The organism is Pseudomonas sp. TE24901, assembly GCF_054058375.1.
On sequence record NZ_JBSSAF010000010.1, the window covers coordinates 1 to 113,431 of the forward strand.

The 113,431-nt window shown below is 63.0% G+C and carries 102 protein-coding genes and 3 pseudogenes (1 of these 105 cut by a window edge); 52 read left to right on the plus strand and 53 right to left on the minus strand.

What is annotated here, in order from left to right; genetic code table 11:
* Positions 1–241: 241 nt before the first annotated feature.
* The 3 genes from ACVWVP_RS20085 to ACVWVP_RS20095 all read right to left on the minus strand — a co-directional run bounded on the left by ACVWVP_RS20085 (position 242) and on the right by ACVWVP_RS20095 (position 3,049).
* Positions 242–1,405, minus strand: coding sequence for a lipase family protein (locus ACVWVP_RS20085; protein ID WP_457407661.1), 1,164 nt, complete (start codon positions 1,403–1,405; stop codon positions 242–244).
* Positions 1,406–1,411: 6 nt separating this feature from the next.
* On the minus strand, positions 1,412–1,999 hold the full coding sequence (locus tag ACVWVP_RS20090; protein WP_259174794.1) for an NUDIX domain-containing protein: 588 nt from the start codon (positions 1,997–1,999) through the stop codon (positions 1,412–1,414).
* Positions 2,000–2,179: 180 nt separating this feature from the next.
* Complete coding sequence (locus ACVWVP_RS20095) at positions 2,180–3,049, minus strand: SDR family NAD(P)-dependent oxidoreductase (RefSeq protein ID WP_457407662.1); 870 nt, start codon at positions 3,047–3,049, stop codon at positions 2,180–2,182.
* A 162-nt stretch (positions 3,050–3,211) separates the two neighbouring features.
* Between ACVWVP_RS20095 and ACVWVP_RS20100 the strand changes: the two genes are divergently transcribed.
* Positions 3,212–4,138, plus strand: a complete 927-nt coding sequence (locus ACVWVP_RS20100; protein ID WP_259174796.1) for an alpha/beta hydrolase — start codon at positions 3,212–3,214, stop codon at positions 4,136–4,138.
* A 192-nt stretch (positions 4,139–4,330) separates the two neighbouring features.
* On the opposite strand, the gene ACVWVP_RS20105 is transcribed toward ACVWVP_RS20100, so the two are convergent.
* Entirely contained in the window at positions 4,331–5,491 is a 1,161-nt protein-coding gene (locus ACVWVP_RS20105) for an alpha-hydroxy acid oxidase (protein ID WP_259174797.1), read from the minus strand.
* 121 nt (positions 5,492–5,612) lie between these two features.
* On the opposite strand from ACVWVP_RS20105, the gene ACVWVP_RS20110 reads away from it, so the two are divergent.
* Positions 5,613–6,398 carry a DeoR/GlpR family DNA-binding transcription regulator gene (locus ACVWVP_RS20110; protein WP_457407664.1) on the plus strand — a complete coding sequence of 262 codons (786 nt, stop codon included), beginning with the start codon at positions 5,613–5,615 and terminating at the stop codon, positions 6,396–6,398.
* On the opposite strand, the gene ACVWVP_RS20115 is transcribed toward ACVWVP_RS20110, so the two are convergent.
* On the minus strand, positions 6,363–7,001 hold the full coding sequence (locus tag ACVWVP_RS20115; RefSeq protein ID WP_372339922.1) for a DUF72 domain-containing protein: 639 nt from the start codon (positions 6,999–7,001) through the stop codon (positions 6,363–6,365). The genes ACVWVP_RS20110 and ACVWVP_RS20115 overlap by 36 nt on opposite strands.
* 95 nt (positions 7,002–7,096) lie before the next feature.
* Positions 7,097–7,528: a DNA methylase gene (locus ACVWVP_RS20120; protein WP_178922141.1), complete on the minus strand. Its 432-nt coding sequence runs from the start codon at positions 7,526–7,528 to the stop codon at positions 7,097–7,099.
* A gap of 265 nt (positions 7,529–7,793) precedes the next feature.
* On the opposite strand from ACVWVP_RS20120, the gene ACVWVP_RS20125 reads away from it, so the two are divergent.
* On the plus strand, positions 7,794–8,354 hold the full coding sequence (locus tag ACVWVP_RS20125; protein WP_178922142.1) for a type 1 glutamine amidotransferase domain-containing protein: 561 nt from the start codon (positions 7,794–7,796) through the stop codon (positions 8,352–8,354).
* Between the two features lie 58 nt (positions 8,355–8,412).
* On the opposite strand, the gene ACVWVP_RS20130 is transcribed toward ACVWVP_RS20125, so the two are convergent.
* Entirely contained in the window at positions 8,413–8,619 is a 207-nt protein-coding gene (locus tag ACVWVP_RS20130) for a PLDc N-terminal domain-containing protein (protein WP_178922144.1), read from the minus strand.
* Positions 8,620–8,808: 189 nt separating this feature from the next.
* Between ACVWVP_RS20130 and ACVWVP_RS20135 the strand changes: the two genes are divergently transcribed.
* Positions 8,809–9,096: a hypothetical protein gene (locus ACVWVP_RS20135; protein WP_457407665.1), complete on the plus strand. Its 288-nt coding sequence runs from the start codon at positions 8,809–8,811 to the stop codon at positions 9,094–9,096.
* Positions 9,097–9,100: 4 nt separating this feature from the next.
* Here ACVWVP_RS20135 and ACVWVP_RS20140 read toward each other — a convergent pair whose 3' ends face one another.
* Together ACVWVP_RS20140 and ACVWVP_RS20145 are read right to left on the minus strand one after the other, a co-directional pair.
* The gene (locus ACVWVP_RS20140; RefSeq protein ID WP_457407667.1) at positions 9,101–10,285 is read right to left on the minus strand and encodes a lysozyme inhibitor LprI family protein; all 1,185 of its coding nucleotides are present in this window, start codon (positions 10,283–10,285) and stop codon (positions 9,101–9,103) included.
* Positions 10,286–10,341: 56 nt separating this feature from the next.
* Complete coding sequence (locus ACVWVP_RS20145) at positions 10,342–10,752, minus strand: winged helix-turn-helix transcriptional regulator (RefSeq protein WP_178922150.1); 411 nt, start codon at positions 10,750–10,752, stop codon at positions 10,342–10,344.
* A 91-nt stretch (positions 10,753–10,843) separates the two neighbouring features.
* Here ACVWVP_RS20145 and ACVWVP_RS20150 point away from each other — a divergent pair, with 91 nt between their 5' ends.
* Positions 10,844–11,758 (plus strand): aromatic alcohol reductase, encoded by a 915-nt coding sequence (locus ACVWVP_RS20150; protein WP_259174802.1) that lies wholly within the window; start codon positions 10,844–10,846, stop codon positions 11,756–11,758.
* Here the strand turns inward: ACVWVP_RS20150 and ACVWVP_RS20155 are convergent.
* Positions 11,733–12,278: a putative natural product biosynthesis protein gene (locus ACVWVP_RS20155; protein WP_457407668.1), complete on the minus strand. Its 546-nt coding sequence runs from the start codon at positions 12,276–12,278 to the stop codon at positions 11,733–11,735. The genes ACVWVP_RS20150 and ACVWVP_RS20155 overlap by 26 nt on opposite strands.
* A 62-nt stretch (positions 12,279–12,340) precedes the next feature.
* Positions 12,341–12,724 carry a DUF2946 domain-containing protein gene (locus ACVWVP_RS20160; RefSeq protein WP_259174804.1) on the minus strand — a complete coding sequence of 128 codons (384 nt, stop codon included), beginning with the start codon at positions 12,722–12,724 and terminating at the stop codon, positions 12,341–12,343.
* A 180-nt stretch (positions 12,725–12,904) separates the two neighbouring features.
* Here ACVWVP_RS20160 and ACVWVP_RS20165 point away from each other — a divergent pair, with 180 nt between their 5' ends.
* Positions 12,905–13,513, plus strand: coding sequence for an SCO family protein (locus tag ACVWVP_RS20165; RefSeq protein WP_034106413.1), 609 nt, complete (start codon positions 12,905–12,907; stop codon positions 13,511–13,513).
* A complete protein-coding gene (locus tag ACVWVP_RS20170; protein ID WP_457407669.1) occupies positions 13,513–13,980 on the plus strand; it encodes a copper chaperone PCu(A)C in 468 nt (155 codons plus the stop codon). Before ACVWVP_RS20165 ends, ACVWVP_RS20170 begins: the two co-directional genes overlap by 1 nt.
* Before the next feature lie 129 nt (positions 13,981–14,109).
* On the opposite strand, the gene ACVWVP_RS20175 is transcribed toward ACVWVP_RS20170, so the two are convergent.
* Positions 14,110–15,003: a LysR family transcriptional regulator gene (locus tag ACVWVP_RS20175; RefSeq protein ID WP_259174807.1), complete on the minus strand. Its 894-nt coding sequence runs from the start codon at positions 15,001–15,003 to the stop codon at positions 14,110–14,112.
* Between the two features lie 198 nt (positions 15,004–15,201).
* Here ACVWVP_RS20175 and ACVWVP_RS20180 point away from each other — a divergent pair, with 198 nt between their 5' ends.
* Complete coding sequence (locus tag ACVWVP_RS20180; RefSeq protein WP_457407670.1) at positions 15,202–16,824, plus strand: argininosuccinate lyase; 1,623 nt, start codon at positions 15,202–15,204, stop codon at positions 16,822–16,824.
* A 56-nt stretch (positions 16,825–16,880) separates the two neighbouring features.
* Here the strand turns inward: ACVWVP_RS20180 and ACVWVP_RS20185 are convergent, their stop codons facing one another.
* Positions 16,881–18,092, minus strand: a complete 1,212-nt coding sequence (locus tag ACVWVP_RS20185; protein ID WP_457407672.1) for a cation:dicarboxylate symporter family transporter — start codon at positions 18,090–18,092, stop codon at positions 16,881–16,883.
* Positions 18,093–18,209: 117 nt separating this feature from the next.
* Here ACVWVP_RS20185 and ACVWVP_RS20190 point away from each other — a divergent pair, with 117 nt between their 5' ends.
* A complete protein-coding gene (locus tag ACVWVP_RS20190; protein ID WP_178922160.1) occupies positions 18,210–19,118 on the plus strand; it encodes a LysR substrate-binding domain-containing protein in 909 nt (302 codons plus the stop codon).
* 17 nt (positions 19,119–19,135) lie between these two features.
* Here the strand turns inward: ACVWVP_RS20190 and ACVWVP_RS20195 are convergent, their stop codons facing one another.
* A complete protein-coding gene (locus ACVWVP_RS20195; RefSeq protein ID WP_457407674.1) occupies positions 19,136–19,465 on the minus strand; it encodes a DHCW motif cupin fold protein in 330 nt (109 codons plus the stop codon).
* A gap of 139 nt (positions 19,466–19,604) precedes the next feature.
* Here ACVWVP_RS20195 and ACVWVP_RS20200 point away from each other — a divergent pair, with 139 nt between their 5' ends.
* Positions 19,605–20,090 (plus strand): HIT family protein, encoded by a 486-nt coding sequence (locus ACVWVP_RS20200; RefSeq protein WP_259174810.1) that lies wholly within the window; start codon positions 19,605–19,607, stop codon positions 20,088–20,090.
* Between the two features lie 111 nt (positions 20,091–20,201).
* On the opposite strand, the gene ACVWVP_RS20205 is transcribed toward ACVWVP_RS20200, so the two are convergent.
* From ACVWVP_RS20205 to ACVWVP_RS20225, 5 genes are all read right to left on the minus strand, one after another.
* Complete coding sequence (locus ACVWVP_RS20205) at positions 20,202–20,636, minus strand: GNAT family N-acetyltransferase (RefSeq protein WP_457407675.1); 435 nt, start codon at positions 20,634–20,636, stop codon at positions 20,202–20,204.
* Between the two features lie 90 nt (positions 20,637–20,726).
* On the minus strand, positions 20,727–22,217 hold the full coding sequence (locus ACVWVP_RS20210) for an aldehyde dehydrogenase (RefSeq protein ID WP_457407677.1): 1,491 nt from the start codon (positions 22,215–22,217) through the stop codon (positions 20,727–20,729).
* Between the two features lie 37 nt (positions 22,218–22,254).
* Positions 22,255–23,634 carry an APC family permease gene (locus tag ACVWVP_RS20215; RefSeq protein ID WP_178922168.1) on the minus strand — a complete coding sequence of 460 codons (1,380 nt, stop codon included), beginning with the start codon at positions 23,632–23,634 and terminating at the stop codon, positions 22,255–22,257.
* A 118-nt stretch (positions 23,635–23,752) separates the two neighbouring features.
* Positions 23,753–25,135, minus strand: coding sequence for an aspartate aminotransferase family protein (locus ACVWVP_RS20220; protein ID WP_457407678.1), 1,383 nt, complete (start codon positions 25,133–25,135; stop codon positions 23,753–23,755).
* Positions 25,136–25,181: 46 nt separating this feature from the next.
* Entirely contained in the window at positions 25,182–26,021 is an 840-nt protein-coding gene (locus ACVWVP_RS20225) for a helix-turn-helix transcriptional regulator (RefSeq protein WP_259174814.1), read from the minus strand.
* Positions 26,022–26,174: 153 nt separating this feature from the next.
* Here ACVWVP_RS20225 and ACVWVP_RS20230 point away from each other — a divergent pair, with 153 nt between their 5' ends.
* The 5 genes from ACVWVP_RS20230 (at position 26,175) to ACVWVP_RS20250 (ending at position 30,423) form a co-directional block, all read left to right on the plus strand.
* Positions 26,175–27,506, plus strand: coding sequence for a flavin-containing monooxygenase (locus tag ACVWVP_RS20230; RefSeq protein ID WP_372339923.1), 1,332 nt, complete (start codon positions 26,175–26,177; stop codon positions 27,504–27,506).
* A 24-nt stretch (positions 27,507–27,530) separates the two neighbouring features.
* Positions 27,531–27,941, plus strand: a complete 411-nt coding sequence (locus tag ACVWVP_RS20235) for a RidA family protein (RefSeq protein ID WP_016969085.1) — start codon at positions 27,531–27,533, stop codon at positions 27,939–27,941.
* Between the two features lie 11 nt (positions 27,942–27,952).
* Positions 27,953–28,627: a DUF1028 domain-containing protein gene (locus ACVWVP_RS20240; RefSeq protein WP_457407679.1), complete on the plus strand. Its 675-nt coding sequence runs from the start codon at positions 27,953–27,955 to the stop codon at positions 28,625–28,627.
* On the plus strand, positions 28,624–29,769 hold the full coding sequence (gene argE / locus ACVWVP_RS20245) for an acetylornithine deacetylase (protein WP_457407681.1): 1,146 nt from the start codon (positions 28,624–28,626) through the stop codon (positions 29,767–29,769). Before ACVWVP_RS20240 ends, argE begins: the two co-directional genes overlap by 4 nt.
* Positions 29,770–30,102: 333 nt before the next feature.
* Positions 30,103–30,423 carry a hypothetical protein gene (locus tag ACVWVP_RS20250; RefSeq protein WP_457407682.1) on the plus strand — a complete coding sequence of 107 codons (321 nt, stop codon included), beginning with the start codon at positions 30,103–30,105 and terminating at the stop codon, positions 30,421–30,423.
* A 140-nt stretch (positions 30,424–30,563) separates the two neighbouring features.
* On the opposite strand, the gene ACVWVP_RS20255 is transcribed toward ACVWVP_RS20250, so the two are convergent.
* On the minus strand, positions 30,564–31,475 hold the full coding sequence (locus tag ACVWVP_RS20255; RefSeq protein ID WP_010171799.1) for a LysR substrate-binding domain-containing protein: 912 nt from the start codon (positions 31,473–31,475) through the stop codon (positions 30,564–30,566).
* A 218-nt stretch (positions 31,476–31,693) separates the two neighbouring features.
* Between ACVWVP_RS20255 and ACVWVP_RS20260 the strand changes: the two genes are divergently transcribed.
* Positions 31,694–33,109, plus strand: a complete 1,416-nt coding sequence (locus ACVWVP_RS20260; protein WP_259174818.1) for a purine-cytosine permease family protein — start codon at positions 31,694–31,696, stop codon at positions 33,107–33,109.
* A 93-nt stretch (positions 33,110–33,202) separates the two neighbouring features.
* On the opposite strand, the gene ACVWVP_RS20265 is transcribed toward ACVWVP_RS20260, so the two are convergent.
* Positions 33,203–33,877 (minus strand): hypothetical protein, encoded by a 675-nt coding sequence (locus ACVWVP_RS20265; protein ID WP_457407684.1) that lies wholly within the window; start codon positions 33,875–33,877, stop codon positions 33,203–33,205.
* Positions 33,878–34,013: 136 nt separating this feature from the next.
* On the opposite strand from ACVWVP_RS20265, the gene ACVWVP_RS20270 reads away from it, so the two are divergent.
* From ACVWVP_RS20270 to ACVWVP_RS20285, 4 genes are all read left to right on the plus strand, one after another.
* Positions 34,014–34,400: a hypothetical protein gene (locus tag ACVWVP_RS20270; protein WP_178922186.1), complete on the plus strand. Its 387-nt coding sequence runs from the start codon at positions 34,014–34,016 to the stop codon at positions 34,398–34,400.
* Between the two features lie 64 nt (positions 34,401–34,464).
* Positions 34,465–34,956 carry a GNAT family N-acetyltransferase gene (locus tag ACVWVP_RS20275; protein ID WP_457407686.1) on the plus strand — a complete coding sequence of 164 codons (492 nt, stop codon included), beginning with the start codon at positions 34,465–34,467 and terminating at the stop codon, positions 34,954–34,956.
* A gap of 315 nt (positions 34,957–35,271) precedes the next feature.
* On the plus strand, positions 35,272–35,535 hold the full coding sequence (locus tag ACVWVP_RS20280) for a hypothetical protein (RefSeq protein ID WP_457407687.1): 264 nt from the start codon (positions 35,272–35,274) through the stop codon (positions 35,533–35,535).
* A gap of 17 nt (positions 35,536–35,552) precedes the next feature.
* Positions 35,553–35,978 carry a GNAT family N-acetyltransferase gene (locus ACVWVP_RS20285; RefSeq protein ID WP_457407688.1) on the plus strand — a complete coding sequence of 142 codons (426 nt, stop codon included), beginning with the start codon at positions 35,553–35,555 and terminating at the stop codon, positions 35,976–35,978.
* On the opposite strand, the gene ACVWVP_RS20290 is transcribed toward ACVWVP_RS20285, so the two are convergent.
* The gene (locus ACVWVP_RS20290; protein ID WP_259175040.1) at positions 35,965–36,435 is read right to left on the minus strand and encodes a GNAT family N-acetyltransferase; all 471 of its coding nucleotides are present in this window, start codon (positions 36,433–36,435) and stop codon (positions 35,965–35,967) included. The two genes, ACVWVP_RS20285 and ACVWVP_RS20290, sit on opposite strands and share 14 nt — an antisense overlap.
* A gap of 56 nt (positions 36,436–36,491) precedes the next feature.
* The gene (locus tag ACVWVP_RS20295; RefSeq protein ID WP_178922194.1) at positions 36,492–37,037 is read right to left on the minus strand and encodes a hypothetical protein; all 546 of its coding nucleotides are present in this window, start codon (positions 37,035–37,037) and stop codon (positions 36,492–36,494) included.
* A 122-nt stretch (positions 37,038–37,159) separates the two neighbouring features.
* On the opposite strand from ACVWVP_RS20295, the gene ACVWVP_RS20300 reads away from it, so the two are divergent.
* Positions 37,160–37,837, plus strand: coding sequence for a class I SAM-dependent methyltransferase (locus ACVWVP_RS20300; RefSeq protein ID WP_178922196.1), 678 nt, complete (start codon positions 37,160–37,162; stop codon positions 37,835–37,837).
* A 131-nt stretch (positions 37,838–37,968) separates the two neighbouring features.
* Here the strand turns inward: ACVWVP_RS20300 and ACVWVP_RS20305 are convergent.
* Both ACVWVP_RS20305 and ACVWVP_RS20310 read right to left on the minus strand, forming a co-directional pair.
* A pseudogene (locus ACVWVP_RS20305) lies at positions 37,969–39,176 on the minus strand (TPM domain-containing protein).
* Between the two features lie 75 nt (positions 39,177–39,251).
* The gene (locus ACVWVP_RS20310; protein ID WP_259174824.1) at positions 39,252–40,475 is read right to left on the minus strand and encodes a TPM domain-containing protein; all 1,224 of its coding nucleotides are present in this window, start codon (positions 40,473–40,475) and stop codon (positions 39,252–39,254) included.
* A 127-nt stretch (positions 40,476–40,602) separates the two neighbouring features.
* Between ACVWVP_RS20310 and ACVWVP_RS20315 the strand changes: the two genes are divergently transcribed.
* Both ACVWVP_RS20315 and ACVWVP_RS20320 read left to right on the plus strand, forming a co-directional pair.
* Positions 40,603–41,418 (plus strand): alpha/beta fold hydrolase, encoded by an 816-nt coding sequence (locus ACVWVP_RS20315; RefSeq protein ID WP_457407689.1) that lies wholly within the window; start codon positions 40,603–40,605, stop codon positions 41,416–41,418.
* Positions 41,408–42,541, plus strand: a complete 1,134-nt coding sequence (locus ACVWVP_RS20320; protein ID WP_178922202.1) for a PAS domain-containing sensor histidine kinase — start codon at positions 41,408–41,410, stop codon at positions 42,539–42,541. Before ACVWVP_RS20315 ends, ACVWVP_RS20320 begins: the two co-directional genes overlap by 11 nt.
* Here ACVWVP_RS20320 and dapF read toward each other — a convergent pair.
* Complete coding sequence (dapF, locus tag ACVWVP_RS20325; RefSeq protein WP_457407691.1) at positions 42,538–43,341, minus strand: diaminopimelate epimerase; 804 nt, start codon at positions 43,339–43,341, stop codon at positions 42,538–42,540. The genes ACVWVP_RS20320 and dapF overlap by 4 nt on opposite strands.
* A 109-nt stretch (positions 43,342–43,450) precedes the next feature.
* Here dapF and ACVWVP_RS20330 point away from each other — a divergent pair, with 109 nt between their 5' ends.
* Positions 43,451–44,482, plus strand: a complete 1,032-nt coding sequence (locus tag ACVWVP_RS20330; protein WP_457407692.1) for an alginate lyase family protein — start codon at positions 43,451–43,453, stop codon at positions 44,480–44,482.
* A 116-nt stretch (positions 44,483–44,598) separates the two neighbouring features.
* Here ACVWVP_RS20330 and ACVWVP_RS20335 read toward each other — a convergent pair whose 3' ends face one another.
* Complete coding sequence (locus tag ACVWVP_RS20335; RefSeq protein WP_178922208.1) at positions 44,599–46,179, minus strand: L,D-transpeptidase family protein; 1,581 nt, start codon at positions 46,177–46,179, stop codon at positions 44,599–44,601.
* Positions 46,180–46,219: 40 nt separating this feature from the next.
* On the opposite strand from ACVWVP_RS20335, the gene ACVWVP_RS20340 reads away from it, so the two are divergent.
* Positions 46,220–46,948 (plus strand): murein L,D-transpeptidase catalytic domain family protein, encoded by a 729-nt coding sequence (locus tag ACVWVP_RS20340; protein WP_178922210.1) that lies wholly within the window; start codon positions 46,220–46,222, stop codon positions 46,946–46,948.
* Between the two features lie 41 nt (positions 46,949–46,989).
* On the plus strand, positions 46,990–47,736 hold the full coding sequence (locus ACVWVP_RS20345; protein ID WP_178922212.1) for a creatininase family protein: 747 nt from the start codon (positions 46,990–46,992) through the stop codon (positions 47,734–47,736).
* A 118-nt stretch (positions 47,737–47,854) separates the two neighbouring features.
* Here the strand turns inward: ACVWVP_RS20345 and ACVWVP_RS20350 are convergent, their stop codons facing one another.
* Together ACVWVP_RS20350 and ACVWVP_RS20355 are read right to left on the minus strand one after the other, a co-directional pair.
* Positions 47,855–48,196: a hypothetical protein gene (locus tag ACVWVP_RS20350; RefSeq protein WP_178922213.1), complete on the minus strand. Its 342-nt coding sequence runs from the start codon at positions 48,194–48,196 to the stop codon at positions 47,855–47,857.
* 35 nt (positions 48,197–48,231) lie between these two features.
* The gene (locus ACVWVP_RS20355; protein WP_178922214.1) at positions 48,232–48,876 is read right to left on the minus strand and encodes an ATPase; all 645 of its coding nucleotides are present in this window, start codon (positions 48,874–48,876) and stop codon (positions 48,232–48,234) included.
* Positions 48,877–49,019: 143 nt separating this feature from the next.
* On the opposite strand from ACVWVP_RS20355, the gene ACVWVP_RS20360 reads away from it, so the two are divergent.
* The gene (locus ACVWVP_RS20360; RefSeq protein ID WP_457407693.1) at positions 49,020–49,265 is read left to right on the plus strand and encodes a hypothetical protein; all 246 of its coding nucleotides are present in this window, start codon (positions 49,020–49,022) and stop codon (positions 49,263–49,265) included.
* Between the two features lie 3 nt (positions 49,266–49,268).
* On the opposite strand, the gene yfcF is transcribed toward ACVWVP_RS20360, so the two are convergent.
* A complete protein-coding gene (gene yfcF / locus ACVWVP_RS20365) occupies positions 49,269–49,901 on the minus strand; it encodes a glutathione transferase (RefSeq protein ID WP_259174829.1) in 633 nt (210 codons plus the stop codon).
* Between the two features lie 189 nt (positions 49,902–50,090).
* Between yfcF and ACVWVP_RS20370 the strand changes: the two genes are divergently transcribed.
* Complete coding sequence (locus ACVWVP_RS20370; RefSeq protein ID WP_457407694.1) at positions 50,091–51,530, plus strand: hypothetical protein; 1,440 nt, start codon at positions 50,091–50,093, stop codon at positions 51,528–51,530.
* Here ACVWVP_RS20370 and ACVWVP_RS20375 read toward each other — a convergent pair.
* The gene (locus tag ACVWVP_RS20375; RefSeq protein ID WP_457407695.1) at positions 51,527–52,075 is read right to left on the minus strand and encodes a DUF924 family protein; all 549 of its coding nucleotides are present in this window, start codon (positions 52,073–52,075) and stop codon (positions 51,527–51,529) included. The genes ACVWVP_RS20370 and ACVWVP_RS20375 overlap by 4 nt on opposite strands.
* Before the next feature lie 143 nt (positions 52,076–52,218).
* On the opposite strand from ACVWVP_RS20375, the gene ACVWVP_RS20380 reads away from it, so the two are divergent.
* Complete coding sequence (locus ACVWVP_RS20380; RefSeq protein WP_178922219.1) at positions 52,219–53,280, plus strand: HoxN/HupN/NixA family nickel/cobalt transporter; 1,062 nt, start codon at positions 52,219–52,221, stop codon at positions 53,278–53,280.
* A 41-nt stretch (positions 53,281–53,321) separates the two neighbouring features.
* Here ACVWVP_RS20380 and ACVWVP_RS20385 read toward each other — a convergent pair whose 3' ends face one another.
* The 3 genes from ACVWVP_RS20385 to ACVWVP_RS20395 all read right to left on the minus strand — a co-directional run bounded on the left by ACVWVP_RS20385 (position 53,322) and on the right by ACVWVP_RS20395 (position 57,295).
* On the minus strand, positions 53,322–55,757 hold the full coding sequence (locus ACVWVP_RS20385) for a TonB-dependent siderophore receptor (RefSeq protein ID WP_457407696.1): 2,436 nt from the start codon (positions 55,755–55,757) through the stop codon (positions 53,322–53,324).
* A 90-nt stretch (positions 55,758–55,847) separates the two neighbouring features.
* Positions 55,848–56,801, minus strand: a complete 954-nt coding sequence (locus ACVWVP_RS20390; RefSeq protein ID WP_457407697.1) for a FecR domain-containing protein — start codon at positions 56,799–56,801, stop codon at positions 55,848–55,850.
* Positions 56,798–57,295: a sigma-70 family RNA polymerase sigma factor gene (locus ACVWVP_RS20395; protein ID WP_457407699.1), complete on the minus strand. Its 498-nt coding sequence runs from the start codon at positions 57,293–57,295 to the stop codon at positions 56,798–56,800. The genes ACVWVP_RS20390 and ACVWVP_RS20395 overlap by 4 nt, the downstream gene beginning before the upstream one ends.
* Positions 57,296–57,424: 129 nt before the next feature.
* On the opposite strand from ACVWVP_RS20395, the gene ACVWVP_RS20400 reads away from it, so the two are divergent.
* On the plus strand, positions 57,425–58,579 hold the full coding sequence (locus tag ACVWVP_RS20400) for a DUF1624 domain-containing protein (RefSeq protein ID WP_457407700.1): 1,155 nt from the start codon (positions 57,425–57,427) through the stop codon (positions 58,577–58,579).
* A gap of 3 nt (positions 58,580–58,582) precedes the next feature.
* Here the strand turns inward: ACVWVP_RS20400 and ACVWVP_RS20405 are convergent, their stop codons facing one another.
* The gene (locus tag ACVWVP_RS20405; protein ID WP_457407702.1) at positions 58,583–59,185 is read right to left on the minus strand and encodes a LysE family translocator; all 603 of its coding nucleotides are present in this window, start codon (positions 59,183–59,185) and stop codon (positions 58,583–58,585) included.
* Positions 59,186–59,352: 167 nt separating this feature from the next.
* Between ACVWVP_RS20405 and ACVWVP_RS20410 the strand changes: the two genes are divergently transcribed.
* Both ACVWVP_RS20410 and ACVWVP_RS20415 read left to right on the plus strand, forming a co-directional pair.
* On the plus strand, positions 59,353–60,996 hold the full coding sequence (locus ACVWVP_RS20410) for a sensor domain-containing diguanylate cyclase (RefSeq protein ID WP_178922230.1): 1,644 nt from the start codon (positions 59,353–59,355) through the stop codon (positions 60,994–60,996).
* 239 nt (positions 60,997–61,235) lie between these two features.
* Positions 61,236–61,685 carry a hypothetical protein gene (locus ACVWVP_RS20415; protein WP_178922232.1) on the plus strand — a complete coding sequence of 150 codons (450 nt, stop codon included), beginning with the start codon at positions 61,236–61,238 and terminating at the stop codon, positions 61,683–61,685.
* Positions 61,686–61,812: 127 nt separating this feature from the next.
* Here ACVWVP_RS20415 and ACVWVP_RS20420 read toward each other — a convergent pair whose 3' ends face one another.
* The 8 genes from ACVWVP_RS20420 to ACVWVP_RS20455 form a co-directional block, all read right to left on the minus strand.
* Positions 61,813–63,132: an OprD family porin gene (locus tag ACVWVP_RS20420; protein ID WP_457407704.1), complete on the minus strand. Its 1,320-nt coding sequence runs from the start codon at positions 63,130–63,132 to the stop codon at positions 61,813–61,815.
* A 138-nt stretch (positions 63,133–63,270) separates the two neighbouring features.
* Positions 63,271–64,104, minus strand: coding sequence for a phosphodiesterase (locus tag ACVWVP_RS20425; RefSeq protein WP_457407705.1), 834 nt, complete (start codon positions 64,102–64,104; stop codon positions 63,271–63,273).
* 10 nt (positions 64,105–64,114) lie between these two features.
* Complete coding sequence (locus tag ACVWVP_RS20430) at positions 64,115–65,146, minus strand: ABC transporter ATP-binding protein (protein ID WP_176995647.1); 1,032 nt, start codon at positions 65,144–65,146, stop codon at positions 64,115–64,117.
* Entirely contained in the window at positions 65,143–65,937 is a 795-nt protein-coding gene (locus tag ACVWVP_RS20435) for an ABC transporter permease (protein ID WP_259174840.1), read from the minus strand. The genes ACVWVP_RS20430 and ACVWVP_RS20435 overlap by 4 nt, the downstream gene beginning before the upstream one ends.
* Positions 65,934–66,752, minus strand: a complete 819-nt coding sequence (locus ACVWVP_RS20440) for an ABC transporter permease (protein ID WP_457407707.1) — start codon at positions 66,750–66,752, stop codon at positions 65,934–65,936. Before ACVWVP_RS20440 ends, ACVWVP_RS20435 begins: the two co-directional genes overlap by 4 nt.
* The gene (locus tag ACVWVP_RS20445) at positions 66,753–67,757 is read right to left on the minus strand and encodes an ABC transporter substrate-binding protein (RefSeq protein ID WP_457407708.1); all 1,005 of its coding nucleotides are present in this window, start codon (positions 67,755–67,757) and stop codon (positions 66,753–66,755) included.
* Entirely contained in the window at positions 67,741–68,760 is a 1,020-nt protein-coding gene (locus ACVWVP_RS20450) for a LacI family DNA-binding transcriptional regulator (protein ID WP_176995643.1), read from the minus strand. Before ACVWVP_RS20450 ends, ACVWVP_RS20445 begins: the two co-directional genes overlap by 17 nt.
* A gap of 1,031 nt (positions 68,761–69,791) precedes the next feature.
* Positions 69,792–70,460: a DUF2268 domain-containing putative Zn-dependent protease gene (locus tag ACVWVP_RS20455; protein ID WP_178922246.1), complete on the minus strand. Its 669-nt coding sequence runs from the start codon at positions 70,458–70,460 to the stop codon at positions 69,792–69,794.
* Positions 70,461–70,645: 185 nt separating this feature from the next.
* Between ACVWVP_RS20455 and ACVWVP_RS20460 the strand changes: the two genes are divergently transcribed.
* Together ACVWVP_RS20460 and ACVWVP_RS20465 are read left to right on the plus strand one after the other, a co-directional pair.
* The gene (locus ACVWVP_RS20460; protein ID WP_178922248.1) at positions 70,646–71,743 is read left to right on the plus strand and encodes a carboxynorspermidine decarboxylase; all 1,098 of its coding nucleotides are present in this window, start codon (positions 70,646–70,648) and stop codon (positions 71,741–71,743) included.
* A gap of 28 nt (positions 71,744–71,771) precedes the next feature.
* Positions 71,772–73,016, plus strand: coding sequence for a saccharopine dehydrogenase family protein (locus ACVWVP_RS20465; protein ID WP_176995639.1), 1,245 nt, complete (start codon positions 71,772–71,774; stop codon positions 73,014–73,016).
* Between the two features lie 120 nt (positions 73,017–73,136).
* Here ACVWVP_RS20465 and ACVWVP_RS20470 read toward each other — a convergent pair whose 3' ends face one another.
* Positions 73,137–73,916 (minus strand): IclR family transcriptional regulator, encoded by a 780-nt coding sequence (locus ACVWVP_RS20470; RefSeq protein ID WP_259174845.1) that lies wholly within the window; start codon positions 73,914–73,916, stop codon positions 73,137–73,139.
* Positions 73,917–74,132: 216 nt separating this feature from the next.
* Here ACVWVP_RS20470 and ACVWVP_RS20475 point away from each other — a divergent pair, with 216 nt between their 5' ends.
* From ACVWVP_RS20475 to ACVWVP_RS20490, 4 genes are read left to right on the plus strand one after another with little or no spacing between them, the layout of a single operon-like run.
* On the plus strand, positions 74,133–74,915 hold the full coding sequence (locus tag ACVWVP_RS20475; protein WP_178922251.1) for an ABC transporter substrate-binding protein: 783 nt from the start codon (positions 74,133–74,135) through the stop codon (positions 74,913–74,915).
* On the plus strand, positions 74,912–75,580 hold the full coding sequence (locus ACVWVP_RS20480; RefSeq protein WP_178922253.1) for an amino acid ABC transporter permease: 669 nt from the start codon (positions 74,912–74,914) through the stop codon (positions 75,578–75,580). Before ACVWVP_RS20475 ends, ACVWVP_RS20480 begins: the two co-directional genes overlap by 4 nt.
* The gene (locus tag ACVWVP_RS20485; protein WP_176995635.1) at positions 75,577–76,329 is read left to right on the plus strand and encodes an amino acid ABC transporter ATP-binding protein; all 753 of its coding nucleotides are present in this window, start codon (positions 75,577–75,579) and stop codon (positions 76,327–76,329) included. Before ACVWVP_RS20480 ends, ACVWVP_RS20485 begins: the two co-directional genes overlap by 4 nt.
* Positions 76,326–77,594 (plus strand): NAD(P)/FAD-dependent oxidoreductase, encoded by a 1,269-nt coding sequence (locus tag ACVWVP_RS20490; protein WP_457407712.1) that lies wholly within the window; start codon positions 76,326–76,328, stop codon positions 77,592–77,594. Before ACVWVP_RS20485 ends, ACVWVP_RS20490 begins: the two co-directional genes overlap by 4 nt.
* A 214-nt stretch (positions 77,595–77,808) precedes the next feature.
* Here the strand turns inward: ACVWVP_RS20490 and ACVWVP_RS20495 are convergent, their stop codons facing one another.
* Both ACVWVP_RS20495 and glsB read right to left on the minus strand, forming a co-directional pair.
* Entirely contained in the window at positions 77,809–78,279 is a 471-nt protein-coding gene (locus ACVWVP_RS20495; RefSeq protein WP_457407713.1) for a hypothetical protein, read from the minus strand.
* Between the two features lie 106 nt (positions 78,280–78,385).
* Positions 78,386–79,294 (minus strand): glutaminase B, encoded by a 909-nt coding sequence (gene glsB, locus ACVWVP_RS20500; protein WP_176995631.1) that lies wholly within the window; start codon positions 79,292–79,294, stop codon positions 78,386–78,388.
* A 104-nt stretch (positions 79,295–79,398) separates the two neighbouring features.
* On the opposite strand from glsB, the gene ACVWVP_RS20505 reads away from it, so the two are divergent.
* Complete coding sequence (locus ACVWVP_RS20505; protein WP_178922262.1) at positions 79,399–79,746, plus strand: hypothetical protein; 348 nt, start codon at positions 79,399–79,401, stop codon at positions 79,744–79,746.
* Between the two features lie 58 nt (positions 79,747–79,804).
* On the opposite strand, the gene ACVWVP_RS20510 is transcribed toward ACVWVP_RS20505, so the two are convergent.
* Positions 79,805–80,215 (minus strand): hypothetical protein, encoded by a 411-nt coding sequence (locus ACVWVP_RS20510; RefSeq protein WP_457407714.1) that lies wholly within the window; start codon positions 80,213–80,215, stop codon positions 79,805–79,807.
* Between the two features lie 110 nt (positions 80,216–80,325).
* Here ACVWVP_RS20510 and ACVWVP_RS20515 point away from each other — a divergent pair, with 110 nt between their 5' ends.
* The 3 genes from ACVWVP_RS20515 (at position 80,326) to ACVWVP_RS20525 (ending at position 84,427) form a co-directional block, all read left to right on the plus strand.
* The gene (locus ACVWVP_RS20515; RefSeq protein ID WP_259174851.1) at positions 80,326–81,180 is read left to right on the plus strand and encodes an AraC family transcriptional regulator; all 855 of its coding nucleotides are present in this window, start codon (positions 80,326–80,328) and stop codon (positions 81,178–81,180) included.
* 100 nt (positions 81,181–81,280) lie between these two features.
* Positions 81,281–83,350, plus strand: a complete 2,070-nt coding sequence (locus ACVWVP_RS20520; RefSeq protein ID WP_457407716.1) for a TonB-dependent receptor — start codon at positions 81,281–81,283, stop codon at positions 83,348–83,350.
* Between the two features lie 186 nt (positions 83,351–83,536).
* The gene (locus ACVWVP_RS20525) at positions 83,537–84,427 is read left to right on the plus strand and encodes a helix-turn-helix transcriptional regulator (RefSeq protein WP_178922270.1); all 891 of its coding nucleotides are present in this window, start codon (positions 83,537–83,539) and stop codon (positions 84,425–84,427) included.
* Between the two features lie 3 nt (positions 84,428–84,430).
* Here the strand turns inward: ACVWVP_RS20525 and ACVWVP_RS20530 are convergent, their stop codons facing one another.
* Positions 84,431–86,143, minus strand: coding sequence for an ABC transporter ATP-binding protein (locus ACVWVP_RS20530; protein ID WP_457407717.1), 1,713 nt, complete (start codon positions 86,141–86,143; stop codon positions 84,431–84,433).
* The gene (locus ACVWVP_RS20535) at positions 86,127–87,908 is read right to left on the minus strand and encodes an ABC transporter ATP-binding protein (protein ID WP_457407718.1); all 1,782 of its coding nucleotides are present in this window, start codon (positions 87,906–87,908) and stop codon (positions 86,127–86,129) included. Before ACVWVP_RS20535 ends, ACVWVP_RS20530 begins: the two co-directional genes overlap by 17 nt.
* 255 nt (positions 87,909–88,163) lie before the next feature.
* Here ACVWVP_RS20535 and ACVWVP_RS20540 point away from each other — a divergent pair.
* The 7 genes and pseudogenes from ACVWVP_RS20540 to ACVWVP_RS20570 all read left to right on the plus strand — a co-directional run.
* Positions 88,164–89,738 (plus strand): annotated as a pseudogene (locus ACVWVP_RS20540) ((2,3-dihydroxybenzoyl)adenylate synthase); the annotation flags it as partial.
* Between the two features lie 84 nt (positions 89,739–89,822).
* Positions 89,823–91,127 (plus strand): annotated as a pseudogene (locus ACVWVP_RS20545) (salicylate synthase); the annotation flags it as partial.
* On the plus strand, positions 91,124–97,507 hold the full coding sequence (locus ACVWVP_RS20550; protein ID WP_457407719.1) for an amino acid adenylation domain-containing protein: 6,384 nt from the start codon (positions 91,124–91,126) through the stop codon (positions 97,505–97,507). The pseudogene ACVWVP_RS20545 and the gene ACVWVP_RS20550, both read left to right, overlap by 4 nt.
* Positions 97,504–103,023, plus strand: coding sequence for an amino acid adenylation domain-containing protein (locus ACVWVP_RS20555; RefSeq protein ID WP_457407720.1), 5,520 nt, complete (start codon positions 97,504–97,506; stop codon positions 103,021–103,023). Before ACVWVP_RS20550 ends, ACVWVP_RS20555 begins: the two co-directional genes overlap by 4 nt.
* Positions 103,020–104,117 carry a saccharopine dehydrogenase NADP-binding domain-containing protein gene (locus tag ACVWVP_RS20560; protein WP_457407722.1) on the plus strand — a complete coding sequence of 366 codons (1,098 nt, stop codon included), beginning with the start codon at positions 103,020–103,022 and terminating at the stop codon, positions 104,115–104,117. Before ACVWVP_RS20555 ends, ACVWVP_RS20560 begins: the two co-directional genes overlap by 4 nt.
* Positions 104,114–105,196: a Gfo/Idh/MocA family oxidoreductase gene (locus ACVWVP_RS20565; protein WP_457407724.1), complete on the plus strand. Its 1,083-nt coding sequence runs from the start codon at positions 104,114–104,116 to the stop codon at positions 105,194–105,196. The genes ACVWVP_RS20560 and ACVWVP_RS20565 overlap by 4 nt, the downstream gene beginning before the upstream one ends.
* On the plus strand, positions 105,186–105,980 hold the full coding sequence (locus tag ACVWVP_RS20570) for a thioesterase II family protein (RefSeq protein WP_457407725.1): 795 nt from the start codon (positions 105,186–105,188) through the stop codon (positions 105,978–105,980). Before ACVWVP_RS20565 ends, ACVWVP_RS20570 begins: the two co-directional genes overlap by 11 nt.
* Here ACVWVP_RS20570 and ACVWVP_RS20575 read toward each other — a convergent pair.
* Positions 105,977–107,233, minus strand: coding sequence for an MFS transporter (locus ACVWVP_RS20575; protein WP_457407726.1), 1,257 nt, complete (start codon positions 107,231–107,233; stop codon positions 105,977–105,979). The two genes, ACVWVP_RS20570 and ACVWVP_RS20575, sit on opposite strands and share 4 nt — an antisense overlap.
* 94 nt (positions 107,234–107,327) lie before the next feature.
* A complete protein-coding gene (locus ACVWVP_RS20580; protein ID WP_457407728.1) occupies positions 107,328–108,062 on the minus strand; it encodes a class I SAM-dependent methyltransferase in 735 nt (244 codons plus the stop codon).
* 265 nt (positions 108,063–108,327) lie between these two features.
* Between ACVWVP_RS20580 and ACVWVP_RS20585 the strand changes: the two genes are divergently transcribed.
* Positions 108,328–109,410: an LLM class flavin-dependent oxidoreductase gene (locus ACVWVP_RS20585; RefSeq protein ID WP_176995617.1), complete on the plus strand. Its 1,083-nt coding sequence runs from the start codon at positions 108,328–108,330 to the stop codon at positions 109,408–109,410.
* Between the two features lie 68 nt (positions 109,411–109,478).
* Here ACVWVP_RS20585 and ACVWVP_RS20590 read toward each other — a convergent pair whose 3' ends face one another.
* Positions 109,479–110,273 (minus strand): class II aldolase/adducin family protein, encoded by a 795-nt coding sequence (locus ACVWVP_RS20590; protein ID WP_176995616.1) that lies wholly within the window; start codon positions 110,271–110,273, stop codon positions 109,479–109,481.
* 173 nt (positions 110,274–110,446) lie between these two features.
* The gene (locus tag ACVWVP_RS20595; RefSeq protein ID WP_178922499.1) at positions 110,447–111,352 is read right to left on the minus strand and encodes a LysR family transcriptional regulator; all 906 of its coding nucleotides are present in this window, start codon (positions 111,350–111,352) and stop codon (positions 110,447–110,449) included.
* Positions 111,353–111,569: 217 nt separating this feature from the next.
* Here ACVWVP_RS20595 and ACVWVP_RS20600 point away from each other — a divergent pair, with 217 nt between their 5' ends.
* Positions 111,570–112,181: a cysteine dioxygenase family protein gene (locus ACVWVP_RS20600; protein WP_178922500.1), complete on the plus strand. Its 612-nt coding sequence runs from the start codon at positions 111,570–111,572 to the stop codon at positions 112,179–112,181.
* Positions 112,178–113,431: the 5' portion of a rhodanese-related sulfurtransferase gene (locus ACVWVP_RS20605; protein ID WP_457407730.1), read on the plus strand. 330 nt of this gene lie beyond the right edge of the window; only the first 1,254 of its 1,584 coding nucleotides appear in the window; its start codon is at positions 112,178–112,180; its stop codon lies off the right edge, out of view. The genes ACVWVP_RS20600 and ACVWVP_RS20605 overlap by 4 nt, the downstream gene beginning before the upstream one ends.

Sequence of the window (113,431 nt, forward strand, 5' to 3'; positions counted from 1 at the left end):
TGGCCGAACGCAGGCTTGAATCCGTGGGTAACCCGGCAGGACGCCGGGTTAGCCGCCCCGCGCCATGGATGGCGCGTGGCGGCGGCCCACGGATTCAAGCCGGAGTGAGGGCATGCCGAGCCTAGGCGAGGCACCGAGTGTTGGGGCAAGAGCCTTTTGGTTACTTTTGGGCTCTTTCCAAAAGTGACCCGCCGTAAGGGCGGAACCCTAAGCAGCCGTTACCGCAGCAACGGATATGTACTCAACCCCCACAATTCCCCCCAATCCCCTCCCCCCCAAACGCCCGCCGAACAAACCCCGTCGAATCCCCCAACGACCCATTCACCGTCCCCGAATGATCCAGCTCCGGATAAAAATGCCACTCCACCCGATCCCCCACCCTGCACGCCTCCCTCACCAACGCCTTCTGCCCCGGCACAAACACATCACGGTCCTTACCGCCCGTCCCCAAAAACACCGGAACATCGGTTTTCAACGTGGGATACGCCGACTCACGATAAACCCGCTCCAACGCCACCTTGGGCGAACGCTTGAAGCTGTTATTGAACGTCAACCCATCCGCCACCACCCGCTGCTCAATGGCATGCAAACAGTCCTCCTGGCTGGCCTTGAACGCCGGCAACGCCTGATCAGCCAAGTAATCGGTCGGCACAAAGGAAGGATCAAGCAAAGCCGCCGTACTCAGCCGCAACAGGTTGTAGGCAAACGTCGGCACCACCGAACGACGCGCCTCTTCAAGCTCGGGGCTTTTGCCGTGGGTGTGGGTCGAGGCATAAGGCGTGCCCGTCGCCACCACGCCGACAAGTTCCACCTCCGGCGCATAGGCCTTGGCCGACACCGCCGTGGCAAACGCCGCACGGCCGCCCTGGGATTGGCCAAACACCACCACCCGCCGAGACAGGTTGAATCCCCCCGCACCCACCGCACGAATACTGTCGAGCACGCCATAGGCCAGCGGGCGGGTCAGCCCGTAAGGGTGCAAACCCGGCGTGCCCAACCCCTGATAGTCAGTCGCGACAATCGCATAACCCTGGTCGAGCCAATAGTTGAGGTAACGCGTGTCCCGTGGGCTGCGCGCGTTCAGTGACGGCGCGCACCGGTCAGCGCTGCCGACCGTGCCGTGGGCCCAGGCCATCAGCGGCCAGCCACCGGCAGGCGGTGTGCCCTTGGGCACGAACAGCGCACCGGACACCGCGATGGGCGTGCGGTTGTCGAGCCCGTCGGTGGAGGAATAGAGAATGCGCAGGTTCTGCGCGGCCGACGCCAGGCTCTGTGGCGGCGTCAAAGCCTCGCTGCGCAGCAGCTTGCCTGGCACCGTCGGCACCGGGCCGTTCCAGGTGTAGAAACCCTCGGCAGCGCTGCTACTGCCCGCGATCAACACCCACAGCAACGCCCACCCACGCATCGACGATCACCAGCCTTCTTTCAATATGCGCAATTCCAGGTACTGCAACAGCATGAGGGTCTTGCCGTCGACAATCTCACCGCTCTGCACCATGGCCAGGGCCTGCTCGAAGCCCAGTTCAAGCACTTCAATGTCTTCGCCCTCTTCCTCGATGCCGCCGCCACTGCCCACCTGGTCGCCTGGCTGGTACTCACCGATGAAAAAGTGAATGCGCTCGGTCACCGAACCCGGACTCATGAAGGCCGAGTAGATTTTTTCCACATGATGGACGCGGTAACCGGTCTCTTCTTCGGCTTCCAGGCGGATGCGTTCTTCGGGGCTGGCGTTGTCGAGCAAACCGGCAGCGGCTTCGATCAGGTAGCCGTGGTAGTCGTTGACGAAGGTGGGCATGCGGAACTGACGGATCAGCAGCACGGTGCGTTGCGCACGGTTGTACAACAGGATGGTCGCGCCATTGCCTCGGTCGTAGACCTCACGGGTCTGGGCCTGCCAGGTGCCGTCCTGGCGGCGCAGGTCGAAGCTGTATTTCTTGAGGATGTACCAGTTGTCCGAGAGGGTTTCTTCGGCGTTGATGCGAACGGGGCTGTTGTCCATGGTCGGTCCTTAGCGCGTGGAAGGTGGAGCATGTGGTTGCGCCAAGGCCAGCGTCAAGCGGATCACTTGCGGCTACAATCGCGCTCCACGAAGGATCTCTCCAGGTTCAAGGAAATGATGCTGCACATCCCGACGCTACGGATAGTGGTGCGCGTCCAAAGCGCGGGGGCGCAATCGAGTTCAGGTGCCAGCAACCGTCTGAGCCGGCGCCTGCTTGATACGCGACCAGGCGGCGGCGACTTCCTCGGCGCTGTGCGCTTTTACCCGCGCGAGGTCCCGCGGGTAATCCACTCCGGGGTTTTCCGTGAACCGCGTCGCGGTGAATTGGCCATTGCTGGCGCGCAAGATATAGCCCGTGTCGTCGCACTGCGCACTGGCCAGGAATACCACGCCCGGTGTCACCCAGTCCGGTTTGAGTTCGTCCGGCTCTTCAGTCACGCCCCACATGCGGGTCTTGGCCACCGGGGAGATCGCGTTGACGCGAATACCGGCCGGCGCGCCCTCATGGCTCAGCGCATTCATGATGCCCAGTTGCGCCATCTTGCCGGCACTGTAGGCCGCCAGCCCCGTCTGCTCGTACTGCGCATACATGGCGCGGTCGGAGGTGGTGAGAATGATGCGCGGTGAGCGGGAGCGCAGCAGGTGCGGCCAGGCGTGCTTGCACAACCAGAGTGGCGCGTAGAGGTTGATATCCATGGCCCGTTGCAGGAACGCGGGGTCGAGGTCTTCGATGTTTTGGTAGCCCACCCAGCCAGCGTTGTGGATCAGGATATCGAGCTGCCCGAAGGCCTCGATCGTGTGCGCGATCAGTTGCCGGCAACCCTCTTGCTGGGATAAGTCGCCCGCTATGCCGATCACCGTCAGGCCTTCAGCCTGCAACGCCTGGGCGGCGGCCTGTACCACCGATGGGTCGGCACCTGCCCCCACCTGATCGGCCCCGATGTCACTGATCACCACCCGGGCGCCGCCCATGGCCAGCGCTCGTGCATAACTGAGTCCCAACCCGCGTGCGCCACCGGTGACAATCGCGGTTTTTCCTGTGAAATCCATAGACGTGCTCTCCTGTTCGGCTGCCCACCCTAACAACCCGTGACGGGCTTGTTCAATGCTGTAACACTTTGCAAGCTATCGCCCCTGACGGTGGTCGAATTAATTCCTGCCCGCGCAAGCCATCTGGTAAAACCCGTGCTTCGCCTTTGTCCTGGAACCTTCATGTCATCTCGTTTTATGTCTCGCCTGGGCCTGCGCTGGTTTCCCCTGTTGTGCATGGCGTTGTTGATCGTCGGCCTGCCGGTGGGCTGCGCCGTGCTGCAACACAAGGAACGCGAGCTGGTGTTTCGCATCGAGCCTGGCACGGCGGGTTGGTACACCGGCTTGCCGAAAGCCGTGCAGGAGTTCGACCTCAAGCCCGCCAGTTTCAAGTCGGGGCAGAATATTCACGGCTGGTGGTGGCCGGCAGACAAGCAGGACGCCCCGGCGATCCTCTACCTGCACGGCGTGCGCTGGAACCTCACCGGGCAGCTGTTTCGCATTGAGCAGTTGCACGCGCTGGGCTATTCGGTGCTGGCCATCGACTATCGCGGTTTCGGCCAGAGCCAGGGCGACTTGCCTTCAGAAACCAGCGTGTACGAAGACGCGCGCATTGCCTGGGAGCGCTTCCAGGTGCTGCAGCCCGACCCAAGCAAACGCCTGCTCTACGGGCACTCATTGGGCGGCGCCGTGGCCATCGACCTCGCGGCCGAGCTAAGCAAACAAAACCCGGTGCCGGTACGCGGGCTGGTGATCGAATCCACGTTCACCTCCCTGGCCGATGTCGCCACCGCCGTGGCCAACACCTCGTTGCCGGTGCGCTGGTTGCTGTCGCAGAAATTCGATTCGATCGACAAGATCGCCGAAGTGCACATGCCGCTGCTGGTGGTGCACGGCCTCGACGACCGCTATGTACCGCCGCGTTTCAGCCAGCAGTTGTTCGATGCCGCCCAGGACCCCAAGCGGTTGTTGCTGGTGCCCGGTGCCAGTCATAACAACAGCATGAGCCTGGCGGGTCGCAGCTATGGCCAGGCGCTGGACAACCTGATGCGCGCGAAGGTGCCAGCACAGGTGGTGACACACTCCACAGGTCGCAACGGCGACTCCTGAAAGCACTTTTCGGCACCCGGTCTGCGCTTGACTGTCAAGCGCAAACCCTGCCCATACTGGCCCACGCCGGCAGTTGATCAAATATTAACCGCGGGTTAAATCGCCAACCCTGCCGGGCCTTCGTAAAGTTATCCACAGAGATACCCACGGTTTTCGTGGACAACTCTTTTTATTTTTTTACGATTTTTTTGCTCAATAAATGCTTTCAGGAAATGTACCCGGCAGCAGAATTTCGCGGTTCACATCGCGTATATCGTTATAGCCACACAACGCCATCGACACGTCCAACTCACGGGCGATGATGTCCAGCGCCTTGGTCACGCCCGCCTCGCCCATCGCACCCAAACCGTACAAATGCGGCCGCCCGATCAAAGTGCCTTTTGCGCCCAGTGCCATCGCCTTGAGCACGTCTTGCCCGGAGCGAATACCACCGTCGAGCCACACTTCAATCCGTTTGCCCACGGCCTCGACGATTGCCGGCAACTGGCTGATGCTCGACGGCGCGCCGTCCAACTGGCGGCCGCCGTGGTTGCTCACCACCAACGCATCGGCGCCGGAATCGGCCGCCAGCCGCGCATCTTCCACATCGAGGATGCCCTTGATGATCAGCTTGCCGCCCCAGCATTTCTTGATCCACTCCACATCGTCCCAGCTCAGGCGCGGGTCGAATTGCTGGGCGGTCCACGACGACAGCGAACTCATGTCGGCCACACCTTTTACATGCCCGACAATGTTGCCAAAGCCCCGGCGTTTGGTGCCAAGCATGCCCATTACCCAACGCGGTTTGGTGGCCATGTTGAGGATATTCGGCAAGGTCAGTTTGGGCGGCGCCGAGAGGCCATTGATCAAGTCCTTGTGGCGCTGGCCAAGGATCTGCAGGTCCAGGGTCAGCACCAATGCGTCCACGCCTGCGGCCTTGGCGCGCTCGATCAACTGCTCGATGAACGCGCGGTCGCGCATCACGTACAACTGGAACCAGAACGGTTGGCCGACGTGTTCGGCAATGTCTTCCAGGGAACAGATACTCATGGTCGACAAGGTGTAGCGCAGGCCAAACGCGGCGGCGGCGCGGGCGGTGAGGATCTCGCCGTCGGCATGCTGCATGCCGGCCAACCCGGTCGGCGCCAGGGCCACCGGCATGGCCATGTCCTGGCCGATCATGGTGGCGCGGATCGAACGCGAATCGATGTTGCGCGCCACCCGCTGGCGGAATTTGATCTGGGCAAAATCGCTTTCATTTGCCCGGTAGGTGCTTTCAGTCCAGGAGCCGGAATCGGCGTAGTCGTAAAACATCCTTGGGACACGTTTTTGCGCGAGCTTGCGTAAGTCTTCGATGGTTGTGATCAACGACATCGGGGTCACCTCTCCCTGAACTGAACACAGAGAGTAAGCGTAGATCCGCCATACAACCAGCCATTGCGTTTACATCACCCGAGGGCTAATCTCGCACAAACCCGCAAAAAGACGCACAAACATGCAAAACACCCATCACGCCATCGACCTGCCCTCATTGCGCAAGCAGAAGATCCTGTTGCTGCTGGAGCGCGACGGCAAAGTCACCGCCGCTGAACTGGTGGAACATTTTGCCGTGTCCCAGGACACCATCCGCCGCGACCTCGGCGAGCTTGCGGCAGCCGGTCTTTTGCAACGTGTCCACGGCGGCGCCCTGCCCCGGCCCAAAGACACCGGCAAGGATTTTTTCACCCGTGTCGGCGAGACCAACGACGCCAAGCGCCAGCTCGCGCAATTGGCCGCAGACCGTGTGGAAGACGGGCAGATTGTGCTGTTCGATTCCGGCTCGACCACCTTGAAAATCGCCCAATCCTTGCCACGCAACATCCGCCTGACGGTGGTCACGCCGTCACCGATGATTGCCATCGCCCTGGCCGATCACCCCAACGTCAAAGTGATTCTGGCCGGTGGCCAACTCAACCCGGCGACCCTTTCCACCAGCGGGCATGAAACCGTTCGCCTGATTGAAAGCGTCAAGGCAGACCTGCTGTTTACCGGCGTGTGCGCGCTGCACCCGCAGATCGGCATCAGCTCGCTGCATTTTGATGAAGTGGCGGTCAAACAGGCCCTGCTCGACAGCGCCTCACACGTAGTGGCGGTGACCATGGCGGACAAACTCGGCGCCGTGGAGCCCTTTATCGTGGCGCCATGCAGCCGAATCCATACGTTGATTACCGAATGGCATGTGCCGAGTGTCGAGGCGTACGAGCAGTTAGGCTTGGAGGTGTTGAGGGTGGAGGTCGAGTAGGTACAAGGCGTCAGCCACCGCATGCCCGCTGGCGGTGTTATCGAAAATGCACCATGTGAGAATACCCTGCGCAACCGACTGCTCGAGCAGGCGCGCAAACGCCTGCACACGCTCCAGGCCATAGGCGCTGTGATAAAGACGCGGTGAACCGTGCAGACGCCAATAACGCACGCCTTGCCAACCGCCGGGGCTCGCCCCGCGTTCGATCACGGGTGGGTCAGCAGCTACCCGCGCCACCTGGAAACGCTCCAACAACGCCTCGGCCTTGAGCCAACTGGCATGACGCGGTTCAAGCACAATGGCTCCGGTATAGCGTTGGCGCAGAGCGGTGAAAAACGTTGCAGCCACGCCTGGCTCATAGCTCAGTGAGGGAGGCAGTTGCACCAGCAAACAGCCTAGCTTTTGACCCAAGTGCAGGCATTGCTCAATGAACTCATCCAGGGCGGTCTCACAGTATTGCAAGCGAAGTTCATGGGTGATGTTTTTCGGCAATTTGACTGAAAAGCGAAATGCCGATGGCACCGAGTCGTGCCAACGCTCATAGGTCTTGGCCAAATGCGGGCGGTAAAACGAACTGTTGATTTCCACCGCATTCAAGCGCATTGCGTAGCGCTGTAAATGCGTGCCCTCGCCTTTAAAGGCCGACGCGTATTGCCGAGGCAAGCTCCACCCCGCACAGCCCACAAACAGCGGCGCCGTCAAAACAGCACCGCAGCCGCATCGCGCATGAAAATCTCAATGGTCTTGGGGCCCACACCATCAAACTCACCCAGGCGTTTTTCAAACGCCTGGCGATTATTACTGGCGTCGCGCATCTGCGTGATGTTGCCCGCGTATTCCGCGTTCAGTTTGGCACTCAGATCGAGCAGGCGCTGTGCGGTGGACTCGTCATAACGCACGTAATGCGCGCGCCCCAGCATCGCGACTAATTCGCGGGAGGTGCAATGTTGCAACTTGCGCGCCGTGTCCCGGCCCTCTTCCTCGACAATCACCCGATAAGCCTGGGCCGCGATGGGCGCCTGGATGCGTTTACCCATTAGGAAGCTGGCAAGAAACCATTTGAACAGGCTGCTGTTGTCTTCAGGCGTGAGCTCAATGCCCAGTTCCGATGCACTAATTGAACGAGCCATGGTTATTCCCCCAGCATGGGATCGGAGCTTTTTTCATCACAGGCGAACGGGATCATGGCGGTGACTCCTGGCAGTTGAACGACCCTTGAAGCAGCGGCCCTGTAAACAGCAGAGGCCCACTCTGAGGGGATAGTTCAAGGAAATTGCCCGGGCAGACCATCGGAGAAATAAACGCGAATTAATTTAAACCTTCGGCGCACACGCCCGCTCAACAGACGGTAGCCACACCTTCCCACCCAACGTTCGCCACAGGAGACACCCCACCATGAGTTCCCGACTCACTGCCAAGAAGATCCTGATCATCACCTCCAACACGGGTATCGAGCGCGACGAACTGCTCAAGCCTCTGCAGCAACTGCGCGGCGATGGCGCGACCGTGACCCACGCTTCCAGCAAGGGCGGTACGACCCAGACATTTGTGGGCGACACCGAGAAAGATAAGGCGGTGGAATCCGACACTAAATTGTCCGAGGTCTCCAGCGCCGACTTTGACGCCCTGATCATCCCAGGTGGCACTGTAAATGCCGATACCCTGCGCCAGGACACGGCAGCTCTCAAGCTGATCAATGAGTTCGTCAAAGCCGGCAAAACCGTGGCGGCCATCTGTCACGGGCCGTGGGCGTTGATCGACGCTGGCGTCATCAAGGGCAAGACCCTCACCTCGTACAAAAGCGTGCGCACGGATCTGATCAACGCCGGAGCTGCCGAATGGGTGGATGCACAGGTCAAGGAGTGCAAGGCCAATGGATGGGCGCTGATCACCTCACGCACGCCAGACGATTTGCCGGCATTCAACGACGCCATCGCCAAGGCTGTTGCCGGTTGATGGCCTGGCACTGAACGAAAACAGGCGCCCTGGGGCGCCTGTTTTTTTAACGGCAGTTTCAGCTTCGACGGTGATCGGGCATCTCGCGCTTGGGCCCGAACATGGCCCAGGCGATGAGCCCAAACAGCGGCACAAAAATCAGAATGATCAGCCACAGCCCCTTGGTCTCCCAGCCACCAGTGCTGCGTAATACAATGTTGATTGCCCACAGCTCCAACAGCAGCAGAATCACCGCCAAACCGATCCAGACATAGTCTATTTGCATGCGTCACCTCCTGAGGTCGTATGCATTAGGTCAAGGGATCGGCGTGAGGGTTCATTAAAACTGCCCGGCGATGGCCTTTCGTCGCGCACGGGGAAATTTTCCAAACTTTGGTTCCAGGCCATGACTCCCACTAGGTAAGCCCCCTTGAATTGACCCGGAGGCGGCGAAACATGGAAAAGGGATCACGTCATGAAGACCGATATCTCGCGCAACATCGTGTTGATCATCTGCCTCGCCGGATGGCTGGGCAGCCCGGCCCATGCGGCCTTCGGCGATGACACCAGCCCACCGCCCAGCTTGAGTGGGGACAATGCCGCAGGCTCTGCCCTGCCGCCAGGCACCTACCCCAGCAGCCCCGCCGACAGCGACAAGAAAGCCGATTCGACGCCGAAAAAAGACAGCGTCAAACCGGCCCCCAAACCCAAGCACCGCAGCGATAAAACCCAGCCGAGCCGCACACCTCGCACCGGGAGTTAGCAGCTTATTCGCTGCCGTCGTAGTCGCCGATAAAGTCCAGGCGCTGGTCCAGCCACTGCCGGACAATTTCCCGCGCTGCCCTGCGTGCGTCATCGGCCGATAGCCCGCGCGCTCGCTGCAACCAGGTCGCCGTCACTTGCCGTGCCGGCTCGATGGCGGCCAGTGCCTGCTGACGGGATTTTTTTGGCCACAGCGCGTCATCGGTCCAGCTGCTTATAGCGGCGGCGGGATCCTGCGCGGGCGCCGCCGGCGTGAGGAAGTCCCGTGGCGATACGGTTGCCCGAAGCCCCAGTACATTCCACGCGGCGTAGCTGGCAAAGCGGATGGTGCCCGTGTTGCCGCTGGCCGTGGAGATGGCCGGGTCGAAAGCGGCGTCCAGCTGTTTCCAGGGCGTTTGCTTGAACAAGTCACCTTGCGGCGCACACACGGGCGCGAAGGTATCGCGGGTGGAGCCGTACAAAGGCCCGAATGCTGCGTACGCATCCGCGCCGTGGCGACTGAACACAAAGCAGTGCACATAGGCGCGCTGGTCACCGAAAAACACGTACTGCGCACGCTCGATCATCATGCGCAGCAGGGTCAGCATGACCTGGTCGCGGCTGACCTTGGGGTCGTTGTCCAGGTCCTGGTAAATCCCCCAGGGGAAACTGTCGGTCTTGAGCACCGCCAACACCTGCTGGCGGTTGGCGTCGGCTTCTTCAGCGGTCACCCCGCTGGTGGGTTCGAAACGTTGCAGGTACACCAGCCAGGCCGCAGCCAGCTCACTCGTCGGGTAACCGCGCAAGCCCTTGGCGGCGTCGGCCGGGCGGTCGGGAATGCTGGCGATGATCGCGTCCAGCTGGGCGGTGTCCGGCTGGGTGAGCGTGCCCACTTCGACCACCCGTTGGCTCAACAAGGGTTGCAGGCAGGCGACATCAACGCCGCAGGCATTGCGGGTTTGCAGCCAGGCGCGTTGGCCGTTGCGCAACGCCTCACGCGGCGCGCCTTCGAGCTTGGCCATGGCACGCCGGTAGTGTTCGCCCAGCGTGGTGTCGAGGCGGCTCAATTCGGCATTGGCGCAGAGTGTCTGCTCGACGGGTGTGGCGGCTTTCTTGCAATCAAAGGAGGCTGCCCAGGCCGGTGTACCGGCACCCAGCAGTACCCCGGCGAGCCACAACAACGAAACGTATTTTTTGACCCTGCAATCCATGGCGATCCTTGAAGATGAGGCGTTGAAGGCGCGTAGTGTGCCGCGCCTGTTGCCGATTACAAAGCCTCATCTCGGGTGGCGTCAAAGCGCTCCCGCGCTTGGCGAAATGCGTCAGCGTTGTCCACCACCCAACTCCACAGCGGGAACATGTTCACCAACAACTGTGTGCCGAGGGGTGACAGCGCGTATTCGACCCGGGGCGGTACCTCTGCGAAGTCGTGGCGCAGCACCAGGCCATCGCGTTCCAACTGGCGCAGCGTGCGGGTCAGCATGCGCTGGGTCACGCCTTTCATTCGCCGGCCGATCTCGGCATGGCGCAACCGGCCGTTCACCCCCAGCACATGCACGATCCCCAGGGACCAGCGGTTGCCGGCATGGGTCAGCAGCTCGCGCTTGAGGCCGTCATCGTCTGCGCTCAGGGCATCGCAGGCCGCTTGCGAGCGTCGGATGATCTCGTGGTTATCCATGCGGGTCTCCCGGTATCACTGGTGTGCCTTCTTATGCGTGGCGATGAATTCTGCAAGCATGCCACGACTTTCAACCTCGACGGAGAACCCTATGACCCCTTCTTCCATTCTGATACTCGGTGCCGGGGAACTGGGCATGGCTGTGCTGCAAGCGCTGGCCGCTTCGACCGCCTCACACACCACGCGAATAGCGGTAATGCTACGCCCTGCCAGCCTGCAATCGGCCACCGCCCGGCAGCTGCAAACATTGGGTATCGAGTTGCTCGCCGGCGACTTGCAGAACGACAGCCAAAGCACCCTCGCCGCGCTTTTCGCACCCTTCGCCACGGTCATCTGTTGCACCGGGTTTGCCGCAGGCCCGGGCACCCAGCGCAAGCTCGCACGGGCGGCCATTGAAGGCGGCGTGCAGCGCTACGTGCCGTGGCAATTTGGCGTGGACTACGACGTGATCGGTCGCGGCAGCCCGCAGGATACCTTCGATGAACAGCTGGATGTACGCGACCTGCTACGTGGCCAACAAGGCACACAGTGGCTGATTATCTCCACCGGGATGTTCACCAGTTTCCTGTTCGAACCGTCCTTCGGCGTGGTCGATTTACCCAACAATACCGTGCATGCCCTGGGCGATTGGGACACCGCCGTCACCGTCACCACCCCGGAGGATATCGGCCGGCTGACGGCGCAGATCGTGCTGGCGCAACCGCCACTCACCAACCAGGTGGTGTTCACTGCCGGCGACACCCTGACCTACGGGCAACTGGCCGATACCGTGGACGCGGTGCTGGGCATCACCCTGAACCGCGAGCGTTGGTCGGTGCCGCATTTACAGGCGGAACTGGCCGAGACGCCGCACGACAACCTGAAGAAATACCGTGCCGTATTCGCCCAGGGCAACGGCGTGGCCTGGGACCCCGCCGTGACCTTCAATGCACAGCATCAGATTGCGGTGACAGACGTCGAAAGCTGGATCCGCCAGCACCTCACGGCACCGGCAACCACCCGTTGAACTCACCCCGGGCCGTCAACGGACACCAGGCGAAATCCCCCACGGGCGTCGGCAACGGCTGACGCTCGGCCGCCATCAATGCACCGCCCTTCCAATCGAATACCCGCGTACCTCGCCAGGCCAGGACCACACCCCGGGCCTGGCTGTCGTCCGTGTTGACCCAGCACGCAGCCGCAGCGGCCATGAACGCTTCGATCGGCTCGTCGTCGATCTGCGTGCGATAGGCTGAGCCGAGCAGCCAGCGGCAGATATTCAGGTGGTAGGTCCAGTCCAGCGGCGGCTGGTTGCGGTAGGCCCAGGTCATGAAACTGCGGAACAGGTTCAGGCCTTCCGGTGGGTCGAGCTTGAGCAACGCCGGGCAGATGTCGAACAAGGTGTGCCAATGGGGCAGCAGGCGTGCATCCAGGTGCACGAAACAACGGGAATTGCTCGGGTAGTCAGGCAGAGTCGGTTCTGCGCGCAGGCGACGGGACGCCTTGCTGACCAGGCGGCGAGCGCCGGCAGGCAATACAGGGTTCATGGAACGCACTCACAGTCGTGACGATAGAACGCCCCCTGGTCACAGGAGGCCCAAGGCACACGTCAGAAAGCGGGAGAAGCGCGGGGGTTGGCCGACGGCCAGGAATATCGCGGAGGCGCCTTGCTGCGCCGTTCATGGGCCGGGCGTGGGGTTTGCCCAAGGCCGAGCAACCAGGCCAGGCCGATCAGGAACACGATGGCGACGGTCACCGCGTTGCACACCGGGCAGGCAAAGTAGTTCGAGATGTTGCTGGACGCCGGGTTACTCAACCCTTTGTCGGAAAGTGGCGCCTGCTTGCCCTCCACGGAACAGAACGCGCCACCGATCCCGTTGAGCTGCTGGCCCATCATCTGGCCATGCCCCAAACCGCAGACGAACACGTTCATCAGCACGCAGAAGTACAGGGTCCAGGCGATCAGGGCGCGGTCGGGATGGCTCAATTTCATGGCGGCGACTCTACCACCGAAGCCGCGCAGGGATGAAGCACGACGCGCCCCTGTGGCAGAACGTCGCAGATTACGTGGGCTGGCCTGGGTTGGTAGACTGTGCGCCCGCATCGTTACTCCTTTCCCAAGCCTGATGTGCAGCTCCAGAGCAATGCAGGCGTTTCACAGGATGCACAGTTGATGAGTACGTTATTCACCCGCCGCAAAGTGCTGACCGGTATGGGCCTGTTGGGCCTGGGCAGCCTGCTGGGCGGCTGTGACTACAGCCCCAAGCTGAACTTCAAGTACGGCAAGGACCTCAGTGACAAGATCATGGGCCGCACCTTCAAGCTCAAGAACACCGACGGCGAGACCGTCACCCTGAGTTCGTACCGTGGCCTGATGCCGGTGGTGTTCTTCGGTTTTACCCAATGCCCGGCGGTGTGCCCCACCACCCTGGCGCGTGCCGCCCAGGCCAAGAAGCTGATGGGCCGCGATGGCGAGATCATGCAGGTGGTGTTCATCACCCTCGACCCCGAACGCGACACCCCGGAAATCCTCGACAAGTACGTCAAGGCCTTCGACCCCAGCTTCGAAGCGCTGTACGGCACCCCGGAAGAGATCGCCGTGGCCGCCAAGGAATTCGGGATCTTTTATGAAAAGATCCCCGCCGGCGACACCTACACCCTGTCCCACACCGCCACCAGTTTTGTCTTCGACACCCGTGGCAACCTGCGCCTGGGCCTGCAGGCGTCCCTTACCGCTAAAGAGTGCGCAGAAGACCTGCTCACCGTCATGGAGGTCTGCTAATGACTGCCGTTCAACACCTCAAGCGCCTGACCCTCGGTCTCACCCTGCTGGGCCTCGCCGCCCACGCCAGCGCCCAGGTGCTGGTCACCGACGCCTGGGTGCGCGCCACCGTGCCGGGCCAGTCGTCCAGCGGTGCCTTCATGACCGTCACCGCCGATACCGACAGCAAGTTGCTGAGCGTAGCCACGCCAGTGGCCAAGGACGTGCAGATCCATGAGATGAGCATGAAGGACGACGTGATGCGCATGGGCCCGGTGGACTCGGTTGCCCTGCCCGCCGGCAAGGCGGTCACCCTCGACCCGAATGGCTACCACGTGATGCTGATGGGCCTGACCGGCCAGATCAAAGAAGGCGACCAGGTGCCGCTGACCCTCACGGTTCAAGACGCCAAAGGCAACAAACAAACGATCGACATCAAGGCCCCCGCCCGCGCCCTCGACGGCATGGACCACAGCAAAATGCACTGACTGTAGTGAGCGGGCTTGCCCCGCGCGGCGGCGTATCAGACAACCCCCAAGCGCCAGGTCGATCGCCGTTTGGTGTGTCAGGTAGGGGTTGGGGGACTGATACGCCGCGGCGCGGGGCAAGCCCGCTCACTACAGGTTTGGCTCACGTAAAAAGTCGATCAGGGCCCGCAGTTTGCGGCTGACGCGGCGGCGGCTGGGGTAATACAGGGTGTACCCGGGCAGCGTCGGGCACCAGTCTTCGAACAGGCTCACCAGTTCGCCTCGCGCAATCAGCGGGTCGATATGCCCGCTGATCATGTAGCCGATCCCCAACCCGTCCAGCACGCTTTGCACCAGCGCCGATGAGTCGTTGACGATCATCCGCCCGCTCACCGGCAGCAACAGTGTCTCCTGGCCCCTGGCCAAATCCCAACGCTCCACCACGCCACTCGACGCACGAAAGCCGATGCAGTTGTGCTGCAGCAATTCGCCCGGGTGTTTCGGCGTGCCGTATCGGGCGAGATAGCCAGGGGACGCGATCACATGCATACGCAACGCCGGCCCGACCTTGACCGCGACCATGTCCTGCTCGACGAAATCCCCAAAGCGAATGCCCGCGTCGAAGCCCAGGCGCACGATGTCGACCAGGGCATTTTCCAGGGTCAGTTCCAGGTCGATCTGCGGGTGGGCTTCAAGAAACGCCGACAACAGCGGTTGCAGCACCGTCAAGTAGCCGGCACGGGGCACGTTGAGGCGCAGCAAGCCAGACGGCAAGCCGCTGCTGTCGCCCACCTCCTGGGCCGCTGCCGTCAGTGCGTTCACGGCCGGCTGCACCTTGGCCAGGAACCCCGCCCCCGCTTCCGTCAGGCTCACGCTGCGGGTGGTGCGGTTGAACAGCGCGACACCCAGGCGCTGTTCCAGGTTGCGGATCACCTGGCTCACCGCCGAGGGCGACACGCCCAGGCGCACGGCGGCGGCCGAAAAGCTCGCGTGTTCGGCGACACACACAAAGGTCACCAGCCCGTCGAGTTGATCCTGGCGCATAGGTTGCTCCGCAGAAAAGGCACGGTATAGCACAGGCATTATGAAGATTGGCTTCAAAGCCTTAACGACATACATAAAAGCTCTGCCATCAACACTTACTATATATTTTCAATCTGCAAACAGACCCGATAGCCTGATTCTGCCGCCCTCGCCTGCGCGACAGCGGCCCACAATTCCAAAAATAAATCGGGTATCCCTGTGAACACATCCCCTCGCGCCCTGAAAAGCCTGCTCCACCTGGCGGTGGCTTTCGCCCTCTTCAACAGTTTCGGCGCCCAGGCGGCCAATACCGGCGAGCTGCCGTGCGCCACCACCGAACAATGCGCTGCCCAAGCGGCAAAAGTCGGCGCCACCCCCGACAGTTCGCAAACCGAACACAAAGCCAAGGGCGACCCGACCCAGACCCAGTTCGCCTGGCTGAACCGCATCAACAAAGCCTCGATCGTGATGCTCACCGAAGAAGGCATCGTCAAGCCCGAGATGGGCCAGAAGATCGCCGGTGGCGTGCGCTACGCCATCGCCCAGGCCGACCAGCCCGGTGGCACGCGCCCGAGTGACGTGCTGCAACTGGAAAAAATCATGACCGACAAGATCGGCCCGGAAGCCTCGCTGATCCACTCCGGCCGCAGCCGCCAGGACATGCTCGCCACCTACCGCCTGGCCGCCTTGCGCAGCCAGGTGCTGGCCTACAGCGAAGCGCTCAACGCCACGCGCCTGCGCCTGCTGAACATTGCCGATAAAAACGTCGACACGCTGGTGCCCGCTTACACTAATGGCGTGCAGGCCATGCCCATCAGCTATGCGCATTACCTGTTGGCCTTCGAGGCGGCGTTTGACCGCGACGGCCAGCGCATCCGTGAGCTGTACACGCGCCTGAACAAGAGCCCGATGGGCACGGCGGTGCTGGCGAACTCGGCGTACCCGCTGAACCGCGAACGCCTGGCCGAGCTGCTGGGTTTTGATGGGGTGCGTGAGAACTCGCTGGATTCGAGCCAAGTGTCGACCTACGACATCCCGATTGAAGCCGCCAACCTGGCCTCGTCCTCGGCGATCCGCGTGGGCGCGATGATCGGCGACATCCACACCCAGTACCATCAGATCCGCCCGTGGCTGCTGCTGGATGAAGAAGCCACCTACACCAGCAGCGCGATGCCGCAAAAACGCAACCCGGGCTTGCTGATGCGTGCCCGTGAAAGCGCCTCGGACGTGGTCGGCCTGGCGCAGGCGGTGACCCTGCGTGCCCACAACGTCACCACCGGCATGACCGACTACAAGTTCGCCTTCGACTCCCTGGGCGTGTTCCGCTCCACCAAGGAGATGTTCGAAGCCACCGACGCGGTGCTCGACGCGTTGCAGATCAACCCGCAGCGCGCGCTGGAAGAGCTGGAGTCGGAATGGACCACCTCGATGGAATTGGCCGACACCCTGGAGCGCCAATTCAAGGTGCCGTTCCGCATCGGCCACAGCTTTGCCTCGCTGATCGTGACCGAAGCCCGCAGCAACGGCACCACGCCGAAAACCTTCCCGTATGCCGATGCGCAGAAGCTGTATAGCCAGGCAGCGGACAAGTACAAGTGGACGCCCAACACCTTGCCACTCGATGAGGCCGGTTTCCGCGCGGCGCTGTCGCCGACCACCATGGTGCAGACCCGCAAAGGCACCGGCGGCCCGCAACCGCAAGAGGTCAAGCGCATGCTGGTGGAGGCGCGCAAGACGCTGGAAGGCGATCAGCAGTGGCTGAAAGAGCGACGTGAAAAGCTGCAGAACGCCGAAGGCAACCTCGACAAAGCCTTCGACAAACTGGCCAACACCAAAGGCTGACACGCGGTTCAACAATGTGGGAGCAAGCCCGCTCCCACATTTGCTCCGCGTCGGCCTCAGCTCGCCAACTCCCGCCGCAACACCGCCCGGTCAATCGATCGTTGCCATGCGCAGATCGCCAGGCAGGCCACGCAGTTGCCCAGTACATTGGTCAACGAGCGGCACTTCATCAATCGCTCCACGCCCAGCAACAACCCGACGCCTTCCAGCGGCACCAGTTGCAGGATGTTCAATGTCGCAATCAGGGTAAACAGCGCCGAACCCGCCACGCTGGTGGAGCTCAACGAGGTGATCAGGCAGATCACCAGCACCGCGAGCAATTGCGGCAGGGCCATCTCCACACCGGCCATGTGCGCGAGGAACATGATCGCGGTGGTCAGGTACAGATTGGTGCCGGCCAGGTTGAAGGTGTAGCCGGTGGTCAACACCAGGCGTACCAATTGGCGGTCGCAGCCCAAGGCTTCGAGTTTGTTCACGCACCCCGGAAGAGCAGCCACGGAAGAGCCGGTGAATGTCACCAATAACAACTCTTCTTTTAAATAAATAATCAGACTGGATAACTTAACGCCGACCCAACGCGTGACAGCGGCAAATACCACACCCACAAATAACGCACTGACCAGATAAATAACCACCACAAACTTCAACAAGGGTAATACCGAACTAACGCCGTATTTACCCACCACAAATGCCATCGCCCCAAAGGCTGCCAAAGGGGCAAACTTCAAGATAATCCGCAACAGATAGAACAGGCCCTGCACACCCGCCTCCAGCCAGCCCAGGCAGCGGTTGCCGACGCGGCTACCCCGCCCCAGCAGCAGCCCGCAGACAACGGCAACGCACATCACCTGCAGCACCAGGCTTTGGGCAAACACGTGATACAGCGTGGAAGACGCCGACAACAGCGACAGTTCGTGCAGGAAGCCTTCAGCCGGTAACGGGGGCGTCGGCAACGCGCTGTGCTCCAGGTTGAACACCCAGCCGGTTGCCATGCCCACCACCAGCGCAGCGCAAGACATCAATTGGAAATACACGATGATCCGCCGCACGACATGGCGGTGATGGGGTTCGCGCTTGATCCCAGCAACACCGGTGGACACCAGCACAAACAGCAGGAACGGCATCAATAAACCGACCAACTTGATGAACGCGTCACTGAGCACTTTCATCTCGATTGCCAGGTCCGGATAAACCAGGCCCAACGTCATGCCCAGTGCGATGGCAATCAGAATAGGCAGGGTTCCGTTCTGGGTATATCGGGTGAGCATCGGCACTCCGGCATGTTTTTACTTATTGTTATTGTCGGCATCCGACACTTTCGGCATATTGACCGCCTGGCCGCTGCAGGCCGCAAATAATAAAGTCTTGTCACGGGATATACCACCATGGAACTTCGCCATTTACGTTATTTCATCATGGTGGCCGAAGAGCGACATTTCACCCGTGCCGCTGCGCGCCTGAACATGCAGCAACCGCCCCTCAGCCAACAGATCCGCGCCCTTGAAAAGGAACTGGGCTTCGACCTGTTCAAGCGTCACCCCAAGGGCGTCGACCTCACGGCCGGCGGCCTGGTGTTTCTGGAGGAGGCCCGGGTGATCCTGGCCCGGGTCGAGCACGGCTCGCTCAAGGCGTCCCGGGCCGCCCAAGGCATCGAAGGCACCCTGGTGATCGGCTTCACCAGCTCCGCCGCCGCCCACCCGCTGATCCCGCGCATCATCCGCGCCTACCGCGAGCGCTACCCCGGCGTGGAACTGTCGATCAACGAAGGCAGTGCCCGGGAAGTGACCGAGGACAGTATCGAAAAACGCCTCGACATCGGCATCCTCCGCGCACCCGTCAGCACCCACCAGAGCCTGACCTTCCACCGCCTGCTCAACGAAGAAATGCTGCTCGCACTGCCCACCGGCCACCCCCTGCTGAACGACGCGGCCATCCCCCTGGTCGCCCTTAAGGACGAGCGCTTCATCCTGGTCCGCCGCCCGGGCGCGCCGGGCATGTACGCCAACCTGATCAAAGCCTGCCAGAACGCCGGCTTCGAGCCCAGGATCGCCTTTGAAGTGGAACGCATGCTGACCAACGTCAGCCTGGTGGCAGCCGGCGAAGGCATCTCGGTGGTGCCCGCTTCCATGCGCGATGTGCACCGTGAAAGCGTGGTGTACTGCCGGATCAAGGACGCCCGCCCGAAATTGCTGGCGCCGATCACGCTGGTGCGCCGTACTTTCAACCCATCAGCGCCGCTGCAAAATTTCATCGAACTGGCGCGGGAATTAAGCGGGATCTATCGCAAGGCATGAAACGTCTTTTTTCTGCTTCAATCCACGATAAACAGCTTCGCCCCGACCCGCGTCGAGGAACGATGGCCTTCCATGTCATTGCCCACTTGATAACTCATTCCGGGTGTTAGGACGAACTCTCGACCGTCCTCCAGCTCCGTGTGCAACTCGCCTTCGAGGCACAACAGGACATGCCCTCTCCAGCACCAGTGATCCGCCAGGTAGCCCGGGGTGTATTCCACCATGCGCACGCGGGTGGTGCCGAAGTGACAGGTCCGCCATAAGGCACTGCCCGTGACGCCGGGGTGAAGCTGTGCTTCGAGGGTTGACCAATCGGTGGTGCCAAACGCAACAGCAGTGAGATCCATGATGTACTCGGTCGTCAGTTAACATGACGTGAAACTAACGGCCTGCTCGGTTGGGCGGTAGACACAGATCACCTGCTTTTGTGGGATACAGGCACGCGCCTTTGTTATCCTGCCGCCCTGCCCTCATGGACACGAGCCTATGCAGATCAACCCCGACTACATCCTTTTCGACACCGAGCACTGGCGGCTCAACCATCACCAGGCGTCGAAGCTGCCGGGTTACCTGATGCTGGGAGCCAAGGCGCCGATCCATTCGTTGGCGGATATGCCGGAGGCGGCGCTGGCAGAGTTGGGCGGGTTGCTGGCCAAAGTACAACGGGTGATGGAAACGCACCTGCAACCCAAATGGCTGTACATCAGCCGGTATGGGCACATGCCAGGCTTCCCCCTGCATTTTCATTTCATCCCGGTGTATGACTGGGTTGAAGCGGCCTTCTGGCGAGATGAGCGCTACCGCGCGCTGCAGGATTTCGGCACGCAAGGGCACGGGCATACGGTGACGGATGGCGCTGACCTGACGCTGTTTGTCTGGCGAGAGTTTGGAGAAAACCCTGTACCACCCACGATCCACGGACCTTCGGTGCCTCAAGTCATCGAAGCGCTGCGCGCACGCTTCCGGGCTTAACACCGACCCTGTAGGCGCTGGCTCGCCAGCGATAGCGGTGGTTCAGGCAACATCTGCTTCAGCCGTGCCACCGCCTTCGCAGGCAAGCCAGCTCCCACAGGGATCCCTGATTCAGGCGTTTTCATTTCCCACCCGGGTGAATGAATAACGGTCGATATCCGTGCGCAGTGTCCAGCCCTGCCCTTGCCAATAGCGGGCCGCTTCTGTGTTGGTCTTGAACACGTCAAGGTGGCATTTGTGGATGCCCAGTTGTTCAAGCTCCGTAAGACAACGTTGCACCAAGGCCTGGGCAATGCCCTGGCGGCGATACGCCGGCAGCACCAGCAGGTGCTGCAAATAACCACGACGGCCATCGTGGCCGCACATCACGCAGGCCACCAACCGGTCGCTGTCTTGCGCCACGAAACTCATACCCGGGTTGCGCGCCAAATAACGTTCGGTGGCCTCGCGGGAGTCGGCGTCGCGCAGGGAAATACCGGGGGTGTCTTGCATCAGTTCGAGCACCGCGTCGTAGTCGGCAGTGCTCATCACACGAATGTTGACCATGGTCCTGAAAGCCCTCTGAGTGAGGGCCCAGTGTGCCTGCACCGGCACCGGTCGTGCACCCATGAATGCACGACCGGATAAGCACTTGAATCAACGCAACTGGAACCAGGTGGTTTTCAACTGCGTGTACTTGTCGAACGAGTGCAACGACAGGTCCCGCCCGAACCCGGACTGTTTGCCGCCACCAAAGGGCACTGTCACATCCAGCGCGTCGACGGTGTTGACCGACACCGTACCGGCCTTGAGGGCGCGGGCAACGCGGTGTGCGCGGTTGAGGTCGTCGCTCCACACCGACGCGGCCAGGCCATAAATACTCGCGTTGGCTTGCTGGATCGCCTGTTCTTCCGTGTCGAAAGCACTGATGGCGAGCACCGGGCCGAACACCTCGTTACGGGCAAGCGCCATGTGCGAAGTCACGTCGCCAAACACCGTGGGCTGGATGAAGTTTGACGAGCCGTTGATCGTCAACTGCTGGCCGCCACACAAGAGCCGGGCGCCCTCGCCTTGGGCCTGTTCGATGGCCTGCAGGATATGCGCGGTTTGCCCACGGTCGACAATGGCGCCGGCAGCGCTGCGCGGGTCTAGGGGATCGCCGGGCATCCAGGCGCGGGACTTGGCAATCACGCGCTCGACGAACTCGTCATGGATGGAACGTTGTACATACAGCCGCGAGTTGGCCGAACACACTTCGCCCTGGTTGAAGAAAATCCCGAACGCGGCCTTCTCCGCTGCCAGGTCCAGATCCTGGCAGTCTTCGAACACCAGGTTCGGGCTTTTGCCCCCGCACTCCAGCCACACCTGCTTCAGGTTCGATTGCGCGGAATACTGCATGAAGTACTTGCCCACCTGCGTGGAGCCGGTGAACACCAGGCAATCCACATCAGGGTGCAGGCCCAGGGCTTTACCGGCGCTTTCGCCGAGGCCGGGCACCACATTGAGCACGCCTTCGGGGATACCCGCTTCGAGGGCGAGCTGGGCCAGGCGCAACGCAGAAAACGGCGACTGCTCGGCGGGCTTGAGCACCACGCTGTTGCCGGCCGCCAAGGCTGGGGCCAGCTTCCACGCGGCCATGTCCAGCGGGAAATTCCATGGCACCACGGCCGCCACCACGCCCAGGGCTTCACGGGTAATGGTTGCCAGTGCGGTATGGGCCGTGGGGGCGACTTGATCGTAGAGCTTGTCGAGCGCCTCGCCGTACCAGGCGAACACATGGGCCGCGCCGGGCACGTCGATGTGATAGGCGTCCATCACTGGCTTGCCCATGTTCAGCGAGTCGAGCAGCGCCAGCTCTTCGCGGTGGGTCATCAACAACTCGGAGAGCTTGATGAGGATTTTCTTGCGCTCCACCGGCGCCATGCGCCGCCACGGGCCGGTTTCAAAGGCCTGGCGTGCGCTGCGTACGGCCAGGTCGACTTCCATTTCGCCACAGGCGGCCACCCGTGCGAGCACCTGGTTGTTGGCGGGGTTGATGGCGTCGAAGGTCGCCCCGGAGGCCGCACTCACGGCGCGGCCGCCGATCAAGGCGGTGTTGATAAAGCGCTGGCGGGCAACGCGCTGTTGCCAGTAATCAAGATCGAACACGGTGTGCTCCCAATGGATTTCGGAGGGATAAGAAGGGTTATTCAGCGATCTGCAATTCGGGCATCTTCACGCTCAAGCCCCGGGTGATACCCAGCAGGCAAAGCAGCCCCAGGCCCATCCAGCACAGGCCGATGGTGAAGGACATGCTCGACAGGCTGGTCCACAACCAGATCGTGCTGAGAAACCCCAGGGCCGGCAGCGCGGCGTACAGCAGGTAGTTGCGCAGGCCACGCAGTTTCTGGTCGACCAGGTAATGCTTGATCACCGCCAGATTCACCGCCGAGAACGCGAACAGCGCCCCGAAGCTGATCATGTTGGCCACGGTGTCCAGGGTGATGAACAAGGCAATCAACGAGAACAGGCTGACCAGCACAATCGCCGTGGCCGGCACGCGCTTTTTCGTTACCAGCTTGCCGAGTACCCGGGGTAATGCGCCGTCACGGCCCATGGCAAACAGCACTCGCGACACGCTGGCCTGGGACACCATCGCCGAGGCAAAACAGCCGGCAACGTAGGTGGCGGTAAAGGCGGTCACCAGCATTTCCCCACCCACGCGGCGCATCACATCCACCGAGGCGGAATCGGGGTCAGCGAAGCTGTTCCACTCGGGAAACACCATCTGGGCGAAATACGAGACCAGCAGGAACAACAAGCCGCCAATCAATGACACCAGCAGGATGGCCAGCGGGATGGTGCGGCGCGGGTTGGGGGTTTCCTCGGCCATGGTCGACACCGCATCAAAGCCCAGGAACGACAGGCACAACACCGCCGCCCCCGCCATGATCAGTGGCGCGCTGAAACCTTCATGGTGGAACGGCGCGAGCAGCGAAACCGGTGCTGCTTGCTCGTTCAGGTTGTGCACCGACAACGCCACGAACACCACGATAAACACCAGTTGGGCCACGATCAGCACCCAGTTGACCCGGGTGATCGACTCGATGCCCACCAGGTTGAGCCCCGTCACCAGGGCAATCGAGCCGAGCACCCACACGGCGGTCGGCACACCGGGGAAGTATTCCGACAGGTAGATGCCGATCAGCAGGTAACTGAGCAGCGGCAGGAAGATGTAGTCGAGCAGCAGCGTCCACCCGGCGATAAAACCGAAACACGCGCCAAACGCCTTGCGGGTGTAGGAGTAGACCGACCCCGAATAAGGATGGGCCTGGACCATGCGCCCGTAGCTGTAGGCGGTCAGCAACATCGCGGCGAGGGTCAGCATGTAGGCGGTCGGCAAGTGCCCACGGGTCATCTGGGTGACCAGGCCATAGGTGGTGAACACCGCCAGCGGGACCATGTAGGCCAGGCCGAACAGGATCAGCCCGACCAGGCCCAGTGGCTGGCGGAAGCGTCGACCGCTAGAAGGTGCAGCGGACGCAGGATGGGAGGGGGTATCGGCCACGTTTTTTATTGTCGTCATGGGTGACTCCTGGAAATCGGCATGCAGGGCGTCGCGGCATGCGATGAGATCGATGCCGTTCAAGCGCTGTCGGAAGGCGATCACTCACCCCTCTGCGTGGAGGGGTGAGCGGGTCACATCAGAGTTTTCCCGCGATCCGCGCGGTGCGGTCGATTGCGATGCGGGTCTTGTCGACCAGTTCATCCAGCTCCGCGCGGGTGGCCACCAGGGCCGGCGCCATGATCATGCGGCCAAGGGTTGAGCGAATGATCACGCCCTCTTCGAAGCCGAAGGTGCGGCACTGCCAGGCCAGGTCGTTTTCATTGGCGAAGCGTTTGCGGGTGCTTTTGTCTTCGGCAAACTGCAAGGCTGCGAGCAGGCCGGTGCCCTGGATCTCGCCGATCATCGGGTGGTTGCCAAACACCTCGTGCAGGATCTTTTGCAGGTACGGCCCGGTGTCATCCTTCACCTGGCGCACGATGCCTTCATCGCGAAGGGCCTTGAGGTTGGCCAACGCCACCGCCGCCGCCACCGGGTGCCCGGAATAGGTCAGCCCGTGGGCGAACACCCCGCCCCGCTCCACCAGCGCATCGGCGATGCGTTTGCTCAACACCAGGCCGCCCATGGGCACGTAGCCGGAAGTCAGGCCCTTGGCGATCGACAAGGTATCGGGCTCGAAACCGAAGTGCTGGTGGGCGAACCACTCGCCAGTGCGGCCAAAGCCCCCGATCACTTCATCGGCGCACAGCAACACATCGTATTGACGGCAGATGCGCTGGATCTCGGGCCAGTAGCTTTCCGGCGGGAAGATCATGCCGCCAGCGCCCTGGAACGGCTCGGCGATAAAGCCCGCGACGTTTTCAGCGCCCAGTTCAAGGATCTTTTCTTCCAGTTGCAGCGCGCAGCGGCGACCGAACTCGGCTGGCGTCAAGTCGCCGCCTTGGGCATACCAATAGGGTTCGTCGATGTGTGCAACGTCCGGAATCAGGCCACCCATCTCGTGCATGAACTTCATGCCGCCCAGCGCGGAAGCCGCCAGGGTGGAGCCGTGATAGCCGTTCCAGCGGCCGATCATGATCTTCTTCTGTGGCTGGCCCTCCACCTGCCAGTAGCGGCGCACGGTGCGGATCAGCACCTCGTTGGCCTCGGAACCGGAGTTGGTGTAGATCACATGGCTGTAGTGAGCCGGCAGCAGGCTGAACAGCAGCTCCGACAGCTCGACCACCGCAGGGTGGGTGGTGTGGAAAAATAGGTTGTAGTAAGCCAGTTGATCCATCTGCGCCGCGGCGGCAGCGGTCAGGTCTTTGCGGCCATAGCCCAATTGCGTGCACCACAGGCCCGACATGCCGTCCAGGTAACGTTTGCCTTCACTGTCCCACAGGTACAGGCCCTCGCCGCGCACCATCACACGCGGGCCTTCGGCGTTCAGCGCTTTTTGATCGACGAAAGCGTGGATGTGGTGGGCCGCATCGGACGCCTGGTAATCCTCGGTGCGACGGTTCAGGTGGGCGGGTAGATTCATGGCGGTTCTCTCTTATTAGTGGTGACGCAAGGGGGAGCAACGCCGCTCAGCGGTGCTTGCTCATGTAGCTTTCAAGGGGGTCTTTGCTCAGCACGCCCTGGGCTTCGGCGAGCGAGTCGATAAACAGGGCAAACAGCTCCGACTGCGCGCCGATATCGAGCTTGGTATAGATGTGTTTGCGGTGGGATTTGATCGTGTCTTCCGAGACTTCGAGGCGCTCGGCCAGCGAACGGGTGGAGTGGCCGCGCAGGATCAGCTGGGCGATCCGGCATTCACGCTCGGTCAGGATCGACGAGCCAAAGTTGTTCAGTGCCGAGTGAATGCGCTGCTCCAACTCATTGGCAAAGCGCGCGCCCTGGGCGTCCAGGCCCACAAAGTGTTTACCCAGCACGGCCAGCAGCCACGGCGCGATGCGCTTGAACTGCGCGGTGGTGGCCGCGTCGAGCTTCTGGGTGAACGCCAGCGACACCGCCAGGCTCGAGCCATTACCCGACTGCAGCAGGTAGTTGAGTTCATCCTCCAGGTGGGAGTGCCGGTAGAACGACTGGAAGTACTCGCTGAGTTCGAAGTGGTCGGGGGCGACGTCGGCCAGGGCATAGCAGCCCGAGCTGACGCCCTCGACGCAGGCGCCGTAGAACGGGTCGAGCAGATAGAACCCGGACAGGTACTGGCGCACATTGCCCTGGGGCAGCCACGGCCCATCCAGCTCGAACAGGGCGCTGGGCATGCCGCCACGCGGGTACCAATACAGTGTCGTGGCCTGGATCGGTTGCAGGTAACCGAGGGCCTCGAACAGGGTGGCGGCGAAACCCGCTTGCCCGATGCTCTCGGTGACCCGGGCCATCTGTTCAAACCACTGCGCGGAAGAAAGCCGGTCGTTTTCCACTTCGAAGACTCGCTCAAGGAACTGCGAGAATGCTCACACACATAGCCCCTCATCGAAATCACCCGATAGGGTGAGCCTGCATTCGATATTTATGCTCACTTCCCAGCTTAATAATATTTTATTAAAAACCGCCCTCCCCCTAGCCTTGAAGTCATGCCCAAGCTGAATCCAACTGCATTACGCAAGGACAGACACATGACCCAAGCAATAACAAAAATAGACACCCTCGTCGTGGGAGCCGGTCAGGCTGGCGTGGCCATGAGCGAGCACTTGAGCAAGCAAGGTGTGCCGCACCTGGTGCTGGAGCGCAGCCGCATTGCCGAGCGCTGGCGCACCGGGCGCTGGGATTCGCTGGTGGCGAACGGCCCGGCCTGGCATGACCGTTTTCCGGGGCTGGCATTCGATGACGTCGCCGACGATGCATTCGCGCCCAAAGAGCGCGTCGCGGATTACTTCGAAGCCTACGCACGCAAATTCAACGCGCCGATTCGTACCGGTGTGGACGTTACCTCCGTGGTGCGCAATGTCGGCCGCCCAGGCTTTACCGTGCACACCAGCGAAGGCGTGATTGAGGCCAACCGCGTCGTCGCGGCGACCGGGCCGTTCCAGAAGCCGGTGATCCCGGCCATCGCCCCCAAAGACACCGCGCTGCACCAGATCCACTCCGCCGACTACCGCAACCCGGCACAACTGCCAGCCGGTGCCGTGCTGGTGGTGGGCGCCGGTTCGTCCGGCGTGCAGATTGCCGATGAGCTGCAGCGCTCCGGGCGCCAGGTGTACCTGTCGGTCGGTGCCCATGACCGCCCGCCTCGCGCCTACCGCAACCGCGACTTCTGCTGGTGGCTCGGTGTGCTCGGCGAATGGGACCAAGCGGCCATGAAGCCCGGGCGCGAACACGTGACCATCGCGGTCAGCGGTGCCCACGGCGGCAAGACCATCGACTTCCGTGAACTGGCCCAGCAAGGCATGACCCTGGTCGGCCTCACCCAGTCGTTCAATGGCAGCGTCGCCACGTTCCAGCCGAACCTGGTGGACAACCTGGCCCGTGGCGATGAGAACTACCTGGCCCTGCTGGATGCCGCCGATGCCTACATCGAACGCAACGGCCTGGACCTGCCGCTGGAACCCGAAGCGCGCCGCGTGTTCCCCGACGCCGAGTGCATCAAGCAGCCGATCCTGGAGCTGGACCTGGTCGCGGCCGGCATCACCTCGATCATCTGGGCCACCGGCTTTGCCGTGGACTACAGCTGGCTGAAAGTCGAGGCCTTCGACGCCGCTGGCAAGCCAGCGCACCAGCGCGGGGTCTCCACCGAAGCCGGGATCTACTTCCTCGGTTTGCCGTGGCAGTCGCGCCGTGGCTCGTCGTTTATCTGGGGGGTGTGGCACGACGCCAAATACGTGGCCGACCACATCGCCATCCAGCGCCAATACCTTGAATACCGCGAAGCCGCCCCGGTGGTTCGCCAGTCCCCTGTCAGCGCCTGATCACTTATTGCCGGAGTTTTTTTGATGCCTACTCACACTCGCATCCGCATGTTCAACACCAAGGAAACCTACCCCAACCAGAGCCTGGACAACGACCTCTGCCAAGCCGTGCGCGCCGGCAACACCGTGTATGTGCGCGGCCAGGTAGGCACCGATTTCGAGGGTAACCTGATCGGCCTCGGCGATCCGCGTGCCCAGGCCGAACAGGCGATGAAAAACGTCAAGCAACTGCTGGAAGAAGCCGGCTCCGACCTGTCGCACATCGTCAAGACCACCACCTACCTGATCGACCCGCGCTACCGCGAGCCGGTGTACCAGGAAGTCGGCAAGTGGCTCAAGGGCGTGTTCCCGATCTCCACCGGGTTGGTGGTGTCGGCCCTCGGCCAGCCGCAGTGGCTGATGGAAATTGATGTGATCGCGGTTATTCCCGAATAAGGAGCGCCACCATGACCTTTTCAATCGTCGCCCGTTGCGCCGAGACCGGCCAGCTAGGCATCGCCATCAGCTCATCGAGCATTGCCGTAGGTGCCCGCTGCCCATGGCTGCGGCCCGGCGTGGGCGCGGTGTCGACCCAGAACATCACCCTGCCGGCCCTGGGCCCGGACGTGCTCGATTGGCTGGAACAGGGCCTGGCCCCGGCTGAAGCCATCGATAAAGCATTGACGAGCAACGGCTACAGCCAATACCGGCAACTGACGGCGATTGATCACCTGGGCCGCACCGTGCATTTCAGCGGCAGTGAAACCTTGGGCACCCACCATGCGGTCTCCGGTGAGCAGTGTGTGGCGGCAGGCAACATGCTCGCCGACCGCGCGGTGATCCAGGCCATGGTCACGGCGTTTGAAAGCGGCGAAGGCCAATTGGCGGATCGCCTGTTGGCCGCGATGCACGCCGCCATCGCCGCCGGTGGCGAAGCCGGCCCGGTGCACTCGGCGGCGCTGGTGGTGGGCGAGCTGACCTGGCCGATCATCAACCTGCGGGTGGATTGGGCCGATGAGCAACCTATCGCCGCGCTGCAAAAACTCTGGGATGCCTACTGCCCGCAAGTGCAGGACTACATCGACCGCGCCCTCGCCCCCGATCGATCGCCGGGCTACGGCGTGGCCGGAGACGACCGATGAGCCGCAGCCGCCAACTGCTGCAGACGCTGGTGGGGTTCGACACCACCAGCCGCGAGTCGAACCTGCAGTTGATCGAGTTCGTGCGCGATTACCTGGCCGGTTTCGGCGTGGCCAGCGAGCTGATCTACAACGAGGAACGCAGCAAGGCCAACCTGTTCGCCAGCATCGGCCCGGCTGAGTTGCCGGGGATTGTGCTGTCGGGCCATACCGACGTGGTGCCGGTGGATGGGCAGCCGTGGACGCTGCCGCCCTTTGAGCTGACCGAACGCGACGGCAAACTGTTTGGCCGTGGCACAGCGGACATGAAGGGCTACATCGCCTGCGTGCTGGCGCTGGTGCCGGCGTTGGTCGAGGCGACTTTGCGCCTGCCGGTGCATATCGCGCTGTCGTATGACGAGGAAGTCGGTTGCCTGGGTGTACGTTCGTTGCTCGCCGTACTGGAGCAACGGCCGGTGAAACCGATGCTGTGCATCATCGGCGAACCGACCGAACTCAAGCCGGTGCTGGGCCACAAGGGCAAGCTCGCCATGCGTTGTGACGTGCATGGCGAGGCGTGCCATTCGGCGTATGCGCCTTACGGGGTGAATGCGATTGAACACGCCGCTGACTTGATAGGTGAACTGGGGCGGATTGGGCAGCGGCTGCGAGACACCCGGGATGCGCGGTTTGACCCGCCGTTCAGCACCGTGCAAACAGGGGTGATCAGCGGCGGCAAGGCCTTGAACATCGTGCCGGCCGATTGCCGGTTTGATTTCGAGGTGCGGGCGTTGCCGTCCCAGGACCCAGGCGAAGTGGCGATTGAACTGAAGGCGTACGCCGAACAACACGTATTGCCGCGCATGCAGGCGGTGAGCGCGCAGAGTGCAATCCGCTTTACCGAACTGTCGGCGTACCCCGGCTTGGTCACCGACGAGCGCAGCCAGGCGGCGGAGTTGATTGCAGCGTTCTCGGGCTCGCGGGATTTTGGCACCGTGGCGTTTGGCACCGAAGGCGGGTTGTTTGACGCCAAGGGCATTCCCACGGTGGTGTGCGGGCCCGGGAGCATGGACCAGGGGCATAAGCCGGATGAGTTTGTGAGGGTGGAGCAGCTTCAAGGCTGCGATGAAATGCTGCAGCGGATGCTGGATTCGATCCGCACCTGAGCCGAACACCGGCCCGTCATTCAATGCAAAACCCTGTGGGAGCCGGGCTTGCCCGCGATAACGGTATAACGGTCATATGCTGGTTGACTGATACAGCGCGATCGCCGGCAAGCCGGCTCCTACATGGGTTGGTGTTGGCCTGTAAGCGAAATGTCTCGATTCACTTGCCAAATGCCGCTCAGGAACCGAGCGCATTGACCCAACCACCCACGAAAGCGGCTCATTTGCCACCCAAAATCCAACCATTTCGTGGGTATTTCTATGTCCGGTATTTCATCTCTTTCGTCTAGCACGAGCCCCCTACCCCTTCAGGCCGCACCTGAAGCGCTGCGCATGCGCCCCGCGCCGGGCACGACAGATACGTCAAACGCTCGATTCACGGTGACATTTAGTGATCAGTTCGAAGCCAAGGAAATTTTCACTGAACTAGCCAGAAAGAAAGCCATTGGTGTAGAACTCAAGTCCGACGACTTGGACTACCTTGACTTGGGTGATGGGACACAACTGCATGTGACCTTCGATTTCCGTTTCAAACCCAATGGCCCCAACGGCACCTTCAGCCCTGCCTTGCAGATGAGAATCGACGACTTTCGCCGAGAGTTCCAACAGAAGCTGCAGCAGGCGGGTATCCGGAACTACGCCCCAGAAAGCTGACAGTTGCCCCACCGTGACACATGCCTGAAACGCCTTCCCCGTAGGAGCCGGCTTGCCGGCGATGGCGGTGCCTCAGCCAGCACAGTGGTTGGCTGACATACCGCTATCGCTGGCAAGCCAGCGCCTACAGGGGGCTTGTGTTAGCCGAGAAGTCTTGCTAGCTCTTCACGGCAGTAATCCACAAACAATTGCACCGGTTTGGTCAGCGGCGCCCGCCGCAGCCACACGGCCGACAAACCCGAGCCGGTCACGGTCTCGGCCAACGGCACGCACACCACCTTCTGCCCGTCGTAGGTGTACTCGGTGAACGGCTTGGTCACCAGGATCGAAAACCCGAACCCCCGCCCGACCATCCCCCGCACCATCTCGATGGACGGCGAGCTGAACACGATATTCGGCGTCAGCCCGCGCTCTTCAAAGATGCTCACGAAGTACGTGCGGCTTGGCAGTACGTCGAGCAAGATCATCGGTTCCAGCACCAGGTCCGCCAGCGAGACCTTGGCCTGTTGTGCAAAACGGTGATCAGCCGGCAGCAACGCGTAAGGCTGCTGCGGCGGCATCAGCGGCGTGGTTTCGATGGTGCCGCCCAGGTCGTGCTCGAACAGCATCGCCACGTCGATACTGCCCGCCGTCAGCGCCTGCACCAGTTCCTGCTGCTCGCCGTCGCGGATGCGGATTTCCACCCCTGGCCAGAGCGCCTTGAACCCGGCGATCAGGCGCGGCAGGTACAACGGCGCCACGGTTTCAAAGCAGCCGATATCGATCTGCCCGGCCACCACATCATTGTCGGCCAGGGCGTTCTGCTCGAACTCGTGGGCCACCCGCAACAGCTCCAGCGCCTTGCGATAAAACCGCGCGCCGCTGGGCGTCAGCGACACGCCCTGGGCGTGATGGCGGATAAACAGCTGCACGCCAAAACTGTCTTCCAACTGCTTGATGGCGGTAGAGACCGACGGCTGCGCGATATAGAGCTTGCGCGAGGCCTCGGCGACGCTGCCGCACTCGGCCGTTGTGACAAAATATCTGAGTTGGCGCAGGTTGTAGGCAGCCATCGGGACCTCCAGAAACGCGGGACTTCGCCCATAGACACAGGTAGGCAACATACCGGAGCACGCTCACGCGCGAGCTATATTTTTTAAGGTCTATAGCAACAAACTTACTAATTTACCTCCCTGCGCCCATTGCAGATGATCACTCCAACAACAAAGCGCCCGCCCGTGCGGCGCACAGCGAAGTACGTCAACGTACTCACCTTGCCTTGGAGCTCGTCATGGTTACCACTGCAACATCCTCCGCCCCGCTCATCGAAAAACACACGATAGGATACGTGCCCCCGGAAGATCGCCATGGAAAGGTAAGAGACCTGTTCACCCTGTGGTTCGGCGGCAACATCGCGCCGCTGCCGATCGTCACCGGCGCATTGGGTGTGCAACTGTTCCACCTGAACCTGCTATGGGGCATCGTCGCGATCCTCGTCGGCCACCTGGTCGGCGGCGTGCTGATGGCGTTGCACTCGGCCCAGGGCCCGCAAATGGGCATCCCGCAGATGATCCAGAGCCGCGCCCAGTTCGGCTCCCTCGGCGCCCTGCTGGTGGTGGTGATCGCCGGCGTCATGTACATCGGTTTCTTCGCCTCCAACATCGTGCTGGCGGGTAAATCCCTGCACGGCGTGGTCGACAGCGTGCCGGTGCCCGTAGGCATCGTGATCGGTGCCATTGGCTCGGGCATCATCGGCATCATCGGCTACCGCTTCATCCACGTGCTCAACCGCATCGGCACCTGGGTGCTCGGCGCCGGCATTGTGCTGGGCTTCGGCTACATCTTCACCCACGTACAGACCACCGATTTCCTGACCCGCGGCGAATTCAACATCTCCGGCTGGTTGGCGACCGTGTCGTTGGCGGCCCTTTGGCAAATCGCCTTCGCCCCCTACGTGTCGGACTACTCCCGCTACCTGCCAGCCGACGTACCGGTGGCCTCGACCTTCTGGACCACCTACCTGGGCTCTGCCCTGGGCTCCAGCCTGGCCTTCATCTTCGGCGCCGTTGCCGTGCTCGCCACGCCCGTGGGCATGGACACCATGGACGCCGTCAAACTGGCCACCGGCGCCATCGGCCCGCTGATGCTGGTGCTGTTTTTGCTCAGCGTGATCAGCCACAACGCCCTCAACCTGTACGGCGCCGTGCTGTCGATCATCACCCTGATCCAGACCTTCGCCTACCGCTGGATCCCCACGGCCAAGAGCCGCGCGGTGATCTCCACCCTGGTGCTGGCCGCCTGCGCCATTGCCGCGGTATTCGCCTCCAAGGACTTCATCGGCCACTTCGTCGACATGGTGCTGGTGCTGCTGGTGGTACTGGTGCCGTGGACGGCAATCAACCTGATCGACTTCTATGCGATCCACAAAGGCAAATACGATATTGCCTCGATCTTCCGCGTGGATGGCGGGATCTACGGCAAGTACAACCCACAGGCGCTGCTGGCGTACGCGGTGGGGATTGCGGTGCAGATTCCGTTCATGAACACGCCGCTGTACGTGGGGCCGATCTCGGCACACATTAATGGCGCGGATTTGTCGTGGGTGGTGGGGTTGGTGGTGACGTCGCCGTTGTATTTCTGGTTGGCGAGTCGGGACAGTGCGTATAAACGCAGGATGGACGGGGGGAAGTTGGTGAGTGGGGTTTGAATCAACTGCCTGTAGCGTTTAAATCGAGATGAATGGAACCACTCTCATCGTGGCTTTAAGGCCAAGACGTGAGTGGTTTTTTATTTGATCCACCTAACTAACTCCCGCCGCATCGACTGCAATACGTACAATCTCCAATAGGCCACTGATCAGCGAAGCGACCACCCCTGAGTAACAAATTGCAGCCACTATCACACCCAGTTCGAAACAAGCGAACCTAGGAAACCCTTCCAACTTACACTCTTTATGAACAAGCAACCTTATCATCTGTTGGCGAGGAAGATGATAAATCAGACCCATGACATCCAACTGCCGAAATACCCTGACTATCGCCACCCCTCCCGCACAGACAAACATTAAAACATACAGAACATGTTTAAATTCACTGTATTCCCCTCCAAGACTGGACGGAGGCATGGAAGTATAAGTACTGGCCAATGCAAAAAAAGCAGCTTGTGAAAAATAAATGCCCCCTGCGAACAATACAGACGTCGCCACCAATGCCACTGACACCCGTATCAATTTCTTCCGCAGGCCAACGCTGTAGCGCGTATAAGAGCGCTGACTCTCGATAAGCAAAAAAGAAAACACCGTGGTACTGGCAGCAATAAGCCAATCTATATAATTAACTCCAGTTTTCGAAACCGCCAGCGCACCCACAAAAGTGAGTGCCCGACTAAAAAATTTCCACATAATCCGTCGATCTTCACTTAGACCAGCCCAATAACCTTCAGTAATACCAAGTTTTTTACTGCGATGACTCCCCATCTACCCTCCCTTTAATCTGCCTTTGGTTGCTTCTGGATAAGACGGGTGAGCCGATTGGAACTAACCCCACCCAACGAACCACAGACTCAACTGGCCAAGCGCCCGCTTTGGCATCATTAAGTTACGAGTATCCAACATGTCGAATATTCCCTCCACACCATTGCCAGCCTTTGCGCCTCAAATCGAGACGTTCCGCCCCTCTGGAGACACCACACCGTCGCCCCGGGAAAAAATTCCTGTACTGGTGAAAGCAAGCGACGTTGATAAAACGCTGGAGATTGCCTTCAGGCTTGCTGAAGCACTGGGTTTACCGCCGCTTAACAATGAAGTTGGCGACCCTGAGCGAGCCCCCTTTGCAACGCATGAAAACGTCTATCCCATCAAGTTCGATTTCCGCCCTGACGGCCCGGACGGACGTTATACCCCTCAGATGCAGCAAAAAATCAATCAGTTCAAAGAACAGTTTGACCAGAGGCTGCGCCATGAAGGCATCGAGGACATAGGCCCCGACATGTTCACCTGATAGCTGCCTCGAGGGCGGTGTTTCACTATGATGGGGCCCTCCACTCACGGTTTCAGGAACCCACATGCCCGCCCTCACTTTCCGCAACGCCCTGCCCGCCGACGCCGCCCGTTGCTTTGAAATCGAAATCAGCGCCTACGAAGGCGACGAAGCCGCGACGCTGGAGAAGATCGCCACGCGCATCTCGCAGTACCCGCAGGGCTTTCTGATCCTGCAAGCCGATGGCGAGCTGGTGGGTTTTATCAACTGTGGCTGCGCGTTTGACGTGGTGATGTCGGATGAGGCGTTCAAGGAACTGGTGGGGCATTCGCCCGAGGCGCCGAACGTGGTGATCATGTCGGTGGTGGTCGACCCGGCGCATCAGGGCAAAGGCTATTCCAAGGTGTTGATGACCGAGTTTGTGCAGCGCATGCGCGACATGGGCAAGCAGACGATTCATTTGATGTGCAAGGCGCAGCATGTGCCGTTGTATGAACGCATGGGCTATGCGTATGTGCGGCCCTCGCCCTCGGATCACGGTGGGATGGCGTGGCATGAGATGGTGATGGCGCTTTAAGCCCGTTCTCTGTTGTGTGTATCGGGACGTTTTCCGGCAAACAGCCAGTTGAAAAGCCCCTGTGTTTCAACGTGCGAAAACCCTCGCCGCGCGGCCAGCTTCTGATGCACAACTTGAAACGGCACACAGAAACAAGGAAGCCGCCTACAGACAGTCACAACCTACTCTGGGGCGTGATCAGGCGCGGTTTTAACCCGTTACATCTACCCAAAAAGCCTTCATTGAGCGGCTTTTCTACGCTCTGTAGCCTGCACAACACGACCCGCCAGCCCACTGCTGACGGGTTTTGTTTCCTACCTTCAGAGAGGTGTAGTCATGTCTTCAATCAATGGTTTCAACCCGTACGTGTCGATGGCCTACTCGGCGCTTCAGAGCAAAATCGATGACGACAAACCCAAGCACAATCCACTGGATGAATCCGCCGGGGATGACGCCGAATTCTTCGATCCCGAGACACAGAGCTGGCAGCCCACCCAGGCTGCCGGCAAGGGTCAATACGCCAACTTCGGTAATCCGTATCGCGAGGCGATAGACTTCGAAATCAAGGCCGATACTATGGGTGGATGGCAGCAAGCCTGAAACCAGCGAGCCCCTTGATGACAGCCCCCCTCATTGAACTAAGCGACCACCCTTCCCCCGACGCCGAACAGGTTCTTGGCAACGGTCTCGCCGCGTTCAATGAGGGCATCACGGGTTACAACGACCGTCGGCCATTGGCGGTACTGATCAAAGACCCCGTCACCCAGCAAATACTCGGCGGCATCACCGGCAAGACCACCTTGGGCACGGCGTTTCTCGACCTGTTCCACCTGCCCGAATCCTTGCGCGGCTCAGGCCTGGGCAGCCAATTGCTGCAGGCGTTTGAAGACGAAGCCCGGCGCCGGGGTTGCCGCAATGCGGTGTTGTATACCCTGAGTTTCCAGGCGCCGGGGTTTTACGAGAAGCACGGCTGGGTGCGGTTTGGCGAGATTCCTTGTGAGCCGCAGGGTAGTTGTCGGGTGTTTCTGTCTAAGCCGTTGTAGCACTCAGGGCTTTGCCAAACAGACGGTTCTCGTGAGTTTCCCCTTGAAAGGTATAGGTGGGCGAACCCAGCTCCACATACCCGCGTCGAGGGTAAAAACCCAGCGCCCGTTCATTCCCCACCCACACCGTCGCCCATAGCAGCGAAGCGCCGCCTGCAGCCGCCTGCTGCTCAGCCGCGTCGAGCAACTGTTGGCCAATGCCCTGCCCGGTGAAGCGCTCCTGGATGTACAGCCGCTGCAACTCGGCAACGTCATCGGCCTCGATCATCGAGTGGCGGGTGTTGAGTGTGAGCTGGGCGAAACCTACCAAGTGGTTGTTCACTTCTGCCACCAGCAACAATGTGCCGGGCTGATCGATCAGTTGGGCGATGGACTCGGGGGCAAAGGCGTGCAGCGCCTCCTTGGCAATCGCGCAGCGAATGCCTTCGGTGGCGTAGGTGTCGAGGAACACCTGCATGCCCAGCACGCCGATGCACAGGGCGTCCCGGGGGGCGGCCTGGCGGATCACGGCGCTCAACCCTGCTGCCCCGGCACGGGGAAGATGACTTCCTGGGTGTCCAGGTTGCGGATGCTCGAATAGGTGCGGTATTCGGTGCTGTAGTTCGGGCCCACGCCCTTGGTGCTGGCGGTCAGGCGGAAGGTCACCACGTAACGCTGGCCGGGTTTGAAGTCGACGTCGTCGGCGCCGTTGTTGCAGAACGCGCCGCCGGTGCCCAGGGCATTCATCGACACGTTACACCAGCGCAGCGAGTGCTTGCCGGGGCTGAGTTTCAGCGCCTGCTCGCCGGTGACGTTGAGGATCGACGTGCGCCCGGCGCCGGGCAGTTTGACGCCGTCCACTTCCAGGGCCAGCACCAGGCGGTGGAACGGAATGCCCAGCTCGCGCTCGCGCCAGGTGTCGAAGTACACCAGTGCGGCGTCGGGGGCGTTGTTGGAGAGGTCGACGGGGTGCAGTTTTTCCGGGGCCCAATCGCCTTGGTAATCCTTGTAGTGGTAGTCCGAGGAACAGGCGCCGAGCAGTGGCAGGGTCAAAACGGCGGCGAGTTTCAGCAGTTTCATCGAGTGACGGTCCTTGTGAGCGATGAGATCATATCGACATGATCCCTGATTCCTTGAGGCAATTGCCACTGCTGGTTTGCCGCAGTAGGGTTGTCGCCTCGTCCACCGTGCAGGAGCCCGCCATGAGCTTTTTTTCCGACCCCGACGCCGTCGCCCGTTACGCCGAAGGCCCTGTACGCCTGGTGCCGGGCTTTGAAGGCCTGCAACGCATGACCACCCTGCTGCTACGCGAAAGCGTGCCGACCACAGGCAATGTGCTGGTGCTGGGTGCTGGCGGCGGGTTGGAACTGAAGCGGTTTGCCGAGGCCGAACCGGGGTGGCGCTTTGTGGGGGTAGACCCCTCGGCAGAGATGTTGAAGCTGGCGCAGGCGACGTTGGGGCCCTTGCTGGAACGCGCGCAGTTGCATGAAGGGTACATCGACACGGCGCCAGCGGGCCCGTTCGATGGGGCCACGTGCCTGCTGACCTTGCACTTCATCCCGGCCGAGGAGCGCCTGCAGACCCTCAAGGCGCTGTGGCAACGCTTGCGGCCGGGGGCGCCGTTGATTGTGGCGCACCACAGTTTCCCCCAGGCGCCAGAAGAGAAAGCCCGGTGGTTGAAGCGTTATGCCGCGTTTGCAGTGGATTCGGGTGTGCCTGCGGCGGATGCCGAGCGGGCGATTGCGGCGATCAGTGAGAAGCTGCCAGTGTTATCGCCCGAGGCGGATGCGGCCTTGCTGGTTGAGGCCGGGTTCGAAGGCGTGGAGCTGTTCTACGCCGGCTTCAGCTTCAAGGGTTGGATCGCCCATAGACCCCTGTAGTGAGCGGGCTTGCCCCGCGCTGCGCCTTACCTGACGGAACGCATCGCCCCAGTCCGGGCGCCGCGTTTTCCAGGGAGAACTGCGGCGGCCTCAGCGCGAGGCAAGCTCGCTCACTACAAGCGAGGAATCGTTTACCAGCTGCCGGAGGCACCGCCGCCGCCGCTGGAGCCGCCGCCCCCGGAGGAACTGCCGCTGGAGCTTGAGCTGGAACCGCCGGAACTCGAGCCCGATGAGCCGCCGCCCGACCCCGAACCGCCCTCGGAAATGCTCTGCACAAACACGATGAACGCCACGATCGAGGCCGCGGTATCGCCACAAGCCAGTCCTGGTAACCGTGCCCCAGCAGCATCCCCACCGCCACGTACACCGCCGCCACCGCCAGCACCCGTACGATGAAAAAGCGCGGGCTCTTTCTCCAGGATTCGCGGATGACAAAAAACAGCCCCACATACAACCCCAGCACCAAGGCGCCGCCCAGTGGCATCGCCAGCCAGCGCACGAAGTCCACCGCGACGAAGTGGTCCGCTACCAGCAGCCCGACGATATACGCCAGCACCGCGACCACGCTGTAAAACACCGCGCGCGCCATCCACAATGCACCGAAGGTGGCGCCGCCGATCAGCAGGGTCAACGGCAACACCAGCAAGTACATCGGCCAGTCAGGGCCACCGCCGTAAATCGCCAGCAACACCGTGGCCGCCACGCTGGCAATCAACGCACGGCGCCAATGCAGCTTTCCGGCCGCCATCAGCACACCGCCAATGGCCCCGGCGATAAACGCCAGCAGTAGCGCAATGAACTGAGGGTTAACCTCTCGTGCAGCCGGCGCCGGCAGATCACCGCCGTCCACCAGCAGGGTCAAATCATTGACTGCCTGCTGCACGCCGCCCGCAAAGTCGCCCTGGCGAAACGCCGGGGTGATGTGTTCTTCGATGATGCGGTGGGCAAGCAGGTCAGTCACGGTGCCTTCCAGGCCGTAACCCACTTCGATGCGCACCTTGTGGTCTTCCTTGGCCACCACCAGCAGGATGCCGTCGTTGACGTCCCTGCGCCCCAGTTTCCAAGCGCGAAACAGCTGGTTGGCATAGTCCTCGATGCTTGCGCCCCCCGTGGTGGGCACCAGCAATACCGCGACTTGCGCGCCTTTGCGTTGCTCAAGGGCAGCGAGCTGGTCTTTGAGACGGGTGGTCGTACCCGCGTCGAGGGTGTTTGTAAGGTCGATCACCCGCTGATCGAGGGCAACGCCAATAGGCGAACTCTGCGCCTGGGCGGTGCTCAACAGGCCGATGAACAGCATTGCCACCAGGCTCACGATCGATTGCCGCACAGTCGCCATCATGTTTTGTTACCTGAAGTTTCTTCCTGAAGGCGCCGACTTTACCCTATCGATGTACAACACGTACGCCCGCCTCCATTACCAACTGCCGGAAGCCCCGCCACCGCCACTGGAGCCGCCTCGGCCCGACCCGCCGCCACCGGAAGAACCACTGCTGGAAGAGCCGCCGCTGGAGGCACTGCCGCGGGACCTGAAGCGCACACGACGAGATCCACGGCCCGAGGTGAAATCACTGGGACTCAGGCCGAAGATGAACAGCGCTGCAATCGCAGCAGTACGCACCGCCGAGAACCAACTGTCGAGGCCTGCGCCCGCCTCCAATACCGCCGCAACATATACCCCCACCGTCAAACACAATCGTACGAAAAAACCTATTCGGCTCTTGTCCCAGGCGATCTTCATGAACACCGATAGTATCCATCCCCCTCCCAGCAAAACGGCTGTGCTCACCAGAATATCTAACCAGTCGAACGGGTTGTATTGGTTCACCACGAGCAGACTCACGATGTAAACCAGTAACGCTGACGCGCCGTAGAGCAGCCTGGGAAACTGCCACAACGCGGCGAATAACACGGCACTTACAAGCATGTTCGATGCAAACACCACGGGGTACAACGGCCAGTCCTGATACAGGGTTAAACCCCCTACCAGCAGCGTCAGCACCAGCGTGGCCATCACGGCGTAACGCATGCGCAGCCTGCGGCTCACCACCAGCACACCGCCCGCTGCTCCGATCACAAACGCCAGCAACACAGCAGTGACGCCCAGCGGCGACGCTTGCTCAACCAATTTGAACGAGCCGGCATCTTCCACCAGCGACACCAGGGCATTCACGCCATCGGTAATCCCCCCCGCGTAGTCGCCCTGACGAAACGCCGGTGTGATGCGCTCCTCGATGATGCGCTTGGCCAGCACGTCAGTGACGGTGTTTTCCAACCCGTAGCCCACTTCGATGCGCACGTTGCGGTCGTCCTTGGCGACCACCAGCAAAATGCCGTCGTTAAATTCCTTGCGTCCCAGTTTCCAGGCGCGGAAGAGTCGGTTGGCATAGTCTTCGATACTCGTACCCTCGGTGGTGGGCACCATTAAAACTGCCACTTGCGCACCGTTGCTCTGCTCAAGGGCATCGAGTTGGTCGGTGAGACGGGTGACGACACGGGTGTCGAGGGTGTGAGTGAGGTCGATCACCCGCTGGTCGAGCGCGACGCCGATAGGCGAAGTGTCGGCCAGGGCGACATGGAACAAGCCTGTGGTCATTAGCGCCAGCAGGCTCAAAATAGATAGGTACAACCACCGCCTCATGCTTTATTACCTGAAGTTTCTTCCTGAAGGCGCCGACTTTACCCTATCGGCGCTATAACACGTGACCCCGCGCGCCTGACTATCTAAACTCCCAACACACTAGCAAAACGCCATAACCGGGAAGCCCATGGACCTACACCACCGCAACAACGTCAGTGTGATGGGCCACGGCACCTCGACCCTGGTGTTTTCCCATGGTTTCGGCTGCAACCAGGCGATGTGGAACGACCTAGCACCGCAATTCTTCGAGCGCTTCCGGGTGGTCATGTATGACCTGGTCGGCGCCGGGCTCTCGGACCTGAGTGCGTTCGACAAGGCCAAATACAGCACGTTGGACGGCTATGCCCGTGACCTGAACGAGCTGATCGACGCCTTTGCCGTCGGCCCGGTGATTCTGGTCAGCCATTCGGTCAGCGCGATGATCGGCACCCTCGCCGACCGCCAGGTGCCCGGGCGTATCGCCGCCCATGTGATGATCGGACCTTCCCCGCGCTATATCGATGACGTCGGTTATATCGGCGGCTTCACGCGCAGCGACATCGACGACCTGCTCGACACCCTCGACAGCAATTACCTCGGTTGGTCCAGCACCATGGCGCCGGTCATCATGGGGGCACCCGGGCAACCGGCGCTGAGCGAGGAACTGACCGACAGTTTCTGCCGCACCGAACCGGAGATCGCCAAGCAATTTGCGCGGGTCACCTTCCTGTCGGATAACCGCCAGGACGTGGCCGGCCTCACCACCCCGGTGCTGATCCTGCAATCGAGCGATGACCTGATCGCCCCGGTCGCCGTGGGCGAATACCTGCACAGCGTGTTGCCCAACAGCACCTATTGCCTGGTCGATAACGTCGGTCATTGCCCGCACATGAGCGCGCCGCAGGCATGTGCGGCGGCCATGGAGGCGTTCCTGGCGCCGTGGGCGGTCGCCGATGCCGGCTGACCTGTTCGACAGCGCCGCCTGTGCCCTGGCCGTCACGGCCGAAGACGGCACGATCCTGCAGGCCAACGCCCGCTTCAGCGACTGGCTGGGGTTCAGCGCCGCCGAGCTGTGCGGCCGGCGCTTCCAGGACCTGCTGACCATGGGCGGGCGGATCTTCCACCAGACCCACCTGGCGCCCATGCTGCGCATGCGCGGCAGCGTCACCGAAGTGAAGCTCGACATGCTGCACCGTGACGGGCACAAGGTGACCGTGCTGCTCAATGGCCTCAAGCGCGAACAGGCAGGCGGCGTGGTGCATGACCTGGCACTGTTCGGCACCACCGACCGCGACAAGTACGAGCGCGAGTTGCTCAACGCGCGCAACCTGGCCGAGGCGCTGCTGCAGGAAAAAACCGCCACCGAATTGGCCCTCAAAAATGCCCAGGCCGAGTTGAGCGAGGCGTATGCCATTGCCCAGCGTCGAGCCTTGTTTGCCGAGCAGATGGTCGCAATCGTCAGCCATGATCTGAAAAACCCGCTGACGGCCATTCGCATGGCGTCGGATTTTCTCAACCGGGGCGAGCGCACCGCCAAGGAGCGCCAGTTGCTGGGGCATATCGCCCAGTCCTCCGAGCGTGCGCAACGCATGATCGCCGACCTGCTGGACTTCACCCAGGCCCGGGTCGGCCACGGCATCACCATCAAGGCCGCGCCACTGGATTTGCATGCGGTGATTCATCGCGCCGTGGACGAACTGCGCGTGGCCTTCCCCAAGGCCACGCTGGAGCACACCACCGAAGGCAACGGCGACGCCTGCCTGGATGCCGACCGCGTGCAACAGATCATCGGTAATCTGGTGGCCAACAGCGTGGCATATGGCGACCTGCTGCGGCCGATCACCATCACCTCACGCCTGGGCGACAGCGGCTGCGAAGTGTCGGTCCACAACCACGGCGCGGCCATCCCGCAAACGTTGCTGGCCGGGCTGTTCGAACCCATGACCCGAGGCACCGACCAAGGCAGTGATGTGCGCAGCGTGGGCCTTGGCCTGTACATCGTGCGCGAACTGGCCAGGGTGCACGGCGGCGACGTGGCCGTGAGTTCCTGCGCCACCCAGGGCACCACCTTTACCGTGACGTTCTAGAAACCGCAGGCAGTGCCCTGCATGATCGGCTCCACGCGGCCGGTCAATATCACGCCGCCCTGCCCGTCCCATTGCACGGTGACGCTGCCACCGTCGCACTGCACCTCGACGCGGTCGTCCAGCAACCCACGCCGGATGCCGTTGACCACCGCCCCGCAGCAGCACGACCCCGAGCCCAGCGGCACGCCGCCGCCACGTTCCCAGATGCGCAGGCGGATGCGACCTCGGTCGAGTACCTGCACGAAATGCACGTTGGTCTTGGCCGGGAACAGCGGGTGAACTTCCAACGCTGGGCCGCGTGCCGCGACGTCGACCGCGTGAATGTCCTCCACGAAAAACGTGAGGTGCGGGTTGCCCATGCTGCACGCGGCCGGGTCGCCGTCGATGGGCAACAGGCGAGTGTCCAGCGCTTCGGCCAGGGGGATGGCCACCCAGTCCAGGGAGGGCTGACCCATGTCCACCGAAACGCGCTGCCCACTGGCACGTTCGCAGATCAGCAAGCCACGGTCGGTACGCAATACGATGGTGTCGGTGCCGGCTTCGTGCATCAAGCGGTCGGCCACGCCACGGGTGGCGCTGCCGCAGGTCGCCAGGGGCGTGCCGTTGGGGTTCCAGAACTTGATGCGCGCGGCGGCGTCGTCACAGTCGAGCACTACGGCCAGCTGGTTGAAACCGATGCCGGTGTGGCGGTCGCCGAGCGTGCGCGCGACCTGTGCGGTGATGGGGTCGTGCAGGCCACGGCGGTCGATAATGATGAAGTCGTCGCCATGGGCGTGCATCTTCACAAACGGCAAGGTCATGGGCGCTCCTGTGGGCGAGCTGAACGGGAGCCTAAGCATACGGCAGTTTCATCCCGGCGGATTCGGTCGCGTGCTAGCGTATTTTAGTGCCAATCCTGCCGAGCTCTTCATGAACAAAATCGCCTTTGCCCTGGCTGCTGTGCTGGCTGCGTTTTCCAATGCGGCCCTGGCCGCTGACCTGTGCCAGCCCGCCGCCAACCCGACGAACAAGGCCTTGCTGGCCGCCGCCGAACGCCATCTGGGCGACCAGCCCCATCCGCTGGCCCACCTGCACACCGAAGGCACCCTGCCCCATCAAGGGATTCGTGAGCAGAGCATTGCAGCGGAAAAGGATTGGCCGATCCTGCGCCAGGCGGCCCTGGCCTGGCGTTTGAGCGGTGATGCGCGCTACCTCCAGCAAGTCGACGACTACCTCGCGGCCTGGGCCGAGGTGTACCAGCCGGACTTTAACCCGATCGACGAAACCAACCTCGACATGCTGATCCATGCCTACGCGCTGACGGCCGATCACCTGCGCCCGCAGACCCGCGACGCCGCCCGCCAGTTGATCAGCCGCCTGGGCAACGGCTACATCGCGCATATCCAGCAGTTTCACGGGCAGAAAAAAGGTACCCAGACCAACAACTGGCAGAGCCATCGCGTCAAATTGGTGACCGTGGCCGCCGCCGCGCTGGGCGACCGGGCGATGCTTGAGCAGGCCCATCAACTGTTCAAGCAGCAGATTGCCGATAACGTGCTGCCTGATGGTTCGGTGACCGACTTCCAGGACCGCGACGCCTTGCATTACGTGGTCTACGACCTGGAACCCCTTGTGCAAGCTGCGCTGGCGGCCAAGCCCTACGGCATCGGCGGCGACTGGCTCACCCTCAACGCCAACGGCGCATCACTGGGCGCCGCCCTGGATTGGCTGGAGCCCTATGCCACCGGGCAACGCAGCCACGAGGAATTCGTGCACACCCACGTGCCATTCGACACAGCCCGCGCCAAGGTCGGTGAAGTCGGCTACGCCGGTACCTGGCAGCCCAAGAGCAGCGCCACGCTGTTCTGGCTGGCGGCGCAGCTGGACCCGCGTTATCTGCCGGTGGCCAAACACTTGGCAGACCACCCCGCCGATTGGATCAACACCTGCTATTTGAAATAACCTGTTGTAGTGAGCGGGCTTGCCCCGCGCGGCGGTGTGTCAGATACACATGACGTACCTGACACACCGCCGCGCGGGGCAAGCCCGCTCACTACAAACCGCGTTAGGGAGATGGGTTAGAGCACGGTGCCCATGGCCTTGATCAGCACGGGGTCGCGTCCATAGATGTCGGGCGCGTAGACCAGCCCGCCGTCGCGATTGACCTCCACCGTCCAGTACCCCAGCAACACCGGCACCGGCGTGGCCAGCCGGAACTCGTGGGTCAGGCCGGTGGCCAGCAGTTCATCGGTGCGCGTACGTTCGGCCGGGCTCACCAGCAGGTCACGCAGCAGCAGCGGTTGCTCGACCCGCACACAGCCCGAGCTGAACGCCCGTGGGCCTTTGGTAAACAGTGGCTGGCTGGGCGTGTCATGCAGGTACACCGAGTACGGGTTGGGAAAGCGCATCACGATCTTGCCCAGCGGGTTGCGCGGGCCGGCGTCCTGGCGCAGGAGGATGTTGCCGGGCCGGGACCAGTCCACCTGGTCCGGCATCAGTGGGTGGCCTTGGGCGTCGAGCACCTGCAGGTTTTGCTGGCGCAGGTATTCGGGGTTGAGGCGGATGGCCGGGAGTTTGTCCTCGCGCATGATGGTCGGCGGAATGGTCCAGGTGGGGTTGAGGGTCAGCCGGGTGATGCGCGACTTGAGCAGCGGCGTCTGGCGTTCGGCACGGCCGACTTGCAGGCGCGTTTGCCACACGGGAATGCCGCTCTGATAGACGCTCAGTTGCGCTGCGGCGACGTTGACCACCACCCCTTCGGGCTCCAGGTCCTGGGCCAGCCAGCGGAAACGCTCGAGGTTGATGCGCAGTTGGTCGCGGCGGATCGCCGGGCTGATGTTGAGTTCGGCCACGGTGCCGGCACCAATCACGCCATCAGCTTGCAGCGAGTGGCTGAGCTGGAAGGCCTTGACCGCCTTGACCAGGTCATCACGGTATTGCTTGCCGCTCGGTGCCTTGGCCAGGTAGCCGCCACTGATCAGCCGCCGCGCCAATTCCGGCACGCGGGGGTCTTCCATACCGGGGCGCAGTAACGGGCCGGTGGCCACCGGGTCCCAGTGCGGCAATGGTTGCTGGCGCACGGCGGAATAGGCATTGCGCAGGCTGCGGTAAAGATCGGCACTGGGGCGCGCCTGGTCGAAGGCTTGGGCCATGTCTTGCAGGCCGGTGGCGGCGAAGGCGAGCACTTCGGTGTTGGCGTCGCGGGCCGGCGGTTGGGAATGCCACAACGGCTCGAAACGCGATTGCTGAAGACGCCCGTAATGCAAGTCCTGCAGGGCTTGCAGGTACTGCTGGCTGGTGCCGATATCGGTGCACAGCACGTTGGCCGTGGCATCCGCCGTGGGCAGGCTATAGTGGGATGGGTCCAGGCCGTCATCCGCCAGCATCAGCAACTGAGCGTGCAACGCTTGGCGGCGCTCGGCCTCGGTCCACAACGGCGCATCGCCCTGCTGCTGGTAGAACGCTTGCAGGCGCAGTTGGGCGGCCGGGTCGATGTGCGGGGCAAGGTCGGGGCAAACGCTGGGCAACTGGGCGAGTGCCTGTTGCACCGGGCTCACCGACAGCACGGGCACAGGGGCCAATGGCACCTCGTCAGCTGTCGCGACCAGTGGTGCAACGAGCAGGCAAATGCTCAAGTAACATGCGTGTTTTTTGAACACTTGGCTTCACTCCAATCCGCAGCGGGGGGATGTACTGCAGATGCTGACTTTTATGTACCGGTTAGGCCCGATCACCCTGGGTCTGATTTCCATGAGCCTGGCTGTATTGAGCAATTCTGCGCTCGCCGCCAATGGCAACCCTCCTACCTTGTATAGCAGCCTCGCGCGCTCGGCTCCAGAACTCAATCCCACGGTGCTTAAAAGCGCCCTGAGCGCAGTGCAATGTGCGGTCAATAACGGCGAGGAACGCTCCGAGCGACTCGCCGTCATTGACTACTCCCAGCCCTCGACCGCCCGTCGGCTGTGGATCTTCGACCTGCGCAAGAAGACCCTGGTACTGCGTGACCTGGTGGCCCACGGTGCCAAATCCGGGGAAAACTTCGCCACCCAGTTCTCCAACCGCGAAGGCAGCCACCAATCCAGCCTGGGCTTGTTCCGCACCCAGGAAAGTTACCTGGGCACCCATGGCTACTCGTTGCGCATGGACGGCCTGGAACCGGGCTTCAATGACCAGGCCCGCGACCGCGCCCTGGTGATTCACGCCGCCGACTACGTCAACCCGGCCTGGAGCAAGCGCGAAGGCCGCATTGGCCGCAGCCAGGGTTGCCCGGCCGTGCGCCCGCAGGTGGCCCGCCAGGTGGTAGACAAGCTCAAGGATGGGCAATTCATGTTTTCGTGGTACCCGGACCAGCGCTGGCTGAAGTCTTCGACCTATCTGAACTGCAAGCCCCAACAGGTGGCGAGTAGTCGTACAATCCGTGGCGGATAGCCTGTCTCCCTATATAAAAGACAGAAAAAAGAGAGCGTCGAATGCTTCTACATAAATCCACCTGGATCGAGATCGGGCAGTTTCTGGAACGCAGCCGCACGGTGGTGGTGCCCATCGGGTCCAACGAGCAGCACGGCCCCACCGGCCTGCTGGGCACCGACTGGATGTGCCCGGAAATCATCGCCCATGAGGCGCAGAACAGCGCCGATATTCTGATCGCGCCGACCTTCAACATCGGCATGGCCCAGCACCACCTGGGTTTCCCCGGCACCATTTCCCTGCGCCCTTCCACCTTTATCGCCGCGATTGGCGACTGGGTGCGTTCGCTGGCCGGGCATGGTTTCGAGAAGATCCTGTTTCTGAACGGCCACGGCGGCAATATCGCCACGATCGAAGCAGCGTTTTCCGAGCTGTACGCCGAAGCGAGTTTCGCCCGCCGCCCGGCCGGTTTCGCGCTCAAGCTGGTGAACTGGTGGGACCTGGAAGGCGTCAACGACCTGGCCCAGCGCCAGTTCCCGGTCGGTCACGGCAGCCATGCCACCCCGTCGGAAATCGCGGTGACGCAATGGGCCTACCCGGAGTCGATCAAGACCGCCGAGTATTCACCGCAAATCGCCAACACCGGGCCGATTCGCGAAGCGCTGGACTTTCGCGCACGCTTCCCCGACGGGCGCATGGGCTCGGACCCGGCGTTGGCGACGGTGGATAAAGGCGGTGAGTTGGTGGCGTTGGCTGCTCAGGGGCTGATCAAAACGGTTAACAACTTCAGCAACGAAGCCAAACCCTAGCCTTGCACATCCCCAAATGTGGGAGCGGGCTTGCTCGCGAAGGCGGTGTATCAGTCAGTGATTTTCTATCTGACATACCGCTTTCGCGAGCAAGCCCGCTCCCACAGGGGATTGTGAGTTATTTGCAGTCTTGTGCGACCTGTTCCAGGCGCGACGGCGTGATGGTCGACGCCAGCGGCTTGCGCTCGTACAGGAACACCTTGGTGCCGTCCTGGGACTTGTAGGCTTCCAGCACGTCATCCGCCGCGATCTTGCTGGTGAGCACCACTTTGGCGTGGCGCGAATTCTGGGTCACGGTGGAGGTGATGCCATGTTTCTCAAGCTTGGGCAGCACGCACTGCAGATAACCTTCGGTGGTCTTGGCCGACTGCAGGGTCAGCGTCGGTGCATTCGGGGCAGACACACAACCGGCCAGCAACAGTGAAGCAGAGGCCATGGCCGGGACGAAAAAAGAGCGCATAGAGCATCCTGAATAGATAAAAAGGGTCAGTCGCATCAGCCGGCGCGGACCAGGGCTTTAAGCGACGCATCAAACTGTTTCAAGGCATCGAGTTGCACGTCACGCTGCTGCTCGATCTGAGCGGCAATCTCGGGCGCCGCCTTGTCATGCACCCACACCGACGGCACCTGTTTGCGCACCGAACCTTCGGCCTTGGCGATGTATTGCAGGTTCGCGTCATAGAACCGTGCAACAAAACGCGCCTCGACCTGATCGTTACGCTGGGTCAACAGTTGGTTATGGGTATCGAGCATCACCACCACATCGGGATGAGCCTGCACCAGTTCGTCGAGGCTGCTATAGACAGTCACCGAAAGAAAAGTGCCCTGCAGCGAGCTCATCAACCAATCAATGGCCAGTTCCGGGTCGGAGCTGTTGACGAACGCCTGGCGGATGCGCCCATCGAGGGCATCCTTGGCGCCGTTCAAGGCCATGGTGTGGTAACGCTCAAGGTAGCTGAGGTTGTCGAGGGTGTTTTCGGTGTACAACACACCCACCGACTGCGCGCGTTGCAGGGAGTCTACGCTACCGTCGATCGGTAGCAAATGGCCTGTACGCAGATCATCGGCAATCGCCGGGTTGGTCAGCACCACGGCGCTCACCATCAGCATCATCAAACCCAGTTGGATAAAAGTCCTCATCGCGCGATCTCCTTGAGCGGCGTCTCGATGGGGCAATTGTCCACTAATGGCACAAAAACAGAACTTGCGATCCTTGATGGTGACTATCATTTGAACCGATAGTGTCGCGTAGCCCGACCTCACTATAACGATAAGGACCCGCCATGAAGCCCCACCAGAAAACCTTCGACCGCATCCGCGAAGCCGTCTTGCCGGAGTTTCGTGAGCGGGTCGCCGATTACCTGGTCGAGTATGAAACCGTGCTGCAGGACGAAACCGCCGACGCCGACCAGGCCTTCGCCAGTGCCCAGCAACTGCGCGGTTACCTGCGTGGCTTGAACACCATGCGGGTATTGGGCATGGCCGACTGGGAAGACCTGGACCGCCGCGTGGCCCAGGAATGGCTATAACCGCTACAGTGCGGGTCGCTGCAGGTTGACCCAGGCCTGCACAGAGGGTCGCTGCCACTGGCGGTGCGCGTAGTCCACCAGTTCGGCCGGCACCGGGTCGCCGTTGAGGATCAGCCGATTGAGCATCACCGCCAGGTCCACGTCGGCAATCGACCACTCGCCGAACAGGTACTCGGCGTTACCCGCCAGCAGCGCCTGCGCCGCCGCTATCAACTTGCGGGCAGCGACCTGGGCCACGGGTGACAGCGGTGGCATCGTCTGCCCGTAGAACACCACCAGCGTCGAGCGCTCCTGGCGAATCGGCAGCAAGTCGCTGCGCAACCACGCCTGCACCTGGCGCGCCCTCGCCCGCAGGTGCAGGTCGGTCGGGTAGACCGGCACGTCGGGATAGGCCTCTTCCAAGTATTCGCAGATCGCCGACGACTCCGACAGCGCAAAGTTGCCGTCCTCAAGGGTTGGCACGCGCTGGGTCAGGGACAGCTGGGCAAAATCCGCCGCCTGGTTCTGCGCGGCGTCCAGGTCCAGGGTCACCGTTTCAAACGCCAGGCCTTTTTCCAGCAGGGTGACAAACACCGACATCGCGTAGGGGCTGGTGAATTGGGCATCAACGTACAGGCGCAGCGGGGCTTGGCTCATGGCGGAACTCCTTGGTTGAAAGCCCACGCTACGAGATCGGCGACTAGAATGACAATGCAGGGTTTTTATGGGGGCATTCCTGGCGGGAATAGCGGCGTTGATGGCAATATTATGGCTATCGGCCACCGTGCCGATTCGCCCCGCCCCTCGTGGTTCTCTAGGAATGAGCTTTCAAGGAATGATCAGCACATGAAACAAGCGGTTGTGGTCATCCACGGCATCGGCGAACAGCGTCCGATGGACACCTTGCGCGGCTTCGTGGAAGCGATGATCCCCGCCGACACGCCCGACGGCACGCCCTTCTACTGGAGCAAGCCGGACCGACTGTCACGCAACTTCGACCTGCGTGTATTGAAGTCATCGGGCCGCACCACCACGGACTTCTACGAGTATTACTGGGCCCACAAGATGCAGGGCACCAAGGTCGGGCACCTGCTGGGCTGGCTGTGGGACATCTTCAAACGCCCACGCCGCGACATTCCCGACGCCATCGTGCCGATCTGGCGCACCACGCGCTGGACGGTGATGCTATTCCTGTTGCTGGTGGCCACCGGCACCCTGGCCACCGCCTGGGGCAAGTTCGAACACCACGACAACCCTTTCGCCCTGGTTCCGCTGCTGATGGGCGCCATCGGCCTGGGCCTGCGCTACTCCGCCCTGTCGTACCTGGGCGACGCCGCCCGCTACCTCAGCCCCAACCCGCAGAACGTGATGGTGCGCGAACAGATCCGTGCCGACGGCGTAGCGTTGTTGCGCGCCTTGCACAACAAGGGCGACTACGACCGCATCATCGTGGTCGGCCACAGCCTGGGCAGCGTGATTGCCTACGATATCGTCGGTTACCTGTGGCATGAACATCACGACCAACTGACCAAGGTGATCCCCAGCAACCGCGAGTTGGCCGAGCGATACGCCGACAACGAACCGCTGCAACCGGTGATCAACGAAACCCTGCACGCCGCTGGCACCGCATTGGATGGCAGCCTGGGCAGCCTCTTCAAGTTTCGCGAACAGCAGGCCCAGGCGTTCATCGAACAGCGCGGCCTGGGCAACCCGTGGCGCATTACCGACCTGGTCACGGTCGGCAGCCCCATGGCCCACGCCAGCCTGTTGCTGGGCCGCAGCGTGAGTGATTTCAAGCAGCGTATGGAGCGCCGCGAAGCCCCCGCCTGCCCGCCCACTGAAGACACCAAGGGCTACGGCTACAACGCGCGCCAGGCTGTGATGCTTGGGCAAAAGCCGTTCACCCCGCAATACCTGCACCACGCGGCGGCCTTTGCGGTGACGCGCTGGACCAACCTCTACTTCCCGGCGCCTTTGGGCTTGTTCGGCGACATTGTCAGCGGCCCCGTGAGCCCGGCGATGGGCGCCGGTGTGCTGGACCTGCCGGTGACCGTGGGCAAATGGAAAGGCTGGCTCGCCCGCTCCTGGCTCAGCCACACCCACTACTGGAGCGAGCGCGGTGGCGCCAAGGGGTATCTTGCCAACCTCACTACCCAGGCCAACGCGATCAGCCACGGCCCGCGCCCTTCGGCCACCGAGGCCCTGCGCTGGGCCGTCGACCTCAAGGGCCTGCGGCGCTTTCGTCCCGCCGGCGCCAAGGAAATCCAGGTGCCTGTCGAGGCTTAACCCGCGAAACCACCGGCGTCGAGAAACACACGCTCCTCCTCGGTGGTGGGCCTGGCCAGCACGTCATTGCGATGGGGAAAGCGCCCGAACCGCTCGATGATGTCGGCGTGCTCCTTGGCCCAGTGAAAGGTGTTGGCGTCCAGGTGCTGGTTGAGGGCGACCGAACGTTGCTGGTCGGCCTTGTCCTCGGAGTGTTCGAACGGCAAATAACAGAACGCGCGCAGCGACGGCTCGATCTGCTGGTCCAGGCCGGCGTCCACCATCCGCCGTGCGTACAGGCGGGCCAACGGGTCGGTGGCAAACATGTGCGCCGTGCCGCGAAACGCATTGCGCGGGTACTGGTCCAGCAGGATCAGCAACGCCAGCGCGCCCTGCGCCGTCTCCAGCCAGCCTTCCAGTTCACGCCGCGCCGCTTGCACGTGGGTGGTGTAGAAGGTGTCGCGAAACGTCGCGTCAAACGCCTCATCCTTGGCAAACCAGCGCTTGGGCCCCGCCTGTGTCCAAAATTCCAGCACCGCTTGGGCAGACTGTCCGTTCGTGTTCATCCTCAATCCCCTGTTCAACCCGCAGATTTCATCATAGGCGCGTGCCGAATCCATTAACTTTCCCCGGTGCCTGAAGCATTTCAGCACCCGGAGCCGTTCCTGCGTCGGAGCGGTCGCGCCATTGCCTTGATAGGGTTTACCTGATGATCCACCGTCTTGCCCAGGTTTTCAGTGATTCGAACAGCCAGGTCCGTGGCAAATTATTCGGCATCTACGGCGTGTTGATCGCCCTCAACGTAGGCGCCTGGCTCTGGGCACTGGTGGCGTTTCATGCGCACCCGGTGTTGTTAGGCACCGCCCTGCTCGCCTACAGCTTCGGCCTGCGCCACGCGGTAGACGCCGACCACATCGCCGCCATCGACAACGCCACCCGCAAGCTGATGCAAGAGCAAAAACGCCCGGTGGCGGTAGGGTTCTTTTTCTCCCTGGGGCATTCTTCGGTGGTGGTGCTGGCGTCTATCGCCGTGGCCTTTACGGCGGCGACCCTCAAGGATCATTTCGAAGCGTTCAAGGCCGTGGGTGGTGTGATCGGCACCTCGGTCTCGGCGCTGTTTTTGCTGGTGATCGCGCTGATGAACCTGGTGATCCTGCGCTCGATCTACCAGGCCTGGCGCCATGTGCGCCAGGGTGGCGTGTACGTAGAGGATGACTTCAACCTGCTGCTGGCCGACCGGGGGTTCATGGCGCGGATCTTTCGCCCGTTGTTCCGCCTGATCAGCCGCAGCTGGCACCTGTACCCGCTGGGATTCCTGTTTGGCCTGGGGTTTGACACCGCCACCGAAATCGCCTTGCTGGGCATCTCCGCCACGCAGGCGGCGCAAGGGTTGTCGCCGTGGTCGATCATGGTGTTCCCGCTGCTGTTCAGCGCCGGCATGTCCCTGGTGGACACCCTGGACGGGCACCTGATGCTGGGGGCTTATGGCTGGGCGTACATGAAGCCGATCCGCAAGATTTACTACAACATGAGCATTACCCTGGTGTCGGTGGTGGTGGCCGTGGTCATCGGCAGCATCGAGGCGCTGGGGCTGATCTCGGACCAGTTGGAACTCAAGGGTGGCTTCTGGGCGTTTATCGGCAGCCTGAATGACAGCTTCGGGCTGCTTGGGTACATCATCATCGGGATTTTTGTGGTGAGCTGGGGGGCATCGGTGTTGCTGTATCGGCTCAAGCGGTATGACCAGCTTGAGACCCGTCACCCTTTGTGATGCGGTGCCCCGCGCCGCGTCGCCCCAAACACCAGGAAGCGTTAGAAGTCGACAGTAGCCGAAACCTTGAGCGTGCGCGGCTCCCCCTGGGTCAGGTAGTTATTGGCCGTCGAAGCCGAGGCCCAGTACGCCTTGTTCGCCACGTTCTCAAGGTTGGCGCGCAGGGTGATGGTCTTGTCGTCGGCCTTGAAGCCATAACGCGCGCCGAGGTCGACGCGGGTCCAGGCCGGGATGTCCAGGGTGTTGGCGGCATTCACGTACTCCCCCCCGGTGCGCAACAGGCGTGCGCTGACGGCCGCACCCTGAATACCCGGCACGTCCCAGTCAGCCCCCACGTTGAACTGGTAGCGCGGCACACCGGCCACACGATTGCCATCGGTCAGGCCGTTGGAGGTGTTCTGCTGTTCGGTGTGCATCCAGGTCGCACCGGTCAACAAGCGCAAGCCATCAATCGGCTCGCCGAACACATTCAGCTCCACGCCTTTGTTGATTTGCAGGCCATCGACACTGAACGTATCCAGGCTATTGCCCGGCAAACGCGAGGTGGCGTTGTTCGGCTGCTCGATTCGATACACCCCGAGCGTCGCCCCGTAGCTGTCCCAATCCAGCTTGACCCCGGCTTCGGTCTGCTTGCTGCGCTTGGGTGCGAAGGTGACATTGGGGTTGGTCACACCTGTAGACGGCGACGTCGGCCCCTGGGCCAGCCCCTCGATGCGGTTGGCGTAGAACGACACGTGCTCCCATGGCTTGAGCACCAGGCCGTACACCGGCGTAGTGATCGACTTGTCGTAGTTGGCGTTGCGCGCACCGGTGGTGGTGTTCCACGCGTCCACTTCGATGGTCTGGCGGCGCACGCCCACGGTCAGCAGGACGCGGTCATCGAGAAAGCCCAGGGTGTCGGAGGCGGCGGCGCTCTTGATGCGATTCTTGCCGACCACCCGTGGGTCATGGATGTCACTGCCGAAGTAGGTGACGGTGGGGCGCGGGATCTGGGTCGGGTTGTAGAGGTTGCCGGGCCTGCGGTTGGCCTGGGTGATCGCCTCGAACGCCGAACGCTGCTCACCCCAGATGCCCGACAAACCGAGGTTCATCTGATGGGTCACCGGCCCGGTGTCGAAGTGTCCATTCAACCCGGCCATCGCGCTCTTGTTGTCTTCATCGTGGGGTGAATAGAGGAAACCCACGCGCCCGCTGCCATCGTTGCCCACGTACAGCGACGAATACTCGCCGTTCTCCCGCGTATGCTTGGCACCGCCGCCCACATAGGCCGTCCAGTTGTCAGTGAGGTCGTACTCGGCGTTGAACATGCCGTAGGTGTCTTCAAGCTCCGACCAGCTCCAGTCCTGGGCGTAGTTGTGCTTGGCCGAAGGCGCCTTGGGCACTTGGGTGCCGGTGGGGTACACCACGGCGCGGCCGTTGTTGATGCGTTCTTTCTGGTAGCCGAAATCGGTGGACAACCGCAGCCGATCGCCACGGTAGTCCAGGGCAATGGCCACCAGCTGCGAGCTTTTGTTTTCATCGTCGATGGCCGTGTCGCCTCCGTGCCTGGCCAGGTTGACCCGCGCACCGAAGCGGTTGTCTTCACCGAAACGCTGGCCCAGGTCGAGGTGGCCACCGGTCTGGCCGTCGCTGGCGTAGTCGAGGCTGACGCTGCGGGTTGGCGTGTCTTCGGCGCGCTTGGGCACCAGGTTGACGCTGCCGCCGATGCCCGTGCCGGCCGGCGACACGCCGTTGACGAAGGCGTTGGGCCCCTTGAACAACTCCACGCGCTCCAGGGCTTCGGTGGTGATGATCTGCCGAGGCAGCACGCCGTAAAGGCCATTGAAGGCAATGTCATCGGTGTTCAGCGGCAAGCCGCGAATGATGAACATCTGGGAGAAGTTGCCGAACCCCGAGGACTGACGCACCGACGCATCGTTGAGCAACACATCGCCCACGGTGCGGGCCTGCTGGTCGGCGATGGTCTTGGCGGTGTAGCTGACCACGCTGAACGGCACATCATTGATCGAACGATTGCCCAGCACACCCAGGCGTGCCGTGCGCGCCACCTGGCCGCCGCCATAGGTGTCCGCCTGTGCCCCGCCCGACTCGCCGCTGATGGTGGTCGCGCCCAGTTGCACGGCCGCGCCACTGGCCTCGGGCACCACCGTGTAACCCTGGGTACCGGTGCTTTGCAAGGTGTAGCCGCTGCCTTGCAGCAAGTGCAGCAACCCCGACTGCGCGGTGAAGTCGCCTTGCAGCCCGGCGCTCTGCTGGTCATTGAGCAGCGTGGAGTCAAACGACAACGGCACCCCAGACAGCGCCGCGAACTGCGCCAGTACATTACCCAACGGCCCCGGCGCGACGGTGTAGCTGCGTGCCGCGCGGGTGGAAGCGGCCTCGGCGGCCAGCGCGCTGTGCAACGGTGCGATGGCCGCCAGGGCAACAGCCAGGCTCAAGGCTTTCAAGGGGCGAATGGGGTGCGGGGTGGCGGTCATGGGCATTCCTGTCGGCGCGGTGCAAAGGTGAGGGTTATTCCCCTACACCGGGCGACAACGAAAAAGGTCTCAGCGAACAGTGAAAAAAATTCAGCGCGGCTCAACGGTGACCCAGTAACCGGTCAGGCTGCTGACCTTCACCGGCAGGGTTTCCTGCAGCAAACGCAGGCTGGCGTCGGTGTCGCGCAACGGGAACGCGCCGGAAACGGTCAAGCCCGCCACACGTTCATGGCAGCGCAACACGCCGGGGCGGTAGCGGCCCAGTTCGTCGAGCAGATCCGCCAGGCGCATGTGCTGGGCCAGCAGCATGCCGTTCTCCCAGGTGGTCGCGCTGACCGCCAACGGTTCCACCGCCGCCACGCTGTCGCGGCCAAACGCGCTCTGCTCACCGGCCTTGAGGATCACCCCACGGCTGGCGTGTTCCGGCAGCATTTCCACGGCCCCCTCAAGCACGGCGACGCGACTGCTCTGCTCACCCACGCGCACGCTGAAATGCGTCCCCAGGGCGCGGGCGGTGCCGTGGCGGGTCTGCACGATAAACGGGCGATGTATCGGCGCAGGGTCTTTGGCGGTGGTAATCATCACCTCGCCTTGCAACAGCTCGATGCGCCGCACCTGGTCGGTGAAGGCGATATTCAAGGAACTGTTGGTGTTGATCAGCAGCTGTGTGCCGTCGGGCAAGGTGAGGGGGCGCTGTTCGCCGATGGCCGTGTGCTGGTCGGCCGTCCAGGCTTGCCAGGGCTTGTGCTGGTACGCCAGCCATGTCGCCGGGCCCGCCAGCAGCAACAGCCCGAGCGCCTGGCGCCGGCCCAGGGATTGTTTGCGACCGATGCGCTTGAGGGTCTCACCGGCGATGGCCCCGGGCACGCTGTTGAAGTCACCCAATATCGCTTCCGCGCGCTGCCAGGCCTGCGCGTGCTGGGCACTGCGGCCCTGCCATTGGGCCACGGCGCGGCGGTCTTCGTCGGTGGCGCTGCCGGACTGCAGTTGCACCATCCAGTCTGCGGCTTCGCCGAGGATCTGCGGGTCGATGGACGGGTTCATGCCACGCTCAGGCACGCGAGGAAGGCATCGCGCATGTAGCGCTTGACCGAGGCCAGCGACACCTTCAGCTCATCGGCGATCTGCGGGTAGGTCAGGCCATCGATCTGCGACAACAGGAACGCCTGGCGGGTTTTCTCGGGCAAATCGCGCAGCATGGCTTCGATGCGGTACAGCGCCTCAAGGATCAGCCAGCGGGTTTCCGGCGACGGGACGTGCTGCTCCGGCAGATGGGCGATGGTTTCCAGATAAGCGCGCTCGACTTCCTGGCGGCGCCAGCTGTCGATCATCAGGCCCTTGGCGATATGGGTGAGCAAGGCGCGCGGCTCGCTGCCATACCCTGCGGGGTTCTGGCGCGTGAGCAAGCGCATGAAGGTGTCATGGGCCAGGTCGGCTGCGTCGCTGGCGTTGCCCAGCTTGCGGTCGAGCCAGCGGTACAACCATCCGTGGTGTTCGCAGTACAGCGCCTGGAGCGGCAGATGGAGCGAAGACGGCATGCAGATCACCCGGAATCCGGAAGTAATTAAGAATTGATCGCATTCTAATCGCAGCCACAGAGACCGGCAACGCGTTAATTAATGTTATAGGATAACGCCAATTTTTCGCCTGACCTGTGACCCTCGCCCATGACCGACGCTGTCCCCCTGCGCCAACGCCTGCTTTCCATCGACGCCCTGCGTGGCCTGGTGATCCTGTTCATGTTGCTGGACCACGTGCGCGAAACCTTCCTGCTGCACCGCCAGGTCAGCGACCCGATGAACATCGACAGCACCGAACCGGCCCTGTTTGTCAGCCGCACCCTCGCCCACCTGTGCGCGCCGGTGTTCGTGCTGCTCACGGGCTTGTCGGCGTGGTTGTACGGCCAGAAATACCAGGGCCGCCAGGATGTATCGGCATTCCTGTTCAAGCGCGGTCTGTTTTTGGTGGTGCTGGAATTCACCCTGGTCAACTTCGCCTGGACCTTCCAACTGCCGCCGAGCGTGATCTACCTGCAAGTGATCTGGGCCATCGGCGTAAGCATGCTCGCCCTTGCCGCCCTGGTATGGCTGCCAAGGTCGCTGTTGATTGGGTTGGCGTTGCTCATCATCGCTGGCCACAACCTGCTGGATGGCGTGCACTTCGCGCCCGGCTCGGCCCTGCAAAACCTGTGGGCGATCCTGCATGAGCGCAGCTGGATCGAAGTCGGCGATTCGCTGCGCCTGCGCACCACCTACCCGGTAATGCCGTGGATCGGCGTAATTGCCCTGGGTTACGGCCTGGGTCCGTGGTTTGCCAATGGCCTGCAGCCAGCGAGGCGTCAGCGTTATCTGCTGCTGGCGGGTGTGGGGGCGCTGATCGGGTCTGCCGTGGTGCGAACACTCAATGGCTACGGTGAAAAGCCCTGGCAGAGCTACGACAGTGGCGTGCAGACGCTGATGAGCTTTTTCAACGTGACCAAGTACCCGCCTTCACTGTTGTTCCTGGCGATGACCTTGGGCGTGGGTCTGCTGCTGTTGCTGGCCTTTGAGCGCGCGGGGCACAAACGCTGGATCGCCCTGCTGGCCACCTTTGGCGCCGCGCCGATGTTCTTTTATCTGCTGCACCTGTATGTGCTGAAAATCCTGTATGTCGCGTGCGTGGCGTTGTTTGGCCTCAATCACGGCACCTACTTCGGCTTCGACAGCATCGGCGCCGTGTGGCTGGTGGCGCTGCTGCTACCGCTGGCGCTGTATCCGCCCGTGCGCTGGTTTGCCGGGCTCAAGGCACGCCGCCGCGACCTGGCCTGGCTCAAATACCTGTAACGCCTACGCGATGTGCACATAAAACGCGTGAAACATGAAGTACGCGCACACCGCCAACGCAATCCCCATGCACCGGTTGAACACGGTGAACGCCGAAGTCCCGTTGATACGCCGCCCCAGCCCAGCCCCGAGCAGTGCGTACACCCACGGCGCACCAAACGCGCCAAAGGCCAGCACCGCCGACACCAGCGCAATCGACACGCCGGTGATGTGCGCTGCCGGCAGCATCACACTGGTGATCGGCAGCACCGCCATGATGCCCTTGGGATTGAGCAACTGGATCACCAACCCGTTCCAGAACGTCAGGGTCTTGGTCGGCGCCGTTGACGCCGCCTCATCCACCACCGTGCGCGCAGTGAACACCTGGTACGCGAGGTACAGCGTGTATACGCCGCCCACCAACGAAATGTAGGGCAGCGCCGCCTGGGAGATGATCGCTTCGCCGGTGTAGCCAAACAGCACGAACAACACCAGCATCGCGCAGCCCACGCCGATGAAAAACCCGGTGGAACGACGGAACTGGCCGGTGAGCCCGGCATTAAGGCCCATGAAATTCACCGGGCCGGGGCTGTACATGACGCTGAATGCGTAGAGAAAAATGTCCATGGAAAACCTGCAGTAGAGGGAATGCAGCGAGTCTACTGAGGGCTGCCATGGGGGTTCTTGTACGTTCGTAGGTCGGCACGGCAGCGGGTGGGCCTACGAATCGCAACTGGCACCGGGGCTGAGATTACGCCTACCATGTAATGACACCTAGCCTGTGAACGTGCCCAATGCTCAAAGCCAGTCTGCGTACTCACCTGACCCTGTGGTTTGCCGGTTTATCGGTGCTCACTCTGCTGATCGTGGGCTTTTACGTAGGGCATATCGCCACTGAACAGGTGAAGCAGGCCAGCGGCAACGCGCTGCTCAGCACCGCCCGTTCCAGCGCGGCACTGCTGGCGGTGCAGTTGCGTGAGCGGCAGCTGGAAGTGTCGTTGCTGAGCAAGGCGCCGCTGTTCCGCCAGGGCAACCTGGATGCACCGGACATCATGACCTTGATGGAGTTGCGCACCCAGTCACGCGCCGAGTACGCGTGGATGGGCGTAGCGGACGCCGAGGGCCGTGTGCGCCAGGCGGTGAAGGGGTTGCTGGTCAATCAGTCGGTGCAGCAACGCCCGTGGTTCCAGGCGGGCATGCGCGGTGAGTACACCGGTGATCCCCACGAAGCCGTGCTGCTGGCCAAGCTGTTGCCGAGTGCGGCCAAGGGTGAGCCGTTGCGCTTTATCGACTTTGCCGCGCCGATCCGCAACGCCAAGGGTGAAACCATCGGCGTGCTCGGTGCCCACGCGCACTGGCGCTGGGTGACCCAGATCGTCGATGCGGCGGTGATGCAAAAGGACGCCGCGCCCAACCTGCAAGCACTGATCATCGACTTCGACGGCAAGGTGCTCTACCCCGAGATCCTCGCGGGCGAGCAAATGCCCCAGGCCAACCTGCACTCGCCTACCGGATGGACCACCGGCAACGGCTACGTGAGTGCCTCGGTGGCGGTGCCGAGCCCGTCCAATGCCAACCTGTCGTGGTACATCGTGGTCCGCCAGCCGCTGGACATCGCCCTGCAACCGGCACGGGTGCTGTTGTACAAATTGCTGATCCTGGGCGTGCTCGCCGCCCTCGTGTTCGGCCTGGTGGCGTACTACCTGGCACTGACCCTGAGCCGGCCGATCGAACGCCTGGCCAAGTCCGCCAAGCTTGTGCAGGAACAGCAGCCCGGCGCGGTGTTTTCCCAGGAGCATCCGGTGCTGGAAATCGCCCAACTGGGGCAGTCCATCAGCCGCATGACTCAATCGTTGCTTAGCAAGGAACGTGAGTTGCAGGAAGCCAATGCGTCCCTTGAAGCGACGGTCGCCCAACGCACGGCCGACCTCACCCAGGCCAACGCTGACCTGTTGAAACTGGCCACTCACGACGCGCTGACCGGGGTCTACAACCGCCGTCGCTTCGATGAAAAACTCGCCGAAAACAGTCTGTTGTTCCAGCGCACCGGGCGCACCTTCGCCCTGCTGTTGATCGACGCCGACTACTTCAAACGGGTCAACGATACCTACGGGCACGCTGTGGGTGACGACGTGCTCTGCCAGCTCGCTGCCCTGATCGAAAGCACCACCCGCGCCACGGACTTTGTCGCGCGTTACGGCGGTGAGGAGTTCGCGGTGCTGCTACCCGAAGTCGAAGAACCGGACAGCCCCGAAGTAGTCGCCGAAAAAATCCGCGCCGCCGTGGCCGCCGCCCAATTCCCCACGGTGGGCCATGTGACGGTGAGCATTGGCGTGGGCGTGGCCGAGCCGTCGGACCGCGACTCCTCGGCCCTGCTCAAGCGCGCCGACATGCAGCTCTACCAGGCCAAGGGTGCGGGCAGGAACCGGGTGGCGTAAACCTTGGGTTTTGCTTATCACTGAAATATCCGCCAGCGTCTGTATCCGCTGGCAGAGGCTTTTCATAATCGTGCTTCCTTAACACCTCAGGAAGCACACCATGCACCCATTGACGATAGTGCTGGCGCACGTTTTGGCACTGGCCCTCACTCTGCTTGGCGTGGGTTGCCTGGCGCTATTGCTGGCCTGTTTAGGTCGCCTGGTGTATTAACGGAGGCGGGTCTGAAAAGGGAAACGGGATGCAGGTAATAAACGACAACAGACCTGAATACATACTCAGGCTCGAACATCTTCTTTACGGCTACAACTACATGGTTTCGGTGGACAGTTATGGTCCATTGAGTACTGAGCAACCGTTGATTGAAGCGCTCAAGCAAACGGTGAGTTCATCCTGCGAAGTCACTCGCAGTGCGCCAATCAGTGCCGAGGACGCGCGCGCACTCATGCTTGAGTCGTTCTTGTTTGTGGGCGACTCAGGTGGAGGCCCTATTGACCTGCCGGATAAACGCGAAGAAATCATCGGCTTGGTGGAGCAATTGACCCAAGGCGTTCATCTTCACCAGGCCGATGCAATCCATGAGTTCTACTTGGCCAAAGGTCATCCGGGCTATCCGGTGTGGTGGGAGTTCGCCCTGGATATTCACGCGCAAGGACAGCGCTGGATTCTACTGGGCAGCAGCAGCGACTAAGCACACGGGGCTTGTAGTGAGCGGGCTCGCCCCGCGCCGCGTTGTCCCAGGCACCCGATTCTCCCGTGAGCGGGCGGTGTCTGGGCTGGCGCGGCGCGAGCAAGCTCGCTCACTACAAAGATCGGGTTTATAGCAGGGGGATCGAGTAGCTCACGAACACGCGGTTCTGGTCCTGGTCCCGTGCGACGTCGCTGCGCGATACGCCGTTGCGCCAGCCAAACCCGACGTTCTTGAACGTGCCGCTCTGCACCACGTAATCCAGGGAGATATCCCGCTCCCACTCGCTGGCGTTGTTGCCGGCGGTGGTGAGGATGTGGTCGCCCTTGAGGTACATCACCGACGCCTTGAGCCCCGGCAGGCCCAGTGCGACGAAGTCGTAGGCGTATTGCGCAAACGCCGTGCGCTCGCCGGCCTGGATGAAGGTCTGCACGGTGCGGTCGGTGTAGAGGTAGAGGCTGGAACCGCCCTCCCCTTTGTTCACCAGACCACCCTGGTTGAGCTGGGCGAAGTTGCTGTCGTCCGACACTTGCTGGTAACCCGCCGTAATCGCGTGCGGACCCAGGGAGTAGATGAACGCCGCACTCCAGGTGTTGTTGTCGATTTCACCCGTGCCGTTCTTGGTATAGCCGCTGAACTTGTAGCCTTCGGCCCGCCCGGCGGCGCTGCTGTTTTTGCCGTCGGAGGTGGTCTTGAAGTAACGCAGGTCGGTTTTCAACGAGCCGTAATCACCCAGCGGCAACACGTGGATCAACCCGGCAAAGTGCTGCTGGTAATAGTCTTCAAGATTGGCGTAGTAGTACTGGACCATCAGGTCCTTGGTCACCTGGTAATCGGCGCCGGCATAGTTGAATTTGTTGCTTTCCTGAGTGCCGCCCGCCGCCGCCAACCCACTGCGGTCGCTGGAACCTCGACCGGTGGTGTGTTGCAGCTGGCCGCCGATCAGGGTCAGGTTGTCGATGTCCTTGCTGGTGATCTGCCCGCCTTCGAACGACTGCGGCAACAGGCGGCCATCGTTACTCACCAGGATCGGCAAGTTCGGCCGCAGGTAGCCGTAGCGCAGTTCACTCCCGGCGAAACGCGCCTTGGCCGTTGCGCCGCCACGGACCCAGCTGTCTGCCGCCTTGCCGTCATCGTTGGGGATCATCGAACTGCCCACATGGCGCCCGGCGCCGCTGTCGAGGGTCACGCCGAGCATGCCGATCGCATCCAGGCCAAAGCCGACCGTGCCGTCGGTAAAGCCCGACTGGTAGTTGAGGATAAACGCCTGGCCCCACTCTTCAGTCTTCGACGGTGCCGCCGCACCGTCACGGTTATCGTTGTTGAAGTAGAAGTTGCGCATGTTCAAATTGGCTTTGCTGTCCCCCAGGAAGTCAGCCGAGGCCAAGGGGCTCAGGGCCACGCCCAACGTACCGGTCAATACGCTTAATACATTCAAAGTGGCTTTCATCAGGACGAGCTCCAGCGCGGAATTCAAGTTCCGGGCGCAAAAAATGGGCAGCAGAAAGCACTCGGCCAAACTCGGGTTGGCCGGTGCGTTAACTAACGTTCAACGACTTAGTTGTGCGAAGTGGACCTCCGTAAACGGCTAGTCAATCAATCCATGAGCGTCATAAAACGGGTACGGCCCCGGGTAGTCCCCGAACACCGCGTTGTGGCTGATCAACCCTTGAGATTGATCCCAGCGGTGCAGCAGGTAACCGGCCGGTTCCAGGTTGAAATGCGCAGGGGCTGCATCCTGCAAATCGAGTACGATCTGGTGCGAGGTGCCCGGGCACACACAACTGATGCTGCCACCGAAACGCCGCTGCATCGGACGATGCAAATGCCCGCAGAGCAGGCGCTCCACCTGCGGGTGACGAGCGACCACACGCTCCAGGGCAGCGGCGTTGATAAAGGGTTCGCGGTCCATATGGCCAATGCCGCTGATAAACGGCGGGTGGTGCAGGATCAGCAAAGTGGGCGCGTCGAAACGCAGCGCCAACTGTTCGTCGAGCCACTGCAATTGACTGTCGAGCAACTGGCCGCCGTGGCCACCAGGGATGGTCGAGTCCAGGCCGATCAAGCGCAGCGGATGTTCGTCCACCACCCAGTCCAGCGGGCCGTCAGCCGACGCTGGCAAGTAGGCGTGATCCGCAAATGCGTGAAGCAACGGCCCCCGCGTGTCGTGGTTGCCTGGCACCAGGTAGCACGGCATGTGCAGGCGTGCGAGTTCAGGGTGCAGCACGGCGTATTCATCGGCACGGCCGAAGTCCACCAGGTCGCCACTGATGACCACGATGTCGGGTCGTGGGTGACTGGCGTTCAAATGGTCGACGGCACGGCGCAGCGCGCCCAAGGTATCGACCACACCATAGGTGAGGCGTTGGCCGGCTTTGAGGTGCAGGTCGCTGATCTGCGCAACGATAAACGGACGATTCACAAATAGAGTCTCAGGCATTCAGGGTGAACAACATATGCGGCGCAATCGCCAGGGCAATCGGTGCGCCGACGGCGTAGAGTTGGTTGTCGCTGCTGTCCACCAGCAGCGGTTGCGGGCCGCCCACCTCCACCAGTAAACGGCTCTGCGCGCCCTGGAAGAACTGCGCCAGCAGGTGGCCGTGCAGGTGCCCTTCGCTCTCCATCACCTTGAGGTGTTCGGGGCGGCAATACACCGTGCTGGGCCGCTCGGCGGCATGCCACGGCAGCTCCCCGCCGCAGACTTTCAAACCATGGGCCGACGACGCGATCACCGGGAAAGCATTGAGGTTGCCGACAAAGCCTGCGACGAAGGCATTGGCCGGTTTCTGGTAGATCTCCCGCGGGCTGGCCAACTGCGCGACACGCCCCTGCTCCATCACCAGGATGCGGTCGCCCAGGGCCATGGCTTCGCCCTGGTCGTGGGTGACGAACACCGAGGTGATGCCGAGGCCACGCAGCAGCTCATTGAGCTCGCTGCGCAGGCGTTCGCGCAGTTGTGCGTCGAGGGCCGCCAGGGGTTCGTCCAGCAACAACACTTTCGGGCGCGGGGCCAAGGCGCGGGCCAACGCCACCCGCTGGCGCTGGCCGCCGGAGAGTTCATGGATGCTGCGTTTGCCATGGTGCTGCAAGCCCACCAGTTCCAGCAGTTCATCGCAGCGCTTGTTGCGCTCCAGCGCGGCCATGCCGCGAATCTTCAAGCCGTAGACGATGTTCCCGGCCACATCCAGGTTGGGAAACAGCGCGTAGTTCTGGAATACCATGCCCACGTCGCGGCGCTCGATGGGCAGGCGGGTCACGTCCTGATCACCAAACAGCACCTGGCCGACGTCCGGGCGCTCAAGGCCGGCGATCAGGCGCAAGGTGGTGGTCTTGCCGCAGCCGGACGGGCCCAGGATCGCCAGGGTCTCGCCGCCTTCGACGGTCAGGTTCAAGTCATGCACGGCCACGGTGCCGTCGGCGAACGCCTTGCGACAGCCTTGCAGGCGGATAGTGATAGCGGTCATCGACGCTCTCCACGGGACAAACGGGCACTGATGGCCTGCAGCGCAATCAGCAGCGGCACGATCATCAGCAAAAAAATAAGGGTGTAGGCGCTGGCGATTTCCAGGCGCGCCGAGGCGTAGCTGTCGGCCAGGCCCACCGGCAACGTCTTAGTCATGGGCGTGTGGAGCATCCAGGTCAGGTTGAATTCACCCAGGGACAAGGTCACCACCATCAACACACCGGCCAGGATCCCGGCCCGGCAGTTGGGCACCACCACGCTGAAAAAGCGCTTGATCGGCCCCGCGCCAAGGCTGGCCGCCGCCTCTTCCAGCACCGGCAGTTGCTGGCGCTGCATCACCGCCATCACCGGGCGCACCAGGAACGGCAAGGTGAACAGCACATGGCCGACCAGGATGAACAGCCAACTGCTGCGAAAGCTGCCGAACTGGCCGTAGGTCAACAGCAACGCCAGTGCACTGGCCAAGCCGGGCATGGCCACCGGCAGCACCATTAACTCTTCGAAGGCGCGGCTGAAGCGGTTGTTCATGCGCACCAGGGCGTAGGCCGCCGGTACGCCGATCACGCAGACGCACACCGCGCAGGCCAGGGCCAGTTGCAGCGACAGCCACACAGTGGGCGAATAGGCTTGCCACACCTGGACCAGCCAGTCGAAGGTCAAGCCGCTGGACAGGCCCACGAAGAAGTTGCGGGTCAAACCGGCCAGCAACGACATCAGCACCGGCACCAGCATGAAGGCGCACACCAGCAAGGTGAACAGCAGTTGAATCACAAACAGCGATGAACGTTTCACAGCACAGTCCCCGCGTTTTTCACCAGGCGCCGGGTAAGCAGCAGCACCGCCCAGGTCACCGCGCCCAGCACCACTGACAGCGCAGCGGCGACGGCAAAGTTGGCGTAGTTGGTGAACACGTTGTAGATCGCCACCGGGGTGACATTGAGCCGCGTGCCCAAGGTAAAGGCCGTACCGAAGGCGCCCATGGACGTGGCAAAACAGATCGCCCCGCACGACGCCAACGCAGGCGCCAAACCCGGCACGATCACGTCGCACACCACGCGCCAAAGCCCGGCGCCCAGGGAGTGCGCGGCCTCCTCCAGGCTGCGGTCGAGGCTCTCGCACGCCGCCATCACCGTGAGGATCACCCGCGGAATCGAGAAGTACAGGTAGCCCACGAACAGTCCTGCCAGCGAGTAGGCGAAGATCCAGCGCTCACCGGCCAGTTGCAGGCCCAGTGAAGCCAGCAAGCCTTGGCGACCGGCCAGCAGGATCACCAGGAAGCCCACCACCACGCCGGGAAAGGCCAAGGGAAAGGTGAGCAACGCGACCAATGCCGAGCGCCCGAAGAACTGGTGCCGGGCGAGGAACACCCCGCTGATGCCGCCGATCACCAACGCGACCAGCGTCACCACCACGGCCAGGACCAAGGTTTGCCCGAGGCTGCCCAGGTACTGCGCACTGCTGAGCACCTGCCAATAGCCGCTGCCATTGGCGTCACGGCTCTCGGCGCCAAGCACCACCAGGTGCGCCAGCGGCAACAGCCAGAACGCCAGCAGCACCGCAAAGGCCGGGGCCAAGGCCCAGGCTGCCTGTCTTGCCGATGCGGCCACTTACTTGACCTCGTTCAGGTAACGGGCGGCGAAGGCTTCCTGCACGGCGGCCATTTTTTCGTAGTCCTCCACGCCGGCGCGGGCATAGTCGCTATCGGGCAGGAACTGTGCCGCCACGTCAGCCGGCATTTTCATCGCGCGCACTGGGCGCAGATAGGCCTTGGCCCACAGTGCCTGGCCTTCGTCCGACAATACGAAGTCGAGGACTTTCTCGGCATTGGCGCGGTGCGGTGCGTTGGCCACCAGGCTCATCACGTAGGGAACGCTGATGCTGCCTTCCTTGGGGATCACGAAGGCGACGTTGGCGTTGTCCTTGTAGCGGGCGCGGTAGGCGTTGAAGTCGTAGTCCACCAGGATGGGCAGCTCACCCGACAGCACCCGCGCATAAGCAGTTTGCTTGGGCACGATGGGGGCGTTTTTCGCCAGCTTCTGGAAGTAGTCGATGGCCGGCGCGAAGTTGTCCAGGTCGCCGCCCATGGCGCGGTTGATCGCCACGGCCGAGACGTAGCCGACAAACGCGCTGGACGGGTCGAGGTAGCCGACCATGCCTTTGTACTCAGGCTTGAGCAGGTCGGCCCAGCTTTGCGGCACCGGCAAACCACCCAGCGCATCGACGTTGACCATGATGCCCAAGGTGCCGGAGTGGATTGCGAACCAGTGGCCGGCCGGGTCTTTCAAACCAGCAGGAATCTGGTCCCAGGCCTTGGGTTTGTAGGTGCCCACCACGTCGGCCTTCTGCGCTTGCAGGCCGAAGGTCACGCCGTAGTAAACGACGTCGGCCACGGGCGCGGCTTTTTCGGCCACCAACTGCGCCAGAGACTGGCCGGAGTTCTTGTTGTCCAGCGGCACCTGCACGCCGGTGCTGGCGGCGATGGCCTTGAGCTGAGTGCCCCAGTCGGCCCAGTCGGGCGGGCAGTTGTAGCAGATAGCGGTTTCGGCAGCCTGGGCCAGGCTGGCGGCCCCGCACAGCAGCACGGCTGCCAGGGTTTTACTGAACGCGCGCATCAGGCGTCTCCTCATGGGGTTGGGTGCTGTCGCCCGGCCGGATATGGCAAGGCAGGCAATGGGAAATCGGGTCGTTGCCGGCGATCTGCGCCAGCAACTGGTCAATCACGGTGCTGGCGAGCAGCGCGATGGGCTGCACCACGCTGCACAGGGTCGGGTGCATTTGGGTGCCAAGGCTGATGCCGTCAAAGCCCATCACCGAGAGTTGTTCGGGGACGTTCCAGCGGTTGCGGCGCAGTTCGGCGATCAGGCTGATGGCCAGGAAATCGTTGGAACACACCAGCGCGGTGGGCGCATCCGGACCTTGCAGGAAGGGTTCGATCGCGGCGAATTCAGCCTGGGTGTGGGCCGGCATTTCGATCACCGGGCGGCTGTCGAGGCCGTATTCGTTCATGGCGTCGCAGTAACCGGCGTAGCGCAGGCGCGCCCGGTCGGATTGCAACGCGGGGCCGGCGACCATACTGATACGGCGGTGCCCGGCCTCCAGCAAATAACGCGTGGCCAGGGCCATGCCGGCACGGTTATCCACCGACACGGCGCTGTAGTTGGGGTTGCTCGGTTGGTGATAAGCCAGCACGAACGGGGTTTGTTCGGTGTTCAGGCTGCTGAGCACGGCATTGCTTTCGGCATCGGTGACCGTCAGCACCAGGCCGTCGACCCGTTGGCGCAGCAGCTCTTCCACTACGATGCTCTCGCGCTCGCTGTTGTAGTCGGTAGTGGCCAGCAACAGGCTGTAGCCACGCAACCGAGCGGCGCGCTCCATGGCCTGGAACTGTTCGGCGAACACCGGGTTGAGCAGGTTGGGCACCACCACGCCGATCAACTGGGTGGTTTGCAGGCGCAACTGGCGACCCAGCAGATTGGGGCGAAACCCCAGTTCACGGGCGGCAGCGAACACCTGCTCACGGGTGGTCGGGCGCACTTGGTCGGGAGAAGCAAAGGTACGGGCGGCGGTAGCGCGGGATACGCCAGCCAGCCGTGCAACGTCTTTCAAGTCAGTCATTGTCACTCGCTTGAGATCGATCTCATTGGCGAGGACAGTAGCGAGGGAATGTGGCAGTCCAGTGGTGAGAAGATGACAGTTTGATGGCAATCAGCAACGACACCCTCTGCCGCCAAGAGGAGATCCAATGGGGGAGCTGGCTTGCTTGCGATAGCGATGTGTCCGGCAGCACATCCGGCACAGGAAGACCGCTATCGCAGGCAAACCAGCTCCCACATTCGACCGCATTTCAACGGATGGACTCGGTCACCTGTGGGAATTGTCGAGCCCCAGCGATGCTGCGAAGGCGGTGGGTCAGGCGACGTCTCTATTGGCTGTACCGCCGCTATCGCAGGCAAGCCAGCTCCCACATTCGACCGCATTTCAAAAGATGGATTCGGTCACCTGTGGGAGTTGTCGAGCCCCAGCGAGGCTGCGAAGGCGGCTTGCCAGGCGACATCTGTATTGGCTGTACCACCGCTTTCGCAGGCAAGCCAGCTCCCACATTCGACCGCATTTCAACGGATGGACTCGGTCACCTGTGGGAGCTGTCGAGCCCCAGCGAGGCTGCGAAGGCGGTGGATCAGGCGACGTCTCTATTGGCTGTACCGCCGCTATCGCAGGCAAACCAGCTCCCACATTCGACCGCATTTCAAAGGATGGACTCGGTCACCTGTGGGAGTTGTCGAGCCCCAGCGAGGCTGCGAAGGCGGTGGGTCAGGCGACGTCTCTATTGGCTGCGCCGCCGCTATCGCAGGCAAGCCAGCTCCCACATTCGACCGCATTTCAACGGATGGACTCGGTCACCTGTGGGAGCTGTCGAGCCCCAGCGAGGCTGCGAAGGCGGTGGGTCAGGCGACGTCTCTATTGGCTGTACCGCCGCTTTCGCAGGCAAGCCAGCTCCCACATTCGACCGCATTTCAAAGGATGGACTCGGTCACCTGTGGGAGTTGTCGAGCCCCAGCGAGGCTGCGAAGGCGGTGGGTCAGGTGGCACCTCTATTGGCTGTGCCATCGATTTCGCAGGCAAGCCAGCTCCCACAGGGAACGCGGTCAGGGATGGAACACCAAGCCTTCCTTGAAAGCGACTGCAAGTATGTCTTGGGCCGAAACGTTCACCCACCCCTCCGCATCGGGCGTACCGACAGTTGCCAACCATCGCCCCACCATCTGATACCCCAGCGCATAGCCCAGCCACCTCGGCTTGTCGCCCGTGCCAAAAAACCACGCGCTGTGATCGTAGTACGTCGCTGCCAGGTCACTCGCATCCACCGGATCCGCCTGCAAGGTTTCCAGGCTCAGCGCCCTCTCCCACGGCTCTGGCTCACTGCCCAACACGTGCCGCACAAACTGCCCGGCCAGGCCTTCGCTGATCAGTGCTTCGCCCAGCGTCCAGCCATACCCGGGGCCCGCCATGCGCAGGCAGTGATGCACCTCATGAATGATGTGACGAAGCATCGCGCCGTCGCGCAGGCTGGCAGCAAAGTTTGGATTGTCAGGGTCCAGGGTCATGGAGAACATCGTACTGCGATAGGCGCGTCCCACCAGGCCGAGTTCGGCGAGGGTTTCGCCGGGCAGTCGCTGGATCAGTACATCCAGCCGAGGGGGTGGCATCCAGCGGGAAATGGCCTGGTAGGCGTTCTCGAATGCGAGGGTCAATTGACCGCGCTGCTCGACCAGTGAGCCCGAAGCCTCCAGCCAATGAAGTGTCCAAGCGTCCATTCTCACCTCTCGTCGTCCCAACCGGTTTATGTCACTGGAGCGGCCCATCATACCGTTGAGCTGTCATATCCATAGGTCAGTTTAAAAGCAGGGCAGCAAAATCCGCCCGCTAACCTTTCGATTCGATCCAAGTGCGGGCACAATGCGTGTCCTTTTTTGGCAGGCACCGCCGCAGGCTCTCAAAAATGATCAAAACGCCGTACTACCTCATCGATAAACAGAAGCTTCTGGTCAACATGCAGAAGATTGCTTACGTGCGCGAGCAGTCCGGCGCCAAGGCGTTGCTGGCGCTCAAGTGCTTTGCCACCTGGTCGGTGTTCGACCTGATGCAACAGTACATGGACGGCACCACGTCGTCGTCGCTGTATGAGCTCAAGCTCGGTCGCCAGAAGTTCGAAGGCGAGGCGCACGCCTACAGCGTGGCCTGGGCCGACGATGAAATCGAAGAGATGCTGGATAACTGCGACAAGATCATCTTCAACTCCATCAGCCAGCTGCAGCGTTTTGCCGAACGTAGCGAAGGCAAGACCCGTGGCCTGCGTGTGAACCCGCAGGTGAGCAGCTCCGACTACCTGCTGGCCGACCCGGCGCGCCCGTTCAGCCGCCTGGGCGAATGGGACCCGGTGAAGATCGAAGGCGTGATCGACCAGATCTCCGGTTTCATGTTCCACAACAACTGCGAGAACGGCGACTTCAGCCTGTTCGACAAGATGCTCGGTGTGATCGAAGAACGCTTTGGCGCGCTGCTGCACAAGGTCGAGTGGGTCAGCCTCGGCGGCGGCATCCACTTCACCGGTGAAGACTATGCCGTGGACGCGTTCTGCGCCCGCCTCAAGGCGTTCTCCGAGAAGTACGGCGTGCAGGTCTACCTGGAGCCCGGCGAAGCGGCGATCACCAACAGCGCTTCCCTGGAAGTCACCGTGCTCGACACCCTCTACAACGGCAAGAACCTGGCCGTGGTAGACAGCTCCATCGAAGCCCACCTGCTGGACCTGCTGATCTATCGCCTCAACGCCAAGCTGGCGCCAAGCGACGGCGAACATACCTATATGGTGTGCGGCAAATCCTGCCTGGCCGGGGACATCTTCGGCGAGTATCAATTTGATCGTCCGCTGGCCATCGGCGATCGGCTGTCGTTCATCGACACCGCAGGCTACACCATGGTCAAGAAAAACTGGTTCAACGGCCTGAAAATGCCGTCCATCGTAGTGAAACAACTCGACGGTACTGTCGAGGTGGTTCGTGAATTTGGTTACGACGACTACCTGTCCAGCCTTTCGTAAGCTGGCGGATAAAGGAGAGATAAAGCAATTGAAAAAGAACGTTCTTATCATTGGTGCAGGAGGTGTCGCCAAGGTGGTGGCCCACAAGTGCGCGCAGCACAACGACGAACTCGGTCGTATTGCTATCGCGTCGCGCAACATCTCCAAATGCCAGGCCATCATCGACAGCGTCAAGGCCAAGGGTAGCCTCAAGGTTCCCGCCGACATCCAAGCCTTCGCGCTGAACGCCCTGGACGTGGAAGCGACCAAGGCCCTGATCCGCGAGACCGACTCGCAGATCGTCATCAACGTGGGTTCCGCGTTCCTCAACATGTCGGTCCTGCGTGCCTGCATCGACACGGGCGTTGCGTACCTCGACACCGCCATCCACGAAGAGCCGGGCAAGGTCTGCGAGACCCCGCCGTGGTACGGCAACTACGAATGGAACCACCTGGAAGAGTGCAAACAGAAGAACATCACAGCCATCCTTGGCGTGGGCTTCGACCCGGGTGTCGTCAACGCGTATGCCGCGCTGGCGCAGCAACAGCATTTCGACCGCATTGATTCGATCGACATCCTCGACGTCAATGCCGGCTCCCATGGCAAATACTTCGCCACCAACTTCGACCCGGAAATCAACTTCCGCGAGTTCACCGGACAGGTGTGGAGCTGGCAGAACAGCCAGTGGACCAGCAACACCATGTTCGAAGTCAAACGCACTGACGACCTGCCAGTTGTCGGTTCGCAGAACCTCTACCTCACCGGCCACGATGAAGTGCACTCGCTGTCGAAAAACCTCGACGTGCCCAACGTGCGTTTCTGGATGAGCTTCGGCGAACACTACATCAACGTGTTCACCGTGCTGAAGAACCTCGGCCTGCTCTCCGAGAAGCCGGTCACCACCGCCGAAGGCCTGGAAGTGGTGCCGTTGAAACTGGTCAAGGCCGTACTGCCCGACCCGTCTTCGCTCGCCCCTGGCTACACCGGCAAGACCTGCATCGGCGACCTGGTCAAAGGCACCAAGGACGGCCAGCCGCATGAGATGTTCATCTACAACGTGGCATGTCACGAAGAAGCCTTCGCTGAAACTGACAGCCAGGGCATCTCCTATACCGCAGGCGTGCCACCGGTGGCCGCTGCGCTGCTGGTTGCCCGTGGCGAGTGGGATGTCAAGCACATGGCCAACGTCGAAGAACTGCCGGCCGAGCCGTTCCTGAAGGCGCTGGATGTGATGGGCCTGCCGACCCGCATCAAGGACGAGCACGGTGATCGTGCGTGGGATGCGACTGCCTGATAGGCAATTGCTGACCAAAAAAATGCGCCCCACGGGGCGCATTTTTTGTTTGGGGCTCACACGAATCTCAAAGCCAATGAAGCTCCCACATTTGGATCTCCAGTGGATTTTGAATATCGATTATTCCAGGTTCCGGGCCGAGTTACTCAACGCTCTCGAACATTGCAACAACGCCGGCGCCAACTGTTTCTCTGCATCCGCCCGAGTCCAGCGGCTGGTGGGCGCGACCACATGCACCGCCGCCACCGGTCGGCCATTGGCACCCAGCACGGGCGCGCCGATGGTCATGTCACCCAGGAACAGCTCCTGGCCATTCACCGCATACCCCTGCTCGCGCACCTGTTGCAACGATTCCAGAATCTGCTCGACGTCCGTCAGCGTCTGGCTGGTGTGGGCAATACGTTGGCTGTGCTCGATCAACACCAGCGCCTCTTCCTGCGGCAGCGCGCTCAGATACGCACGCCCCGACGCCGTGCAATACATCGGCACCCGCGAGCCGATCGGCATGTGCACCGGCACAAACCCCGAGCTGACGAATCGCGCGATATAGGTCATGTCGTAGCCCGCAGGCTCAGTGAGGCACGAGGTTTCGCCGGTCAGCCGGGTCAGTTCCGACAGAAACGGGTTGGCCACTTCAATCAACGAATGCGCATCCAGGTAGCTGAAGCCCAGCTCCAGAACCCGTGGGGTGAGTTGGTAATGCCGTGTGCGCGAGTGTTTCCGAAGGTAACCCAGGCTTTCGAGGGTAAACACCATGCGCTGGGCCGAACTTTTGGTCATGCCGGCCGCCTCCGCCACCTCTGCAAGGCTCATGCTGCGGCGCTGTGCGCTGAATGCCTTGAGCACCGACAGGCCTTTTTCCAGGGATTGGTTGTGCAAACTGTTGCGTTCTTCAGACATGGCGGACTCGCGGCGTAGGTGGCTCAGGCGTGGCGATATTTCTACCGCAAATTACAAAAATAGACCACTAAATATCGCATATCGATACGAACAGTTCATTTTGTCGATTTTATAAAGCGCTATACGATTTTTAACAATCGAAATGGCACAGAGCTTGCGTTTTCATCGGCAGCCGCTTGCGGTACTGACTTTCCGTTTTCCTTCTGGAGTAACCCGATGAACAGTCTTTCGCCCTTGTTTCGCCGCCTCGCCTTCGGTCTCTGTGCCGCCCTGTGTGTCACCGCCGTGCACGCAGAAAGTGCGTCCTCGTACAAAGTCGGTGCAACGGCCAGTGGTTCGCCGTTCACCTTCCTCGACATCAAGAGCAACAGCATTCAGGGGGTGATGGTCGACGTGGCCGAGGCCGTGGGCAAGGCCGGTGGATTTACCAGCCAGATCGAGCAGACCAACTTCGCCGCGCTGATTCCCTCCCTCACCTCCGGCAAGCTGGACTTCATTTCGGCCGGCATGCTCAAGACCGAGGAGCGCACCAAGGTCGTCGATTTCAGCGCCCCGGTGTATGCCTACGGTGAAGGCCTGATCATCAACGCCGACGACAACGCCAGCTACCCCGACCTGACGCCCCTCAAAGACCAAGTGGTCGGCGTGCAGGCCGGCACGATCTTTTATGACCAACTGAACAAGCTCGGCATCTTCAAGGAAATCCGCACCTACGACTCCATCGGCGAGATGGTTCGCGACCTGTCCCTGGGCCGCATTAAAGCCGCCGTGGGCGACCAGCCGGTGGTGGCGTACCAGATCCGTCAGAAGCTGTTCAAAGGCGTGAAACTGGCCGCCGATTACAAGCCCACCAACGTCGGCGAAGTGTGCCTGGTGGTGCGCAAGGGCGACACGCAAACCCTGGAACGCCTGAACAGCGCCATCGCCAGCATCAAGGCCGACGGCACCCTGGACAGCATCCTCAAGAAGTGGGGACTTGATACCCAGGTGCGCCCATGAACCCGGCTGAGTTCCTGCAAAACGCCCAGGATTTCCTGCCGATCCTGCTGCAAGGCGCCTGGGTGACGATCCAGATCACCGTGCTGTCGTTCCTGCTCAGCAGTGCCATCGGCCTGGTGCTGGCGTTGCTCAAGCTGTCGCCGATCCGTGCGCTGTCATGGACGGCCAGCACCATCATCAACGTGATCCGTGGCCTGCCGATCATCGTGCAGCTGTTCTACATCTACTTCGTGCTGCCGGACATGGGCGTGCACCTCACCGCGTTCTATGCCGGTGTGATCGGCATGGGCATCGCCTACTCGGCGTACCAGGCCGAGAACTTCCGCACCGGCATCATTGCCGTGGAACAGGGCCAGCGTGAAGCCGCCGAAGCCCTGGGCATGCGCTCGGTGCTGATGATGCGCCGGGTGATCCTGCCCCAAGCGTTTCGCATCGCCTTGCCGCCCTATGGCAACACGCTGGTGATGATGCTCAAGGACTCGTCCCTGGTGTCCACCATCACCGTGGCGGAGATGACCCGCCAGGGCCAACTGATCGCCTCGTCGACCTTCCAGAACATGACCGTCTACACCCTGGTCGCCCTGCTCTACCTGCTGATGAGCCTGCCGCTGGTGTATGGCCTGCGCCGCATGGAACAGCACCTGGGCCGGAGGAAAAAAGCATGATCGAGATTCGCCAACTGCAAAAACACTACGGCAGCCACCGCGTGCTGCACGGCGTCGACCTGGACGTGGCCAAGGGCGAAGTGGTGTGCCTGATCGGGCCGTCGGGTTCGGGCAAGTCCACCCTGCTGCGCTGCATCAATGCGCTGGAAGCCTATGACGGCGGGCACATCAACGTGTTCGGCGAAACCGTGCAGCGCGGCAGCAAGACCGTGCACGCCCTGCGCAGCCGCATGGGCATGGTGTTCCAGCGCTTCAACCTGTTCCCCCACCGCACCGTGCTGGAAAACGTCATGGAAGGCCCGGTGTACGTCAAAGGTGAACCCGTACAGCAGGCCCGCGAAGAAGCCCTGGTGCTGCTGGAAAAAGTCGGCCTGAGCGCCAAGGCCGATGCCTACCCGGAACAACTCTCCGGTGGCCAGCAACAACGCGTGGCCATCGCCCGCGCCCTGGCGATGAAACCCGAAGCCATGCTGTTCGACGAACCCACCTCGGCCCTCGACCCTGAGCTGGTGGGCGACGTGCTGGCGGTGATGCGCACCCTCGCCGACGAAGGCATGACCATGATCGTGGTCACCCACGAAATGGGCTTTGCCCGGGAAGTGGCCGACCGCGTGTGCTTCCTGCACGGCGGCTACATCGTCGAAAGCGGCCCGGCCGAGCAAGTGCTGGGCAACCCGCAGCAACCGCGCACCCAGGACTTCCTGCGCCGCGTGCTGCACCCCACCGGCGATACGCGGAGCCTGTCATGAAGTCATTGTGGTCAGCGACCGCTCCGGCGGCCGTGCCAACCCCGGCGCTGGGTGAGTCGGTAAAGGTCGATGTGGCAATTGTCGGTGCCGGCTATACCGGCCTGTCCACCGCCCTGCACTTGGCCGAACGTGGCGTGAGTGTGTGCGTGCTGGAAGCCAACGAGCCGGGCTGGGGCGCTTCCGGGCGCAATGGTGGGCAGGTCAACCCGACGCTCAAATACGACCCGGAACAGCTGGTGCAGATGTACGGGCCAGAGCGTGCCGAACCGTTGATTTCCACCGTGTCGAATTCGGCCGACCTGGTGTTCAGGTTGATCGAAAAACACCGCATCGATTGCGCCCCAGTACGCAAGGGTTGGATGCAGGTGTCGTACACCGAAAAAGGCGTGGCCGGGTTGCACGCACGGGCCGAGCAATGGGCGCGGCGTGGCGTGCCGGTGCAGGCCTTGAACGCCACAGCAGTGGCTTCGCGCATGGGCAGCGAGGCCTTTGCCGGTGGTTGGCTCGATGGCCGCGCCGGGGCGATTCAACCCTTGGCCTACGCGCGCGGCCTGGTGGGCGCGGCGTTGGCGGCGGGTGTGCGGATTCATGGGCAAAGTGCGGTGACGGGCTTGCAGCGCCAGGGTTCTGGCTGGCAATTGCAGACGGCTGGCGGTGCCCAGGTCACGGCGGATCGCGTGGTGCTGGCCACCAACGGCTACAGCGGCAACCTGTGGCCGGGCATGGCCCAGAGCATCCTGGCGGCCAACAGTTTTATCGTCGCCACCAAGCCGTTGAGCGGGCGCGCGGCCGAGAGCATTTTGCCGGGGCAGGAAACGGTGTCCACTGCGCAGCGGCTGTTGCTGTATTTCCGCAAGGACAGCCACGGCCGCTTGCTGATGGGCGGGCGTGGGTTGTTCAACGACCCCACTGATCCCACGGATTTTGCTCACCTTGAGCGCTCATTGGCGTTGCTGTTTCCGCAGTTGGGGCCATTGGAATTCGAGTACCGCTGGGCCGGGCGGATCGCGATCACACGGGACTTCATGCCCCACGTTCACGAACCGGCGCCGGGGCTCACGTTGGCGTTGGGGTGTAATGGCCGAGGCATCGCGTTGTGTACCAGCCTGGGGCAGCAATTGGCCGGGCGTTTGTGTGACAACAGCGCGGAGTTTGCCTACCCGGTCACGCCGTTGCAGCGTTTGCCGATGCATGGGTTGCAGCGCTTCTACATCGGCGCGGGGGTGGCGTGGTACAGCCTGCTGGATCGGCTTAATGTGAGCTGATCCTGGCTCATCATTTCGTCACAAACCTGGCGTAGGCTCGCGGCCTTCAGATCTCAAGGATGAGACCCCTTTTATCGTGGTGGGCTTGCTTCGCGCCAGCGCAATGGGCCCGCCACGGCATTTATCGAACAAACGGCGGTGCCTGTGGCTGATGCTGGATGTGTTCGTGAAGCCACGCAAAACCCAGGCTTGATCGATCAGCACGGTTCGGTGACTACACACCCAGGTGCATCAACGCCGCTAATGCATCTGTGATCAACGCCTTAAGAACGGGCGTTGATTTGGCCTGCATGCGATCACTCACTTCTTGCTGCTTGGCGCTCACTTTGCTGGCGTACTTCGAGGCCCGCCCCTCGGCGGCGAGGGACGCCATCTCCTCATCGGTAAACGATTGCTGGTAAGCCTCAGCCAGGTTCAAATCCCACAATGGCTGGTACTTAGGCAACAATTGCGTGATTTGCTCATCGAGCGCCTTCCCGGCATCGGCCGGCCCGATCTTTTCGGCAACCATCCCGTAGGTCACCGTCGTCTTCGCCAAGACTTGTGCAAACTGCGGCAGGTTCTTGCCCAGGTGCTGTTTGGCGACAAAATCACGGGCGGCGGGTGACACCGGTATATCGGCAGATGCGATGCTGGCGAGCGCCAGCAGCAATAGAAAGGCGAAGGCAGTAGAAGTCCGTTTCATGGTGCATATCCTTGGGGGTAGCCCTCAGCGTAGCCGCGCAAAGTGGCAGTTTGATGTCGTGCGCGAAATAGCTCGCTCCCACGCTCTGCGTGGGAACGATCTCATCTCAAAACACCGACCATCCAATCCGCTCACTCAACAACTCCAACGCCTTCATCCCCGCCAGCGAGTTCCCCGCCGTATTCAGCTCCGGCGACCACACGCACACCGTAAATTGCCCCGGCACCACCGCAACAATCCCGCCGCCCACGCCGCTCTTGCCCGGCAACCCCACGCGGTAGGCAAAGTTGCCCGCTTCGTCATACAGCCCGCTGGTGGCCATGATCGAGTTGACTTGCTTGGTCTGGCGCGCGGTGAGGATCTGCTCGCCGCTGTGGGCGCTCACGCCTTCGTTGGCCAGGAAGCTGAATGCGCGGGCCAGGTCCAGGCAGCTCATTTGCAGGGCGCAGTAGTTGAAGTAGCTGTGCAGCACGGCGTCCACGTCGTTGTGGAAGTTGCCGAAGGATTTCATCAGGTAGGCCATGGCGGCGTTGCGCGCGCCGTGCTGGGCTTCGGAGTCGGCGACCACGCTGTTGACCAGGATCTGCGGGTTGCCCGACAGGCGCCGCACGAAATCGCGCATCGACAGAATCGGCACGGCAAAACGTGATTGGTTGATGTCGCAGATCACCAGCGCACCCGCATTGATAAAGGGGTTGCGCGGCCGGCCGCGCTCGAACTCCAGCTGCACCAGGGAGTTGAACGGCTGCCCGGAAGGCTCGTGGCCCAGGCGTTCCCAGATGGTTTCGCCGCCATGGTCGATGGCCTGCACCAGGCTGAACACTTTGGAGATGCTCTGCACCGAGAACAAGGTGTCGGCATCGCCAGCGCAATAGGCCGAGCCGTCGTTGCCGTACACGGCGATACCGAGCTGGTTGGCGGGCACATCGGCGAGTGCGGGGATGTAGTCGGCGACTTTGCCGAGGCCGATCAGGGGGCGCACTTCGTCGAGGATCGACGAAAGCATTGCCTGCATGTCTTGTCCTGTCATCTGTCTTTGAATCGGTGATAAGCGGGGCGCGGAGGATACCTGAAGCGAGTGCTAAGATGCGCGCCACCTCTGCACTCAGGACCTCCCGAATGAAACTGCCACTCGCCCTTGCCTCCCTGCTGCTGATATCCGCCTGCACCGCTACGCCACCAGTTGCGCCACCCGCTCAGGATTCCGCAGCCTCTACCTGCCTGGCCGGTGGCGGCAGCATGAAGCAAGTCGGCAAATTGCAGACCTGGAAGTGCATCACGCCGTACAAGGACGCAGGCAAGGCCTGTACCGATTCGAGTCAGTGCGAAGGCGAGTGCCAGACCAGCGTCACCACCCAGTCGAACAAAGGCCCAGTGACCGGCGCATGCCAGGTGGACAATAGCCACTTCGGCTGCTCGGCAACCGTGGAGAAAGGCAAGCTGGGCCGTGCGATTTGCGTGGACTGACCCACCACAACCTGAAGGAGCCGGCTTGCCGGCGCCTACAGAGCGCGTGTGGTGTTATTTAGAAATGCGCCACATCCGACACCCGCTCATCCAGTACATCCCGCGCCAGCGCCCAGGCGCGGTCCTGGGACTCCACCACCAGCAGCGGGTAGCCCCAGGCCTTGCCGAAGGTCACGGCAAACGGCTTGAGGGCCAGGCGCTTGGCCGCACTGGGCTCCACCTGGATCATGCCTTTGACGTAGGCCCGCAGCGCCTGCTTGTTTTTCTTCATCCAGATCGACGCGTGCTTGCGCTCTTCGTGGGAGTGTTCGTGATTGCTTTCATCCACGGCTTTTTCATGCAGCAGCACAAAGGCTTGCTGACGGGCCAGGAGGCCTTCGAAGACCAGGAAAGCGTCAGCCGGGCCGCCTTCGTTGGGAGCGTCGAAAACGATTTTCACCACCGGGAATGTTGTGCTGTCGAGTCGCATGGCAGAGCTCCTTGTTGAGAATGGATCTCACTATAGCGATCGACCTACTGGACGGCATTGCACAGAATAGCCAGACTGTTTCGCAATTCAGCCAAGCTGTGATGCCCGCCATGAAACACCACCGTCTTGAAATGCATGACCGCTCAATGGTCAAGGATGCGGATCAATTTCCCCGCGCCGTGGTGGCCGTGGGCGCCACCAGCACGTCGGATGCCTGGGAGCATGCGCAGCACGCCCACCGCAAGGGCCAGCTGCTGTACACCCTGCGCGGGGTCATCCATTGCGAGATCGAAGCGGGCATCTGGATCGTGCCGCCGCAGTGCGCGCTGTGGATTCCCGGCGGCGTCTCCCATGCGGCCCGCGGCTCGGGCGAAGCCGAAGTCTATTGCCTGCTGATCGACCCCGACGCCGCCTGCGCCCTGCCCCCGCAATGCTGCACCCTGGCGGTGTCAGGCTTGCTGCATGAGCTGATCAGCAAGGCCGTGAGTTTTCCGCTGCTGTATGACGAGGACGGTGCCCAGGGCCGTTTGATCAACACGCTGCTGGATGAATTGGCGGCCGCGCCCATCGAGGCCCTGCACCTGCCCATGCCCCAGGACCCGCGTTTGCGTCGCCTGGCCGACAGCCTGCTGGCCGAGCCCGCCGACAAGGCCACGCTCAGCCAATGGGCGGTGCGCATCGGCATGAGTGAACGCAGCATGACGCGCCTGTTGCTGGAGGAACTGGGCCTGAGTTTTGGCCGCTGGCGCCGGCAGTTGCACGTGATCCTCTCGTTGCAACGCCTGGCCAAGGGCCAGAGCGTGCAGACGGTGGCGCTGGACCTCGGCTATGAGAACGCCAGCGGCTTTATCACTATGTTCCGCAAGGCCGTCGGACAACCGCCAGCGCGTTACCTGGCAGACCGTGCCGGGGCCCTGAACGCGCCGTCCCCCGCGACCATTGCACTAAAGGAGGCAAAAGGCTAGCTACGTTGCACTGCAATCGGGTGATTTAAGACCCGAATCGGGTAGTGCGGAAAATGAGAACCCGTATCATTTGCGCCATTCTCCTTCAGGCGTGGACACCATGGAACGCTCTTCCCTCTCCCAAGCCGTACGCTGTGCCTTGTTTTTGTCTTGCACCCTGCCGCTGATGCAATCGGCGATGGCCGCCGATGTAACCGTCGATGAGCTGGATGCCACGGTTATCACGGCGACCAAGCAGGACACGCCGCAGTTCAAGACCACCAACAGCGTCAGCGTGGTCAAGGGCGAAAAAATCGAGGACAGCCACCTCGACACCCTTGGCGAAGTGGCCCAGCGCCAACCCAACCTGTACTTCAGCACGTTCACCCAGCACACGCCGTCGCTGACCATTCGTGGCCTGGGTTTTTCCGATGATGAAGGCGATAGCATCAGCAACAGCGTGTACATCGACGGCGTGCCCATGAATGGCCTGGTGCTCGGCCAGCTGTACGACATCGACCAAGTGGAAATCCTGCGCGGCCCGCAAAACACCCTGTACGGGCAAAACAGCATGGGCGGCCTGGTGGCCCTGCGCACCCGAGACCCGGAGTTCACCGCGGGTGGCAAGGTCAAGCTCGAATACGGCACCCACAACCAGCAGCGCGCCGAAGTCACCGGCAACCTGCCTCTCACTGAAAACACCGCCGTACGGGTGACCGTCGGCGGCGAAAAGAACGATGGCATGATCGCCAACCCCACCCTTGGCCGCCACGACACAGCCGGCTGGGACAGCGGTTTCGGCCGTATCAAGTTGCTGCACCTGGACGACGACGGCGGCGAGTGGCGCTTCGGCTTGCACCACATGAACACCCGTGGCGACAACGACTATTTCGCCACCCGCGACCTGGCGAAAAAGTACCAGTCCAACGCCACCGACGCCGGCACCAACAACACCGAATACACCTTGTTCACCGGCGAATACCGCAAGCGCTTTGCCGATGACACGCAACTGGTGGTCAACGTCGGCGCCAACCAGACCGAGTGGGATTACTGGTTGCCCAAATCGATCTTTGGCGGCACTGCCGGCTACGACATGAAGACCCGCCAGTACACCGGCGAAGCCCGTCTCAATGGCCAGAACGGCAACATCGATTGGCTGGTGGGCGGCTTCCTGTCCCATGTGCGCCGCGACGCACCCTACACCTTCGACCTCAGCCCGTCTTTCCTCAGCGCCACCAAGGCCAAGGTCGAGGGTGACACCGTGGCCACCTTCGGCGAGCTGGGCTGGCGCTTCCAGCCGCAATGGCGCGCCGCCGTCGGCCTGCGGGTGGAACACAACCGTCGCACCATGGACTGGAGCAGCACCCAGGGCGGCATGTTCGACAGCGATGGCGACGGCGTGCCCGACACCAGCTTCGCCAGCCTGGAATCGTTCAACGACCGCAAGGTCAGTGAAACCGTGGCCCTGCCGCGTTTCAGCCTGGAGTTCAGCCCCAACGACCAGCACTTCACCTACCTGGTGCTGGCGCGCGGCTACAAGGCGTCCGGCTTCAATACCTATTCCACCACCGCCAGCGCGGCTGGCGATGCCTACCACCCGGAATACGGCAGCTACGCCGAGTTGGGCTACCGCTACCGCGCGCCGAGCAAGGTGTGGGAAGTCGGCGCCGACGTGTTCTACACCCGCCTGCGCGATCAGCAGGTAATCGTCGAGGACGGCGGCGGCCAGACCTCCACCAGCAACGCCGGCAAGTCCCATAACAAAGGCCTGGAGCTGACCGCCACGGTGCGTCCGGTGGAGTCGGTGCAGGTCAATGCCTATGCTGCGTTGCTTGAGGCGCAGTTCGACGACTACACCCGTGGCGCGGTGGACTATTCCGGCAAGCAGTTCCCGAGTACACCCAAGCACAGCTACGGCGTGTCGATGGACTGGGCGGCCACCGACCACATCACCGTCGGCACCGGCCTGACGCGCCAGGGGCAATCCTATCTGTACCCGAACGCCACGCTGTCCCAGGGCGCCTACACCCTGTGGGACGCCAACATCGATTATCGCCTCAAGCAATGGACCATCGGCCTGTTCGGCAAGAACCTGGGCGACACCACCTACTTCACCCGCGCCATGGCCAACGGCATGGTCATCGCCGGACAGCCGCGTACCCTGGGCGTGCGGGTGGGCATGGAGTTCTGAGACTAACGTTACAACCTTGCAAATGAGAACGATTAGTAATAGCCTGCGATCCATCTTGAAAGCTCGCAGGGATTTCCGGGCAATGCGCTGGCCTCTCCGTAACAGGGGCCCGCGCAGGAACAAGGACACTTGCGAGCCGTCTGCCCCCTGCCCAGGTCTCCTGGGCGGTTGCCTGCGAGGACGACCATGTACCAGCTTCGCGCTTCCACCTTCTTTGACGAAACCGCGCCCCAGGCCGGCCCGCCCGGCTGTCACGTGCGAACCCAGGTGGTCCAACCCGGCCTGGAAGTCTCCCTGGTGACCTTCAACGCCACGGACTCGGTGCGCATCAGCACCATCGACGACAACCCTCACCTGCACTTCAGCTGCATGCTCAACGGCGATATCGACGTGCGCGTCGGCCGCAAAGGCCTGCACCTGGGCAAAGACCAACTGATGACCAGCTTCGCCCCCGCCGAACGCTTCGAGCTGGAATTCGCCCCCGCCCATCGCAACCTCGAACTGCGCATCACGCCCCAGCGCCTCAGCGAACTGGCCGGCGAGGATTACCAGCGGCTGGGCGACAGCATCGAAGGCAACTTCTGCCTGCACACCACCCACGGCAACCAGCGCATCAAGGACGCCGCCCTGCGCCTGGAACGCCTGCTGGGGGATGATTCAGCCTCGCCGCTGCTGGTGCACTCGGCCAGCCTGGAATTCCTCGCCTGGCACCTCAAGGCCTTCAACCCCAAGGACCAGAGCGAGCAGATTTCCCGGCGCGAACAGAAGCAACTGCTGGCCGCCCGCGAACGCCTGCTGATGGACCTCAGCGCCGCGCCCACCATCGAACAACTGGCCCGCGAGACCGGGCTCAACCAGCTCAAGCTCAAGCGTGGGTTCAAGGCCATGTTCGATGTGAGCATCTACGCGCTGTTCCAGCGCGAACGCATGGGCAAGGCGCGCCAGCTGCTGCAGCACCATGGGGTGACCGACACCGCCTCGATGCTCGGCTACAGCAACATCAGCCACTTCAGCGTGGCGTTTCGCAAACAGTACGGCGTACTGCCGCGCGATGCCCGGCGCGGCGCGCTGGAATAAGCCTTACCCCGCCTGCTGCTGCCACAACTCGGCATACAGCCCGCCACGTGCCAGCAACGGCGCGTGGCGGCCGCGCTCGACGATACGCCCCTGGTCCAGCACCAGAATCACATCGGCATGGCGCACCGTGCGCAAACGGTGCGCCACCATGATCAGCGTGCGCCCCTGGGCCAGGCGCGACAACGCGCGCTGGATCTCATACTGCGCCAGCGGGTCGACTGACGCTGTGGCTTCGTCCAGCAGCAAAATCGGCGCGTCCTTGAGCAACGCCCGGGCGATCGACAAACGCTGACGTTCGCCCCCGGACAAACGCTGGCCGTTCTCGCCGATGGGCGTGTCATACCCCTGGGGCAAGCGCTGGATAAACTCATCACAACCGGCCTGGGCACAGGCGTGCCTCACCTGCGCCAGGCTGGCGTCGGGTTTGCCCAAGCGCACGTTGTCGAGCACGCTGGCGTCAAACAGTTGCACGTCCTGGAACACGAAACTGCACGCGGCGTAGAGCTGGTCCAGGCGCATGTCGCGTATGTCTACGCCCCCCAATTCAATGCGCCCCTGCTGCGGGTCGTAAAAGCGCGCCAGCAAGTGCAGCACGCTGCTTTTACCGGCACCAGAAGGCCCGACAATCGCCAGCATCTGCCCTGGCTCCACGGCAAAAGCCACCCCCTGCAACGCCCACTCCGGCTGTTCGGGGTAACGCAGGCTCACGTCACAAAAACGCACGCCATGGCCCTGTGGCGCCACCGGCTGCGAGGGCTCGACAACTGCCGGAATATCCAGCAAGGCCTGCAACCGCGCTTGCGCCTGGGCCAGGCCGCGCAGTTCGCTCAGGTACGCTGCCACATCCAGCAAGGGGTCGAGCAAACGCGGCGCCACCAGCGCGAACAACATCCAGGTCAGCGCCGGCAGTTGCTCGGCATTTGCCAGCAGGCCCGCCACGAGCAACAACAGCACCAGGCTCAAGTCCACGCACAAACGGTACAACTGGATGGCGCTGCCACCCCACACTTCCACGCCCAGGCTGTGACGTTCGATCTCGCCGAACTGCTGGTCCAACCCTTCGCGCCACGCCCCGGCGCGATTGAACAGACGCAAGGTGCGCAGCCCGCCGATAAACTCCACCAGCAGTCCCGCCGCCCGCATAAAGCTGTGCTGCTTGCGCCGACCCGCCGCCAGGAAAAACCCGCTCAAGCGGTTCAACAACACAAACGCCAAGGGCAGCGTCACCAGCAGCGCCGGGGCCAGGCGCCAGTCCACCCACACCAGCACGCCCATAAACAGCAACGGCACCGCCAGCGACGCCAGCAACTCGCCGAGCACGTGGGTGAAAATGGTTTCGATACGCTTGACGTCTTCCGTCAGGCGCTCACCCAGTTGCCCGATCCTCTCTTGGCGAAGCGCGCCCAACGGCAGATGCGCCACATGGTCGAGCAAGTGGCGCCGGTAACCGTGCATCAACTCATAACCGCCGAGAAAACTGTTGAGCTGACCGAAGTGCGAACACACCAACTGCGCCACCAACAGCGCCGCCAAGCCCACGCTCAGCCACACCAGTGAAGGCATCGCGGGTTCAAGCAGCCACACAAACCCGAGAAAGAACGGCGCAATCGCACACGCCCGCTCCAACCCGCGCAAGCCCAAGCCCCACCACAGGCGCGGCGAGCGTGTATCGGCAATGCTCACCACTTGGCGCAGCCCTTCAATCAACCCGTGCATGCTGCGTACTCCCGTCTCGGATGGTCCAGTCTTCGCTGTCGAACTGGTGCTGCCATTGCGTGGCATAAGTGCCGCTGCGCGCGAGCAACTGGGCGTGGGTGCCCGATGCCTGGATCACTCCGCGCTCGAGCAACACGATCTGTTCGGCATCGCAAATGCTGGTCAGGCGATGGGCAATCACCAGCAAGGTCTTGTCCGGCCAGGTGGCGCGCAGGGCCTGGTAAAAGCGCCGCTCCGTGCGGCTGTCGGCAAAGGCAGTGGCCTCGTCCAGCACCAGGATCGGCGTCTGCGCCAGCAGCGCCCGGGCCAGGCCAATGCGCTGGCGCTCGCCCCCGGACAAACGCACGCCACGCTCATCCATCGGCGTGTTCAGCCCCATTGGCAAGGTCCGTACAAAGTCCTCGGCCTGGGCCACGCGCAGGGCGCTGTCGATCTGTTCGAGGGTCGCGTCGGGCCGGCCGATGCGCAGGTTATCCAGCAACGTGCCCTGGAAGATGAATGCGTCCTGGGACACCACGCCCACCGTGGCCGCACGGGCCGCTTCACTGAGTGCCGACAGCGGCTCACCGTTCACCCGCACCTGCCCGCTTTCAGCGTCCAGCAACCCACCCAATAACCAGGCCAGGGTACTTTTGCCACTGCCAGAGGGCCCTACCAACGCAGTCATCTGCCCGCCAGGCAAGTGCAGGTCGATGTGCTGCAACACAGGCTGCCGGTCATAGCTGAACGACACCCCTTCAAACATCACTTCCAGCGGCGGGTTCAAGGCTTGATCACGCGCGCCCGCCGGCTGCGGCCACACCAGCAACGGCGCGAACCGACGCACGCCGCCCATGATTTCCTGTACCTGGGAATTGAGCCGCGCCACCCGTAATAACGGCCGCAGCATGCCAGTGCCCAGGATCAACACCAGCACCAACTCGGCCTGGGTCAACTGCCCCGCGCCGTACAACCACAACCCCACGGGGAACAGCACCGCGACGTTGGCCCCCAGCAACACCACGAACACCGACCAACCGGGCACCGTCATGCCGATCATACGGCCGATCAATTGCCGGTAATGGACCAAGGCCTCGCGCATGCGCTTGAACGAACGGGCGTCCTGGCGGAAGGCTTTCATCAACGGTGCACTGCGCAAAAACTCCAGGGTGGCGCCGTCCAGGTCATCCACCGCCCCGGCGTATTGCGCCAGCCGCTCACCCAGTCCGCGCATCATCCAGGCCTGGGCCAGCAGCGCCAACGGCACCGGCAACAAGGCACACAACGCCAGGCGCCAATCGAGCAAGCACAGGGCCATGAATACCCAGATCGGGCTCAACAGTGCCGCCACGCACTCGACGCTGTGGTGGGCGATGAATTGCTCCATGCGCTCCACATCCTGGATCACCCTTTGCTTGAGTTCGCCGCTGCTCAAGCGGCTCAACCACGGCAGCGGCGCCCACGACAAATGCCGCACCAACGCACGCCGGGTGTTGAGCAACACGCGATACGCCGCCACATGGCTCAGGTAATACGCCAGGGTGTACAGCAGGTATTTGCCTAGCAGGGCCGCCGCCATCCAGCCGGCCAGGGTGAACAGGTCAGCCCCCACGCCAGGCCCGCCCTGCACCACGCGGTTCACAGCCTGGGCCAGCAAGAAAAACGGCAGCAACTCCACTGCCGCCGCCAGCACCGCCATGGCCACCGCCAGGCCCAATCGTCGCCCCTGGCCCCGTAGCAGCCAACGCCAGCTCGGCGTTGGCGCGTCGGCCTGTTCAGTTTTCATCGCCATCCCCAGCCTGATTCGAGTGTCCCGGGATGATTGATCAAGTGGCCGGCCGACGGCTCCCCTGATCGGTTCGCACAGGCCCCGGATGGGAATTATTGCTGGCCCGGCGCTGCGCACTTTTGGGCATAAGGTTGTAACCAAAAAATTCGGATCAGGGCCATGACGTTCGGTTTCGGGCAGTCCATTCGTTGAATAAGGAGAATGATTCTCAACAAACCAGCTTTCCAGCGACCCTCACAAGGAGCCCGAACCATGCACCCTCTTCATTGGCGCGACACTCAAGCCCAGCACCTGACCGGAGGCGGCCTGTGGCAACCCCAAAGCCTGAATGAGCACCTGCAAGGCTGGGCACGCGCCTTCGGACCACGCATCGCCCTGATCGAAGGCGAGCAGCAACTGAGCTACCGCGACTTCGAACATCAAGTGTGTTGCCTCGCCGGTGGGCTGGCCGACCTCGGCATCCACAGCGGCGACCGCGTACTGGTGCAACTGCCCAACGGCATCGACTTCGCCCGCACCCTGTTCGCCCTGCTGCGGGTGGGCGCATGGCCGATCCTGGCAATGCCGGCGCACCGCGAACGGGAAATCCAGGCCCTGTGCGAGCTGGCCGAACCCAGTGCCTACATCGTCGCCGAGCGCTTCCTGGGCTTTGATTACCGGCCCATGGCCGAACGCCAATTGGCGCTGTGCCCGTCCCTGAAACAGCTGATCATCGCCGGTGCCGTGGCCACCCAAGGCGTGACCCTAGCCAGCGTCAACGGCGCACTGCGCGAACCGGCGAAGGTAGACCCCCACAGCACCGCGTTGCTTTTGCTGTCCGGCGGTACCACCGGCACCCCCAAACTGATCCCACGCAGCCATGCCGATTACGCCTACAACGCCATGGCGTCTGCGCAACTCTGCGGGTTCGACCAAGACTCGGTGTACCTCGCCGCCCTGCCCATCGCGCATAATTTTCCACTGGCTTGCCCGGGGCTGATCGGTGCCTTGTCCACCGGCGGTCGCGTGGTGTTTTCGCGCACGGCGGGCGCCGATGAAGCCTTCGACCTGATCGCCCGCCACCGCGTGACCCACACCGCCCTGGTACCGCCCCTGGTGAAGCTGTGGTTGCAGGCACGCGAGTGGGACCACAGTGACCTGTCCAGCCTGCGCCTGTTGCAGGTGGGCGGCGCGCGGCTGTCCAGCGACGTCGCCGCACGCGTCACCCCCGCCTTGGGTTGCGCCTTGCAACAGGTGTTCGGCATGGCCGAGGGTTTGCTCTGCTACACCCGCCTGGATGACCCACAATCGGTGGTGCTCAACACCCAGGGCCGGCCCCTGTGCAACGCCGACGACGTGCGCCTGGTGGACGCGAATGGCACACCCGTTGCCCCTGGCGAAGTCGGCGAGCTGATCGTGCGCGGCCCCTACACCATCGCCGGCTATTACCGTGCCGACACCCACAACCGCCAGGTGTTCGACGCCGAAGGCTTCTTCCATTCCGGCGACCTGGCGCGCTGGACCGCCGACGGCAACCTGGTGGTCGAAGGGCGGATCAAGGAACAGATCAACCGCGCCGGGGAAAAAATCGCCGCCGCAGAAATCGAACAACTGCTGCGCGAGCACCCGCTGGTGCAAGACGCCGCCGTCGTCGCCCTCACCGACGAACGCCTGGGCGAACGGGTGTGCGCCTGCGTGATCCTGCACACACCGCAACCCTTTGCCCTGAGCACCCTGCACCAGCATTTCCAGGGCCTCGGCCTGCCGCGCCACAAGTGGCCGGACCAGCTGGAAATCCTGCACAGCTGGCCCCTGACCAGCGTCGGCAAACTCGACAAACGCCAATTGCAGCAACGCTTCCAATGCAAGGCCGAACCGCGCCAGCGTTACCTGGAATGCCGCGTACCGATCAGTGCCGAACCCCAGGAACTGGCGGCGGCTCTGGCCGGTGTCTACCTGCCCGAGGACCTGACCCTTTACGAGCACCAAGGGGAATGGTCCCTCGGCGTGGGCAGCATCGCCCACGTGCGCCTCAGCGGCAGCACCGTGCAACTGAGCGTGGCCGGCCGGCGCTGGAGCTGGCCCGCCGACGACATCCCGCTGGCCCTGGAAAAAGCCGCCCAGGCCCTGCCTTTCGAACAGTGGCGCGCCTACGGCACCGCCACCTTTGAACTGGCGCGACGCTTTTACCAACTGGCAGACCTGCCCAGTACCCGCCCGCTGCTGCAGCTGGACATCCCCACCCTGGAGATCCGCCTGCGCGAGGGCTGCGCGCTGATTCGCGCCCTGCAACCGGCCGCCCTCGCCGCTGCGCAAAGCCGCGTGCAGGCCCTGGACGCCGAGTGCGCCCTGGAGCAACCGTTGCCCCGCGCCGCCAAGGTAGACGTCGCCGGGCATGACGCCGCGCGGTATTGCAGCCAGGTCGAAAGCGCCGTGGCGCAGATCGTCCGTGGCGATTACCAGAAGATCATCCTTTCGCGCAAAGTGCCTCTCGACGGCCACGTCGACCTGGTGGCCAGCTACCGCGCCGGGCGCCGCGCCAACACACCGGCGCGCTCGTTCATCCATCATCAGGGCGGGTTCTCCTGTGTGGGCTTCAGCCCGGAAACCGTGGTGGAAGTCAGTGCCGGCGGCGCCGTGAGCACCCAGCCCCTGGCCGGCACGCGCGCGCTGGGCCGTGACGTGGAAGAGGAAGCGCGCCTGCGCCAATCGCTGTACCAGGACCCCAAGGAAATCGCCGAACATGCCGTGTCGGTCAAGCTGGCGTTTGAAGAGCTGCAACCGATCTGCGAGCCACAGGGCCTGGGGGTCAGCGAGTTCATGGGCATCTCGCGGCGAGGCAGCGTGCAGCACCTGAGTTCGCGCCTCAAAGGTCGGCTCAAGCCCGACTGCAATGCCTGGCACGCTTTCGCCGCGCTGTTCCCCGCCGTGACCGCATCGGGCATTCCCAAGCGTGAAGCCATTGCCGCGATTGCCGAGCACGAGGGCCGCAGCCGCGACCTCTACAGCGGTTGCGTGCTGATCGCCGACAGCGACGGCAGCCTCGACGCCGCCCTGGTGTTGCGCAGTGTGTTCGAAGATCAGGGCCAAGCGTGGGTGCAGGCCGGCGCGGGGATTGTCTCGTTGTCGCTGCCCGAACGGGAACTGGAAGAGACCCGCGAAAAACTCGCCAGCATCGCCCCCCATGTGCGCGTGCTGGCCGTTGAAACCCAGCGCGCCGCCGAGGTGCAGCCATGAGCGCGCTGACGGTCGAACACCTGCGCGAACAGATCGGCGCGCTGCTGCACGGTGGCCCGGCGCTGGACGATCAAGCCAACCTGATCGAGCTGGGCCTGGACTCCCTGCACCTGATGCGCCTGGTCAACCAATGGCGCCAGGCCGGCGCCCCAGTGACCTTCGCCGACCTGATCGAACAACCGACCCTCGCCCACTGGCTGCCACGGCTCACGGCCACCCCGCGTAAAGCGGCCAACGCGGCTGTCGTCATCGACCCAGCGGCGCCTTTCGCCCTCACCGACGTGCAACACGCCTACTGGATTGGCCGAGGCGCCGAACAGGTGCTGGGCGGCGTGGGTTGTCACGCCTACCTGGAGCTGGACGGCAACGCCCTCGACCCACAGCAACTGGCCCTTGCCTGGCAAGGGTTGCAGCAATGGCACGGCATGTTGCGCGCGCGGTTTGATGACGAAGGTCGCCAGCAGATCCTCGACGATGGCATGTCCGCGCTGCAGGTTCATGACCTGCGCGGCCTGGCACCGGCGGCTCGTGAACAGGCCTTGCAGGCGACGCGTGACAGCCTGTCTCATCGGCAACTGGCGGTCGAACACGGCGAAGTCGCCGGGCTGCAATTGAGCCTGCTGCCCGATGGCCGTACGCGCCTGCACTTCGACCTCGACCTGCTGGTGGCGGACGTGCACAGCCTGCACCTGATCCTGCGCGACCTGGCCGCGCTGTACCGTGGTGAACGCCTGCCCGAGGCCGGGCGCGATTGGCATTTCGCGCACTACCTGGCCCAACGCCCGGCTCCTAAAGCCAGCGCCGCGCAGTACTGGCAGGCGCGACTGGACCACCTGCCCGCCGGCCCCGCCCTGCCTTTGGCCTGCGAACCCCAGGCCATCGAGCAGGTGCGCTTTACCCGTCGCCAGCAACGCCTCACGCCAGCGGTGTGGCAACGCCTGCGGGAGGCCTCCGCCAAGCGCCAACTCACCCCGGCCATGCTGCTCGCCGGGGCCTTCGCCCAGGTGTTGGGGCGCTGGAGCGAGGTGCCGCACTTCCTGCTCAACCTGCCGCTGTTCGATCGCCAGGGCGACGCGCCGGGGCTGGATCAAGTCGTCGCGGACTTCACCAACCTGCTGTTGCTCGAAGTCGACCTGCGCCAGCCCGGCAGCCTCGCCCAGCAGTTGACGCAGGTGCAGGCGCAGTTCCACCGCGACATGGCCCACGCCGACTATTCCGGCGTGCAGGTGCAACGCGACCTCGCCCAGCGTGGCGCGGGCCAGCGCAGTTTTTCGCCGGTGGTGTTCGCCTGCAACCTCGGCACGCCGCTGTTGGGCCAAGGGGACGCGCAAACCCTCGGCGCCCTCACCCAGATGATTTCCCAGACGCCGCAGGTGTGGCTCGACCACCAGGTCTACGAAGAGGACGGCGCCCTGCTACTGGCGTGGGATGCCCAGGACGCGCTGTTTCCCGAGGGCCTGCTGGACGCCATGTTCGGCGCCTACCTGGACCTGCTCCATAATCTGCAACACGACACTGCTTGGGATGCGCCCGCCCCGCCTCATCTGCCGGTGCACCAGCACCAGGTGCGCCAACAGGTCAACGCCACCGCCACCGCGATTGCTCCACGCACGCTGCATCAAGCGCCGTTTGCCATCAGCGGTGAGCGCCTGGCCCTGATCGATGGCGAGCAGCGCATCAGCTACGCACAGCTGCAACAGGGCGCCCTGCGAATTGCCGCGGCGCTGCTGGAACAGGGTGTACAACCGGGTGAGGCAGTTGGCGTATGCCTGCCCCGTGGCCATCGCGCGGTGCTGGCGTTGTATGGCGTACTCGCGGCGGGCGCATGTTACGTGCCCATCAGCCCGAGCCAGCCCCGGGCCCGTCGTGAACGCATCTGCCAACGTGCCGCCATCGACACGCTGATCGACCCTGCCTGGCTGGATCACGCCCTGGCCTTCGCGCCGCTGCCGGCACCTGTGGCGGTGAGCCCCGACAGCCCGGCCTACGTCATCTTCACCTCCGGCTCCACCGGCGAACCCAAGGGCGTGCAGATCAGCCATCGCGCTGCCTGCAATACCCTGGATGACCTGAACCAACGCTTCTGCATCAATGAGAACGACCGCTTGCTCGCCGTGTCAGCGCTGGATTTCGACCTCTCGGTGTACGACCTGTTTGGCGTGCTGGCCGTGGGCGGCAGCGTGGTGCTGCTGGACGAAGCGCAACGCCGCGACGCCTCGGTGTGGAACCGCCTGATCCAGCAACACCAGGTCACCCTGTGGAACTCGGTGCCGTTGCTGCTGGACATGCTGCTGACCGTGGCCGACACGCTGCCGCTGCGCATGGCGTGGCTGTCCGGCGACTGGATCGGCCTCGACCTGCCTGCACGCCTGCACACAGCGAGCAACGGCGGTTGCCGTTTGATCGCCATGGGCGGCGCCACCGAAGCGGCGATCTGGTCCAACTACCAGCCGGTCGACCTGCCCTTGCCGGCGCACTGGCGCTCGATCCCTTACGGCACGCCGTTGGGCAACCAGCAATATCGCGTGGTCGACAGCCTGGGCCGCGACTGCCCGGATTGGCTGGCAGGCGAGCTTTGGATCGGCGGCGCGGGTGTTGCCGACGGTTACCGAGGTGCGCCGGACCTGAGCGCCGAGCGCTTCGTTGAACACCAGGGCGCACGCTGGTATCGCACCGGTGATCTAGGGCGCTATTGGCCCGATGGCCGCCTGGAGTTCCTCGGCCGCCGCGACCACCAGGTGAAAGTGCGCGGTCACCGTATTGAGCTGGGTGAAATCGAAAATGCCCTGCTCGTGCAACCGCGCATCCGCCAAGCCGTGGCCCTGGCGGTGGGTACGCCGTTGCACCTGCTGGCGGCGGTGGTCCCGACCGAAGGGGCGCTGTGCACCGAGGAACTGCGCCAGGCCCTCAGCACGCAATTGCCCGACTACATGTTGCCCAGCCAATGGCTGCTACTGGACGCGCTGCCCCTGAGTGCCAACGGCAAACTCGACCGCCATGCACTGGTGACACGTGCCGAGCAGGTTCACCCGCAACACGCCAACGCCAACGAAGCGCCATGCGGTGAGCGCGAGCAACAGGTTGCCGCGATCTGGGCCGAGTTGCTGCCCGGTGCCCAGGTGTATCGCCAGAGTGATTTCTTCCGTTTGGGCGGCGACAGCCTGCTCGCCACCCAATGCAGCGCACGCCTGCGCCGTGCCGGCCTGGCCAATGCGCAGAGCCTGCGACAGCTGTTTGCCACGCCGCGCCTGGCGGAGTTCGTGGCGCAGTTGCAAACCCCCGGTGTACAGGCCGAGCAACGCCTGGTGGCCGACCCCGGCCAACGCCATCAACCCTTCCCACTCACCGAAGTGCAGCACGCTTATTGGCGCGGGCAAAGCCAGGGCCTGCCGCTGACGTGCGGCACCACCTACCTGATCGAACTGGACGGCGAAGCGCTGGATATTCCACGCTTTGAACAGGCCTGGGACCGCCTCATTCAGCGCCATGAAATGCTGCGTGCGCAGTTGGTGGGCGATGATCAGCAAGTGATCCTGGCCGAGGTACCGCCGATGCAGGTGCATCGGCACCAGGCGCCTGACGCACACGCCGCCCGCCAGCGTCTGGCCGACTGTTGGGCCTCGCGCCCGCGCCAACGCCATCAGTGGCCGATGTTCGAGGTCCACGCGGTGAGCTACGGCGAGCACGGCTGGCGTGTCGGGCTGTTCTTCGACTACCTGACCCTCGACGGCCTGAGCATCAAGCGCCTGCTGGCGGAACTGGCGCTGCTTTACACCCAGCCGCACACGCAATTGCCTGCGCTGGACCTGTCGTTTCGCGATTACGTGCTGCAGGTCCAACCCGACCCGGCGGGCCTTGCACTCGCCCAGGCCTATTGGCAGGCACGCCTGGACGACCTGCCCGGCCCACCCGCGCTGCCGTTGCACACCGCGCCGCAGCAGTTGGGCGAGGTGCACTTCAGCCGCCGTGAATTCCGCCTGGCCGCGCCGCAGTGGCAAGCCTTGCGCCAACGCGCACGGGAGTCTGGCATCACCGCCTCGGTGCTGTTGCTGAGCGTGTATGCCCAGACCCTGGCGCGCTGGAGCGATGGCCAGCCGCACACCCTCAACCTGACGCTGTTCGACCGCCAGGACCTGCACCCGCAGATTGGCCAGGTGCTGGGGGATTTCACCTCTTTGGCGCCGGTGAGTGTCTACCCGCGCGCCCACGCCAGCTTCCTCAGCGAAGCCCAGGCGGTGCAGGCCCAGGTCGCCGATGTGCTGCAACACGCAGCGTGCTCATCCATCTGGGTGCAGCGCGAACGCGCCCGTCGTGTCGGGCCACAGGCCGCCGCGTTGCCGGTGGTGTTCACCAGCACGCTGGGGCTGGCCGATGACCTGCTGCAAGACCTGCCCGAAGGCTTCCCGGACATCGTCGCTGGCGGCCTGTCGGAAACCCCGCAGGTGTGGCTCGACCACCAGCTTTATGAACATCGCGGCGCGCTGGTGCTGTGTTGGGACGCGGTAGATGCGCTGTTTCCCGAAGGTCTGCTGGACGCCGCCTTTGCCAGCTACACCCAGGCTTTGCTCGGGCTGATCGACGCCGACTGGCAGGCGCCACTGGCCTTGCCACTGCCAGGCAACCAAGCGCAAATACGCGCCCAGGCCAACGCCACTGCCGTCGAGATTGCCCCCCGGACCCTGCTCGACGCGCCCTTCGCCATCGCCTCCCGACGCTTGGCGTTGGTCGACGGCGAGCGCCGCGTCAGCTACGGGCAATTGCGTGAAGGCGCCTTGCGAGTGGCCGCCTGGCTGCAGGCCCAGGGCGTGCAACCCGCAGACGCCATTGGCGTACACCTGCCCCGGGGTGCTGACGCGGTGATCGCCCTGTTCGGCGTATTGGCCGCCGGCGCTTGCTACGTGCCGATGGGCATACGCCAACCGCTGGAGCGCCGCCAACGCATCGAACAGCGCGCAGCGATTCGCCTGACCCTGGATGCCGAACGACTGGCCCTGGCCCTGCACAGCGAAGCATTGCCCACGCCCGTCGCCGTCAGTGTCGACAGCCCGGCCTACGTGATCTTCACCTCCGGCTCCACCGGTGAACCCAAGGGTGTGCAGATCAGCCATCGCGCCGCCTGCAATACCCTGGACGACCTCAATCAGCGCTTCGTCATCGGTGCCGAAGACCGCTTGCTGGCCGTGTCCGCGCTGGATTTCGACCTGTCGGTGTACGACCTCTTCGGCGTGCTGGCGGTGGGCGGCAGCGTGGTGCTGCTGGATGAAGAGCAGCGCCGCGATGCCTCGGCCTGGCAGCGCCTGATCCAGCAACACCAGGTCACCCTGTGGAACTCGGTGCCGATGCTACTGGACATGTTGCTGACCGTCGCCGACACCTTGCCGCTGCGCCAGGCCTGGTTGTCCGGTGATTGGATCGGCCTTGACCTACCGGCGCGCCTGCACGCGGCCAGCCATGGTCGCTGCCAGTTGATCGCCATGGGCGGTGCCACCGAAGCGGCGATCTGGTCCAACTACCAGCCCGTTTGCCTGCCGCTGCCCCGCCACTGGCAATCGATCCCGTACGGCCGCCCGCTGGGCAACCAGTGCTATCGCGTGGTGGACAGCCAAGGGCGCGATTGCCCGGACTGGCTCACCGGCGAGCTATGGATTGGCGGGCGCGGCGTGGCCATGGGGTATCGCGGCGCACCCGAGCTGACGGCCGAGCGCTTTGTCGAGCATGACGGCCAGCGCTGGTACCGCACCGGCGACATGGGTCGCTACTGGCCGGACGGCAGCCTGGAGTTTCTCGGCCGCCGTGACCAGCAGGTGAAAGTGCGCGGCCATCGCATTGAACTGGGGGAAATCGACAACGCTCTGCTCGCCTGCCCGCAGGTGCGCCAGGCGCTCACGGTAACCCTGGGCAACCCGCCAAGCCTGGCCGCCGCCGTGGTGGTCGACGGCGAAGTGTCGCTGGAAGTGCTGCGCCAACAGCTGCGCCAGCGCCTGCCGGACTACATGCTGCCCGCCAGCCTGCACCTGCTCAACGAGCTGCCCTTGAGCGCCAACGGCAAGGCCGACCGCAATGCACTGCGCCACTGCCTGGCGGACATCGCCATTGAGCACAGCGATGCCCCGCAAGGTGCGCAGGAACGGGAAATGGCCGAAGTCTGGAGCGAGGTGCTGCAATGCCCGATCCCCGGGCGCCACAGTGATTTTTTCCTGCTGGGGGGCGACAGCTTGAGCGCCACGCGCCTGGTGGAAACCCTCAAGCGCCGCCACTTGTGCCAGGCCCCGTTGAGCCTGCGCGAACTCTTCGCTCATCCGAGCATCGCCGCCCTGTGCGACTACCTGGGCAGCCCTACCGAACAACACGCCGAGCATTTCGAGGAAGGCACCTTATGAATTCCCCATTGAACCTGTCGCACTTTCTCGCTGAATGCGAAGCCCTGGGTATCCGCCTGTGGGCCGAAGACGGCCAACTGCGGTTTCGCGCACCAGCCGGCGCCTTGGACGACGCCCTCAAACAACGCCTGCGTGAGCACAAGGAACTGCTGTTGCAGTGGTTCAGCCCGCAGCAGGCGGAGGTGGTCGCCGACCCGGCCAACCAGTTCCAACCCTTTGCCCTCACCGATGTGCAAGCCGCCTACCTGGTGGGCCGCAGCGATGCCTACGACTACGGCGGTGTCGGTTGCCACGGCTATGTGGAACTCGATGGCCCGGCCCTCGACCCCAAGCGCCTGGAGCGCGCCTGGCACCAACTGATTCTGCGTCATCCGATGCTGCGTGCGGTGATTGCCCAAGCTGGCCACCAGCAGGTACTGCCCGAGGTGGAACTGCCATCGCTGCACAGCCAGGACCTGCGTGCACTGCCTGCCGATGCCGAGCAACAGGCGCTGCTGGCCACCCGCGAAGACTTGGCCCACCGCGTGTACGCCGCCGACGCCTGGCCGCTGTACGAACTGCGCCTGAGCCAGCGCAACAACGGCAGTCGCCTGCACTTGTCGATTGATTTGCTGGTGGCCGACTTTGTCAGCATCCAGTGCCTGCTGGGGGAGCTGGACCAGCTCTATCACGCTCCCGAGCAGCCACTGCCGGCACTGGAACTGACCTTTCGCGATGCCCTGCTGGCCGAGCGCGCCGCCCTCGACACCCCCGCCGCGCAAGCCCGTCACAGCCGTGACCGCGACTACTGGCTGGCACGCCTGGAGCAATTGCCGCCGGCCCCCGAATTGCCCACTCTGGAACCGGTACAGGGCCAGACGCCGCGTTTCGAACGCCATGCCACCGGCCTCTCCCCTGAGCAGTGGCAACGCTTCTGCACCCACGCCGCGCAACAACGCCTCACGCCCTCGGCCGCCGTGCTCGCCGCCTTCGCCGAGACACTGGGGCGCTGGTCACGCCGACCGGCGTTCAGCCTGAGTGTCACCGTGCTCAAGCGCCCGCCGCTGCACCCCGACATCGACAAGGTGCTGGGCGACTTCACGGCGGTGAACGTGCTGGCGGTACAACCGCCCTCCGACAGTGATTTCCACCAACGCGCCAGTGCTTTGCAGGAACAGCTGTGGCAAGACCTGGAGCATGGCGCCTTCTCCGGCATCGAGGTGCTGCGTGAACGCGCCCGGGTTCACGGGCGCAGCCTGATGCCGGTGGTGTTCACCAGCACCCTGGGCGTGGGCGAAGCGCGCCCATTCATGCGTGGTTCAACCCTGGGCTATGGCATCACCCAGACACCCCAGGTGTGGCTGGACTGCCAGGTCAGCGAAGGCCCGCAAGGCTTGCAAGTGAACTGGGACGTGCGCAGCGGCGTGTTCCCCGAAGGCCTGGTGGAGGCCGCGTTTGCCAGCTTTGAACAGTTTCTGCGCGAGCTTGCCGAACACCCTGCCAGCTGGCAGGCCGTAAGCCCCTCGCAGTTGCCCGCTGCCATGGCCGAACGCCGTTTGCACAGTAATGCTACCGAGGTCTACTGGCCACACGGCTGCCTGCACGACGGGTTTGTCGACAGCCTGCAACGCACGCCGCAGGCCCCGGCACTGATCACCCATGAAGGTACGTTCAGCTACCGCGCCCTGGCCGAACGAGCCAACGCCGTGGCGCAAGCCTTGCATCGTGAAGGCTGCCAGGCGGGTGCCAAGGTCGCCATCGTGCTCGACAAAGGGGTGGACCAAGTGGCCGCTGTACTCGGCACGCTGCTGCGCGGCGCAGTGTATGTGCCCATCGACAGCGGCCAGCCAGAGGCACGCCGTGACGCGATTCTTGAAGACGCGGGCATCCGCTACGTGCTCACCGACACCGCCCAGGCGGAACACCGTATCTGGCCAGAGCATGCCACGTTAATCGCCGTCGAACGCCTGGCGCCATTGCCCTTCGAGCAGTTGCCCCAGGTGAAAACCGACCCGGCCAGCCTCGCCTATGTGATCTACACCTCGGGCACCACCGGGCGCCCCAAGGGCGTGATGATGAGCCACCGCGCCACCTTCAACACCCTGCTCGACATCAACCAACGGGTGGCGTTGAGCGCACAGGACCGTGTGCTCGGCCTGGCCAATCTCGGCTTCGATCTGTCGGTGTACGACCTGTTCGGCAGCTTCCTCGCGGGCGCCACGCTGGTGCTGCCCGACCCGGCTCAACGCAGCGACCCGGCGCACTGGGCCGGCTTGATCAACCTGCATCAGGTCAGCCTGTGGAACTCGGTGCCGGCGCAGATGCAGATGCTTTGCAGCTACCTGGAAGCCGAACCCTATGCCGCCCCCAAATGCCTGCGCGTGGCGCTGTTGTCCGGTGACTGGATCGCCGTCAGCCTGCCGGGTGCGATCAAGGCCCATTGCCCGGGGTTGCGTTTGATCAGCCTCGGCGGTGCCACCGAGGCGGCGATCTGGTCGATTGGCCATGAGATCGACAGCGTCCCCGCCAACGCCCGCAGCATTCCCTACGGAACCCCCTTGGCCAACCAGCAGTTCCATGTGCTGGATGAACAGTTCCAGGACCGCCCGGACGGCGTGGTCGGCGAGTTGTACATCGGCGGCGTGGGCCTGGCGGACGGTTACCTCAACGACCCCGAGCGCACCGACCAGCGTTTTATCCGCCACCCCCACAGTGGCGCACGGCTGTACCGGACCGGCGACTTCGGCCGCTACCGTGCCGACGGGCAAATCGAGTTCCTCGGCCGCGAAGACACCCAGGTCAAGTTGCGCGGCCACCGCATCGAACTCAGCGAGATCGAAAGCCTGCTCAACGAACACCCGGACGTGGCCCACGGCGTGGTGCTGCTCAGCGGTGACAACCCGATGGAGCGCCGCCTGGCCGCGTTCGTCGAGGCGCGCCACCTGAACACCGACAGCAGCGCCGCGCCCCTGGCCGACTGTGCCCTGGCATGTGGCGCCCAGGCCACCGAACAGCTGGACCGCAGCCTGTTCGCCGAATGGGTGGCGATGGCCAACCGTATCGCCCTGCTCGACATCCTCAAGACCCTGCGCGACGCCGGGCTGTTCACCGATGCCAAGGCCCACCACAGCCTGGCCCAGGTGCAGCAGCAATGCCGTGTCGCGCCGGCCCATCAACGCCTGATGCGCCGCTGGCTCAAGGCGTTGGTCAACGAAGGCTGGCTGTTGCACGACGCCGATCAGTACCGCTTGGGCGAGGCACCGGGGGCCGAACAGCGCTCCGTGTGCTGGCAGGCCATGAATGCCTTGGAGCAACGCCTGAACTATGGTGCTGAACTGCTGCGTTACCTGCACGAATCCAGCGAGCGCCTGCCGCAGTTGCTCAGTGGCGAGGTCGACCCGCTGGCGCTGCTGTTCCCCCAGGGCAGCATGGACACCGCGCTGGCGGCCTATAACGAAAACCTGTTGATGCGTTGCATGAACCAGGTGATCTGCGCCAGCGCCCAGCACATTGCCCGTGAACGCGCCACCCTCGGCCTACCGTTGAGAGTGCTGGAAATCGGCGCCGGGGTGGGTGGCACCAGCCGCGATTTGATCCCGGCCCTCGATGGGTTTGCCGTGGATTACCTGTTCACCGACGTCTCGACGTTTTTTATCAACGAAGCACGGGAGCATTTTGCCGACCGACCGTGGGTGCGCTTCGGCCTGTTCGACATCAACAGCGATGCCCTGACCCAGGGGCTGAACGCGGGAAGCTGGGACCTGATCGTCTGCGCCAACGTGCTGCACAACGCCCGCCATGCGCCCACGGTGTTGAATAACCTGCGCGAATTGGCGGCGCCCGGTGGGCACTTGCTGGTGATGGAGGCCACCCGCGAGATCCTTTCGTTGCTGACTTCCATGGAGTTCAAGGAAGGCCTGGACGGCTTCACCGACTTGCGCGCCGGCAGTGACCAGACCTTTATCAGTCGCGCCCAATGGCAGTCGTTGTTCAGCGACGCCGGCGCCGAGCTGGTGGCCGCGTGGCCCCAGGCCCAGGACGTGCTCGATTGCGCGGGCCAGACCACATTTGTCACGCGCTTCCCGGCGCGGCGCGTAGCGCTGGGTGGCGAACAACTGCAGGACTACCTGCACCAGCGCCTGCCCGGCTACATGGTGCCAAGCCAGCTGCAAGTGCTCGAAAGCCTGCCGCTGTCGGCCAATGGCAAGGTCGATCGCGCACGCCTGGCCCAGCGCCTGCAGGCTCAAGGCAGCAGCGTGATGGACAGCGGTGAGGCGCCGCAAACCGATTTGGAACAGCGCATCGCCAAGCTGTGGAGCCAGGCCTTGGGTTGCACCGAGCTGGCCCGGGACCAGGACTTTTTCGCAGCCGGTGGCGACTCGCTGCTGGTGGCGCAGATCGTCGCCAGGATGCGCGAGCAACTGCCGGAAACCTCAGGCTGGGAGTGGGACCGCCTGCTGCGCGAAGTGCTGCGTGAACCCACGGTCAAGGCCATCGCCGCACGCTTGCAGGATGCGCCAGCGCAAGCGTCCACCGGCCAAGCCACTGACGCGTCGTGTTTGAGCGTACTGGCGCCGGCCCGCGACCCGGCGTGCAGCACCGTGCATGTGTTGCTGCACGATGGCAGCGGCACCCTCGCCCCTTACCGCAGCCTGCTCGCCGCCCTGCGCACGGCGCCGCAACGCCAAGGTGCGATCCTGGGCCTGAGCCTGCTGGATGAGGCGGCTTACCTGAAGGTGGACGCCGACCAATTGATCGAGCAGTTGGGCGCACGGTATGCCAGTGAACTGCTGGCCCACGGCAACCTGCGCTTCGAGTTGGTGGGCTATTGCATGGGCGGCCTGCTGGCCACTGAGGTCGCCCGCTGCTTGCTGGAAGCCGGTGCACAGGTGGGTACGGTGAGCATCATCAGCAGCGACCGCTTCCGCTATGAAATCGCCGATGAACTGTTGCTGGAACGCGCCTTCGGCCGCTTGCTCGGCGCCGATATCCAGGCGGCCGGGCATGCGGTCGACGACGCCGGTTTACACAGTGCCCTGGCGCACTTGATCGAGCGCCACGGCCGACAACTCCCGGCCGATTGCCTGCAACAGCTGGATGGTGAATGGGCGCCCATCGCGGCCAGCTACCGCCAGCTCGCCGAGCAACCCAGCGATAGGCGTCTGCAAGCCCTCGCCGCTCAGGTACCGACCCAAGCCGAGCCGATGCCAGCCGAACAAGTGCAGGCGCTGTTCCGCGTGTTCCGCCACAGTCTCAATGCCGTGGCGCGGTATCAGCCGGCGCCGTTTACCGGTGACCTGCGCATCCTGCTCGACGATGAAACCCTGCATTTCCTGCCGGGCCTGCAAGGCGATATGCGCGGCTTCTGGAATGACCTGGCGTTGGGGGACATCAGCTTGCAGACCATCAGCGGCGACCATGTGTCGTGCATGCAGGCGCCCCATGTCAGCCAGCTGTTGCCCGTGCTGCTGGGCGCGCAGGTGCCCCATGTCAGCCAGCTGTTGCCCGTGCTGCTGGGCGCGCAGGTGCCCGCATGAACCGGCGTTTGGTTGGACTGGTCGGCGCCGGAGGGGCCGTGGGCAGTGCGGCGCTGGCTCAGTTGCGGCGGCAGGCGGACGTGCACGTGCGTGCAGGCCAGCGCCGGGCTCAACGCTGGCCTGACGATGTCGAGGGATGGGTGTTGGATGTATTCGACCCGCAGGCACTGGCAGCGTTTTGCAGCGGCTGCCAGGTGGTCCTCAACTGCGCGGGGCCGTCGTGGCAAGTGGGTGACCGCGTGGCCCAAGCCGCCCATGCGGCGGGTGCGGCGTATGTGGATGTCTTTGGCAATGCGGCGTTGCTGACGGCGTTGCAGGGTGCCCGTCAGCCGTCGATCATCGGCGCCGGGGTGTTTCCGGGCCTTACTGCGTTGCTGCCGCGCTGGATGGCGAATCGGGGCTTCGACCGGGTCAGCAGCCTGCACATTCACGCCGGTGGCCGCGAGTATTGCAGCCAGGCCGGCGGTGCCGATGTGTTACTCAGCGCCTTGGGCGGCTTTGGTACGCCGAACGCCCAGTGGGTGGAAGGCCGTGTGCAAACATCGCCAATCGAGCAGCAGGCGCAGCGCCTGGCGGGCTTTCCCGAGGCGGTGTTTTGCAGTGCCTACCTCACCGATGAACTGCAACGCCTGGCCCGCACCCTTGGCGTGCCCCGGGCGAGCTTTCATAACGTGTTCGACCAGGCGCAGATCCCTGCGCTGATCGCTGCGTCATGCCAACGCCTGAGCCAGGACCCGAGCGCCCTGCCCGCTGCGGTGGCGCAACTGGTGCACGCCGCTGAACTGCAATTGCTCGGCCGTCGCCCGTACTACCGGCTGAGCGTGGAACTCAGCGGCTGGCGTGGCGGGCAAGCCGTGCGCCAACGCGCGGTACTCAGCAGCCAGGACAGCTACGGGCTGAGCGCCAGTGTCGCGGTGTGTGCGGCGTTGCAACTGCTGCGCGATCCGTCCTGGCGTGGCGCGCACTGGGCCGGTGACTGCCTGATGCCCGACGACGTGATCACGGCCGTGCAAGCCGACGCTGCGTGCCAGGCCCTGAGCATTGTCAACCTGGCGGCGCAGACGACCACGGCCGAAGAGGAAGGCGTGTTATGAGCACGGTATTAAAGGTGATTGTGTGCGGCACCACCTTCGGCAACGTCTACCTGCAAGGGCTTGCGCGATTGCCGGCGCACTACCACGTGGTGGGCATCCTGGGGCGCGGCAGCGTAGCGTCCGAGGCCTGTGCCCGGCGCTGGAAGGTGCCGTTGTACCGCAGTGTCGAGGAACTGCCCGAGGTGGACCTGGCCTGCGTGGCCGTGCGTTCGGCGATGGTCGGCGGCCATGGCACCGAGCTGGCCAAGGCATTGCTGGCCCGAGGCATCAACGTGGTCCAGGAGCACCCGGTGCATCACGACGAAGTGGTCGACTGCCTGCGCCTGGCCCGTCAGCACGGCGTGCTGTACCGGCTCAATCCGTTCTACAGCGACCTGGCGCCCGTGCGGTGTTTTATCGACGCGGCGCGCCATGTGCTGAGCCTGCGTGAAGCCGAATACATCGACGCCGCCTGCAGTGTGCACGTGCTGTTCCCGCTGGTGGAGATGCTCGGCCAGGCCCTCGGAGGCCTGCGCCCCTGGGCCTTCAACCTGCACGCCGAGGCCGTGGGGCCGTTCATGAGCATCAGCGGCGAACTGGCTGGAATCCCCCTGCATCTGCGGGTGCAGAACCAGATGCACCCCGGCGACCCGGACAACCACACCCAGTTGCTGCACCGCATTGTGCTGGGCACCCGTGGCGGCACGTTGAGCCTGACCGACACCCACGCCAGCGTGCTGTGGAGCCCCCGCGCCCACGTGCATCGCAATGCCCAGGGCGTGCTGGAAATGGACGGCGACGCCCCCGCCCTGGACCTGGCGGTGAGCAGCCTGATCGGTCATCCGCAGCCACCGACCTTGCGCGAGGTGTTCAGCGACCTGTGGCCCGACAGCATCGCCCAGGCGTTGCTGCGGGTACACGCGGCGATTGGCGAGCCCAACGACTCGGCCCTGGCGCAGTTCCACCTCAGTTGCTGCAAGGCCTGGCAGCAACTGGGCACCGTGCTGGGCCCCGCCCAAGCCATCCACCCCGAGCCCCCGGTGCCCCTGGCCATGCAGGCCTGGGTTGCCCCAACGAGGAACCTGCCCCGTGCTCAATGAAATCCTGCATTTGCAACAGCATCAGCAACGCTGGGTGCGCCGTTTCGAACCGCGCCCCCTGGCCCGCCAGCGCCTGTTCTGCCTGGCCCATGCCGGCGGCGGCGCACGTTTTTTTGCCGATTGGGCGCGCCTGCTGCCGCCGAGTATTGAAGTGATCGCCGTGCAATTGCCCGGGCGCGAAGAGCGCATCAATGAGCCGTTGATCCCGCACATGCATGCGCTGGTGAATGCCCTGATGGCGGCCTTGCCCGCATGGCTCGACCGCCCTTATGCGCTGTTCGGCCACAGCATGGGCGCGGCGGTGGCCCATGAGTTGTGCCTGGCCTTGCAACGCCAGGCGCTGAGGCTGCCGACCTGCTTGATGGTGTCAGGCCGCGAAGGCCCTGAACGTCATCACGGCGGCAGCCTGCACCTGGCAGACGATGCGCGATTGCTGGCAGACATTGCTGCCCTGGGTGGCAGCCCCAAGGCCTTGCAAACGTCGCCGGAACTGCAGGCCATGGCCTTGCCGATCTTGCGCAATGACTACCAGTTGATCGAGACGTACCGGCCCGCCCCCGAGCGTGCGCGCTTGAACGTGCCCATCGAGGTGCTGGTGGGGCGTGATGATCGGGAACTGAACCCTGGGGATGCCGAGGCCTGGGCGCAGGAAACCCGTGAAGGCCTGCAGGTGCACCGCTTTGAAGGCGGGCATTTTTACCTGGTGCCGCAGCGTGAGGCGGTGTTGCGTTGTGTCAGCCGGTGCCTGGGGGTGAGTCACTCCCAGGCCCTTGAAATGCCTTAGGCGTCGTCGAGCCCCAGCCCACGGGTGCTGCGCCGTACATGCCAGAGCATGCCGAGCGCAGCACTCAGGGCCAGCAAGCCGACGCCCAGGCCACTGGCGTAGCCCCAGCTGGCCGCCACGCCGATGGCCACCGACGACACCAGGATATCGCCGAGGGTCTGCAAGCCCTGGAACACCGAACAGTCCGTGCCCGGCTGTTCGCCCAACTGTGCAAAGCGCATCGCCAGGGTGTAGGACGCCACACTGGTGACACCAATGCCCAGCCCGCCCAGTACTGTCGCCACGCTCACATACCCCATGCCCGACAGGCCCGGTTGCAGCACCAAACCCAGCCACAGCACACCGGCCGAACCGACCATCGCCAGGCCCGTCAGCAAGGTGCTCCAGCGCGAGTAATGACGCAGCAACAACCCGGCCACACCACAGCCGACGATGATGGTGAGCAACTGCCCGACACCGGCCAGCACCCCCACATCACTCACCGACCAGCCATCATCGAGCAGGATCAATTTGGCCAGACCGAAGAACGTCGAGCCGCCAAGAGTCACCAGCATCACCAAGGCCGTCAGGCGCCCGGAAAACCGACGCTTGAAGAAGCGCCGCAGGCTGGCTTTGTCTGCCGCCGCCAATGCAGCGGGCTCCTGCCAGAACAGCACCGGCAGGCTGCACAGCAGCACCACAGCCGCCAACAAGGTAAAGACCAGCGGTGCGCTGAAGTGATCGAACAGCAGCATCGTGCCCGGCCCGCCGAGCAGCATGCCGACCATGAAACCCGCCACCTGGAAGGTGTTGACCCGCCCCAGGCTGGCGCTCGGCAAACGCTCGGCAGCCAGGCCATCGACGGCGATGTCCTGGGTGGCACTGAACAGCGAGAGCAAGGCAATCAGGCCAAGCAGCAGGCCCATGTTTGGTACGTCGAAGGGCACCAATGCCATGGCTGCCAGGGTCAGCACCGAGCCTGCCTGCAACGGCAGAATCCAGCTGCGACGCCGCCCCAGGCGCGGGCTCCAGCGGTTTTCCACGGCAGCGGCCCAGAACAGCTTGGCCACCCACGGCAGGCTCGCCAACGGGGTCAGCGCCACCAGGTCGAGGGAGGCGCCCATGTTGCGCAACAGCGTGGGGTACGCCTGGAACGCCAGCCCCACCGGCAAGCCCTGAGCCAGGTACAGACCGGCCACCACCAGCACAATTCGCCAATCCCGCGTCACCGCTGCACGCGGGCTGGCGGGGGAAGTCTCGACAACCGATTGCATGTGTTCACCCTGCCCCAAACGCTGAAAAAGCCCATCTAACGGGATCCGTCAAAAGGGCGCCGCCCGTAACCCGCAACGGCCCCCCGAATCGGGATTAACTGCGCTTGCGCAATACCGCTGCGGGGATCAGCGCATCGCCCAAAGGCTCAAGGACAAACCCTGCGGCGCCGGCCTCTTCGGCGACCTGTTCGAGGCCGAAGGTGTGCCAGTGATGGTCGGCCTGGAACTGGCGCAACACCTGCTCGCCTGCACGCACCTGGTAGTCGAGGGTCCAGTGCATCAGGTCGCCGCCGGCGGGCTCACCCTGCAGGGCGACGTGGTAGGTGTGCTCGCCGATGGCCGCGTTGGCCACCTGCATCAGCGGCACCGTTTGCGGGGCCTTGAGCATCATCACGTCGACGATGACGAGGCCGCGCTCATCCAGGCGTTCGGCCAGTTGCTGCCAGAGGTGCTGGCGCTGCGCTGTATCGAGGTAACCAATGGTGCCGCAGATGACCGCTGCGGCCAGGCGTGGCGGCAAGGTGACCTGCTCGAGGGTGCCGGCCAACACGGTGACGCGCTGGCGCAAATCGCTGCTGCGCATGATTCGCCCCACCAGCGCCGCGCGCATGGCGGCCGAAGGTTCCACCGCAAGAATGCGCGCGTTGGGCAAGGCCTCGGCGATCACCTGCACACATGGCCCGGTGCCGGCGCCGACATCCAGAATCATCCCGTTGGGGTCCACTTCCTGCAGCGCCCGGGCGATAGGCCCGCCGCGTTGCAACCACTGCTGCTCGCACAGCACATCGTAGAATTCGGCAGATAACGCATACGGATCGGCGGTGGTCATGAAGGCATTCCCAATGGCTGATGAACGAGGCGTGATGATAACCACTCTCAACACCAATTCAACCGCGGGAATGCAAAGGGCATTTTTTATGCAGCCACAAAATGCAGATTACTGATACACAGTAAAAATCATCATTCTGGATTTTAATAATTAGGTTAGAACCAATCGGCATTTTACAGGCCCTGCCGCTGCCCCTACTTTGAAGGCGAATAACCGACCCCTTGCCCGGTGGAGGTGACCACCACGCACTGAACAAGGACAGACCATGAGCATCGAATTCATCGGCTACATCGGCGGCCACCACGCTTCCGAAATCCACCCGCGCAGCGGCCCGACCCTGCAACCGGACTACGTCGAAACCGTGGCCCGCGCCCACGAGGAAGCCGGCTTCGACCGCGCCCTGGTGGCGTTCCATTCCAACAGCCCGGACAGCACGCTGATCGCCTCCCACGCGGCGAGCGTGACAAGCAAGCTCAAGTTCCTGATCGCCCACCGCCCGGGTTTTGCCCAGCCCACCCTCGCCGCCCGCCAGTTCAACACGCTGGATGTGTTCAACGGTGGGCGCACCGCCGTGCACATCATCACCGGCGGCGACGACCGTGAATTGCGTGCCGATGGCAGCCATATCGGCAAGGACGAGCGCTATGCGCGCACCGACGAATACCTGAGCGTGGTGCGCCAGGAATGGACCAGCGAGCAACCGTTCGATTTCGACGGCACTTACTACCAGGTCGAAGGCGCGCACTCCACGGTGAAGTCGCCGCAACAGCCGCATATCCCGCTGTACTTCGGTGGGTCTTCGGCGGCCGCGATTGCGGTGGCGGGCAAGCATGCTGACGTGTATGCGCTGTGGGGTGAAACCTATGAGCAAGTGCGCGAAATCGTGACCCAGGTGCGCGCCGAGGCGGCCAAGCATGGGCGCACGATTCGCTTCAGTCTGTCACTGCGACCGATCCTCGCCGAAACCGAAGAACTGGCGTGGGCGCGTGCCGACAGCATCCTGCAACAGGCCACTGCGCTGGCGGAAAAAAATGGCTTTGTGCGGCGCGAACCACCGAATGAAGGTTCACGCCGACTGCTCGCGGCAGCGGCGCAAGGCACCCGGTTGGACAAGCGCCTGTGGACCGGTATCGCCGGGCTGCTCGGGGCGCAGGGTAACTCCACCTCCCTGGTGGGCACCGCCGAACAGGTGGCTGAAGCGCTGGTGGATTACTACGACCTGGGGATCACCACGTTCCTGATCCGTGGCTTCGACCCGCTCAATGACGCGATCGACTACGGCAAGCGCCTGATCCCCCTCACCCGCCAGTTGATTGCTGAGCGCGAACAGGCCAAACAGGTGGCTTAACAAGATCACCACCCAACCAAATGTGGGAGCCCGCTCCCACATTTTTTAGATCTTCATTGGGCTCAAGATCAGTTTTTGTAGTCCGTATCAGTACGCTCCAACTGCCGGATCAGCGCATTCCAATGCCGCGCCACACCCGGTCCATCGCCGGCCTTGAACACTTCGGCCTGCTTCTCGACCTTGGCCACCACCTCGGCTGGCGGGAAGATCAACTCCGCATTCCCCGCCGCCTGCGCCGCGATCTGGATGTTGCACGCGCGCTCCAGCCCTTGCAGCTGCTGGAAGGCATGTTCGACGCTGACACCCGCGGTCAACAGGCCGTGGTTGCGCAGGATCATCACGCTTTTGTCACCCAGGTCTGCGACCAGCCGCTCACGTTCGTCCAGGTCCAACGCTACGCCTTCGTATCCGTGGTAGGCCACGCGCCCGGAGAAGCCGATGGAATGCTGGGAGATGGGCAACAGACCGTCCTTCTGCGCCGACACCGCAATGCCGTCGCGGGTATGGGTGTGCAGCACCGCTTGCAGGTCATGGCGCGCGCCGTGGATGGCGCTGTGGATCACGTAGCCGGCGTAGTTGATACCCAGGCCAGTGGGGTCGTCGACAATCGTGCCGTCGAGGTCGACCTTGACCAGGTTGGAGGCGCTGATTTCATCGAACAACAAGCCGAAGGCGTTGATCAGGAAATGCTCCTCCGGGCCCGGCACGCGGGCAGAGAAGTGGGTGTAGATGTGGTCGGTCCATTTGTACAAGGCCGCCAGGCGATAAGCGGCGGCCAGTTTGACACGCACTTCCCATTCTTCCGGGGTGACGCGTTGGCGAACGTTGTTGGAAACGCTGGAAATCGAGGTGACGCTGCTCATGGCAAAACTTCCTGGATGGCCTTAAGGACTTCCAGGCAAGCCTACGGGGTGCAAAAAAATAATAAAAAGCACATTTTAATCTAAGCTAATTATTATTTTTTTTCATAACCACAACAGCGTCAAGCAGCCTGTAGGAGCCCGGCTTGCCGGCTCCTACAAGGGATGGCGAGAGGTCAGGCGGCGTTGCGGACCTTGTGCAGCGAATCCGCCACCAGCTTGCCGAAGGCGTCCACCGGCCCTTGCAGGTTGCCGAGGAAGTGCGGGTAGATCAGCCACAGGTCCATTACCGGTTTGAAGTCCTTGAGGGGCATCACCGCCAGTTGCTCGCGGTGGGCACTGCGTTCCAGCAGCGGGCGCGGTACCAGGCCAAGGCCCAGGCCGTCGGCCACCAGCCCCAGTTGCAGTTCGGTGCCGAAGGTTTCCAGGTTGACCCGCAGCGCCAGGCCCTGGTCCGACAAGGTGCGCTGCAACCCGGCGCGGAAACCACAGCCATCAGGGTTGAGGATCCAGCCGTTCTGGTACACGTCGGCCAGCTTGCAGGGCTTTTTCGGCAGTTGGGATTTGGCGCAGACCACCACCAGTTCCATCTTGCCGATGGACTCGCCGACGATGTTGTCCGGGAAGATCTTGCCTGCCGGGAACAAGGCCGCCGCTGCGTCCAATTCGCCACGTTCGATCTTGCCGACCAACTGGCTGCCCCAGCCGGTGGCGACCTGGGCGCGCAGGTCGGGGTATTCGGTGCGCAGGTGCTTGAGCGCATCGAGCAGCACCACATCGCCGATGGTCTGCGGCACGCCCAGGCGCAGCAGGCCGGTGGGCGGCGCGTCAGTCGCGACCAGCTCACGCAGGGCATCCATTTCGCGCAGGATCAGCCGGCATTGTTCATACACCCGGGTGCCAATCAGCGTAGGCTTGAGGGGCTTGGTGTTGCGGTCGAACAGCTCCACCCCCAGCGCCTGCTCGAAGTTCTGCACGCGGCGGGTGATGGCCGGCTGGGTCAGTTGCAGCGACTCGGCGGCGTGGCTGATGGACTGGCAACGAATCACTTCGACAAAGGCATCGATATCGTCAATTTTCATTTGGGCCGCACATAGAGAACAGTCATTAAGATGTGTGCGAAGCATAGTTGTCGGAACACGGTCTGGATAGCCCACCGACCTATCGATAACGTCTAACACTATTCAGACCGGTTCTAAATTACCTACAGCTATAAGCTAATCATTAAAAAATAGCATATTAACTATAAACATTATGCTTAGATAAACCCATCATCACCGACCACACGATGGAGTTGTCATGACCCAGGCCAAGCACCCCGAGAGACTGAGAGCCTTCATAGGCGCCCTGGCTGAATTGATCGACGGCAACCCACGCGAAGGCGACCTGTTGCACCGTGGCGGCAAGCTCCTGGCGCAGCTGGTCAGCCATGACGATTGGCTCCCCGACGAATTCGCGCAACCCGACCCCGAACGCTACCAGCAATTTCTGTTGCACGCCGATTCACGGCAGCGCTTCAGCATCGTCAGCTTTGTATGGGGGCCCGGGCAAAGCACACCGATTCATGATCACCGGGTGTGGGGGCTGATCGGAATGTTGCGCGGCGCTGAATTCTCCCAGGGTTTTGAACGCGCCCCCGACGGCAGCCTGGTTGCCGAAGGCAAGCCCATCCAGTTGGTGCCGGGCCAGGTGGAAGCGGTGTCGCCCAAGGTCGGCGACATTCACCAGGTGAGCAATGCCCACAGCGACCAGGTGTCCATCAGCATCCACGTCTACGGCGCCAATATCGGTGCCGTGCGCCGCGCGGTGTACCAGCCCGACGGCAGCGAGAAACTGTTTATCTCCGGTTATTCCAACGCCTTCCTCCCGAACATCTGGGATTTGTCCAAAGAAAAGAGCCCTGCCCTATGACCACCGTATCGACCCGCAGCTTCGCGCAGATTCGCCAGGCCCTGCTGGACCATGAAGAAGTCGCCCTGGTGGACGTGCGCGAAGAAGCGCCGTTTGCCGAAGCCCACCCGCTGTTTGCCGCGAACATCCCGCTGTCCAAGCTGGAGCTGGAGGTGTATTCGCGCATTCCACGGCGTGATACCCAGGTCACTGTCTACGACAATGGCGAAGGCTTGGCCGCCCGTGCCGCCGAGCGTCTGGTTGCGCTGGGCTACACCCAGGTCAGCCTGCTGGAAGGTGGCCTGGAGGGTTGGCGCAAGGCCGGTGGCGAACTGTTCATCGACGTGAACGTGCCGAGCAAAGCCTTCGGTGAATTGGTTGAGAGCGAACGCCACACGCCCTCCCTCGCCGCCGAAGAAGTGCAAGCCCTGCTCGACAGCCAGGCCGACGTGGTGGTGCTCGACGCCCGCCGCTTCGACGAATACCAGACCATGAGCATTCCCACCGGCATCAGCGTGCCCGGTGCCGAACTGGTACTGCGCGCCCGTGAACTGGCGCCCGACCCGGCCACCCGCATCATCGTCAACTGCGCCGGGCGCACCCGCAGCATCATCGGCACACAATCGCTGATCAACGCCGGCGTGGCCAACCCGGTGTCGGCCCTGCGCAACGGCACCATCGGCTGGACCCTCGCCGGGCAGAAACTCGCCCATGGCCAGTCGCGCCGTTTTGCGCCGACCTCGGAAGAACACCGCCAGATCGCCGCCAAGGAGGCACGCCACGTGGCCGACAAAGCCCGGGTCGGCCGCGCCACCCTGGCCGACCTGCAACGCTGGCAGCAGGAAGCGACCCGCACCACCTACCTGTTCGATGTGCGCACCCCGGAAGAATTCGAAGCCGGCCACCTGCCGGGTTCACGCTCGACACCGGGCGGCCAATTGGTGCAGGAAACCGACCATGTGGCCAGCGTGCGCGGCGCACGCCTGGTCCTGGCGGATGACGATGGCGTGCGCGCCAATATGTCGGCCTCGTGGCTCGCCCAACTGGGCTGGGAAGTGCATGTGCTGGATGACCTGCAGCCTGAGCATTTCAGCGAGACCGGTGCATGGGTCGCACCAGTGCCCGCGCCGGCCCAGGCTGAAGTGATCAGCCCCCACACCCTGGTGGACTGGCTGGCCCATGGCGACACCGCCGTGCTGGATTTCACCCCCAGCGTCAATTACGTCAAGCGCCATATCCCCGGGGCCTACTGGGCCTTGCGCGCGCAGTTG

Coding starts and splice junctions, on each gene's coding strand:
- ACVWVP_RS20410 (WP_178922230.1), top strand. CDS start 59,353: ATGCTCAAAGCCAGTCTGCGTACTCACCTGACCCTGTGGTTTGCCGGT.
- argE (WP_457407681.1), top strand. CDS start 28,624: ATGAGCCGCAGCCGCCAACTGCTGCAGACGCTGGTGGGGTTCGACACC.
- ACVWVP_RS20090 (WP_259174794.1), bottom strand. CDS start 1,999: ATGGACAACAGCCCCGTTCGCATCAACGCCGAAGAAACCCTCTCGGAC.
- ACVWVP_RS20285 (WP_457407688.1), top strand. CDS start 35,553: ATGACAGCCCCCCTCATTGAACTAAGCGACCACCCTTCCCCCGACGCC.
- ACVWVP_RS20575 (WP_457407726.1), bottom strand. CDS start 107,233: ATGCAATCGGTTGTCGAGACTTCCCCCGCCAGCCCGCGTGCAGCGGTG.
- ACVWVP_RS20140 (WP_457407667.1), bottom strand. CDS start 10,285: ATGGATTGCAGGGTCAAAAAATACGTTTCGTTGTTGTGGCTCGCCGGG.
- ACVWVP_RS20190 (WP_178922160.1), top strand. CDS start 18,210: ATGGAACTTCGCCATTTACGTTATTTCATCATGGTGGCCGAAGAGCGA.
- ACVWVP_RS20240 (WP_457407679.1), top strand. CDS start 27,953: ATGACCTTTTCAATCGTCGCCCGTTGCGCCGAGACCGGCCAGCTAGGC.
- ACVWVP_RS20510 (WP_457407714.1), bottom strand. CDS start 80,215: ATGCGACTCGACAGCACAACATTCCCGGTGGTGAAAATCGTTTTCGAC.
- ACVWVP_RS20580 (WP_457407728.1), bottom strand. CDS start 108,062: ATGACCACCGCCGATCCGTATGCGTTATCTGCCGAATTCTACGATGTG.
- ACVWVP_RS20280 (WP_457407687.1), top strand. CDS start 35,272: ATGTCTTCAATCAATGGTTTCAACCCGTACGTGTCGATGGCCTACTCG.
- ACVWVP_RS20380 (WP_178922219.1), top strand. CDS start 52,219: ATGATCCACCGTCTTGCCCAGGTTTTCAGTGATTCGAACAGCCAGGTC.
- ACVWVP_RS20430 (WP_176995647.1), bottom strand. CDS start 65,146: ATGACCGCTATCACTATCCGCCTGCAAGGCTGTCGCAAGGCGTTCGCC.
- ACVWVP_RS20310 (WP_259174824.1), bottom strand. CDS start 40,475: ATGAGGCGGTGGTTGTACCTATCTATTTTGAGCCTGCTGGCGCTAATG.
- ACVWVP_RS20220 (WP_457407678.1), bottom strand. CDS start 25,135: ATGAATCTACCCGCCCACCTGAACCGTCGCACCGAGGATTACCAGGCG.
- ACVWVP_RS20215 (WP_178922168.1), bottom strand. CDS start 23,634: ATGACGACAATAAAAAACGTGGCCGATACCCCCTCCCATCCTGCGTCC.
- ACVWVP_RS20360 (WP_457407693.1), top strand. CDS start 49,020: ATGAAGCCCCACCAGAAAACCTTCGACCGCATCCGCGAAGCCGTCTTG.
- ACVWVP_RS20565 (WP_457407724.1), top strand. CDS start 104,114: ATGAGCACGGTATTAAAGGTGATTGTGTGCGGCACCACCTTCGGCAAC.
- ACVWVP_RS20175 (WP_259174807.1), bottom strand. CDS start 15,003: ATGCGCCAGGATCAACTCGACGGGCTGGTGACCTTTGTGTGTGTCGCC.
- ACVWVP_RS20120 (WP_178922141.1), bottom strand. CDS start 7,528: ATGGCTCGTTCAATTAGTGCATCGGAACTGGGCATTGAGCTCACGCCT.
- ACVWVP_RS20495 (WP_457407713.1), bottom strand. CDS start 78,279: ATGAAACGGACTTCTACTGCCTTCGCCTTTCTATTGCTGCTGGCGCTC.
- ACVWVP_RS20345 (WP_178922212.1), top strand. CDS start 46,990: ATGCTTCTACATAAATCCACCTGGATCGAGATCGGGCAGTTTCTGGAA.
- ACVWVP_RS20505 (WP_178922262.1), top strand. CDS start 79,399: ATGAAACTGCCACTCGCCCTTGCCTCCCTGCTGCTGATATCCGCCTGC.
- ACVWVP_RS20165 (WP_034106413.1), top strand. CDS start 12,905: ATGAGTACGTTATTCACCCGCCGCAAAGTGCTGACCGGTATGGGCCTG.
- ACVWVP_RS20515 (WP_259174851.1), top strand. CDS start 80,326: ATGAAACACCACCGTCTTGAAATGCATGACCGCTCAATGGTCAAGGAT.
- ACVWVP_RS20290 (WP_259175040.1), bottom strand. CDS start 36,435: ATGCAGGTGTTCCTCGACACCTACGCCACCGAAGGCATTCGCTGCGCG.
- ACVWVP_RS20125 (WP_178922142.1), top strand. CDS start 7,794: ATGAGTTCCCGACTCACTGCCAAGAAGATCCTGATCATCACCTCCAAC.
- ACVWVP_RS20550 (WP_457407719.1), top strand. CDS start 91,124: ATGAGCGCGCTGACGGTCGAACACCTGCGCGAACAGATCGGCGCGCTG.
- ACVWVP_RS20155 (WP_457407668.1), bottom strand. CDS start 12,278: ATGAACCCTGTATTGCCTGCCGGCGCTCGCCGCCTGGTCAGCAAGGCG.
- ACVWVP_RS20530 (WP_457407717.1), bottom strand. CDS start 86,143: ATGCACGGGTTGATTGAAGGGCTGCGCCAAGTGGTGAGCATTGCCGAT.
- yfcF (WP_259174829.1), bottom strand. CDS start 49,901: ATGAGCCAAGCCCCGCTGCGCCTGTACGTTGATGCCCAATTCACCAGC.
- ACVWVP_RS20230 (WP_372339923.1), top strand. CDS start 26,175: ATGCCCAAGCTGAATCCAACTGCATTACGCAAGGACAGACACATGACC.
- ACVWVP_RS20470 (WP_259174845.1), bottom strand. CDS start 73,916: ATGTCTGAAGAACGCAACAGTTTGCACAACCAATCCCTGGAAAAAGGC.
- ACVWVP_RS20600 (WP_178922500.1), top strand. CDS start 111,570: ATGACCCAGGCCAAGCACCCCGAGAGACTGAGAGCCTTCATAGGCGCC.
- ACVWVP_RS20275 (WP_457407686.1), top strand. CDS start 34,465: ATGCCCGCCCTCACTTTCCGCAACGCCCTGCCCGCCGACGCCGCCCGT.
- ACVWVP_RS20340 (WP_178922210.1), top strand. CDS start 46,220: ATGCTGACTTTTATGTACCGGTTAGGCCCGATCACCCTGGGTCTGATT.
- ACVWVP_RS20160 (WP_259174804.1), bottom strand. CDS start 12,724: ATGAAATTGAGCCATCCCGACCGCGCCCTGATCGCCTGGACCCTGTAC.
- ACVWVP_RS20560 (WP_457407722.1), top strand. CDS start 103,020: ATGAACCGGCGTTTGGTTGGACTGGTCGGCGCCGGAGGGGCCGTGGGC.
- glsB (WP_176995631.1), bottom strand. CDS start 79,294: ATGCAGGCAATGCTTTCGTCGATCCTCGACGAAGTGCGCCCCCTGATC.
- ACVWVP_RS20520 (WP_457407716.1), top strand. CDS start 81,281: ATGGAACGCTCTTCCCTCTCCCAAGCCGTACGCTGTGCCTTGTTTTTG.
- ACVWVP_RS20130 (WP_178922144.1), bottom strand. CDS start 8,619: ATGCAAATAGACTATGTCTGGATCGGTTTGGCGGTGATTCTGCTGCTG.
- ACVWVP_RS20375 (WP_457407695.1), bottom strand. CDS start 52,075: ATGAACACGAACGGACAGTCTGCCCAAGCGGTGCTGGAATTTTGGACA.
- ACVWVP_RS20235 (WP_016969085.1), top strand. CDS start 27,531: ATGCCTACTCACACTCGCATCCGCATGTTCAACACCAAGGAAACCTAC.
- ACVWVP_RS20395 (WP_457407699.1), bottom strand. CDS start 57,295: ATGCCGTCTTCGCTCCATCTGCCGCTCCAGGCGCTGTACTGCGAACAC.
- ACVWVP_RS20445 (WP_457407708.1), bottom strand. CDS start 67,757: ATGCGCGCGTTCAGTAAAACCCTGGCAGCCGTGCTGCTGTGCGGGGCC.
- ACVWVP_RS20270 (WP_178922186.1), top strand. CDS start 34,014: ATGTCGAATATTCCCTCCACACCATTGCCAGCCTTTGCGCCTCAAATC.
- ACVWVP_RS20355 (WP_178922214.1), bottom strand. CDS start 48,876: ATGAGGACTTTTATCCAACTGGGTTTGATGATGCTGATGGTGAGCGCC.
- ACVWVP_RS20320 (WP_178922202.1), top strand. CDS start 41,408: ATGCCGGCTGACCTGTTCGACAGCGCCGCCTGTGCCCTGGCCGTCACG.
- ACVWVP_RS20300 (WP_178922196.1), top strand. CDS start 37,160: ATGAGCTTTTTTTCCGACCCCGACGCCGTCGCCCGTTACGCCGAAGGC.
- ACVWVP_RS20250 (WP_457407682.1), top strand. CDS start 30,103: ATGCGCCCCGCGCCGGGCACGACAGATACGTCAAACGCTCGATTCACG.
- ACVWVP_RS20490 (WP_457407712.1), top strand. CDS start 76,326: ATGAAGTCATTGTGGTCAGCGACCGCTCCGGCGGCCGTGCCAACCCCG.
- ACVWVP_RS20195 (WP_457407674.1), bottom strand. CDS start 19,465: ATGGATCTCACTGCTGTTGCGTTTGGCACCACCGATTGGTCAACCCTC.
- ACVWVP_RS20460 (WP_178922248.1), top strand. CDS start 70,646: ATGATCAAAACGCCGTACTACCTCATCGATAAACAGAAGCTTCTGGTC.
- ACVWVP_RS20595 (WP_178922499.1), bottom strand. CDS start 111,352: ATGAAAATTGACGATATCGATGCCTTTGTCGAAGTGATTCGTTGCCAG.
- ACVWVP_RS20405 (WP_457407702.1), bottom strand. CDS start 59,185: ATGGACATTTTTCTCTACGCATTCAGCGTCATGTACAGCCCCGGCCCG.
- ACVWVP_RS20200 (WP_259174810.1), top strand. CDS start 19,605: ATGCAGATCAACCCCGACTACATCCTTTTCGACACCGAGCACTGGCGG.
- ACVWVP_RS20185 (WP_457407672.1), bottom strand. CDS start 18,092: ATGCTCACCCGATATACCCAGAACGGAACCCTGCCTATTCTGATTGCC.
- ACVWVP_RS20170 (WP_457407669.1), top strand. CDS start 13,513: ATGACTGCCGTTCAACACCTCAAGCGCCTGACCCTCGGTCTCACCCTG.
- ACVWVP_RS20135 (WP_457407665.1), top strand. CDS start 8,809: ATGAAGACCGATATCTCGCGCAACATCGTGTTGATCATCTGCCTCGCC.
- ACVWVP_RS20420 (WP_457407704.1), bottom strand. CDS start 63,132: ATGAAAGCCACTTTGAATGTATTAAGCGTATTGACCGGTACGTTGGGC.
- ACVWVP_RS20450 (WP_176995643.1), bottom strand. CDS start 68,760: ATGACTGACTTGAAAGACGTTGCACGGCTGGCTGGCGTATCCCGCGCT.
- ACVWVP_RS20350 (WP_178922213.1), bottom strand. CDS start 48,196: ATGCGCTCTTTTTTCGTCCCGGCCATGGCCTCTGCTTCACTGTTGCTG.
- ACVWVP_RS20265 (WP_457407684.1), bottom strand. CDS start 33,877: ATGGGGAGTCATCGCAGTAAAAAACTTGGTATTACTGAAGGTTATTGG.
- ACVWVP_RS20145 (WP_178922150.1), bottom strand. CDS start 10,752: ATGGATAACCACGAGATCATCCGACGCTCGCAAGCGGCCTGCGATGCC.
- ACVWVP_RS20585 (WP_176995617.1), top strand. CDS start 108,328: ATGAGCATCGAATTCATCGGCTACATCGGCGGCCACCACGCTTCCGAA.
- ACVWVP_RS20095 (WP_457407662.1), bottom strand. CDS start 3,049: ATGGATTTCACAGGAAAAACCGCGATTGTCACCGGTGGCGCACGCGGG.
- dapF (WP_457407691.1), bottom strand. CDS start 43,341: ATGACCTTGCCGTTTGTGAAGATGCACGCCCATGGCGACGACTTCATC.
- ACVWVP_RS20390 (WP_457407697.1), bottom strand. CDS start 56,801: ATGAACCCGTCCATCGACCCGCAGATCCTCGGCGAAGCCGCAGACTGG.
- ACVWVP_RS20105 (WP_259174797.1), bottom strand. CDS start 5,491: ATGTCGTTGATCACAACCATCGAAGACTTACGCAAGCTCGCGCAAAAA.
- ACVWVP_RS20315 (WP_457407689.1), top strand. CDS start 40,603: ATGGACCTACACCACCGCAACAACGTCAGTGTGATGGGCCACGGCACC.
- ACVWVP_RS20535 (WP_457407718.1), bottom strand. CDS start 87,908: ATGAAAACTGAACAGGCCGACGCGCCAACGCCGAGCTGGCGTTGGCTG.
- ACVWVP_RS20110 (WP_457407664.1), top strand. CDS start 5,613: ATGCAAAACACCCATCACGCCATCGACCTGCCCTCATTGCGCAAGCAG.
- ACVWVP_RS20385 (WP_457407696.1), bottom strand. CDS start 55,757: ATGACCGCCACCCCGCACCCCATTCGCCCCTTGAAAGCCTTGAGCCTG.
- ACVWVP_RS20085 (WP_457407661.1), bottom strand. CDS start 1,405: ATGCGTGGGTGGGCGTTGCTGTGGGTGTTGATCGCGGGCAGTAGCAGC.
- ACVWVP_RS20255 (WP_010171799.1), bottom strand. CDS start 31,475: ATGGCTGCCTACAACCTGCGCCAACTCAGATATTTTGTCACAACGGCC.
- ACVWVP_RS20400 (WP_457407700.1), top strand. CDS start 57,425: ATGACCGACGCTGTCCCCCTGCGCCAACGCCTGCTTTCCATCGACGCC.
- ACVWVP_RS20475 (WP_178922251.1), top strand. CDS start 74,133: ATGAACAGTCTTTCGCCCTTGTTTCGCCGCCTCGCCTTCGGTCTCTGT.
- ACVWVP_RS20590 (WP_176995616.1), bottom strand. CDS start 110,273: ATGAGCAGCGTCACCTCGATTTCCAGCGTTTCCAACAACGTTCGCCAA.
- ACVWVP_RS20480 (WP_178922253.1), top strand. CDS start 74,912: ATGAACCCGGCTGAGTTCCTGCAAAACGCCCAGGATTTCCTGCCGATC.
- ACVWVP_RS20455 (WP_178922246.1), bottom strand. CDS start 70,460: ATGGACGCTTGGACACTTCATTGGCTGGAGGCTTCGGGCTCACTGGTC.
- ACVWVP_RS20150 (WP_259174802.1), top strand. CDS start 10,844: ATGACCCCTTCTTCCATTCTGATACTCGGTGCCGGGGAACTGGGCATG.
- ACVWVP_RS20330 (WP_457407692.1), top strand. CDS start 43,451: ATGAACAAAATCGCCTTTGCCCTGGCTGCTGTGCTGGCTGCGTTTTCC.
- ACVWVP_RS20260 (WP_259174818.1), top strand. CDS start 31,694: ATGGTTACCACTGCAACATCCTCCGCCCCGCTCATCGAAAAACACACG.
- ACVWVP_RS20205 (WP_457407675.1), bottom strand. CDS start 20,636: ATGGTCAACATTCGTGTGATGAGCACTGCCGACTACGACGCGGTGCTC.
- ACVWVP_RS20370 (WP_457407694.1), top strand. CDS start 50,091: ATGAAACAAGCGGTTGTGGTCATCCACGGCATCGGCGAACAGCGTCCG.
- ACVWVP_RS20295 (WP_178922194.1), bottom strand. CDS start 37,037: ATGAAACTGCTGAAACTCGCCGCCGTTTTGACCCTGCCACTGCTCGGC.
- ACVWVP_RS20525 (WP_178922270.1), top strand. CDS start 83,537: ATGTACCAGCTTCGCGCTTCCACCTTCTTTGACGAAACCGCGCCCCAG.
- ACVWVP_RS20485 (WP_176995635.1), top strand. CDS start 75,577: ATGATCGAGATTCGCCAACTGCAAAAACACTACGGCAGCCACCGCGTG.
- ACVWVP_RS20555 (WP_457407720.1), top strand. CDS start 97,504: ATGAATTCCCCATTGAACCTGTCGCACTTTCTCGCTGAATGCGAAGCC.
- ACVWVP_RS20415 (WP_178922232.1), top strand. CDS start 61,236: ATGCAGGTAATAAACGACAACAGACCTGAATACATACTCAGGCTCGAA.
- ACVWVP_RS20100 (WP_259174796.1), top strand. CDS start 3,212: ATGTCATCTCGTTTTATGTCTCGCCTGGGCCTGCGCTGGTTTCCCCTG.
- ACVWVP_RS20115 (WP_372339922.1), bottom strand. CDS start 7,001: ATGCGCTTGAATGCGGTGGAAATCAACAGTTCGTTTTACCGCCCGCAT.